Raw genomic sequence first — 115,343 nt, 5'->3', positions numbered from 1 at the left:
AGGCCCACATCGAGAACGGTTGCATCAGCATGATGACGCCGACGGCGATCAACGTCGTTGCCGCGGCCTCCCAGGGTCCACGACGGAACAGGCGCTGCGGCCGCGTCTTGTTATCGCCGCGCCCGCTCACTTGCGCACCGCGCCGAAGGTAATGCCGCGCAGCAGATGCCGGCGCATCAGGACGGTGAAGAAAACGATCGGCAGCAGAAAGAGTGTTGTCCCCGCGCCGACGGCAGGCCAATCAAGGCCACCTTCGCCGATGATCGTCGGGATGAAGGGCGGCGCCGTCTGCGCCTCGCCGCTGGTCAGTAGCAGCGCAAACGCATACTCGTTCCAGGCAAAAATCAGACAGAAGATCGCGGTAGCCGCGATGCCTGTCGTCGCCTGGGGCAGAACGATCTTGATAAAGGCCTGGAACCGTCTGTAGCCGTCGATCATGGCGGCTTCCTCGTATTCCGGTGGGATCTCGTCGATGAACCCTTTCAGGAGCCAAACCGCGAGGCTGACGTTGACCGCCGTGTAGAGAAGGATCATGCCGAGATGGGTGTCGTTCAGTCCAAGCTCGCGGTACATCAGGAAGATCGGCACGGCGACGGCAATCGGCGGCATCATGCGGGTCGACAAGATGAAGAACATCAGGTCGTCCTTCAGCGGCACGCGAAAGCGTGAGAATCCATAGGCTGCGAGTGTGCCGAGGAAGACCGCCAGGAAGGTCGAGCCAAAGCCGATGATGACGGAGTTGGTATAGCGCTCCGCGAAACGCGACGGACCGGTGATTACCATATTGCGGCTGCGCACCAGTTCCTCGTACCAGGTGTCCGGCGGCGGCAGCGATTCCATGTATTCGGCCGTCTGGCGCGTCCTTGACGTGAAGAGGTTGACGTAGCCCTCCAGCGACGGGTTGAAGACCACTTCCGGAGGATAGGCGATCGCGTCGTTAGGCGTCTTGAAGCCGGTCAGCAAAATCCAGACCAACGGAACCAGTGCGATCAGTGCGTAGGCTGCGACCAAGATACCGGCGATCGTTCGCGACGCCGGGCTCGGCTCTACGATCGAATGCGATGACGATGAAAACCGGCTCATCGCTGTTTCACCCGGTTGAGGAACTTTACGTAGAGATTGCCGGCCCCGAACACGGTCACGAACAAGATGATGGCAAAGGCCGAACTATAGCCTGTTCGCCACTTCTCAAAGGCTTCCCGCTTAAGGTTGATTGACGCCAGTTCGGTCACCGAGCCGGGGCCGCCCGACGTAAGCTCGACGACAAGGTCGAACATCTTAAAGTTCTCGATACCCCGGAACAGGACGGCAAGCATCAGGAAGGGCAGGACCATGGGAACAGTGATGGTCCAGAACTGACGCCAACGCGACGCCCGGTCGACCTCAGCCGCTTCATAGATGTAGTCAGGGATCGACCGCAATCCAGCCAGGCAGATCAGCATCACGTAAGGCGTCCACATCCAGGTGTCGACCAGGACAATGGCCCAGGGCGCAAGATGGACGTCGCCAATCATGGTGAAACTGCCGGCGTCAATGAAGAAGTTGACGATGTAGTTAAAGATGCCGGACTGGGGCTGAAAGATGTAGGTCCAAAAGACGCCAACGACCGCGGGCGACAGCATCATGGGTAGCAGGATCAGCGTCGTCCAGGTTGCATGGCCCTTGAAGCGGCGGTTGATCAACAGGGCAAGGCCGAAACCAAGGATAACCTGGCAGATCATGGTCCACGTCACGAAGTGCGCGGTCGCCTGCATATAGCCCCAGACGTCTTCGTTGCTGAGCAGCCGTTCGTAGTTGCGAAAGCCAACCCACTCGATCTCTCGACCGGGCTGGTTCGCTCGGTAGTTGGTGAAGCTGAGATAGATCGCCCACAGCAGCGGAAAAATGTTGATTGCCAGAAGCAGGCCGATCGTCGGTAAAATGAAAACCCAGGCCAGGGCCCTGTCGCCCATCCCACGCAAACGAATGCCACGCCCGGAAAGCGTCGCTGTCGCTGCTGTTGTGGTCGTGGACTGGGACATGTGGGATTGAGCCGTCTGCTGGCTTGGATACTAATGCTATCAAAAAATTTGGTCGACCGAGCCGGAGATGCGGTCCGGCCGACCAGTTTGGGTGCGACGGCGGGAGACTAAATCTTACCGTCGTCTTCAAATACTTCGGTCCAGTCATCGACGAGTTTGTCGAGTGCTTCCTGGGCCGTACCTTGATCGGCCACGACATAATCGTGTACCCGCTTCTGCATGGACTGCAGCAGCTCGGCATAGGTCGGCTCCTGCCAGAAATCCTGAACGCCGCTCATGGCGACCAGAAAGTCCGAAGCAAATGGCGCGCTATCGGCAAAGCCCGGATCTTCCAGCACCGACTTGTGGCAGGAGTAGCCGCCAAGCGACCACCACTTCTGCTGCACCTCGGGTTTGGCGAACCACTTGATGTACTCAAGCGCCAAATCCTGCTTATCGGAATAGGCGACGACCGAGATACCCTGGCCGCCAAGCGTCGAGGCCTCGACATTCTGTGCCGGATTGACGAAGAAACCGGACTTGTCGCCGCCGACGCTCTCATCCTTGGCGATGCCGGGGAAGAACGCGAACCAGTTCATCTGCATCGCGACCTGGCCGGACTTGTAGGCGTCCAGATTGGCGACCATGTAGGCGTCCGAATGCCCCGGCGGTGTGCAGCACTCGTAGAGTTCCTTGTAAAAATCCAAGGCTTCGACGGCTGCTGGTCCGTTGACGTAGCCCTGCATCTCATAGGGCCGTTCGGGGTTGTCGTACTCCATACCCCAGGCATACATGGCAGAGGTTACGCCCATGGTGATGCCTTCGGAGCCGCGCTCAGTGTAAAGAGCCATGCCGTAGACGGTCTTGCCGTCGATCTCACGACCCTGGAAGAACTTGCCGATGTCCATCAGCTGGTTCCAGTTGGCCGGTGGCGCGAGGTCATAGCCGTATTCGCTCTTGAACGCCTCCTGCAACTCGGGCCGCTCGAACCAGTCCTTGCGATAGACCCAGCCCAGCGCGTCACCCATGGCCGGAAGCGCCCAATAGTTCGGCTCACCCTTGGGCCATGTCGAATAGGCATAAACCGTCGCCGGCAGGAAGTCGTCCATCGAGATGTCGTTCTCGGCAAAGAAATCGGTCAGCTCGATGTAGTGACCATAGGTCGCCGATCCGCCCAGCCACTGGCTGTCACCGATCAAGAGATCACAGAGTTTGCCGCCGGAGTTCAGCTCGTTCAAAAACCGGTCCGCGAAATTCGTCCAGGGAACGAACTCGAACTTCATGGCGATGCCCGACTCGGCCGTAAAGTCCTTCGACAATTCGGCCAACGCGTTGGCCGGATCCCAGGCCGCCCAACACAGGGTTAACTCCTGGTCTTGCGCCTCCGCGGTACCGCTCATCAATCCTGCCGCGACCATCGCAGCAGCACCCAGTTTTGCCAGTTTGCGCATTGCTCCACCTCCCATGTCATGAGTTCGCGTTGCGTCTGAATTGGTGCCGACCACAGCCTGTCGGATAAGGCCTTCCCTCCACGATTCTTGCTCTTGGTTTAGTTTATTGTTTTGACTAAACTAAACTTCTGTCAAGCGAGATGTTTGTCGCTGCATTGCAACAATTGCATGCTGCAGCGCACAAAGTATTGGCGAGAGCGCTACTTGGGAGAGATTGCGATGCCGGGAATCTTCATTCACAACGCCAGGATAATCGATGCCAGCGGCGGCGAACCGTTTGCCGGCTCGGTCCGAATTCAGGGAAACCGCATTGCCGCCGTAAACCGTGGCGACGCTAGCAATGCCGAGGTCGGCGACGAGATGATCGATGCCAGCGGTGCGACGTTGATGCCCGGCCTGATCGAGGCCCACGCCCACATCTCCTTCTGCGATACACCGACGCTTGAAGACCTCGGCGACATCCCGCCGGAAGAGCACACGCTGGAGACTGTGAAGTTTGCCAAGAAGATGTTCGATCAGGGCTTCACGTCGCTGTTCAGCGCCGCGGCCGCCAAGCCCCGCTTGGATGTCGTCATCCGTAACGCGATCGACGCCGGCGACATTGTCGGCCCGCGCATGAGGGCGGCCAGCCCCGAACTCACGGTGACCGGCGGATTGGGCGATGTCAGGCTTCATCACATTCACCGCGAGACCTTCGCCATCTGCTGCGATGGTCCGGACGAGTTCCGTCGCACTGCGCGCGAGATGTGCCGGGAGGGTGTCGACACATTGAAGATCAACCCGTCGGGCGACGAGTTCATTCCGTTCGCCCGTGCGCATCTCACCGTCATGAACGAAGACGAGATCGCCGCGGTGTGCGAGGTCGGCAAGTCGCGCGGCAAGATGGTGGCGGTGCACGCGCGATCGGCGCTCAGCGTCAAGCTATGCCTGAAGCACGGCGCCGACGTGATCTACCACGCGACACTGTGCGACGAGGAAGCGCGGGACATGCTGGAGGCGCGCAAGGACGAGATCTTCGTCGCGCCGGCCATGGGCATCATGTTCGCGACGTCTCAGGGTGAGGGCGCAGCCTGGGGGCTGACCAAGGACAGCGACGTTGCCATCCACTTTGCCCGCGAGCTCGAACGCTGCGTTGAGAACATGAAGGACCTTGCCAAGCGCGGCGTGCGGATCTTGCCGGGCGGGGACTATGGCTTCGCCTGGAATCCGATCGGCACCAACGCCCGCGACCTCGAACACTTCGTCAACCTGCTCGACTTCACGCCGATGCAGGCCATTGAAGCATGCTGTGCCTATGGCGGCGAGTTGATGGGGCTGCCCGGAGAGCTCGGCCAGATTCGCGAAGGCTGGCTTGCAGATCTCGTTGTGGTTGACGGCGATCCATCGAAAGACATCCGGCTACTGCAGGATGCCGAGAAGTTCCTGGGCATCATGAAGGACGGGACTTTCCATAAACGCCCGTCGGATGCGGGCAGGGGGTCTGCGGAGGTCGCCGCATAGACTGTTGCCAGCGGGCGGTGCTGACCGATGCATGCATCGAGTAGTCACGCCAATTCAAGCAAGACTTGGCAGCCGCTTCGCTCACGAGCACGGCGCATTCCCTGATGCTGCGAACGTGCTCCCTAATGTGTCCCGGGATGTTCCCTGTTCTTGTGAGTAGGGAGTTTGTTGGTAAGTTACTGATTCAGCGTGATCGTTTCGCAGTCCTGAGCCCAAATAGTGACTGACCTAGCGAAGTTTCCCTGTATTTTCCCTGTTAACAGGGAAATTACCGCAGAGACGGGTTCGCAGCGGACTGCCTGCACCACCACCTCTTTCCATAATGCAGATTATGGGGCGCCGACAAGACGTCCACGTGCCGATCGGGACAAGTCACCGACTTACGCTACAGGACATTTGCACTTCTCATACGCGGGATTGCGAGACGACGCCTTGCTGTGTGTTCTCGCCCGATTGTGCCGCATCACTTGTTCCTGCGGCGCTGATATCGGTGACCACCAATCGCTTGATCTCCGACCACAGATGGGATGGGCGCGATCCAAGAGCATCCTCAATTGAATCGCGGACGCAAGGCGCGAGTAAGGTCGACTTGTCGGGACGCCGATGTAAGTGGCCGGCCTCGACGTCGAGCATTTCAGTCTTCACGCCGACAAACCTACTGAGAGCATTGTGCGAGCGAGACAAATCGTCTGTCTGCAAAACGAGTCTGCGATGCGGCGGCACAACGCGCATGAGTCGGGTGTTCTGCTCGCACCAGAACTCCAGCATTTGGCGCGACAAGAATGGCATGGTGCCTCTAAAGTCGTCTGGGCTTTCGGCCGACCTGGGATCGAAGTTTATGCCGCTCACATCGGCCAGCCGCCTGAAGCTGGCTGGATAGGGCAGGCCGTGCGCCTTCATCTCAACCACATCTCGTTGCAGATGTGCCAAGACCGATTCGAGCCAGGCATAGGGTTCGCGAAGCACCACAAGAAAACGCGCTTGGGGGAACAGTTCGACGAATAGGTCCGCAAACCAAAAGTTGACGCTGGCGCTATCCACCTCAAGGTGCCCGAGCGTATCGCGGGTCAACAAGAAAGCGCTCAGATCCGTTCGTTCAACCCGCCTGTGATGGTACGCTTCTAGTATCTTTGTGGCTGCTTCAAACTGGTATTCGTGGCGAGCGCGAAAGTTGGCAAAGAGACCGGCGATGGACTTGGTCCCCGTCTTTGGCAGACTCAGGTTTACAAGGTGTAAGCGGCGCATAGAAACCTATGGTGAGGCGGGATGGATAGCGGCAGTGAGACTTCGAAAGCAGGTGTGGCACTCGCCCATGACACCCGGCTTAAGGTTTTTGGCATCTTCCGCCATCGCACAGCCATGAAACTAGAGCTTATCAGAATTTCGCACGTTGCTAGCGGGCCAACCACTATCCGAGGCGAGTACAACAACTGATGGGGTCGAAGCCGACGTCGAACTCTCTTCTCAATCCATACCTGGGGCCGGGCGCCCTAGATCTGCGCCCTTTGCTTCGAACGCATTTGCGCTATGGCGCACTCGCCGACGATTTGACGTTGATCTTCGGCGAGACCGAAAGCCTGATGATAGGGATGATTGACGAGGCTCATCTCGGACTGTTGTTGTCCCTCCTTGACGGCAGACGGACGGTTCGACAGATCATTCAGACGCTGGACCATAGGATCGATGTCGCCCACATTTTCTCGGCGCTGAACACGTTAGACGAGCAGGGTTGCCTTGATAGTATCGAAGGCGACGTTGTGCCGGAGCCGGGCTTCTGGCATGGCGCAGGGTTAGATCTCGAGCAGGTTCGAGCTTCTTTGCAGTGCGCGTCGACGGCCGTTGCCGGTTGCGGTATCGAGCCCGGACTTCTCGCCAAGCTGCGCGATGCACTCGGCCAGTTCGGCGTCGACGCTCTGCCCTACTCTGACGCAGTTTCCCCGGCCTTCACGACCGTCCTGGTCGACGACTATCTCAACCCTGACCTGGCAGCGTTCAACCGCCTCTCACTGAGCCGGGGGACACCTTGGCTATTGGCAAAGCCGATTGGACGCTTCTTGTGGTTTGGACCCTTGTTCGATCCGGAACGAGGAGCCTGCTGGGCGTGCCTCGCCCAAAGGCTGCGTGACAATCGCCGTGACGAGCTGGCCGTCTCCGCCGCCGGAACAGCGCCCACGCCCGACGCGCCGACCACCAGTCTTTACGACGACGCATCGGTCTCGATCCTGGCGGTTCAGATCGCACTTCTTTTGGGTGGTGCGCGGCGCGACGAGCTTGCTGAATCGTTCACGACGCTTGATCACGTCGGCCTGGCAAGCACGCGGCATGCTTTCCCGCGTCGGCCGCAGTGCGCCGAGTGTGGTGCCGGCGACGTCGGCGCAAGCGCGTATCTGGATCGCACCGCGGTTTCTGCGCGTCCGGGCATTGTGCTGCAGCGACACGCCAAGAACCCGATGGCAAACGGCGGCCATCGCGTGTGCCCATCGGAGGAGACGGTGGCGCGTCTGTCACCGCTCGTAAGCCCCATCACCGGCGTCATTCCGCCGATTAGCGACAACGCGGTGGGTCCTTTCAGTGTGGCCAAGTGCAAGCAAGTAACGCCGTGGCGTCCCAACAGCTGGCAGCGGCGCGGCGATCTTTCCTTGGGCGCCGGCGGCAAGGGTCCGAGTAGCGCTCAGGCCCGGGCCGGTTGCATGGCCGAAGCCGTCGAACGTTACTGCGGTACCTTCCAAGGTGATGAGCCACGAATCTCCGGTACGCTAGACGACCTCGCTCCCATCGCTATTCATCCCAACAGTGTCATGGGCTTCAGTGACCGGCAGTACGCCAACCGTGCCACGGGCAGGCAAAAGGGTTTCCCGGTACCCAAGCCCTTCGATGCGTCGATGGAGCTGGACTGGACGCCCGTGTGGTCGTTGCGTGACGAGATCTGGCGCTTGCTGCCGACGGCGTGCTGCTACTACGAGTCGCCACCGCCGAACGACTTCTGCCTCAGCGATTCGAACGGCTGCGCTGCCGGTAACGTGATGGTCGAAGCGGTTCTGCACGCGCTACTGGAGCTAATCGAGCGCGATGCGCTTGCCATCTGGTGGTACAACATGCTGTGCCGTCCGCCACTGGATCACGGCCGCCTGAACATGTTCGCCGGTGAACATGTCGCAGGCCTGTCGCGAGAACTGGCGGCTCGCGGCAGATCGTTCGCGCTGATTGATCTGACGAACGACCTGCATGTTCCGGTCATCGGAGCCGTGTCGGCGGACGAAACGTCTGGCGAGAAGGTCGTCTTCGGCTTCGGCGCCCACCTCGACGTCTCCATCGCCGCTATGCGTGCGGCGAGCGAACTCGTCCAGCTCGATGTCTATGGCAGGGAAGCCGAGCAGTCCGACGGACGGCGAATGGCGCAATTGCGCCACTGGTTTGCAACCGCGACCTTGGACAGTCATCCCTATCTTGCCCCGGACGCCATGGCGTTACCGGCCGCGCATATCGACGTCGCCGAAGAGGCAGATCTTAATGACGATGTCGCAACACTGGTGGGACTGCTGCAAGACCGGGGGCACGATGTGCTGATCCTTGATGCCACCCGGCCCGATATCGACTTTCCGGTTGTCCGCGTTGTGGTGCCGGGCCTGCGCCACTATCACATGCGCTTTGCGTCCGGCCGCCTCTACGACGTTCCTGTTGCGATGGGCTGGGCAGCGTCGCCGACGGCCGAAGACGATCTGAACCCGATCGGATACTTCGCATGACCAAAGCGGTGACCCGCCCTTCGAAGGCGCGAACCTATGCGACCTATCTTGACATGGTGACGGAGCCACTGATCCCGTCGGTCGCCGACGAGCGAATGACCGAAGATGCAGTCGGGACGATCGGGACGATCGCGCTCGGCGACGCGGTGCCGCCTCCTGCCGGGATTGAAATTCCCATGGAGCGACCCCAGCCCGGATTCGACATCTCACTGGGCTATGCGAGTGCGTTCGGGAACAAGTCGGCAATCCATGCGGCGACAAATTGCGCCTGGAACGATAGCTCCCGTGCCTTCGCATCTGTGGGCGCAATCGAGGCGTCCGACTGTTTTCTATGGGCGCAACTGGACAATTTCTGGTTCGAGTTCGATCTACGCGAGCCCCAGACCGTGGCAGCGAGCGTGTACTTTTCGCCAATACCTGCTTTGGGAGAGGAGCAAGAAGCCGGGCGGTCGGGTTCTGGCGCGCTGCGCAAACTGGCTCCCCAGCAGATCGACAGCGCGTGTGCAGGTTTCGAGAGGTTGATCGGCGATTTCAACGCCGATGATCGCGCAATTCTGATAGGCATGATGCGTGCCTATGAGAGCACCAAACCCACTATTCTTTGTGGCGCCATGCGCGGCCGGCGACCGGTTGCGGTGCGGCTTGTTCTCGCTTTTGAGGATATCCCCGAGGCCGCGGCGTACCTTCGAAAGATCGGTCTTGCAGGTCACGACGATGCGCTTCGGTCGGTCCAGGACAGCTACGGCGATCTCACGAAGTGGGTTCTGCTCGGCATCACACCGCTAGAACCGGATTCACACAAGATCGGGCTGGAGCTCTATGCACCCAACGGATGGATGCGCCACAACGGCGACGACCGCCGCCTGATCAATCGTATGGTCGAAGGCGGCCACTGCCATCCGGTGATCGCTCAAGCCATTCTGGATTACCCCGGCGTGCAGGTCGTCGCCACAGGACACGAGCGCTGGCCCGTCGTGCCGCGTCGCGATGGCTTCGCCAAATCATCGACGCGTTATCCCGTTTGCGTAAGGCGGTTCCATCACGTCAAGCTGACACTAAACAGAGGCGAGAACACACAGTTCAAAGCTTATCTCGCGTCTCACTTTCAGTGGTGCAGGGTGTAACCATGACCCGGGGGGAGCATGACGCATCGGCAACGGAACGCTTGTGTTGGCGATGGCGTTCACAGGTCGACGTCGACCTGCAGGCAGGTACGGTCGGCTGCAACGAAAGAGGCGAACGTCTGACCCTGTCGCCATCCATTCTGCCGCACCTCGCTCCGCTCATCGACGGCCTCTCTGGACGCGGTCTCGACGACGATACCGTCCGATCGATGGGATCGCAGCCGGATGCAGCCTTGCTTTACGCTTATCTCGCCCGATTTCTCGAAGAGCTATGGATCGAGTGGGTGTTCGATGTCGATGGCGCCACCGTGGCGGTGTTTACCTCGCTGGCAAGCGGGTTCCGGCCGGAGCCACCAAGACGCGCCGCGCCCGATGGGCGGTTGTCGCGTTTCACGTTCCTTCGGTTCGTTGACGGCAACCCCGTCCTTTCGTCATCCGTCGTACCCTGCCGGGCCGAGTTGTCTGACCGCGGTGTACGCGCCTTGCTCGATTTCCAGACCGCGCCTGTGGATACCGCGACGTGCCCGCCAAACGAATTTGGCGCCATGCTGGCTCGCTTTGGCTTATTGGAATGTGAGACAAGCAGCACCGACCAGCTCAAGGAAAGCTGGGAATTCGCCGATGCGCTCTTTCATGCCTCCAGCACCCGTGGCCGGGATGTTCCCATCGTGGGTCTCAACCGGGAACTGCAGGCGCGGTTTGCCGGTCCGGTGACCTATGAAGCCAATGCTGAGGAACAGGCCACCGGTCCGACGATAGCGCTTGCGGAGGTTGCCCGACCGCTAGAAGGCCAGTCTGCCGTGCTCGATCTGATGGGGAGGCGGCGATCCTGCCGCGAGTGGTCCAGTCAGGATATGCCGCTGGAAGACCTGTCGGTGTTTCTTTCACATGTCGCGCGCGGCTCCGACATGCGGCCGCCGATGGCAGGCGGCATCCGAACATTCGGATGGTATTTGGTCGCTGGCCGGGTCGATGGTCTTGCGGATGGCGTGTATCGCTACAACGACGAACAACACGGTCTGGAGACGTTCAAGGACTCGCGACCGCAGGCAGACGCAATGCTGGCGGCCGCAGCGGCATCGATGAACAGGCCCGAACAACACCCTCACGCGCTGATTCTGCTTACGGTCCGATTGCCCGATCTGTCGTGGCGCTACAGCGGTATGGCTTACCGGCTCGCGTTGCTTGATGCCGGTGTGGTCTTCCACGCCATGTACTTGCAGGCGACCGACATGGGGCTTGGCGGGTGTGCTTTGGGTACGGTCGATCCGAGGCCGTTTGAGGCGGCGACCAAGACTGGCTGGCCGGCGGAAACACCAATTGTTGCCTTTGCGCTTGGTGTGCCGGCATGACCCATGAAGGCCGCTCTGTCCGCACACCGCATGTAGCGCAACTCCAGACCTATGATTGCGGCGCGGCGGCCCTGCTCAGCATCCTGCTTTACTTCGACCATGATGTTGGCCGCGGGGACCTCGAGGGCCTTGTGAAGCCATCGCGCGACGGCGCCTCCCTCGAAGCTCTCGCGGGCGCGGCCGTCAAGCTCGGCGTTCCCGCCGAGGCGCGTCGTTGCAGCGCGTCTGATGTTCTGGCGTCGAGGGCACCCGGTTTGCTTCATTGGCGCCACGCGCACTATGTCGTCTACGAAGGCGTCCGTGGCGGACGGGTTCGGATCAACGATCCGGCGTGTGGACGCAGCACAATGACTGTTGAGGCCTTCCGGCGCCAGTTCTCAGGCGCGGCCGTTGTCTTTGATCAAGCACCCGACAGGCCGCTCAAGACAACAGCACAGCGGACGATTGGTCGACTTGTGACCGGGCTGTCGGCCACCACACCTGAAGCGCTTCTCCAGGCATGCATTGGCTTCGCCACCGGCTTGGTCTGCGGCACGCTCTTTTTGTTCATGCAGGATCGATTTGGCGCGCACCAGCCGTCTGCATCGAACACTTTCGCCATCATGCTCATGGTGTCACTGGGCGTCCTCGCATTGGCGACCCTGCTTCGACGTTTCCATCGTTCCAGACAAAAACACCGTCTACGCAACCTTGCAGCAAACAAGCTCAAAGACGGGTTTCTGTCGGTCCGACATTGGTCATCCCAATTCGCGACACTTCTCTCAGATCCCGATCGTCTTTTTTCGCCTTACGACAGCGACACCTTGAAATGGCCCGCCGCTTGGACCGCCTTGCTTGGTCTTCTGCTCGTCGTACCCGAGCGTTACCTCGGCCCTTTTGCCGTGTTCGCCTTGGCCGTCATCGTGGCAAGCGGCGCAAATCTGGTCGCGGCTTGGCTGAAACGTCCCGGGAAAGGCACGGAAGGGTTCGACCGCGCCGGCTCGGCCATCGATGCCTGGCTGCTTGATGCGGTCAGTGATGATCCCTTTCTCGAGAGGCTGCAACGTACGCCCAGTCTTCGCGATATTATCCTGACCGAGCTGCGCGCACGGGTCAGAAGATGGGAACGGGAACGCGTGATCGACGTGCTTCCCGTTCTCGCCAGTCTCGTAGCTGCTGCCGGTCTAAGCGCATACGCGGTTGTCGTGGTGCCCGGCTCAGGATCGGTCGCGGCGATCCTGATCGCGGCCGGTGCTCTTATGGCAATCACGCTTACGACTTGGGCGCCGCAAACAGCCACCACGTCAGCCTCCGTTCGCCAAGCCGTCGTCCGTGTACTCGAACAGCGCCAGCAATCGTCGGCCCGGCCCGACATGGGCTGCATGTCTCGACAAGCGGGCATTGGGCGCAGCGGACTGCGGCTCGAGTGTGCTGCCTTCGATTTTCGTGGTCCAACGCGCGGACTTCTCAAGGATGTCACCTTGGACATCGAGCCGGGCTGTGTCGTCCTTGTTTTGGGGGAGCCTGGTTGCGGCAAATCGGTACTCGGCCAGGTGGCCGCTGGTCTGCTGCCACCCGATCGGGGGATCCTGACCTTGGACGGACAACCGCTGTTCGATCCTGTCGACCCTTTGGACATCCTCTATGTGTGCGAGGAAAAACCCTTCCGTGCCGGAACAATCATGGCGAATCTTCAGTCCTTTCGAGAGGAGGATGGCCTCGACGAGGCGTGGATCTTCGACAACGCATCATTCGCGAGCGCTGTTGGTCGTCTCAAGGACGGAAGTGCCACGCCTATTCGCGAGGACGGTTTCCCCCTTAGCCATGGTGAGCGCGATCGTCTGAGGCTAGCGCAAGTGCTGTCCGCCAAACCGCGTTTCGTAGTTCTGGACGAACCCTTCCGACACTTCACCGCCGCAGAGGAAAGCCGCGCCATATCGGCGCTGCGCCAGCGAGACATCGGTGCCCTCGTGCTCTCGTCACGTTCGCGTGCCTCGGCGGGCTACGATGGCGTCTTCCGCCTGGCCGGGGGGCGGCTCGAGCCCATCCCGATCGAACGTGATGCATCCGTCCACCCCCGATAGTCGGCCGTCAGGCAGCCATGCAGCGCGCCGACTGAGGCGGGCCATAGTCGCCGCGCTTACGTCGGGTCGCGCCAAGGTGTGTCTGGGCTGTGCCGTTGTCAGTGGTGCCGCCGTTGTGATCGCCGTTTCCGCACTGGCGCCGTTGGCGCAAGGGTCCATTGGCATCTGGTCTGAGATTGGCACAAGCCAAGTTGTTGCGATCACGGTTGTTTCGGTTGTGCTCGCCATGGTCAGCGCCGCCTGTTCGCTCTGGCTGGCATCTCGGTCCGACTCTCAATGCGGGATGCGCCTTGTTACCGACCGAATCGAGGCCGCGCTGACCTCAAACGCGGACGCGTCGGCGTCGTCCACCCGGGCGGCGATCGGCGAAATCATCCTATCCTTCGGCCGGGGGACTAGCGTCACCCGATTGCTGGCGTTGGCCGCGCACGGCTTGACGCTCGTTCTGGGTGGTGCGGTCCTCTTGTGTTTGAGACCGTTGGATTTTTGGTCTACTGCACTCCTCTTGCTGGTCGTGGCCATCCTCGTTGCGCATGCGGGCGTGTTCCTGCGTAGACTGCGTCTGCTTCATCTGGGCCCTTCAACAGCCCTGGGGTCGCGGGCACGTTTTTTCCGGCTCTGGCGACAGCGCTCTTGGCCGTCGACCATTGCGGACGTCGACCCCATTAACGAGGGGTCGGGGGATCAATCACGCGATGATGATCTGATCGGCTCTTGGCCGGCGATTGCCATCGCGTCGATCGCGGTCATCCAGATTGCGCTCGATCCACCGACAGGGTCTTCGGGAGGTGTCGAGGCTGCTCTGATACTCGCATTGGCCGCATGTCTAGTCGGATGCGGCGTACTCGCTTTTGGCAACGCTCTAAGCGGCCTGTCCGGTGACCTCCTTGCCTTCGGGGAAGAGCCGCAAGACAGCGGCCGTATGCGACAGCCCAAGATACCTCCCTCCGGACTGCGCGATAGCAGCGTCCAGCTTTCGGGCGCGGCCCTTTGCCACCCATCGCGTCGGCAGCCCGTGCTGGACGGGATCAACCTGCGGATCGAGCCTGGAACGGTGGTCGGCATTGCCGGATCGCCGGGCAGCGGCAAGACGGCGCTGCTGAAGGTTATCCTCGGTCTCGCGGGTCTGGATCAAGGGACGTTGTCCTTCGACGGTGTTGGCGCGGATGCCATCGACCATCGGCTGCGTCAGCAGCACGTTGCCGGGATTTTGCAAGGAGAGCGTCCACTCGCGCTCACCCTGATGAACAATATTCGCGTGTTCGGTGGGGCGGATGAAAAGTCAGCCTTCGGATCGGCTGCTGTGGTTGGGCTTGGAATCGAGCCGCGTACATTGCCGCAGGGTTTGTCAACGATGGCAGGCGATCGTGGCGCGCATCTATCGACCTCCGAGCAACAGCGGCTTGGTCTGGCATGCGCACTGGCGAGCGATGCTCGCGTACTTGTGGTCGACGATGTGACATCGACACTAAGCACGGAACGTATGGGTGCGATCTTTGAGCGTGTCCGGGAAGATAAGCGTACGCTTATCCTGGTATCGTCAGATCCCGCGACATTATCGCGTGCCGACGTCACCTATGTGATCGAGAACGGGCGGATCGCGCGCCGCGAGCCATAGAGCGCTGGTCGTTGGACCATCGTCAGTTACGCGGGCTGTGGCTGGGGTTCTAAGTCGCCCGTCAAACCGCAGGCGTGATCACCGGGCAGCCCTCATCGGAAAGCATGGCGGTACCGTCCTCGAGGACGGTATCGATGTGTCCTGTCTTCCCAAGAGTCGCATAGTACGCCGTGCCCGACGGCGAAAGCCTGGCGTTGGGCGTCGACCAGCGGCAGGTATAGCGCCGCATCGTGACCTCGGTCGGATTGCCGGGCGCGCCATGGATGGCCATGGGGTTCAGCACAAGGCAATCGGTCGGTTCCATGCTCCAACTCAGGATCTCGTAACGATCCCGATCCCGATCGATGTCGGGCATCGGCTCGGGCATCGAACCGTTGGGATTGCGAAGTTTCGGGCCGAGCTTCCTGCGCATGTCGGCAAACTCGGCTTCGCGCCATGGCTCGTAGAACTGACGGTTCCAACGATGCGATCCCCTGACGACCTGCACACTGGCGGTCCGGGGTACCGGATCGAGCGGCACCCACAGCGAGACGACAGGCCCCGCGATGCCCCAATCCTGGTGCCATGGCGTGCGATCAAACGTGCCCGGATGCTTTATGATCCAGCTGTCATAAAGGAATCGCGCAGAAGAACTGTCGAGGAAGAAACATGGGATCGACGCGACCGTCGCGTTACGGCAAAAGTCCCGGAACGTCACGGAACGCTCGCTGACCCAAACGTCGCTCACATAGCGTCCGAGGTCACCCGGCTGCGTGAAAACCTTCTGGTGCTCTGAGCCCGCAGCCGCTGCATCGAGAACGGCATGCTGAAGACCCTCGATCGCATCGACGTCGAAGACGCTCTTTAGAAGGACCGCGCCGTCACGGTGAAAGGCGCTGCTTTGCACCGCGGTGAACGGAACAGAACGCTTCTGTATCGTCTGGAGCGAAAATTCGCTTTGGTTGGTCACCGTCGGCGCAGCAGTTTTTTCAGCTGCCGGCAAGTTTGTGGTCTGTCCGTCGCGCCTCGGTCTGGACTGGTAGGAGAGGATAGGCGTCGCCGTCAAAATTGATACCGTCGACACGCCGGAGTGGTACATTCACGTTCTCTGCGACGACATGGTCGCCGATGGCGGCACCGTGCGGGGTCATGCGGGCTTCTGGTTCCATCCAGCGGCTCGAGTAGCGCCGTATTGGCGACGTGCCGAAGTTCCCGCCGCCGCCGTGCACCACATAACAGTCGAGCACAAGGCAATCTCCGGGCTCCATTTCCCACGACATGATTTCGTAATCGTCGAGATTATCCTCAATCTCGGACATCGGCAGCAATCGGCGCCCTCCCGAGTCATTCATATCGATTTGCCCGGACGATGCAGCCTGCTCGATCACGTCGGCGAACCGACCTCGGTAATAGCAAGCGCCATGGCGGTGGGTCCCACGCAAGAGTTCTACCCCCGACCCCTTGGGGACCGGATCAAGCGGGAGCCATACGATCAGGCATTGGCCGTCGATCCCATGGTCCTGGTGCCAGTACGTTCGACGTGCGGTCCCGGGGTACTTGGCGAGCCACGTATCGTAAACGAAGCGGACCTGTGGCCGGCCCATGAACGTGGCTGCTATCGCCGCAATGTTGGATTCCACGACAACCTGTTGGAAGCTCGGACGTATCGTGCTGACGAAAGTTTCCTTAACGAAACGCCCCATCTCGTTCGGTCGTGTCTTCGTCTTGGAAAACTGGCTCGGGTTGGCGAGCGCCTCCTCGACGCCGTCCCTGAGCTGGTCGATCCAGTCGAGCGCAACCGCGGAGCGCAGACAAACCCCACCATTCTGGCGGAGCAAGTCCCGGTCCTCTTGAGAGATCTCGAACACGTCTGGAACCGTCGTTTCCACAGGCTTAGGAGGGACTATTCGGCCAGCAGTTTGCACCGTACACCTGCGATAGATTGGTGCCGCTGGCCATCTCTTCCGGAGAGCCTGGCAGGACGAAGTACTTGTCGTCTTCTGTGTTTTCTACGATGTGGAAGTTCATGCCTTCAGGAATCTGGATGTCGTATTCCCCTAGTACCGTCGTAGTGTCCGACATCAGACGTTGCTTGAAGTCTTTATCAGCCCAGCACCTTGCCACAATCTGACCCATCTTAAGGCCGAAATCTTCATCGTGTTCCATTTGTTCATCCCGTTGCAGATTCGCCAAACAACTTATTCATCCTCGTGGATGACTCTGCTTCTCACCATACACAACAATGGGAGTGTCGAGCACCCCCGCCACACGTTTTCGGTCGGCAGCGCAGAAGGTGGTTCGGTGCACGTCATTCGCGGCTGCTCCATCAGTAACGCTTATCGAGTGCCGCCTTGCTCCGGGCCGTTATCCGGAACACTCGCTCTCGGTCAGCTTGAGCGCACAAGAGAGCGCGAGAAGCGAAAGAGCAGTCGCAAACAGCCTCTTGTGGTCCGCAAATCGCATCCTGTAGCCGCCGAAACCATTCGCCTGCGTCCACGGCCTCAGCGACGTGGGGCTGCTCATTTGACAGCTAGCCGGCCAGGATCCGTCGCTCAGTTGGGCGTTTAGGATCTTTTCGGCACAGTCCTGAATTGGCGCGCCAGAGTGCACAGCGAGAATCAACGAAAGCGCGGTCTCGAGTGTCGACGAAAAGGACAAGGCAATTCTGGAGAGGTGCTTGTAGCGGATGTCGTTCGTATGAAACAGCAGGTAAGCCGTCATCGCAGGCGTATAGACGGACGACCGCCAAAAGTGGCTGGCTACAGGGCCTTCGACTTCGAGGCATTGAAGGCAATAGTCTTTCGCCGCCTCGGCACTGCTCCGATCGCCGAGACGTGCGGCGGCAAGTCCGGCGACGGCAGTGACGTCGGCGTGGCTTGCCTTCCAGGCGTCCGGGACGCCATCGGCCATTCGAAAGCACGCGATCCCGCCGTCATCCCGCTGGAAGGTTCGCAGCAAGTCCGCTAGGCGCTCATTGTCCAAGTCGGACCACTTCGCCAGAAACAGGACAGCAGAGGCGGTGCTGTCGGCATCGACCCACGTGTCTTCACTGAAGCCCCAGCCGCCCGCGCTCGCACGTTCTACCTGATGCAGCCAGTCGCGCGCACGAACCAGTGCGGGGTGTTCTTTCGTCAATGAGACCGAGGAATCGGGCTCGAGCAGAGCGCGACCTATGATACCAGTGAGCCACGGACCGGAGGATCCCACCCAAAGGCTGAAATCCCTCCAAGCACCATCGGAGTCCTGCTGTTCCAGTATGAAGTCAACTGCAGCGGAACAACTCTGGTGCAGTTGTTCAGCGCGAGGCAGTTGCAAAGCTAATGTGATGGCGCGACCTCGATAAAGAACTGTAAGGTATCGATAGGTTATTGTCTGTCCAATCTGCGTCAAGACAGACATTGCCGAGCTAGAGTCGGGGGTCATAGCGACGACTTTACTCGATTGGGTCGGGCTTAGCGTCGGCGTACAAATGTCGGGCCGCACCGCTGGATCGGTATTGGGTTAGGATCTTACTGAAGTGACTCTATGTTGATGAAGGGCTAACGCTCCTTACTCTCACCTAGAAAACCGGGGACAACGACGATGACAACAGGATGGCATGACTGTGCAACCCGAATCCTCCGCGGCGCGTTCGTCCGGGCAGCGATGATTTCTACGCTTGTAGTCCTCGTGATTGCGACCTCTGGTCTCGCAGTGGCGGACGATAGTGCGCCTGACATCCGCGGCACGTGGAAGGCGTTCTCGGAGGTCCATATCGAGGGCGAGGAAACCCCTTTCGTGGTCGAAGATACGCATGAGGGCGTGAAACTCATTGTCACCGACATGGAGGAGCATGTCTTCCGCGGTTACTTCGACTTCCAGTTCGCCACTGAGGATGGGCTAGAGGACAAACTTTTGCATTTTGTCGGCGTGTTCAGGGAAGATGACGAATTCGTCCTGGGAACGAAACTCAACACGGTCCTGTTTGGCGAAGTGGACGGTGACACCATGTCGATCGATTATCTTGCATTCGGCTCGACGCATTCGGCCGGCAGCTACGAGCTGCGGCGCATTTCTGAATAGGCATTCGGACAAATTGAGTGGCTTTCTCCTTCACGACAGCTGACGTCTGTCAGAAATCGAGCCGAAAGAGGTAGAATTGGCAAGCAGGTCTCGCCCTCGATCAAGTCTTGCCCTCGATATGAAGCTGCTGACTTGGTTGCTGTGAATTCGCCGGCGTCCTTTGCTGGTTCGCCAAACTCCCTCTCGTTGCGCTAAGGGGTTCCTGAAAGACGCCTTGAAACTCTGTTTGTTTCAATTCTTGAAGACGGCCTGAACGCTCAGATAGCGGCGAAAGTCCCTGTACTTTCCCTGTTAACAGGGAGGTATCGGCAGAGACAGGTTCGCACCAGACTGCCCGCACCACCACTTTCCATAATGCAGATTATGGGACGCCGACAAGACGTCCACGTGCCGAGCAGTGACAGACAAGATACGGCATTCTCTTCAACTTCCGTTTCTGAAGCGCTCCGGCGAAACGCTTGGCCTAGAGATCCGCGCGACACGCACTATGGCAGCATAGGGCAGGGTGGTCGACCGACCAATTCGGTTGATAGCGCTGCCCGCTGACAAAAAACCGCTCTGTACCCTGCATGGTTACCGGCAGAACCAATGTGATACAGTTGGAGTCAGATCGAGTGATGGTCATGGTCTCATCCTTCAAGCTGTTCGAAAGCGCTGCGGGCGCCGATTTGATTGCCGCGATCAAGACGGTCGAGGATGCGACGGCCGGGGATGGCCCGAAGTTCGGACCCAAGACATGTCGTGCCCTTAACCGCATGATCGTCAGCCGTGCCTACGGCAAACCCCTGCTTGAACTGTGTTTCCTTCTGATCATCGCGGCGCGCTGCGACCAACGCGGCGGACGTTACGAGACATTGCTGTGGAACCCGGAACCTGCCTTGCCGGGTGTTCTTCATGGCTTGCTGCGCCAAGCCGAACGTACCGGCTGTTTTGCCGGCGGCCCGGTGACCCTGCATCACGATGCGGCCGAGGTCGCGACCGACACCGACGTGTTCCGCGTCGCCTATTCGCGCATGCCTGTTTTGACCGCCCTTGCCGAATTTCTTCTGACGGCATTGGGTTATGAGGCCTTCGATACCCATGTTGCCGGATTGTTGCACCAGCCGCCGCGCTGGCGCGCGGTGGCCGACGTCGCCAACGCCCTGTCGCGCGAGCTCAATGGGTACCTGCAGCCACGCCTGGAGAGCGGCCACGCGCAAAACCGCGTCAAGGCCATGATGGATCATCTGTCGGAGCGCGACGAGGCTGCCGTCCAGGATGAGACGATCTTGAGCTTTTGGCTTGCGTGGTCCCTTCGCGATGATGATGCCGGTGAAGGTTTCAAGACCTATCGCAGCGTCTTTCGCGGTTTCGTACGTGTCGATGCGGCACTGACCGCAGCACGCGAGTGGTCGGGCGTGGAGCACGCCGTGTCGATTGGTGAGGACCGTGAGGCTGGTGAAGTTAATCCCGCCGACGTCGAAGACATCTTGACCGTTGTGGATGCGGAGACCAGTGCTCTTGACGCGCTAACGCAACCGCCGCTGGATGCGGTCAAATTCTTGACCCAAAAAGAGCTGGACGCGCTCTCGAACCAGGTCCGGGTCGTCCGCGTAATGCCGGACCTGCGGCTGTCCTACCTACGCGACGCGGTGTTCGGCGATCACCAGTTGCGCATCACTGAGGCGATCCGCCGGCGCAGTGATTGGGACAGGACAATGAAAGACGACTACGCCGCCAGGATCGCTGCCGTCCGGGACCTTGCCGGCCAGATCGACTTGGTCGTCTGGGCCGCGCTTCATGTCTTGGTCGAGGCAGAGCATGCCGGCGTGGCCGATTTGATCCTGGCGCTCCGGCCCGACATTGACCTCTCCGGTGCCATGCCCGCCCAGCAGGACCTGCCTGACGGGGTCGTTGCCTTTCCCACGGCTGATCCAGTCAGTCAGTTCCTGAAACTTCTGCGGACCAATCCGGACGACATTGGCGGGGACGTTGCCGATATCGTGGCGACGGCACGCAAGGCCCATCGCCGTGTCAATCGCCGGGGATTCACCGCCGATACCCAGAACGAATCGACGCTGGACGCGTTTCAAGAAGCCGGCCCCGTGCTGGCAAACTTGAACAAGCTTGCGCACCACATCAGCGTGGCGTTTGCCGACACCGACCACGACACATGGAGTGATCAGTTCGACCGCGACCAAGGTGTTTTCGCCGCCCAGTTTACTGCGATCTATGGGAGCGAAAGCCATGCCGCCAGCTGACAAACCATACGCTTGGCGGCTGGCTGAGGCCGTCGCGACGGCGGGCGAATTGTTGGAGTCGCTCGATATCGCCAAGCGTGCGCATTCTTCTTCAATCGGCTTTGGGGATCTTTACCGCTATGCGACGGATCCCCAGTCCGCCGACAGCGCCACGGCCGCGGCGCTGGCCGACAACCCCGGCCTTGCCGCCGATTGGCGCAGGCTGATGCAGAACCTTGCCGTTTACTCAGCGCCGATGGCCGCGGCCGCTGCGGACCGCGCCGCGCTTGACCGGCGTTACGGCGACGGATGGTCGTTGCGTCTTCGCGAGGTGCGCAAGACGCCTGATCAAGTCTGGGTCATCATCACGTTCGACCGGCTTGAGGGGACTACGCCGTCCTGGCTCTTTGCCGGCACGCTCCGCCACGCGCTGCCCGAAGCTACCGATGGTCAAATGCAATTCCGTATCGCCGCGGATGCGCCATTGGTCGGGGCGCTGCGGGATCCGGCGACAGAGCTCTTCCTGCTCTAGGATTGCGTACGGTGCGATGTGTGATGCTGCCGCGACCATGGGCCACGCACCGCCCAACTGGCAACAGTACGCAGTCGAGCTGTGGCCGGTCGACGTTATCCTGAGGCGTCGAGCACAGGACATTGTCACCAAATCGAAACTGCTGGACGCCCTGCCGGCGCGCGGAAGCTTTGTCGACATCGGCGCGGGAACCTGCCATCTCAGCGAGGCCCTGTTGGCATGTCGCCCCGGCCTTTCCTGTCTGGCCATCGATACCGCATGGTACCCCGCGCGCAGAACCGGTCGCCGTCTGGCCGCGACAGCCGGGGATCGATTCCGTCACGTTGTAGCAGACGGTTCGGCGCTGCCACTGGCCGATGGCGCGATGGACGCGGCTTTGATCGCGTTTGTGCTGCACCACTTGGTGCCAGCTGATCAGCTGGCAGTTCTGAGGGAGGCACGGCGCGTGCTGCGGCCCGGCGGCAGGCTCATCCTGCTGGAGGATACACCCGACGGCGGGCGGGAAACGGCCAGAACGGTCGTGGCCGATCGCCGCCTGAACCGGGAGTCCGCGTCCAGCCCGCATCACTACCGCACGGCTTGTCAATGGGTGGCGTTGCTCGCCGGATTGGGCCTCAGGGTTGAGCGCCAGGTCGCCATTTGGAGGATTTTTCCGCCCGCCACAATTGGTGCAATCCCGCACCACGCCTTCATTTTCAAGCCTATTTAGAAGTGTTCTAAGAATCCTTTTTGGGGCCGGCCCAAAGAAACGTTCCGGCCCCTGCATCACTGCGATCAAGGGGGAAACCCCTCTTTCCGCCGCCCCGGCGGATCACAACCGAGATCACAGTGGAGCGTCCGATGTCGAACAAACTGACCACCTTTGTTACAGCCGGTGCCCTGGCCCTTTCGATTGTCGCTTCGACTCAGGCGGCCCATGCTGCCTCAGGCAGCGCCCTCGATGCAGCGCTCGGCAGCATCCTGACGGATCCGGTGCAGGTCGTTCTTTCCCACGACACGGGATCAGGATCCGACTGCATCCTGGAGATTCTCGAGGATGCCGCCCCGGATCTCGTGACCATACCCGACCAGAAGTAATGTCGTTGGGGCCCGCTACATCCCTTGCTCGTCCTGCCTCGCTTCAGGAGCTGCGGTGGATCGTCCGGTCCGCCGCAGCTTCGGCGCGGCTGGCTCAAAACGACCAATCTCTTTGGGCGTCACGGTCCGGCAGCAAAAAAACATCGCTAACCCATGCATCACCCAATCAGGAGAGGAAACCCTCTATCCGCCGCGCAAGCGGCTCCTTCAACCGCACCTTAGTGGAGTATCTCATGTCGAAAATGATCTCATCCTTCGTCGCCATCGCCGGTGTCGCCGGCGTCCTGTCCACCGGCTTTGTGGCCTCCAGCCAAGCGGCGGAGACCGTCGATATGGGCGCCTACAGCTGCTCGGACTACTTGAATGCCTCCATCGAAGACCAGGATCTGGTGCTTCTGTGGATCGACGGCTACCTCAGCCACAAGACCTCGGATCTGGTTATTTCATCAGCCGCGATGACGAAGAACCACGCGTACGTCGAAATAGCGTGTGCGGACCAGCCGAGTGCGCCGGTTATCGATGTGCTGCTGTCGGGCCTGCCCGAGTAGCACGCCAGGAACGCGCCGCGCCTTTCAGGGGCGCGGTGCTCCCTGACCCACGAGGTATCAACACCTGACCAACCAGGAGCTCAACATGTTCAACAAACTCACCAACACAATTGCTGCGATCGGACTTGCCAGCGTCGTGTCCGGCGCCGCGATTTCCGCCCAGGCCAGTGACTCACTCGATATGGCCGCATTCTCCTGCGGCGACTATGTCAGTCTGTCGACTGATGACCAGTCCTACATCGTGTTCTGGATCGATGGCTATTTGAGCCACAAGACCGCGAACCTGGTCATCGACTTCGAGACCATCGGGTTCAACATCAACGACCTCCATGACATCTGCCGGGATCGTCCGGCTGACTCGGTGGTCGACATCGTGAACGAGGCCTACGACAGCTGATCAATGTCGTCTCCTTTCAGGCCCTGGCCGCGGCAAACCATCCTGGTTTGCCGCGGCTTTTTTTCCCGGCCAGAGAAAGTATCTGGTCCGGTCAAAAAATCTCCCTGGGCCCTGCATCACCACCAGTAAGGGGCCACGAACGGCCGAAAGCCTAGCCTCCGAAACAACCGGTCCAACCCTTACTTCGTGGAGATCAGCATGTTCAATACACTCACTTCCTGCATTGCGGCTCTCGTTTTTGCTCATGCCGTTTCGGCCGCGCTCGTTACGGAAGGGCAGGCGTCCGAGAGCGTCGACATGCGCGATTTCAGCTGCAACCAGTACCTCAGCGCGCACCCGGAAACACAACAGAACATCCTGTTCTGGGTGGACGGCTATCTAAGCCACGCGTCCTCCAACCTCGTTGTCCTGTTCGATGGGTTGGATGACTACCACCGCGTCATCGTTGAAACGTGCCAAGACGACCCGCGCCAGCCCCTCTCTGACCTGTTTGTCGCGCCCGAGAAAACCTGAACGCGAACCGAACAGCCGCGCCGGACCCTTCGGCGCGGCATTCCGGTCCAAAACGACACCAAGGAGACCCTGACAATGATCAAACACAAGCATCTGACCTCGAAACTCATCTATGGCCTGGCGGTCGCGATGTTGTTCATCGCGTTGAACGGTAGTGCCCGCGCAGACACCATTTGGGCCGTTGTCGTGGCCGACACAAATGACCCCCACATCGGCTATTCCGTCGGTGTCGACGCCGGCAACGTCACACGGATGCTGGATGACATCGCCAAGCAGACCGACATGGACCTCAAGCTCCAGACGATCAGCGGCAACGCGTTTACGGCAAAGTCCATCGATCAGGCGCTGAACAACATCAAACCCGGCACCGATGACGTCGTGTTCTTCTACTATTCAGGCCACGGCGAGCGTGACCTGAAGTCGAGCGATCCATGGCCGGAATGGAACGTCAATGGCCAGCTCGTCCCCTATAGCGATGTGCTGTCGCGACTCGACAACGGTGCCCCGCGCCTGGTTATCGCATTGTCCGACGCTTGCAATCGCGACCTAAGAAATTCGGTTGTCGGTGCGACGATAGTGAGCGACGACGGCCACGGTTCAAAGGAGCAGTGGAGCTACAAGGATCTCTTCAAGAGCACCACGGGCTACTTCGTGGCTTCATCGGCCTCGCCCGGTGAACTGTCGACGGTCGTCGGCGAAGGTTCGGCTTTCACGAAGAGTTTCCTGAACTCCGTGACCTACGCCATGCGCACCGCCGGTGTTACCTGGCAGGACATCAAGGAGATCACGGGCCAACCTATTCCTGTCCTTTTCAAGGAAAACAACCTGCAGACCGCCTTCACCAAGATGGATATTCGCGGTTTGGCGGATCCGGAGCCGCACTATCCCTTCTAGTCCCGTCAATTGTTGCGCTAACGCGGTGGACCAGCCGGTCCACCGCGTTTTTCATGTTCCTCGCGCGCCCGGCTGACCGCTGGTAACCTTGACGCAAGGCTATCTGGGGCGCGGATGGAACCGACCCGCATCTATGTTGCCACGACGGCGGGGCCGAGCGAGGTGCTCGATCTGACCGAGGAAGATCCTGAGGTGCACTCGGTGATCTGTCTGGGTGGGTCTGAGGTCGATTTGCCGATCAGCCCCTCGTATCACCGGTTCGTGCGCCAGCCGACCGGCGTCATTGAACGTCATTTCCATCACCCAACCTGGCGCATGGACGTGTCCGACCGGATCGATGCCGGTGGCAGTTGGAAGCTGGGCGTTCTGATTGCCCATGCCCTGGCCGATCAGGACTGTTTGGCCCGGCGTTCTCACGGTGATCCCGCGCCACTTGCCTGGCTGACGGGCGATGTATCGCGCGACCTGACCGTCGAGGCGGTCGGTCATCTCCCCGAGAAGCTGTTGCTTTCGCGCCAGTTGTTCGCCCGGCAGCGCGACAACGGCCAGGCGATTGCGATCTTCATGCCGCAGGCCGACCTGGCCGCTCTCGATGCACAGGATCTCACCAGCGCCGGCCTGACGTCGGACGACGTAACTGGCGTCGTTCATGCCAATGATGTCCTGGCGGCACTCGGCCTGCCTGCTCTCGAGACGCGCAAGGAAACGATCCCAACGAAGCGAACGGCGTTGACCCAGTCGACGTTCGGCCCGCCGCTCGATTTCGCACCCCTGGTGATGGAAAAGTCGCGCGACTTCGAGGGGCGCGCTTGGTTCATCGATGAGATCACTGAATGGAGGGACGACCGCCCTGGCGAGCGTGGCATCCTGATTCTGGGCGAACCGGGGACGGGAAAGTCTGCCCTGGCTGCCCGTTTGATTGGCGACGACACCACAGGCCGGCTGAGCCGTGACAGCGGCCCCGCCGCCTATCATTTCTGCCAGGCGGCGACGCCGGTAACAACGGATACCGGCCAGTTCATTCGCTCGATCGCAAGCATGGTGGCACAGAGTCGGCCGGACATCGCGGAGGCACTGCAAGACGAGGGCCCGGCTGCATTCTTGACACCAGAGGCGTGCCGCGACGACCCGTCAAGCGCGCTCGATTTCGGTTTGCTTCCGGTACTCGCGCGGGTTGATACGGGACCCACGCCGAACGTGATCATTGTTGATGCGCTTGACGAGAGTTTCAGTGGTCAGGGCATCGTATCCATCGCCGAGTTGTTGGCCCAGCGGATCGATCGCTTTCCGCCCGGCTGGCGTCTTGTGATGACAGGTCGGCCGGATCCACGGCTGATGCGGCTGTTCGGCAGCTTGAGGGCCTTGAGGCTTGACCCACAAGACACCCGCAACCTCGAAGACCTCGCCGCTTACGTTCGTCGTCGCCTGGCTGCGGGTAGTGCAAGCGGCGAGATAGACGCACTGTCTCGAACGATTTGCGATGCCAGCGACGGCAACTTTCTCTATGCGCAGCAAGTGCTTGATGCGCGGGCGCGCGGTGTCGAGCTTGTTGTGGTGGGCGATGGTCTGCCCCAAGGCCTCGAAGGCCTCTACGAGAGTTTCTTTTCGCGGCTTTGGCCGGACGGTGCGAGCTATGATCATGTCGCACGGGTCTTATCGGTTCTTCTTGCCGCACTCGAGCCGCTGACGGCATCACAACTGTTCCGGATCTTCGCGTTGTCCAACAGCGCACCGCCGGTCGCGGCTCTTGAGGCGCTTGGCCCGTTCCTTCGTGACAGAGACAGAACCTTGTCGATCTTCCATACGTCGCTCTCTGAATGGCTCAGTACCGACCAACGGTCGAGTGGCCGATTCTGGGTCGACACTGAGATCGGAAACAAGATGCTGCTGGACTTCTGCCGCCAGTGGCGCGACGTCGACGATCCCTACGCGCTCAGGCACATCGCCAGCCACCTGGCAAGATCAGGGCAACCAGAGGAGCTGCGCGACCTCCTGACTTCCGGCGACTTCCTGGCAACCAAAATCGACCGACTTGGCAGCCGTTTTGATGTGCAGAGCGATTTCGAGGAACTGGTCGGCGCGTTGCTGTCGCAGGATCGCGACGATGCCCTGCCAGAGGTTGCCATGGCCGAGACCGTGCAGCCCGGAACTGCCGTCGTGGCGGCGGTCTTGGCTAGCGGCACGAACCATCAGCGCGCCTGTCGGATCGCTGACATGCTTTTCCATGCAAAAGCGCCGGCCGGCGATGCCGCGATAGGGCAGCTTCGAATGCTCAATGGCCAGCGATCGAGCATTTGGCTTGCGCAACGGCTTGGCCATGTCGAGTTGCTCAAAAGAGCCGCCGATTGCAAGTCAGCGGCGGTACGCGCTGCCGTGGTACCGCATCTGTATCGTCTGTGGTTGGAGTCACCGGACACTGGTTGGTCGCTGTTGGAGGAGCTGGGCGAACGGATATTCGGTCCGACCGGCCTGCCGCGGCCGAGGATGCTGGAGGTCGTTGGCGGTGTATCGCTCGCCATGGTGAGCCAACATCTGGACGATCGCCAGGCCATGGCGCGGCTGCGTGATCTCTGGCGCGGCTGGGCACGCGACGCGCGCGACCGCCCGCTCACAAAGTTGGTTGGCCGACGTTGGACCATGTCGCTCATCGTTCCGAGCCTTCGGCTGCTGCTTGCCCAACAGCCCGACTATCAGCCGCTTAACATCAAGGAAATGGGTGCCGCGACAGAGTTGGCGACGACACACAAGGACGCGCGCGCGGCCGTCATCGACTGCCTAGACGATGCAAGCCAGACATCAGGCACGATCGCCGACGTGCTGGCGGACCGTTCGATGCCGTTTGACGTCATCTTGATGCTGGCGGCCGAACGCGCGCTCATCGTCCAGGGTCATCGGGACCTCTCCGGCGCCATGACGGCGCTTGAGCAGATCCATGAGAATGGCGCGCCGTGGTTTCGCCAGTCCGTGCTTTACAGCGGCTTTCATATTCTGCGCGTGGCTGGCCCAGAGGGGGCCGCCTGGCTTGACCGCTATATGGCGATGTCGCGGCAAACCATCTTGGGTGGCCGGGCGCTGTTCAGCACAAATAGCGGTACATACAGACTGGTGCCTCATATGGCCTGGACGGAGGTGCTGGCCGACGCAAGCGGTAAGCAGGCGGAACCCGGTCGCATGCCTGCTCTCATGAGCGCCGCGCTTGAGTCCGGTGACGCGGCGTTCTGCGAGAGAATCGTTGCTGCCTCCGAAGTCTTGAGTCTGGGTTATCACCGCCACGAGCGAGCACTGGAGGTGCTGCGTCCCGTGGTCGGGACGACCGATGCCAAGCTCGTCGAACCGATGGTCGGCGCGCTCGCCAACATCCGTTTTCATGCCGAAACGCCGGTTGACGCATTTCTGCAGTCGGTCGGCGATGACCAATTGACACAGCGCGTTCACGCGGCTGCGCCAACGGTTAAGGCGTCGGACTTTCCAACCTGGATCGATGATATGGTGATACGCCTGCTGGTCGATCGGCCGGACTTTCGCCTGGAGGTAGTGCAGGCTCTCAGACGATCCGCCGACGCCACATCGCTGCGCGAAATGTTGGGACAAATCGTGACCTGGGTTGTCGACCTGGTTGCCGAGTAGCTTCCCGGGGACAGTCTGCGGGCCATGATCGCGCAATGCGGGCGCCCGTTTCGCTGTCTCGCCTGGAGCGACTGACACACTGTTGGACGCAGCGGAAAAGTCGGAGTTGCCTCTTCTTCCGGGAGCCGCCACGGCGAGCGAGTCGATGCGTCTACTGGCACGCGGTTACCGCGTTTAGAAGTTCTTTCCCACCGAAGCCGCAGGAGGTGTGCGCTTCGTGAAGAGCCTGGCCGCGCCGCTGCCTCAGATCGAGTTCTGCCCGACCGGTGACATAGCGCTCGAGAACGCGAACACCTATCTGGCGCTTCCCAATGTCATCTGTGTTGGCGGTTCATGGGTTGCGCCAGTGGATATGGTAAGGCGCCGCGATTGGACTTCCATCGGGGCTCTTGCGCATCAGGCGGCAGGGATTGAGGCGTGGCGGCAATCACGTAGTCTATTGATGGCATCGAAACGATAAACTCTTCGTCGCGCTCCCTGATACCGCGGAAACTTTCCTGAGGGGTCGTCGGAGAGTCCTTCAATTGTGCAAGGTTAGGTTAGTCTCTGCATTCTGAGTGAAGACCATCAAAGGGTATCTCTATGATTGTTCGAATTTGGCAAGGCTGGACTAGTCATGAAAACGCAGATGAATATGAACACTTTTTAACAACAGAGATTATTCCTGGTGTTCTTGCGAAGAAAATTCCTGGATTGCTCGAAATTGAGGTCTTTCGCCGTGAAACCAGTGACGAGACCGAATTCATGACAAAGTATAGCTTTGATGACATAGACAGTATTAAGCTCATGGCAGGCAGTGACCCAGAAAAATCTTTTGTGCCCGACAGAGCACAGAAAGTATTGAAGCGGTTTGAAACTACTGCCCGACATTTTGAGAAGAAATACTGAAGTTTCGGCTAAATCGCACTATTAGCGACATTCACAGATCGCAGATTCTCAAAAGAACTTCAAAACTTCCCTGTACTTTCCCTGTTAACAGGGGAGCCAACGCGGAGACAGGTTCGCAACAGGCTGCCCGCACCACCACCACTTTCCATAATGCAGGTTATCGAGCTGGCCAAATGTCCGCATGTCTTCCAACAGCTGACATGATGCCTCGTGGCGAAATGTGATTCTTGTGGCTCAAAGTGGCCCCGCTCAGCGCTTAGAAATCACCGGGCGGCTCGCGATCACGTGGTCCTGATGGACCACAGACCGATCATGGACTAACAATCAAGCAGGACCAGTTAGGTGCGTCAGGTCGGTGCAACGCAACATGCTCCACGTGTTTAGCCCTGTGACCGACATAAAAGGTCTAACGCATGTACGACAAACCGCGAAGGAATTGGACCATGTATCGATTTGCCGGCGTTCTGGTCGCGTTGTTGTGTTTCGCGCCTTCGGCGATGGCAGATCCTTTGCCATCGTGGAATAGCAGCGAGACCAAGCAGCAAATCATTGGTTTTGTCGAGACGGTCTCCGATCCCTCGCACGTGGACTTTGTCCCCGCCGATCAGCGGGTTGCGGTGTTCGACAACGACGGCACCCTGTGGTCGGAGCAGCCGCTCTATTTTCAGCTCGTCTTCGCGATGGATCGCTTGGGCGAACTTGCCAAGGAGGACCCCTCCATTCTAACAAGCGATGTACTGCGCGCCGCGGCGGCCGGGGATGTCGAAGGCGTCATGGCCGGTGGCAAGGAAGGTCTTCTCGAAGTCGTCGACGCATCCCACAGCGGACTCTCTACCGAAGCCTTCCAGAGCGCGGTGGCGGACTGGCTGGATACATCGGCTCATCCCCAGTCCGGTCAGCGTTATGATGCCATGGTCTACCAGCCGATGCTGGAGCTTCTAAGCTATCTGCGCGACCGCGGCTTTCGAACCTACATCGTTTCCGGCGGCGGCATCGACTTCATGCGTGTGTTCGCTGAGCGCGTCTATGGCATTCCGCCGGAGCAGGTGATCGGCAGCATGGGCAACATGTCCTATCAGGTCGTGGATGGTGTTCCGACGATTATGAAGGAGCCTGGTATTCACTTTATTGACGACAAGGACGCCAAGCCAATCGGTATTGCGCGCGATATCGGCCGGCGTCCCATACTCGTCGCCGGCAACTCCGATGGCGATTTTGAGATGCTTGAGTGGGCGACCAGCGGCGATGGGGCCCGTCTCGGGATGATTGTCCATCATACAGACTACGAGCGGGAGTGGGCCTACGACCGTGACAGTCACATCGGCCGGCTGGAACGCGGACTTGACGAGGGGCCGGACCGCGGGTGGCTCATCATCGATATGGCGGCCGATTGGGCGACGGTTTATCCGGCATGGCCATGAGCGCACATGTCGGGACGGATTGATTGTTTCTTCGGTCTTGTCGTGTGCCTGAGCCGCAGTTGGCCCGCGTCAGTCACGCCGTTACTCCCGCAACTCAATAAGTTCTGAATTGATCGGGTAGTCGGGATACTCCTCGGATAAGCGCATGGCGGCTTCGGCGGCTGCGTCACGCTCACCGAGGCGCAGTTGGGTCAATGCCAGGAGTTCCAGGTACTCCGGCCCGGTGGCACCAAGGATGCGAGCGCGTTCGAGCGCCGCGAAGGCGGCCTGATTGTCGCCATTCGCGGTGTGGATCGCGGCGATGTCGACCCTGACCGTGGGGTCGAGAGGCGAGCGTGATGCCGCCGCCTTGAGCGGAACCAGAGCTTCGTCCAGCCGGCCCAGATCGGCCAGCACGTTGCCGTGCGACTGCAGCAGCAGGGTTGAATCGGGGTTGTGCTGCAATGCGGCGGCCAGGATCGCATCGGTTGTCGCGAGATCATCCGAAGCGAGCGCGATGCGGGCCCGCATCATCCAAGCATCGATCAGGTTGGGATCAAGGCTGACGGCTTCCTTGAAGGCCGCATCGGCCGCGGCCATCGACCGTAGTGTCATGGCAATGCCGCCGATCTGCATCTGGGTTTCCGGATAGTCCAGTGTCGCCGTTAGTGCGGTCCGCAGGTCGTCGCGCGCGACGTTGACAACATCGATTTCTTCCGGCGACAGGCCATCGGTTGGAATGTCGACGGTGTTCCGTGCCGCTGCCAGTCGGACCGACCGGATGGGGTCCAGCATCATGGGCGCGATGACAGCCCCGCGCACGCCGTCGGGCGCGAACCGTAGTGCGTTGACGGAAGCCAGGCGAACCAACGGGTCGTCATCCTCCAAGAACGGGTAGAGACGTGGCGCGATGTTCTGGTCCAGCCGTTCGCCGAGCAGCTCAATGGCGGACGCCCTGACGATGCCAGCGACCTGTGTGTCGTCGGCCAGGGCCAGCAGGAGCTCCGTTGACTGAGCGTCAAAGTCGTTGCGGCCAGCGAACAGCACCTCGCCATAGTGCGGCTGCGTCCACCGCCCGTCCGGATACCACGCTTCTATTTGCGCCGCCGCCCAGGTCTGGGTCTGGCCGACATGGCACGACGTGCAGGCATCCGGCGCGCCGATGACCGCACCTAAGTCTGGCCGCGGCACACGAAACGAATGATCCCGCCTTGGGTCGACGATCATGTAAGCCTTTTCGGGCATGTGGCAGGCGACGCATTCGGCGCCTTCGCTGCCGATCGGGTGATGATGGTGGTCGGTGCTGTTGTAGTTGCCCAGGACCAGGCTGGGGAAGTCGTCCCGCCCCTCCGGATTGTGGCACTGCGTGCACACCGCGTTGCCGTCGGCGACCAGACCATTGCTATGGGGGTCATGGCAGTTCGTACAGGTCACGCCGGATGCAAACATCTTCGACTGTAGAAACGAGCCGAAGACATAAACCTCGGCGTCGATTTGACCGTCGGCATGGTAAAGGCCATCGCGCAGCAGACTGAGAACGTGGTGGTCTGAGAACAGCGAGCCGGCCGGTGGGCTATCGGCATCGAGGGGCGAGCGGCGCGAATGGCAGGAGGCACAGACCTCGATCTCTGTATCCGCACGGTCGGGCAACTCGGCGAAGATCACGGCAAGGCCGATAGCGTCGGGTTCCGCATCGTCAGCGCCACCACTTGCCTCGGCCCAGGCGACGTGGGCGGCGCCGGGTCCGTGGCAGGCTTCGCAACCGACGGTGAGGTCAGACCATGTACTCTGATAGATCTGGGTCTGCGCGTCGTAATTCTTCTGAAAATCCGTCTGATGACACACTGCACACCGGGCCTGCCAATTCTTGTAGGGACCGGTCCAATGCAGACCGTCATCGGCGGTCGCAATGTCGTCGGGATAGAGGTGATACCAACGCTGATCGATCGTGTCCCACGCGATGTCGAGCGCTTGCAGGCGGCCACCCTCGGTCTCAATGAGGTATTGCTGCAACGGCGTAACGCCCACCGTATAGAGGATCTGATAGGTCTGTAACCCGCCGTCCGGCCCATCGGTTTCGACGTAGTGGCCACCATCCTCGCGAAAGAACCGGGTGCTAACGTCATCGAACCGGAGCACCTCCCCATCGAACCGGCCCAGGACGTTTGTCTCGTCGACCTCTCTCATGGCCCAGCTATGGTGCGACTCCGACCAGGCCTCGAAAGCGGCGGCATGACATGCACCGCAGGTCTGGGACCCAACGTAGTTGACGGTGTCAGCATGTACGTCAGCGACCGCAGCACCCGGCCACAGCACCAGGAGGCCCACCAGCAGGATCCAAAGGCGGGTAAGCTGCACACGGCGTGTGGAGGTTGTCATGCCCGCATCATGTCACGAGACCGGGTTGAGGTGTGCCGGTAACCGGCGCTCAGTCGACCTTGCCGTCGTGCTCCGAGGTTGCGCGCGCGCCTTGCGTAGGGACGTCAGCAGATCCTGCCGTTCCTCTTGGCTCAGGGCTTCCGGCTGCCGTCCTGGCGCATAGCGTTCGGCAAAGGCACGACTTAGAGCGTCACCGGTGGTTGCTTCGATGGGCTCTCGGTCACGAACGTTTAGACGTGCAAGCCAGATCTGTCGTTGCCGATCAACGTCGCTCAGACCACCATGTCTCGCGGCGTTTTCCAGACAGCGAAATGCATACGCCTCAGACGCCAGGTAGCGGGCATGACGTTGTGTCCGCCACGCCCGCAGTCTGGGCCAGGCGAGGTAGAAAACAACGACGAGCGCGGCAAGGACGACAAGGACGACCGCGCTCCACAACGTCACGAGTCCGGTGCGTGTGGAACCGCTTTCGGCAGCCGGTGTGCCCGGCGCCGAGGCGACAGTCAGTGTGGTCTCCGGCAGCGTTGCTGTCTCGATGACGCTGGTTTCGGTGTTCCACCAACTGAGCTCGATCGCCGGAAGCACGAACGTGCCGCCGGTTTCGAAGACATAGGAGACGCTCTCGGATCTCGTCGCTGATTCAATCGCATCGGACCGCTCGTTCTGCCGGTCTTCGACAATCGGTTGGCGGACCAATGCGGAGAGGCCCGCGTCGTCGAGGGGCGCTATCAGTGGCGGCAGAAACATCGCCGGCATGCCGTCGATGGTTGCGGTCACGCTTCGTACCACCGCGTCGCCGGCTTCAAGTTCGTCGGTGATGCCGGTGGTCTCCTCCTCAAGCGTCAACGATGTGCCAATGAGAAGGGGATCGAGTGTCTCGGCGCCCGGTGGCACGGCACTCGTGATGACGATGTCCGGTACGTCTAGACTCAGGAAGATCGGCTCACGGGTCTGCGGGTCGGCATAGGTGACATCCAGTGTTTGTCCGGTGATTCGATATTCACCGGCAAGCTGAGGATAGAGACGGTAGCTCCTGACGACACCGGCCCAGTTGTCGCGACCGATCCGTTCGGTGACAGACCGCGAGCTGTCGGGCGGCAGCATGACGAGGGCATTCGCTATCTCGAAGCTCGGCCAGACCGGTGGCTCTGGAAACCAGGTCGGTGCCAGGACCGTCACGCGCATCACGGCTGCCTCGCCAACGGACACCGTCTCCGGATCGACCTCGACACGCACGAACGGGCCATCGGGCGGCTCTTCCTCTTGCGCGCGCAATGGTGAGATCGACAGCAGGAGCGTGACCAGCCATAGGATCAGGAAACATCTCACTGTGCCGTTTCCTGTGCTGGCTGCGTCGCGGCTTCCAGCGCGAACTTGTTGCGCAGGAAGTCAGCGGGGCGTGTATCGACCACGCGCATCCACTGATCGGCTGACTCCAGGCGCATCTGGTCGGCCTGCGTCATCACATGTTTCTCGCCTTCGCCCGCCTCCAGGTCGAACTTGTAGTCATCGGCGCCCAGCTCGTACTGCTCGCCGGTGCCCGACTGCTCGCGGACACGATTGACGTAGGCGACCAGGGCTTGGGCGACGGCCAGGTTGTCACGCGCTTCCTGGTGGTCGGGGTCCTCGACAAGCGCCTGCTCGAAGGCGGCGACGGCGTCGTCGTATTCCCGCGCCTTAACCAGAGCGTTGCCCATGTTGAAAAGGCCGTCGGCCGTCGGCACGCGGGCAAAGGCGGCCGCCGCCTCGGCGTATCGGCCGGCGCGGTAGTTGGCCAGGCCATGCCACATCGGATCGTCGAACAGTTGGGCTGCCCGAAGATAGTCCTTGTCGTTGTAGGCGAGGCGGCCTTGCTGATCGGGCGTTAGCCAGACATCGAGGAACCAGTTGCCGGCGAAGTCCTCGTCGGTTTCAGCCTGGCTCGACACGGAGCCCGATTGCGCGAGCGACGGCTGCGGCACAAGTAGGGGCAGGCTCATGATCAAGATGACGGCCCAGCGCATCGTCCATCCTTTCCGGAACCAGATCAGAATTAGAAAGGCGATCGGCCAGGCGATCCACCAGCCCTCGTCGCGGTACATCACATCGTCGCTGTCATCGAGCGCGTTGCGCAGGTTGGATGCGACACGGCTCACCACAGCGCGGACGTCGTTGTCGCCAAGCTGTACCTCGACAACATCCACACCGGCGCCGCTTAGCTTGTTGAGGGTATCGCGATCCAGATCCGCCGTCAGACGCCCGCCATCCGCGCCGGTGACGATGCCGCCGTCGGCGTTGACGATGGGACCGCTGTCCTCGGTCGCGACGATCAGCGCAACGATACCCGCGGCATCGAAGGTTCGGATTGTCTCGATGGCGGCATCGTCGACACCGTCGGTGACCAGCAGAATGGATCCCGGTGTCTCCTCGCCCTTCAGCAAGCCGGCGGCAAGATCGATCGCCAAGTCCGCCCGGTTACCCGGCACCGGCATGATGTCAGGCGACAATCCCTCCAGAAACGGTTCGATAACGGCGGGGTCGTCGGTCAATGGCAGCACCATGTGCGCTGAACCGGCATAGGCAATCAACGCGGTTCTGGCACCCGTTCTGGCGGCTATGAGATCGCGTATCTTCATCTTGGCGCGTTCCAGCCGGGTCGGCTGGACGTCACTGGCCAGCATGGTGTCGGAAACCTCAAGCGCGATGACGAGAGGGGCCGTCTCGGACACGAAGGGGTTGGGCACCGGCTTCCACGCCGGGCCAGCCGCCGCCACGCAGATCAGCGCAAGGCATGCCGCTGTCGCGTCGATGGGAAGCAGGCGCCGCGCGTTCCGGCGGTTGACCGTCAGATGGCGCGCCAAGTGTGGTGCGATCTGCGCGGTCCATGGCGGATCAGCCGTCAACCGACGGCGCACCAGCCACCACAGGACAAGCGTCGCCGGGATGCCGAACAGCCAAAGCGGCCGCAGAAATCGAAAGGCGTCCATCATGTCCATGAATGCCGTCATGCTGCGATCTTTCGGCGCGGCCACATGGTGAGCCCCGCCAGCGTAGCGAAGACAACCACGAAGGCCGCTATGAGCGGGATGTGGACCAGAGACTGCCGTGGCCGGTAGGAGACGGACTTGACGATCTGAGGCTCCAGACTGTCGATCTCGGCGTACACGGACTGAAGGCCCTCGATGTCGTCGGCCTGGAAGAAGAGACCGCCGGCCTTGTCGGCGATTTGCTGCAGGGCGTCGTAGTCGACGCGGTTTTCGCCCGCGGCGTTGGGGTCGCCGACGCCGATGGCGATGATCTTGACGCCGTTCTGTGCGGCGATATCGGCGGCGTTCAACGGTGTCATGCGGCTGTTAGTGTCGGCACCGTCTGTCAGCAGGACCAGCAAGCGTTCATCGACATCGCTTGCCTCGAACGTCCGGATCGCCAGGCCAATGGCATCGCCGATCGCGGTATGTGGTCCCGCCATGGCGACCTCTGTGGCGTCAAGCAGGGACCGGGCGGTCTTGAGATCGCGTGTGAACGGCGCCTGAATGTAGGCCCGCGTGCCGAAGACGATCAGACCGATGCGGTCACCGTCACGCCGGTCGATGAAGTCACCGACAACCTGTTTCACCGCATCGATCCGGGAAATGGGATCAGCACCCTGCGGTGCAAAGTCACGCTGGTCCATGGACTGCGAGAGGTCGACCGCCAGGATCAGATCGCGCGCCGTCTCGGTACGTTCAATCGGTTCACCAGCCCATTGCGGGCCGGCAAGCGCTGTGACCAGAAGCAGCCAGGCGATAGATGCTGTGACCATCTGCACCGCGCGGCGGCGCAGGATCGCGGAGCCCTTGCGTGGCTTGATGCCTGTCGCGTCGACCATGGAGTCGAAAAACGGTACGCGGATCGCCGATGTGGTTTCGCGTCGCGGCGGTGCCAGCCACCAGACAAGCAGCGGCAGTGGCGCGATCACGAATGCCCAGAGATGGTCAAACTCCAGCATGGTGGGTCCTGATCCAGTGGCGTGCCGCTTTGATCAAGGCGCCTTGGTCGGCCTCGCCAGCCGTCGCGCCATAGGGTGCCGTCACCAGGGTATGTCCGGGCGTGCCTTGGAAACTTCCGCCGTCGCTGCAGCCGTCCAGGAAGGCAAGCCATGCGTCGCCGGATAACGAAGCAACGTCGCGCCGGTCAAACCGTGTCAGCGCCGTGCGTCGCAGAAGCTCGGCAACACGCAGCGCCAGCTCAGGACTGGCCTCTGTTTCGATCTGATCGAGCTCGGCGAGCGCGTCCCGCCGGTAGCGATTCTGCCGCCGGTGCCGCAGCCATCGCCAAGCGGCCAGGACGGCCAGCAAGACAAGGATGGCCGCCACAACCGTCCATGCGGTGGTTTGGGGCATCCATGACACGGGCTCCGGTTCGACGACGCCATGCATCTGGTCGAGCAGCTCAGTCAGCGACATCGCTTCAAGATTATCGGTTGCCTGCTCGCTCATCGGGTCATCTTCGGCGCAATGGCGCGGCCCATCAGCCGTCGGATCTGTCCGACGGTTTCCTTGCTGCTTGTCAGCGGTAGAACGGGTATGCCCAGTTCACGCTCCCAAGCCAGGATCTGTTGAACGCGCCCCGCAGCAACCTCGTGAAGTGACTGGTGGGTGCGGCCGTCGCTGGTGTCGATCTCGGCTTGAAGGTCACCGTCACTGACCACAAGACGCAGGTTGCGCGGCAGGTCCTGTGCCAACGGATCGGTCACGACGACGAGAACAAGGTTATTGTGGCGGGCGAGTCCCGAGAGGATACGCCGGGTGTTGGCGCCAATGCCGTCGAAGTCACTGAACACCAGGACCGTATGGTCGTGACGCGCGATCTGCGCGGCGGCCTCCAGCGGCTGGTCAATCGGCATCGGTCTGGCGACTGGCGGCACATCGGCACGGAGAGCGCGGTTCCCGTTGACGATCGCTTTCAAGATAGCGTTCAGCGTGCGTTGGGAACGCTGGGGCCGGATCTCCACCATGTCGCGGTCGCCAAACACGATTCCGCCGACCCGGTCACCGGCGCGAAGGATCGCAAAACCGGCCAGTGCCGCGGCTTCGGCCGCCGTCACCGACTTAAGGTTCAACACCGACCCGAAAAACATCGACATCCGCTGATCGACAACGATCAGCGCCGGCCGGTCACGTTCTTCTGTGTAGACACGTATGTGCGGTTCGCCGAGCCGCGCCGTAACCTTCCAGTCGACGGTCCGGATGTCGTCGCCCGGAAGATAGTTGCGGATCTCCTCGAAGTTGATACCGCGTCCACGCAGTTTCGACGCGTGACGACCGCTCAAGACGCTGCGGGAAGGTTGGCGCGGCAAGAAGCTTAGCTGTCGCGCATTGCCCTCCAACCGCCTCAGGCCTTCAAGGCTGACATAGGCGCCCTGGCCGTCGTCGAGGATGGAGGTTGGGTCGGCCATCGAACCTAGGGCAATGCGACCTGAACGATGATGTCGTCGATCACGCGATCGGTCGATATGCCTTCGCCTTGTGCTTCGTAGGTCAGCGCGATGCGGTGGCGCAGAACGTCATGCATGATGGCGCGGACGTCATCCGGTCCGACAAAGTCATGCCCCTTCAGCCACGCATAGGCGCGAGCCGCTTTGTCGAGTGACAGCGACGCACGCGGGCTGGCGCCAACCTCGACCCATCGCGCCAAATCGTCGGAATAGCGGGCGGGATCGCGGGTCGCCCAGACGATATCGACGATGTACTGTTTGATGGCCTCGGAGACATGGAGATCAGCAATATCCCGGCGCGCGGCGAACACCGCTTCCTGCGGAATTGGTTCTTGGGTTGCCGCGGGCTTTTTCTCGTCATCACCTACGCTGTCGCCCTGGGCCGCGAGGCCCGCGGCATGCCGTTCTTCGCCGCGCACCAACTCGATGACGCCGCCTTCCTCGGCTGGCAACGGATAGGTGATCAGGACCTTCATCAGGAAGCGATCCATCTGCGCTTCGGGAAGCGGGTAGGTGCCTTCCTGCTCAATCGGGTTCTGGGTCGCCATGACCATGAAGAGCGGCGGAAGGTTATGGGTCGTTCCGGCTACCGTGACCTGTCGCTCCTCCATCGCCTCGAGCAAAGCGGCCTGAACCTTGGCGGGCGCTCTGTTGATTTCGTCGGCGAGCACGATGTTGGCGAAGATCGGACCTGCTTCGAAGCGGAACTCGCCCTTGCCGCCAGCGGCGTAATAGACCTCGGTGCCGGTCACGTCGGACGGCAGAAGGTCCGGCGTGAATTGGATACGGTTGAAGTCAGCGTCCATGTTGGTCGCCAGGGCCTTGATCGCCCGTGTCTTGGCGAGCCCAGGCAAGCCCTCGACCAGCAGGTTGCCGTTTGCCAGGATGCCGACAACCAGGCGTTCGATGACATCGGTTTGTCCGATGATGGAGCGGCCCATCCGCGCTACGAGGTTATTGATCTGGTCGCGTGCGTTGTCCATGGCCCTATCGTCCCGTTAACCCATCCCCGTCACCACTGCCGCTCGAGCTCCTTCGACCAGCGGCAACTACGGCCACCACAAACAAAACCGATGTAGTGTCATGACGGACCGGTCAATACACCAGGCTGCGCCCCGATCGTCCCACATGGGATCGATCGGGGCATAGCCGGCAAAGACATCCGGCGGTGACCGCCTTACTGCGATGTGCCTCGCGCCATCTGCTCCATGACCTGATCGATCGTGAAGCTGGCGGGCGTCTGGCGTGGCGGGAACTCCTGGAACGTCGCCAGGAAGTTACCGACGATGACCTGTGCCGGCACGAAGACAAAGGCCCGGCGCAGGAGCCAGTCGTCATAGTAGGACGAGACATGGTCGGCCAGCTCGAACGGATCCGACCGCAGATTGAAGAGTTTCGGCAGCCGCAGGAAGATGAATGGTTCGCCCCAGACGTCGAAACCTTCCGCACGCTGTTCGGCGAAGACGACCTTCCAATCTTCATAACGCAGGCAAAGCAGATCGCCCGTATCGGAGAAGTAGAAGAACTCCTTGCGCGGGCTTTCGTCGACCTCGCCCTTGAAGTAGGGCAGGAAGTTGTACCCGTCCAGGTGTACCTTGAAGGTCTTGTCACCTGCCGTATAGCCGGTCAGCAACTGTTCTTTCAGGTCCGGAACGCCAACGGCCGCGGCAATGGTCGGCATCCAGTCGAGGTGCGAAATGATGTCATTCGAGACAGTGCCCGGCTCGATCACGCCCGGCCATTTTACGAGCAACGGCACGCGGTAACCGCCTTCCCAGTTCTCGTTCTTCTCGCCGCGGAACGGTGTCGTGCCGCCGTCGGGCCACGAGAACACCTCCGCGCCGTTGTCGGTCGAGTACATCACCATCGTGTTGTCGGCGATCCCCAACGCGTCGACCTTGTCGAGCAACTGACCGACGTGGCCGTCGTGCTCGACCATGCCGTCGGCATAGATGCCGTAACCGGTGATGCCTTGGCTCTCCGGCTTCAGATGCGTGAAGATGTGCATCCGCGTTGAGTTGAACCAAAGGAAGAACGGTTTCTGCTGGGCGTTGGCGCGATCCAGGAAGTCCAACGCCGCCGCCAGAAACTCTTCGTCCACGGTTTCCATGCGGTTCGCGGTCAGCGGCCCGGTATCCTGGATTTCACCGTCAGCCGAAGCCTTGAGAACGCCGCGCGGTCCGAAGTTTTCGGCGAACTCAGGGTTCGTCGGATAATCGATGTTCTCGGGCTCCTCTTCGGCATTCAGATGATAGAGGTTGCCGAAGAACTCGTCGAAGCCATGGTTGGTCGGCAGCATATCGTCGCGGTCGCCCAGGTGGTTCTTGCCGAACTGGCCGGTCATGTACCCCAACGGCTTCAGGATCTCCGCAATGGTCGGATCCTCAGGCTGCAGGCCGAGGTCAGAACCAGGCAGGCCGACTTTCGTCAAGCCGGTGCGGAATGGCGACTGGCCGGTGATAAAGGCGGCACGCCCCGCGGTACATGACTGTTCGCCATAGTTGTCGGTGAACAGCATGCCTTCATTGGCGATACGATCAATGTTGGGCGTCGAGTAGCCCATGATGCCGTTGTTGTAGGCCGAGATATTGAACCAGCCGACATCATCCCCCCAGATGATGAGAAAGTTCGGCTTGTCCTCTTGCGCGACCGCGGGCTGCGCGATTGCAATGGCGGCCATTGTCACCAGTAGTGACAGCGCCCTGGTCTTCCACCTTGATGAAAACACAACATCCCCCCTTGATGTTGACTGGCATTCGCAACAACAAAATTGCAGGCCAGGAAACAAAAACAAACTGGCTTACATTCTTTTTTTATTGCGCCCCTAAGTCTGTAGCTAATCACCTCATCGCAAAGCGCGCAATCGGCAAACCGCTTTGATCGTGTCGCCTGACCGAGACGAGGCGTTCGAGTGCGGAGCGCAATTCGTCGCACATCTTTCGTCTTGTCGCGCAGGTTCCTGCCTGTAACCATCATGGCAACGTTAGGGGACGGGTTCGGCAAGACCTGCGGCGCGGTCAAAAGAAGCAGATAACGATCGCCAATCAGGTCAGGTCCGAGAAGGGGGCAGCTTATGTTTCGTTGGTTCCTCACCGGCGCGAAGCTTGCGGCATTGTCGATGGTAGCGGTGCTGCTTGTCGCGCCGGCACATGCCCAAGACGAGGCCGAGAACGCAGGCCATGTCGATTGGCAATTCGATGCGAGTGCCTATCTGTTTGCCAGTGCGATCACAGGCGATGTCGGCGTAGGGCCCGTAACGACCGATGTCGATGTCAGTTTCGGCGATATCCTGGAAGGTCTTGAGGGCGGCATCATGGGTTACGGTCAGGCCCGGAAGGGGCCGTGGTCGCTGATCGCCGATGTTGCGTATCTCAGAGTTACCGCCGACAACGAGCTGGCTTCAGCGGGCGGTGCCCTGACCGCCAATTTGGATGTCGAACTGAAGCAAACGATCCTGGCTGGCTACGGTGCCTATCGCGTCTACGATCGGCCATGGCGCGCAAACAATCAGGACGGCATCGGCCTCTCGATCGATGTGCTGGGTGGCGCCCGCTACAATCGTGTCGTCACCGAGTTGGATGCGCGCGCCGCGATCTTGGGACTGACAACGTCATCACAGAGGGACCGGACCGTCGACTGGGTCGATCCTGTCGTAGGTGTTCGTGCTGTCGTCGCGCCGGCGCGCAACTGGCGGGTGACATTATGGGGCGACTACGGCGGCTTCGATGTTGGCGCCGACTCGACATGGCAATTGATTGGTCTCGTTGGTTACACATTCGACAGCGGTATCGACTTGTTTGGCGGTTATCGCGCCTATGCCTTCGACTACAGCGAAGGCAGCGGCGGCTCCAGGCTGAATCTGGACCTAACCTACGCTGGCCCTTTGGTGGGAATCGGGTTTCAGTTTTAGGGGTTCGCACTTCAATCTCGGCATAGGTCTTTGGGCAAACCTGGTGGCGATGCGTCTAATGCAACAGAGCAAAACGGCTCCATGAACCATCGAGAAACCTCCCTCTTTGGCTCTGCAGTTTCTCTGATTCAGTACGCAGGGAGTTTGTCTCAGTGCTTTTGAAAGCACAGGAAAATCCGGGTCGGGATACCTGAAGAGGGTCAGAAACCGGGAGATTTCCCTGTACCTTCCCCGTTAACAGGGAGTTTGCCGCAGCAGAGACGGGTTCGCAGCAGACTGCCCGCACCACCACCTCTTTCCATAGTGCAAGTTATCGGACTACTGCTCAGGGCGACTTAAAGGCGGATAGCACGTTAGTCGAGTCTCTTGTCCGCTGAACGGTCTCTGCAGAGACCGAGGTGCCGCCTCGTCCTCTTGTCGCACCCCCATTACACGGCCGCGGTGGCAGTAACCCAAAGCGTCTGTTTCCCAGGCTTCCCGGGTGAGAGACTTCTCCGTTCAAAGTGCGGGCACTAAACGTCGCGATCCAACGACGACGTAGTGCGACAACACGTTCGATCTGAGGGGTAGAGCCTGGTCGGGTAAGGGAGCAACGTTTATGGAGGGCGCTGGGATTTCCGTCGAAACCATTGTGATGGATGGAGTCGTCTTCACAGGTGACAGGGCCCGGCCGAGCTTCCGACCTGGTGCCGTCGCTATTCGGCAAGGAGAAGTTGCCTGCGTCGGGTCGGTGTCCGAGGTGCTGGCCGCCTATACGGCGGAGGAAACGATCGATGCCAAGGGCGGCATCGTTCATCCCGGCATGATGGATACCCATCTGCACCTGACATCCATTCTGTTTCACGGGCTGCCGATCGATGCAGATGGAACATCCCAGAACACCGTTTTCCTGTGGGTCAACACACCCATCTCGTTCCACTATTGACGCGAGCTCGCAGAGCCTGATCTTGGCCGTTAAGTGCCTCGGCGGGGTGACGCCGGATCGCTACGAGCAACTTGATAGCAGCTAGCGTTTTTTGTTCAGGCCGTCCCGGTCTTGGCAAAATCCGTAGAACTCTTGTGCGAGCCTAATCAGCGATTACAGGTACGACCACTTCATTTCGCCGGAGGAACCAAAGCGTCCACGGCGGATCGTAGAACATGTAGGTCGGATCACCGGTGATCTGTAGACCATTTTCCTCGAGCGTCCGCATGAGCGACTCAGTATGCCGAGCGACGTTGTCGGTGCCCGTCGAGCCTGAGAAACGCAAAACAGCGACAGTTCGTTCAGGCACTTCATTCACGATCACGTTGGCATTGGTCGGCTCTGGAGCGTTCTCCATGTCGTATCCAGACGGGAAGTAGAACCTCATCGAATAGGTGCCGACGTCGTCGACTGCCGTCTCAACCGGAACTGTCATGCTGATTTGTGAGGAAGAGCTGTCTGTTTCGACCGGAACTGTCATCGCGACCGCTTCCTTTGAACGGTTGGCGCCAGAGATGTAATCAAACAACAGACGGAAAGCCGCGTTGCGACCACTAACCTCGTCATCGGCTTCTGCCGTCGCCTCAGCCACGAGTAGATTAGGATAACGTCTGACTTCGATCGTATCGCTGATCTCGGCGACCACTGCGTAGGGAGCGTGCTCCGTGTCTGAGCGAACGCCAATCAGTGAGCAACCCGATAGAAACAACGCGCCAAAAAGTGCCGTTACAGTTTTCATCGTCATCAGCCTTGTTTTACCGGACTGATACGCCGCTCCAGCACCATTGGTTTACTCGGATGTGTGCGCGCCTACCCCCGAAACGGATTTGATTAACTATCCCTTCGGCCACCGCGGTCAGCGGTTTCCTGCAGGAAACTTCTTCAGACGTCGTCCGCGCTCAGAGCCGACCCGCAGGCTGTTTAATCGGATTCCTGCTCCTCTACGTCACCGTCCGCGTCCACAGCATTACCTGTACCTATCGCCAGCTGCAGGTGAACGTCGACGCGGATCTCGGGGGTGCGGTCTGGCAGAGCCCTCGGGCCGACAGCAGCACATCTTGACCGGCGGCTCCGCCGCGGCGGTGGGGTCCAAGGGGATCAAGGCGTGGGTACTCGGAGGATGTGCATCTGGATTCGAGAAGACACACGTTGCAGTCGGTAACACGCTGGCAGAACATTGGGCGAGTTAGGTGCAGCGACCATCACCCTTCAAGATCCGCAACTCCTATTGGACCTCGCGCTGATCGGTGGGTACCCGCACGCGGGAGCGGCGGCGTATTGCAGTTGTTATGACTCGCCGGTCGGCGATCACCTTGCACGTTGCCGCGAGAACCAAGACACAAAGAGCAACCTTCGACACCGTTCCCATTGTTCCCTCAATAAGCAACGCGTGGATAACGGTACCAACGACAATCAAGGCGGCGAGGAAGGTGTGCGCCATCCGCCAGACCGCGATCCTCAGGCGTCGGCGGAATGCGGCAAGGAGTGCCGCGGCCAGAACGGCCCACATCGCGATGACACCCCAAAGGGAGAATGGCGTCGGCGATCGGAAGAGAAGCGCGTCAATCACGTCGGGCGGGCTTGTCACGTAGAGGCCGGCAACGTGCATGACGACGGCCACGACGATCAGGCTACCGATCCAGACATGCACCTTTGATCCAAGCCGTGCGCGCAGTCCCGGCAGGTAGCCCCCTATCAGGAGCGGTTGAAGCAGCATCAGCGCCAGCCCGATGATGCCCGCGAAACCGGCTGCTATGTAAGCAGGCTCGCGCCATGCCAGAAGCGGGCTGGCTGCCGCTATGGCAAGCGGGACGGCCACTGCCGTTGCGACACACGTCCAAGCCAGAACCGCACGAATGGTCGTGGCGCCACGCGCCATCAAGCTGGGAGCAGCACAAAATCGGCGTGCAGCGTCTTTTCCTCTGCACTTGACATAACAGGTCGCAAGAAGACCGTCTCGAAGCCGCCGTCGTCGTATTCAGCATCGTAAGCGAGGTGGCCGTGCGGTTGACCGAAGGCAGGAACAATCTGCGGCATCTCCAAACGGAATGTACCGTCGTCGGCGGTCAGTGTGGCGCCATGACTCTCTGGTTCCCGCTCGTGCCCCTCGGTTGTATGTGCCCAAATCTGAATGCGCCGGCCAGCCAGCGGTGCGCCGTCTCCTGCACGCCTTACGGTACCAGTCATCCAGAAACCACCGCCGCCGATACGATCGACAATCGGTGCGCCGGGCCAGTAGTTGTTCGCGCCGCCGCGCATTGTCGGTGTGGGGGCGAGGTCCTGCGCCCAAGCCGGCGCACCGACGGCAAGCGCCGCACCGGCAGTGACAGCAAACAGCTCGCGGCGGGTCGGGTTGATGATCGTCATATCGGTATCTCCTTTCGCGTCAGTTGTCCTGGTCTGACTGAAGCAACCTGCTTGAGCAGATAAGCGCCGCCCGCGGATTTATTCTTACCTCTAGGTAGGGGCACTCGACAGCAAAGCATATGGTGTCCACGGTTTTGTGATCGAGATGGCCTGCGGGCACGACGGATAACATCGCGTATGCCTCAGGTAGCGCCGCGTGGGGCCGCTACGGACTTGGGGGTTTGTGCCTCTATTCGATGAGCATCTTGCCTATTCAGGGTACTAGAAAGGTCTTGCTATGCCGAGGGAGCTGTTCACGCTGATGCTTGCATCGGACTTAAGCCTGTGAATCGACGATACATGATTTGACACCGGCGATATGCCTAATGGTATGGTAACTATACCAAACGAGACGTTTTTTTCTGTGTCGGTTTGGATGCTTGTTTCGCGCGGGTCCATCGGTCGCGCGACGAAGTCTCATGTCAGGACGTCCGCCTATGAACGAAGATAGTGCTTTGGAGTTCGACTACATCGTTGTCGGCGGCGGCTCTGCCGGTTGCGCACTTGCCGCAAGGCTGACTGAGGATCCGAACATCACGGTCCTGCTTCTTGAAGCAGGTAAGCGACATGGGAGCATCCTTCACGCCTGGAAGATCGACATGCCGGCGGCTTTCGGCGATGCCTGGAGCAATCCCACCTTCAACTGGATGTATGAGGGCGAGCCCGAACCAACCTTGAACGATCGCATGATGTTCCAGCCACGCGGCAAGGTCATGGGTGGATCATCCTCGATCAACGGCATGTGCTACATCCGCGGCCATGCCCTCGACTTCGAACGCTGGGTGAGCGAGGGCGCGGAAGGTTGGTCATGGCGCGAGGTCCTTCCCTATTTCAAGCGGTGTGAAACGTGGGAAGGCGGCGAGAACGCGTGGCGCGGGGGTAGCGGACCGGTTCACGTCATGAAGGGAAAGTATCCGACGGAGCTCTATGACATCTTCATCGAGGCGGGTCGGCAGGCGGGCTATCCAATCACGGACGATATCAATGGCCAGAATCAGGAGGGCTTCGGCGCCTTCCAGATGAATGTCCACAACGGCGTGCGCGCCTCGACCGACGAGGCCTACATCCGACCGAACGCCGACCGCGCCAACTTGACCGTCCTGACCGAAGCCTTGGCCGAGACCTTGGTCGTCGAGGGCAATCGGGTTTCCGGAATCCGATTTTCGCGCCGGGGTGAACGCGGCCGCCAAGCCATTGCTGCCAGAGAAGTTATCCTCGCCAGCGGTGCGACAAACTCGCCTCAACTGCTGATGTTGTCCGGCATCGGGCCATCGGACCACCTCAAGGAGATCGGTATCGACTGCAAGGTCGATCTGCCTGGCGTCGGGCAGAATCTGCACGACCACCCGCTGGTCTATATGAAGTTCCTTATCGACAAACCGGTCTCGATGAGCCGGTACATGCGCAAGGACCGGATGCTCTATACCGGCGCGCGATGGCTGACGACCCACACCGGGCCGGGCGCGACGAACAATGTCGAAACTTGTGCGCTGATGCGCAGCGACCCCTCGGTGAAGCATCCTGATGTGGAGATCCAGTACCTTCCGGTGATCATGGATCACGAAGGCGCGGTTAACCCGCGTATCCACGGTTTCACCTATTGCATCGGACCGGTCCGTGTCGAGGGCACCGGCTGGGTCAAGCTGAGGTCGGCGAACCCGACCGACAGCCCGCGTATCCTGTCGAACTTTCTGTCGACGGACTCCGATATCGCGCTCATGCGCCGGTCGATCGAGATGGGCAGGGATGTCGTTAACCAAAGGGCCCACGACAGCCTGGGGGTCAGGGAAGAAGAGCCGGGCCCGCAGGTCAAGACATCGGCCGAGCTCGACGCGTACATGCGCGACAATGTCGCGGGAGACTTCCACCTGGCCGGCACCTGCAAGATGGGCAAGGACGGTATGGCCGTGGTCGACCCGGAGCTGCGCGTGCACGGTATCGAGGGACTGCGCGTGGCCGATGCGTCGGTCATGCCGAGCATCGTCAGCGCGAATACGAACGCGACGGCGATCATGATCGGAGAAAAGGCCGCCGACATGATCTTGGGACACGACCCGCTGCCCGAGGCCGACGTTCCTTTGCCCGCTGCCTGAGGCAGTGTCGCAGTGCCGGCACGATAGTACGGCCTCATTCACAAACCGATGTTGTTCAAGGCAAATGAGCTTAAGCTCTGTCATGTGCCATACGACCGGATCGCTGGTCTAGTCAGCTGGAGCGGGATCGATGACCAAGGGAAGACTTGAGAGCAGAGTGGCGATCATCACCGGTGCCGCGAACGGATGTGGCCGGGCAGCGGTCAAGATGTTCCTGCAGGAAGGCGCCAAAGTCATCGGTGCGGATATCGATGCGGAGGCAGGTAAGGATCTGGAGCAAGAACTCGGTTCGCCAGACTTCGTGTTCATCGAAGCGGACGTCTCGAAGCGAGCGGCCGTCACCGGTGTCGCCGAAGCCACGGTCGAACGTTTTGGGCGTATCGACATTCTCTTCAATCAGGCGGGGACCATCATCGTGAAGCCGTTTCTAGAGATTTCCGATGACGACTACGATTTCATCCTCGACAACAATGCACGCAGTGTTTTCCTCATGACCCAGGCGGTGCTGCCGGAAATGTTGAAGCAAGGGAAGGGCGCCATCGTCACGACGTCGTCCGTATCGGCTTCCACGGCGACGCCCATGGAGGCGGTCTACTGCAGCTCCAAGGCCGCCGTCCTGCAGTTGACGCGCGCGGTGGCCGTCGAGTTTCGCGATCAGGGCGTTAGGGCGAACGTAATCTGCCCCGGCTTCATCAAGACGCGTCACGGCATTCTCGAGATGTCTCAACTTAGAAAGTTCGGATTTCCCGCGACCGAAGACGACATCAAAGCCATGCAGGGCCGGATCTGCGAACCCGAGGAGGTCGCAGGGGTCGCCGTTTTCCTGGCATCCGATGAGTCCAGCTTCATCAACGGGGCGGAACTTGCTGTCGACAACACGTTCACGGCCATCTGACCATGTTCTGGTCGGGACGCCAGCTGTCGGCGCAACCATTTCACGGCATCGCGGTGACGCTTTTGCGGCGACAAATTCACCTGGGCATGATGCGGCCCGACGAGCGTCTGCCGCCTGAACGCAAGTTCGCGCAAGACCTGGGCATCTCACGGGTCACATTGCGCGAGGCATTGAGCGTGCTTGAGGAGTCTGGTTACCTGACCACCAAGCGCGGTGCGACAGGAGGGACCTTTGTGGTCTCCGACGAAAGATTGAACGTGATCGCCAGGCGTCACCTGACGTCTGATCCCGCGCGTGCCTGGCGGTGTCTGGAGTTTCTGCGCGCCAATCTTGAGATGGCCGCATCGTGCGCGAGCGAGCGGCGGTCACCATCGGATCTCGCCGAACTGGATCGGCATGTCGATGCGCTGCGTAATGCTGAGAGCGGACCCGACCTCAGGGAAGCCCGGTGTTTCTTCTTCCTGACGATCGGCAGTGCATCGTCAAACACCTTCTTGAAGGAGGCGATCGATTCGGCCATTGAAGGATTGTTCCATCCGATCTCGCACCAGCAGTTCGCCCGAAACCACCGCAAGATCTGCGATCTCTGCGCGGCGCTCGCCGACGCGATCAATCGCCAGGACCCACCGCTGGCGTCATCTCTGTCGGCAGCCTTGACCGACGGTATGGCGGCGATGATGCAAGAAGGCATGGCGCCGCCAAGCGCGGCCAAGACGAGTGCTAGAGCTAAGAAACAGACGAAGTCGGCGTCGGCCACCTGACGCCGCCGTCGTTCAGGCTTTGGCCATCCAGCCGTTGTCGACGTTGATGGCCACGCCATTCAGCGACCCCGCGTCGTCGGAGGCCAGGAACAGCGCGACGTTTGAAACATCCTCCGGTTCACAGATGCGCAGCTGAGCGGCCCTGATATCGTCATCGCTCCAATCGATTCCCAGTGCCTTGAAGGCGTCAATCTCACGCATTCCGTGCGGCGTGTTCACGAAGGCCGGACAGACGGCGTTACAGCGAATGCCCTGTTCGCGATACTCGACGGCGATGTTCATCATGAGCGCCTGCACGGCCGCTTTGGACACACCGTAGATGGCCTCCAGCGGAAAGCCGCGCACCGCCGACACCGACGACATGATCACGATCGACCCACCGCTCTGTTCGATCAGTTGCGGAATGACCCGCTTTGTAACCATGAACGTCGAGCGCACGTTCGTGTCCATGACGCGGTCGAACTCTTCCTCGGTCGTATCCGTGTAACCGCTGACCACCAGCGTGCCTGCGTTGTTGAACAGCAGATTGGCGGGGCCGTATCGCTCGCGCACGTGTGCCAGGCCAGCTTCGATCTGATCGGCGCTGGTCACGTCGGTTCTCTCATACGCCGCCTTTCCGCCTGCGGCGTTGATGTCATCGACGGTCCTTCTGCCGCCTTCATCGTTGATGTCGAGGATTGCCACCGAAGCGCCCTCCGCGGCCAGGCGAACGGCCTGTGCGCGGCCCATGCCGCTGGCACCTCCGGTCACAATGGCGACTTTGTCGCGGAAACGATCCGGTATGATCGCGGACACCGACCCGGCGATCGCCTTTGCTACGTCGTTCAAAACACTCTCCTCCCCTCCGCCGTGCCATAGCGCGGGACCGTTGACATCATCTGCGGCACTGTATTAAGGTCTACAAAATATACCATTAAAATCGGCGTTCGTGTCAAGGCATCGCGACGCGTGGGCGCTTTACCGGCGACGGGTAGGCAGCAGCGGGAGAGAGAGTTGAGCGGAATTACGGAAAGCATGGCGTTGGTGGCGCTGAAGGCCGGCCTTGAAAAGGCGGCCGAGCTCGGCGAACCGTCCAGCGTCTCCATCGTTGATGCCGGCGGAAACCTAATCGCCTTCGCAAGGTCCGACGGCGCGCCGTTCGGCGTCGGCGATATCGCGATCAACAAGGCCTATACGTCAGCGGCCTTTCAGTGCCGGACGGAGGAGCTCTATGAAGACGCCCAGCCGGGCGGCGACACCTACGGCGTTGAGGTGACAGGCAACACGCGACCGTATGTGTTGTTCGGCGGTGGCATTCCGATCATGCGCGACGGCGTATGCGTCGGCGCGGTCGGCGTATCGGGCGGACCGGTCTCCGCGGACCTCCAGATCTCCGCTGCCATGGCCGAGACGTTGCAGGGCTGACCATCAAGCCGGGGACGCATAGATCTCCGGCAAATCCCAGAACAGTTAAGAAAGGGAGGAAGACCATGACCATTCGTCTAAGTATCGCGCGCACCGTGATTGCCGGCGCTCTGTTCCTTGGCGTCGCCGCATCGGCCAACGCACAGTCCGTTCCGGAAACCGACGACCCCATCCGTCTGGCAATGAACGAGTGGACGGGCCAGCACGTCAACACGACCGTAATCGGCGAGGTGCTGAAGGGCATGGGCTACAACGTCGAATACGTGACCGCCGGCTACTATCCGCAACTAACCGCGCTGGCCAACGGCGACATCGACGCCACCATGGAAATCTGGAGCTCCAATATCGGCGAAGCGTTCGACGACGCCATGGATTAGGGCAACGTTCAGATTCTCGGCGAGTCCGGACTGAAGCCGCAGGAGGGTTGGTGGGTGCCGGCCTACGTTGTTGAGCAGTGTCCGGGCCTGCCGTCCTGGGAGGCGCTGAACGATTGCACCGACCTGTTCTCGACGCCTGACACCTTGCCGAGTGGCCGTCTGGTCGACTATCCGGCCGACTGGGGCGACACCAATGCCCGGCGTATCGAGGCGCTGGGCCTGGACTATCAGTCCATTCCCGCGGGCAGCGAGGGCGCCATCATCGCTGAGATCAAGAGCGCTGTGGAGCGCGAGGCGCCGCTTCTGGTCATGTTCTGGGAACCCCACTGGGTTCATGCCCAGATCGATCTGGAACGGGTCTATCTGCCCGACTACTACGACGGCTGTCACGACGACGCCTCGCTCGGGCTCAACGCCGATGCGACCTACGACTGCGACTGGTCCGGCGTCGAGATCTACAAGGTCGTCAACAAGAGCCTGGAGGACACCCACCCAGGCGCTTGGCGCGCGATCGAGGTTTATCAGATCAGCAATGACGAACAGGCCATGATGATGTCGGAGATCGACGACAAGGGCCGTGATCTGATGGAGGTGGTCCAGGAATGGATTGACAACAATCCGGACCGGGTTAAGTCCTGGATCGATCAAGCCACGATGTAACGGAGGGGCCGGCTCGACCCGCAGCCGGCCTCACCCTTCAAATTAACACACGGGGGAGGAGACGATGTCCGTCGGTATCATTGGTCTCGGCAACATGGGCGCGGCCATTGCCGAAGCATCGATCCGCGCCGGTCACGATCTAGCGGTCTGGAACCGAACGTCCGAACGCGCCCAGGCGTTTGAGGGCCGCGCCATGGTCGCCGACTCCCTGGGCGATCTGGTCGCCAAGGCGGATCTTCTGGTCTGGGTCCTCCTGGACTATGAGACGACCGAAGGTGTGTTGCGGTCGTCGGGCATCGAAGGCGATATGGCGGGCAAGACAGTCGTCCAACTGTGCAGCGGCACGCCCGAGGAGGCGCGCGCCTTCGGCAAGACGGTCCGTGCTCTTGGTGCCGATTATCTTGACGGCAAGATCTTCACCTATCCGGCGCGCGTCGGCGACGCCATGTCGCGGTTCGCCTACTCCGGCGACAAGGCGGTCTATGAGCGAAGTGCCAAAGTGCTCGAAGCCTATGGCGGTCGCTCCGCCTGGCTTGGCGCCGATGACGGTTTCGCCGCCGCCGCCGATCTCGCCTGGTTGTCCTATCTCTACGGCTCGATGTCTGGTCTGTTTCAGGGACTTGCCTTCACCCGGGCGGAAGGCTTGCCCGACGACGCCGTCTTCGGTTCGGTGCCGTCCTGGCTGGTCGAGATTGATGCCGAGGCAGCGTACAGCAAGCAACTCGTCGACCGCGGCGACTTCCACGGCAGCCAGGCGGCACTCGATGTGCACCTTGCCGCCATGCAGCACCTGTTGGAAACGGCGCGGGCCAGCGGTATCTCCCATGCGTTTCCCGCGATGATCGCAGAGGTGTTCGGTGAGGCCGTGAAGCGCGGCTACGGCGATCAGGAAATCACTGGCGGTCTGGACGTCTTCTGCAAGCCCTGAAGCCGCTGGCGGCAGGTCATCGATCACCCGTCGGCGTTGAGGCGCGGCCAGCAGCCCGGGCCTTGGCAAGATGAACGAGAGTCGCGCCGCTCTCGTAGTAGAGCGCTTTCACGGTTGAGAAACGCTCATGGTGGAGGTCTTTGATCGGTAACGGAAAGGCGCTCTCGTCTCCCGATGAGACCCAGGTTGCCGCTGCCTTGCCAAACACTGTGCCGGGACCAATGCCGCGGCCACTGTAGCCATAGATGCCCACGGCGTTGGGTCCAAGGCGCGAGACGCGCGGCAGATGGTCGGCGGTCATCGCGATGCGTCCGTACCACGCATGCTCAAAGTCCATATGCGATAACTCAGGATAGAGTTCCCTTAGCTTGCGGCGCGCCCAATCCTTGTGGACTTCTCCGCCGAAGCTATCGAGATTGCCAACCGCGCCAATGATGAGGCGTCCCGCGGTATCCCGGCGGAAGGACGACATGACGGTGTCGGTGTCCCAGCAACCTTCGCCGCCCGGCAAAACATGTCGGCCTTGCTCGCCGCCAAGCGGCGCGGTTGCGCACTGAAAGTAGTGGACGGGTGTATAGGTCGCGGGCTGGCCGTTCCGGGTGTCGTAGGCGTTGGTCGCTTGAATGAGATGCTTTGCCGTGACCCGGCCGCCAGCTGTCTGCGCAATCCAATTGGCCCCATCGTGATGGACGTGTGTCACGGGTGAACCTTCGAACAGGCGCGCGCCCGCGGCCGTTGCCGCACGGGCCAAGCCTTTGACATAACCGAGCGGTTGGATCGTGCCGGCGCGGCGATCCAACAGCGCCCCATGAAACCGTGTGGTTCCCGTCCGGCTCGCCGTCTCGTCGGCGTCAAGCAGGTCGACGGGCGCCTGGCGGGCGCGCTGCTGCTCATGGCGCCGTTGCAGATCCGCCAGGCCGCGCCTGCTGTGGGCGCAGTGAAGGGTGCCGTGACGCGTCGCTTCGCAGCTGATGCCGAAGCGCTCTATCAGGGCGAACACCTCCGCCGGGGCGCCGGCGAGTGCGTTGTTTAGACGTGAGCCGATTTCCTTGCCAAGTTGCTCTTCAACGGAGTCAGGCGGCAGCCAAAGCCCCGCGTTGACCAAACCAACATTCCGTCCGGACCCGCCGTAGCCGACGGTCCGCGCTTCAAGGACACATACGTTGGCGCCCGCGTCAGCCAGATGAAGGGCCGCCGAACAGCCAGTGAAACCGCCTCCAACTACGACGACATCGGCGGCGATGTCGCTTGATAGGCTGGGCACAGGAGAAGGCGATCCGACGGTGTGCCGCCAGAGACTTGATTCTCCCGTCATGGTTCGCACCCCTTCGCCAGCACCCTGTCTGTTATGTCAATGCGAGTTGGCACGGTGACCCGATCTGCCCATACAATGCGTTACCTTCATGATTTCCAAGTATACCAGCTTCGCGTGAATGCCATTGAGTTTTGCTTGCAAATAGCGGTTTTGCGTTTCGATTGACGGCAGGAGCGTTGTCTCTCGCTGCACACAGAAGATCCGCTTGGTGAGGGCTGATGAAACGCGCTCTCGGGCATCGTCAGATGCTGGGTTCGAGCGTTCTGTCAGTGAAAGTCTTGCTGCGGTTGTGAGACTGATGGCAACCATAGAAAACGCCGCCCAACCAAGCGAAAGACCACGTTCCAGATTACTGTCGTTCCATCATGCAGGTTACGGGATACGGGCGACCGCTACGCATAACTGAATCTGTCTCAAGACCTGGATCGCAATTCTCAGTTGACGCCGTGCATGCCACAGGCTCCAAGATCAGACGTCATTGACGATGGCGCGATTGCGATGAAGTCATGAGGGACGTTGTGACCACGCGGGGTCATTCCGATGATGTGTCGGCGATAGCCAACGGCCATTCGCGGTGGGCCGGTCGACGTATCTGGATCCGTTTAGCGTCCTCCTCCTAAGCGTAGAAGAGCCTTGCCGATCCGACCGAACGTTGTGTGGATGGTGAGCGATCATCAGCCGCACGGTAATCGCGGCCGCACAGCTATGTCATTTGCCGTGCAATCCAGGATGGCGCGAGAGGGAACACGTTTTGTGCAGGCGCGCACGGTGTTGCCGGTTTGCAGTCCGGCTCGCGCTCCCATGCTGACCGGTGTTTACCCACACCGCCACGGCCTGACCGAAAACGATGGGCGCTTTGGCGGCCGCGCCGAACTGGACCGAGATGCCTGGCTGGTTCACCATCCACTGACAGAAGCCGGATACCGGTGCGCTTGGTTCGGCAAGTGGCATCTTGATCAGCAGCGCTCGGCGCAAGCGTATGGTTTCGAGGGCTTTTCCCTTCCAGGCTATGGATATCCCTATAGCTCGCCGGCTTACCGGGACTACCTGGACCGCGCCGGGATCACGACACCCGTAGCTAGGGTTGAGATGCCGGGCGAGTCCGGGCGCCAGATTGGTTCCAAGATCGCCTTGGTCGAGATGGACGACTGGTTCGATTTTGAAGCCGGCGTTTCTCGTCTCGATGGCCCCGCCGAAGCACACGAAGCCTATTTTGTTGCGAGCTTGGCATCGGATTGGATTCGCGCAATCGGTGACGAACCCTTCTTTTTGCGGGTCGACCCTTGGGGTCCGCATCCGCCTTACCTTCTGGCACCTCCTTACTGTGCGGCGATCGATCAGATCGATGGCCAAGCGGACCTGCCGCTCAACGTGACGATGTGCCTTGAGCGACGTCCCGCGCATCACCGGTCCTATCGCGATTACTGGCAGAACATGTTGCGTTTGCATCGCGAGGGTTGGCGGTGCATGGGCGCCGCGGCCCTCGCGCACGCTGCGTTGGTTGAGGCCGCGCTGGCAACCGTTCTTGAGGCCCTCGACGAAAGTGGCGTGGCCGACGATACGATCGTCATCTTCACGGCCGATCACGGTGATGCGGTGGCATCAAACGGTGGCGTCGCCAACAAGGGCGGTCTTATGGTTGAAGAAACCATGCGCGTGCCACTGTTGATCCGCGGGCTCGGGTTTGAGCCGGGAGATGTGTGCGATACGCTCGTGTCGAATATGGATATTGCTCCGACAATTCTGGAGTTCTGCGGGCTGAGTTGCGGGGCCGATATGGATGGTCAAAGCCTGGTCGGAATCGCCAACGGGGATACAACATCCAGGCGCCAAGGTCTGTTGACGGAGCACTATGGGCTCCATGAGCGCGTCGTGCAGAGGGCATTCTATGAGGACCACTGGAAACTCGTCGCCCAGCAGGATGGTTTTCAGGAGCTATACAACCTCGAAACCGATCCCTACGAAATGAACAACCTGGCCGACTCTCCGGCTCAGATCGAGACGCTGCGGCATATGAGATCGGGTCTCGTTGAGGCTGCGATCGCAAGCGACGATAAGGAGATTGGTCTCTTCAAGAATCTAGATACGGAACATTCGTCATGAAGGCTGTTGCGTTTATTGGACTCGGCGTCATGGGCCTTCCCATGTCGAAGAACCTCGTCGCCAGGGGTCTTGATGTTCTTGGCTGCGATATCGCCGGGCCGTCCCGCGACGCCTTGGTGGCTGCCGGTGGACGTGCCACGGCGCCGGAGGCGTTATCGTTTGATGGATGCGAGGCGGTGATCACGATGCTGCCGGAAGGTGCTCATGTCCTTGATGTCTATGAAAGCACCGTCTTTCCTCTAGCGACGCCCGACATGGTGTTGATCGATTGTTCGACGATCGATGTTGAAACAACCCGATCGTTAGCCACCGAGGCAGCGGCCAAAGGGCTGGCGATGATCGACGCGCCGGTTTCCGGCGGCCATGCGGCAGCCGGGATCGGACAGCTGAGCTTCATGATTGGCGGCGATGATGGTGCGGTGGCCCGCGCCCGTCCGCTGTTGGAAGAGATGGGTACCAAGCTCCAGCACTTTGGCGCCAGCGGCGCGGGACAGGCGGCCAAGGCCTGTCACAACATGATCTGCGGCATCACGGCCATGGCGGTCTGTGAGGGTTATGCCTTGAGCCAAGCTCTGGGACTCGACGCCAAGCAGTTTCATGCCCTGTGCAAGGGCGCGGCGGCACAGAGCTGGACCCTGGAGAACCGCTGCCCGATCCCTGGCGTCGCGGCCAATGTGCCATCCAGCAACGACTATCAACCGGGATTCGCCGCACGACTGATGGCAAAGGATCTGCGCCTGGCTCAGACGGCGGCCAAGGCCGTTGGCCAGGAGACGCCGTTCGGCGCGGAAGCGGCGCAACGGTTCACGGACTTCGCGGCAGGCGATGACGGCGACCTCGACTTCTCGGCATACTATCGAACCTTGCGTCCGGAGAGCTAAATGGCGGAGAACATCGCTGACATCACATCAGCCGCGACCTTGCTGGAAGCCCGATTGCCGGCGGACGGTGTTGCCGCCTGTTTCATCGACGGCCGCTGGCACTGGCCCGAGAGCGGCGACACGCTGACGGTCGAGAATCCCTCGCGCCGCGCGCCCTTGGCGAAAATCGGTCGCGGCACGGCGCGCGAGGTCGATCTTGCCGTCGACGCGGCGACCGCGGCCTTCCCTGCATGGCGGGCGCTGGCGGCAAGCGAGCGCGGCCGCATGTTGACCGAACTCGGCGAGCGCTTGATCGCCGATGCGGAGGAGGTGGCGCGACTTCTGGCGGCCGAGACCGGCAATGCCATCAAGACCCAGTCGCGCGGTGAGGTGATGGGCGCGGCCGGCGTGTTGAAGTACTACGGCGGCGTCAGTGTCGAGCAGAAGGGCGAGACGCTGCCGCTGGGGCCAGGCATCTTCAGCTATTCGACGCGCGAACCTCACGGTGTGGTCGGCTCGATCATACCCTGGAACTCGCCGCTGCAACTGGGCGCAGTCAAGATTTCGATGGCGCTTGCCACCGGTAACACGTTGGTCTTGAAACCGGCCGAAGACGCGCCGCTCGCGGTCCTGCGTCTGGTCGAGATGGCCGCCGATATCTTTCCGCCCGGGGTCTTCAATGTGGTGACCGGTCTGGGTGAAGAAGCCGGCGCGGCGCTGGCGCGTCATCCCGGCGTTGCCAAGGTCTCGTTTACCGGGTCCTCGGAAGTCGGCAAGCTTATCGCTCACGCCGCCGCTGACCGCATCGCCAATGTCACGCTGGAACTGGGCGGCAAGAGCCCGTGCATTGTATTCCCCGACGCGGCGGAGGAACCGCACCTCGACCAGACCGTCTCAGGCATCATCAACGCGATGCGCTTCGCCCGGCAGGGTCAATCGTGCACGGCGGGGTCGCGCCTGTTCGTGCACAGGTCGGTCTGGGATACGATCATGCCCCGGGTCGCTGAAGCGGCGGCGGCGATGAAGGTCGGCGATGCGCTTGACCCCGACGCGGACATCGGCGCGGTCATCAACGGCGAACGTTATGGCGCCATTCGCGCCTATGTTGCTGAAGCCGAGGCCAGTGGTGCGGCCTTTCTGACCGGCGCAACGCCGCCAGACGATCCGCCGGGTTACCAGCCGATCCCGACCGTGATCACGGGGCTCGACAACACTTGGCGCATCGCTCGCGAGGAGGTATTCGGCCCGGTCCTGGTCGCCATCCCCTGGGATGACGAAGCCGAGGTGGTCGCCATGGCGAACGACACCCACTACGGTCTCGCCGCGTTTATCTTCACCCGCGATGCCGCGACGATCATCCGCATGAGCCGCGCCATCGACGCCGGATGGGTGCAGGTCAACCAGGGGGGCGGTCAAATCCCTGGCATGTCCTATGGCGGTACCAAACAATCCGGTATCGGAAGCGAGTACTCAATCGAAGGCGCGCTGGAGGCCTACACCTTCCGCAAGTGCGTGACCATCGCGGTCGATCCCTGATGACCGCAGACCGCTTCGGCAACCGGATTGATCCGAGCGTCGGTTACGCGCGAGGCGCGCTGATCCGATCCAGCGCCGATGAGGTCAGGCGACTGCGCCATGGACAGTCGCTCGCCGGCGCGCGGGTAATGGATCAAGGCGCCGACAGTATCGGCATCTTCACCGGTAACTCCCGCGCATTCCCGCTGGTTGGTGATGACGTCTCGGTGCTGTGCGAAGAGTGGATCGGCCCTGGTCTCTTCAAGGACCGGCTGCGCGACGTGGCAGTCGCGCATCTTGGCGGTGGTGGTGACGATGATGCTGCCGTCTTCAATCGGACCAGTGCCGGTCTTGTGGCCTCCGTCTTGGCGCTTTCAGATAAGCGGCCTGTTGTATCGGTCGTGCCGGACGGTGATCGTTCACATGCCTCGGTCATGCGCGGTTGCCGCCTGGCCGGGGTGCCGTTGGTGGAGGTCGAGGGATCGTCGGATTGTGCCGATGCCATTGATAAACATCGGCCGGGCCTTGTCGTCGTGACCACGGTAACGAGCGCGCTGAACCGACTTGACGATGCGCGTAGCGAGTCTGCGGTGGCGGCAGCCAACGAGGGTGGCGCCGTCACCTTGCTGGATGAAGCCTACGGCGCAAGGCTGCGCCCGGTACTGCATGACGGGGCGCCTGGTCTTTCCCTGGGCGCCGATCTCTCCATCACCAACGCGGACAAGGCCGGGCTCGCCGGACCGCGGGCCGGTGTCATGGCTGGATCGACGGACGCCCTGATACCGGTCGTTGCGCAGGCGGCAGAGCTTGGCATGGAAGCCCGCGCACCAGTCGCCGCAGGCGCCATGCGTTCGCTCGAGTCCTTCGACCCCACGATGCTGCTGGACGAGGCGCGCGACGGCCGCGCCATTGCCGACGTCTTGGCCGGCATGTTCGGAGAGGATGTCGTGCAACGGTCGGACCTTGGACCCATGATCGATGAAGAGGATGTCCATGCGATCGTGATGGCGCGTGCCGATATCGAGCGCACCGCCATTGTACCGGCGGAGATGACGGCGGCCCTGGGCATGTTGCTGTTGCGTGACCACGGTGTCCTGACCACCAACTCGCACGGCCAGCCGGGCGGGCGCGTATCGCTCAGGCTGAAGCCGACGCCCGGCGCGGTCGCACGCGTCGGTGGCGCCGCCGTGTTGGGCGATGCGGTAAGCAGCGCCATCGATGTCGTCGCGGAAAAGATCGGCGATCCCGGATGGTTCGCAAGGCTGATGTTTGGGGACGACGCATGACAACATCCCAAGATGAACTGGCGCGCCTCGACGACCGTCTTGACCGTCTCGCCAATCTCGATATCGGCAACCGGGGTGTCGAGTATCTCTATGAAGCCTCGCGTGCGCTTGAGGGCGGGTCGCTCGTCGGCGCTGCTGCCGATCGTCTGCTTGCCGTGCCGCAAGGCGGTACCGTCGTCATCACCACCGGGTCTGTATCACGTGCGTGGATTACGCCGGAGGTCGGTGAGAACGACGGGCCGTCCGGAGCCGCCGCTATCGTGCGCGCGCTCGTATTGGCGCGCAATGTCACCTGCGTGGTGCTGGCGGAGGAGGCGCTGCTTCAACCGCTAGGGGCGGTCATGACGGCCGCCGGACTGACCTCTGTCGACTTCCAGACTGCGCGTGCGGCCAGCACCGATGGCAGCTTGGCAACCGTGGTCATGCAGGCCTATCCAACCGACGATGAGGCCGGTGCTGATCGGGCGCCGGGTATGCTCGATCACATCAAACCCGACCTGCTGTTCTCGACCGAGCGGGTTGGCCGCAACGAGAAGGGCGTCTATCACAACATGAGCGGGCGTGATTACGGCATGGGGCGTGCCCGTGTCGACCTGCTGTTCGATGAAGCGATCGCGCGCGGTCTGCCGGTTGTCGCCGTCGGCGATGGCGGCAACGAGATCGGCATGGCTAGGGTACGCGATGCCGTTGTCGCCCACGTGCCGTATGGAGACCGCTGCCAGTGTGGCTGCGGTGGCGGCATCGTCGCTGTGACCGGTGCCGACGTTCTGGTTTCAGCGGCGTGCTCGAATTGGGGCTGCACGGCGATCGTGGCCGCGATGGCGGCGCGCACCGGTAACGCGCGTCTGCTTCATACGCCCGAAGCCGAGGGTCGGCTGCTCGACTGCATGGTGGCGAACGGGCTCATCAACTCGACCCATGGCGTTGTCGACGACAATGTCGACGGTATCGCGCGCGCGAGCCACATCGCCGTTGCCGAACTGTGCCGGTCGATCGTCGCGCCGGTGCTTTGACCGGCCGCGTCTACGTGGATGAAATCTTCCTCTGATAACCCGCGACTTTTGGAATTGTGCGGCCTCAACGGCGGCACCTATCGTCACTGAGCGAGGCATGAACAGCGAACGGAGCGGTCGCGTGGCGCAACGGCGGCGGCGGAAAGTCCCAAACAATGTTGAGACGGCGCGGACACCACCGCCTGTGGGCGGTCGGCTTCGTCCGCTCTCCGCGGCCGAGACAGAGACCGTCATCGATGCGGCGTTTGCGATTGTTGGCGAAATCGGTTTCGCCGACTGTGCGCCACACCTGATCGAGCGCGCCTGCATGAACGGAGCCCGGCTGCGTTCCGATGGCCGCCTGACGTTTCCGCGTGCCATGGTCGAGGACGCCCTTCGCCGAACCGCCCGCACGGTGGCGTTGCCGGGCTTCACGGACGATACGGGGCTGGAGATTGGCGGCGGCCGAGTTCATATCGGAACCGGTGGGGCAGCGGTCGAGATCCTGGATGCCGACGCCATGATGTTCCGCGATGCCGGTCTTGCTGATCTCTACCGTCTGATGCGCATCGTCGGGGTCAGTGACAACATCCACTACGGCGTGCGGCCCGTTGTCGCACGGGACATGGCGACGCCTCTCGAGCTGGACCTCAACACGGCCTTTGCGTGCATGAAGGCGACCTCGAAACCGATCGGCGTGAGTTTTGACTCGGCGGAGCACGTGGTGCCGGTGACACAGCTCTTCGATATGGCTTTGGGAAGGGACGACGGATTTCGCGCCCGGCCGTTCTGCTTTGCCGTCACCGTTCACGTCGTGCCGCCGCTGCGTTTTGCGAGCGAAGGCCTCGCCATCATGGAAGCGGCCATCGCCGCCGGCATGCCGTTGCAGATTTGCACCGCCGCTCAGGCTGGTGCGACCAGTCCGGTAACGCTCGCCGGCGCCTTGGCGCAAGGTCTGGCTGAGTGTCTGGGGGGCCTCATGATTGTCGATCTGATCCGGCCCGGCTTCCCCTGCATCTTCGCCTTCATGCCGTTCATCTCCGATCTCAGAACCGGGGCGATGACCGGCGGCAGTGGCGAGGCGGCGGTGGCCAACGCGGCTGCCGCACAATTGATGCTGGATCTGGGTCTGCCGTCGACCGTCTCAGCAGGCATGACCGACGCCAAGCTGGCAGACGCCCAGTCCGGCTATGAGAAGGGGTACACCGTGGCGCTCGCCGCCCAGGCCGGTGCGGACATGATCAACCTCTCGGTCGGTATGCTCGGCTCGATCATGGCGGCGTCGCCCGAAGCGCTGGTGATCGACAACGACATGTGCGGTGCGATCCTGCGATCGGTCCGCGGCATCGAGATGCCTCACGACGCCATCGATCTAGACATGATCGAACGCGTGGTGACGGGTCCCGGCCACTATCTTGGCGAAGATCAGACTCTCGCGCTGATGAAGTCCGAATACACCTATCCCGATCTCGGCGACCGCCAGAGCATCGCCGATTGGACCGATGACGGGGCAAAGTCGATCTGGCAGCGCGCCAGGCAGCGTGTCGCCGAGATCGACAAGGCCGATCCGCCCAGCCATTTGCCCGCCGACCGTGAAGCACGGATCAGGGTGGCGTTCCCTATTCACCTGCCGGCGACGTAAAGTATGAAGTCCCACGCCCATGTGGTCGTCATCGGCGGCGGCGCCGTCGGAACGGCGATCCTCTACCATCTTGCGCTTGCCGGTGTTACCGACACGCTGCTTCTGGAAAAGGACGAGCTGACGGCCGGCTCGACCTGGCACGCGGCCGGCAACATCCCGACCTATGCCAACTCGTGGCTTGGCATGCGTGCGGGCAACTACGCATGGCGGCTTTACAAGGATCTGAGCGACACCGTCGACAGCCCGATCACCTATCGCCACACCGGCGCGTTCTGGCCTGCCCACACGCCGGAGCGCATGGCACTGTTCCATCACCTGGCCGGGGTGTCGCACAGCGCTGGCTTTGATCTCCGCGTCCTGTCGCCGGCGGAGATGGAGGCGATGCATCCCTATTGGCAGGCCGATGACACGGTCCTGGGCGGCATCTTCGATCCCTATGAAGGCGATATCGACCCCAGCCAGCTGACTCAGGCGCTCGCCAAGGGCGCGCGAGACTTGGGCGCGGAGGTCGCACGCTTCACGCCGGTGACCGGTCTTGGAGTACGACCGTGCGGCGAGTGGGATGTCGTGACCGAGAAGGGGACGGTCACCGCCGGCATCGTCATCAACGCGGCGGGTTTCTATGGCGCCCGGATCGCCGCCATGGCGGGCCAGCATCTGCCGGTCACGACACTGGAGCACCAGTATCTCGTCACCGATCCGCTGGCGACGCTTAAAGCCGACAAGGCCCTCTTTCCGCTCGTCCGCGATCCCGACATTCGATTTTATCTGCGGCGCGAGGGCAATGGTTTCCTGTTCGGGTCCTACTGCCATGCCGGCCGTTCGGCCTGGCCGGATGGACCGCCCGACGACTTTGCCCACCAACTCTTCCCCGACAGTGTCGACGACATCCTGGAGGTTTTTGAGGAAACCCTTGTCCACGTGCCGATCCTGGGCGAGGCGGGCGCGCAGCGGTTCGTAAACGGCCCAATCGCTTATGCGCCTGACGCCCTGCCACTTGTCGGGCCGGCGGCCGATCTCAGAAACATCTACCACGCGACCGGCGTTCAGATCGGCATCACGCATTCCGCCGCGATCGGCAAGGCGATGGCCGAGTGGATTACCGAGGGCGAGACGGAGTGGGATCTCGCCGCCTGGGATCCCCGCCGCTTCGACGGTTGGGCAAGCCATGACTATGCGTCGCGGCGCGCCTCAGAGCTCTATGAACTCCAGTACGCCATCCCCTATCCCCACCGAATCCTGCAGTCTGTGCGCCCGGTCCAGGCGACGCCGCTCTACGATACGTTGGTGAAGCGCGGCGCAGTGATGGGCCAGATCGCCGGTTGGGAGCGCGCTTTCTGGTTCGAACGCGACGGCGCGACGGACACCGGCGCGTTGAGCTTTGGCGACGAACCCTGGCATGACGCCGTCAGGGCGGAGTGTGAGACCGTTCGTGACGGCGTGGGTGTCATGGATCACGGCGGCTTCACCAAATACACGGTCGAGGGCCCCGGCGCCGAAGCCTATCTGTCGCGCGTCTTCTGCGGCGGCATGCCGAAGCCGGGTCGTGTCCGCTTGAGTTACATGCTGACGCCCAAGGGCCGCATCTGGTCGGAAGCGACGATCGCCCGGCTTGCCGACGACCGCTTCCTGTTGTGCGGGCCGACGCTGGCCGATCTCAGGGATTTCGACTGGCTATTGGCGCACCTGCCCGGCGATGGCAGCGTGACGCTGAGGCGCGGCGCCGACCATGACGCAGCACTGATGGTCATGGGACCAAAATCGCGTGATGTTCTGGCGACGCTGACAAACGCCGCTCTGAGTGCGGCGGCGGCACCCTGGATGAGTGTTGCGGAGATCGACCTGGCCGGTGTTCCGGTAACGGCGATGCGTGTTTCCTATGTTGGCGAGCTCGGTTGGGAACTGCACCTCGCCTCGTCCGAATTGAAGAGGATCTACGACGCCATCAAGGAGACCGGTGCAGCCCACGGCCTGTGCGACTTCGGTTCCTATGCGCTGAACGCCATGCGCATCGAGAAGGGCTATCACGGTTGGGGCACGGACTTTGGTGTCGAATACACCTTGTTCGATGCCGGGCTCGAACGCTTCGCCAATCTCAACAAAGACGACTTCATCGGGCGCGATGGGGTCGTCGCGCAATCGCTATCGATGCCGGACTGGACCTTCATCGGTCTGGAACTCCTGGATCCGGGCCCCGACGCACTCGCCAGCGACCCCATACTCAAGGACGGTGAATGGATCGGCTATGTGACCTCATGCAGCATGGGGTTCCGCACGGACAAGCATCTTGTGCTCGGTTATGTGCGATCAGACAGCTTGGCCATGGGCGAGCGTTGTGCGGTATCGATCTTCGGCGAGGAACGGGCGGCCGTTCGCCACGCACCCCACGTCTACGACCCCGACAACGATCGGCTCCGCGCCTAGGCTCGGCTCACTCTAGAAGCCGCCTTCCTTAGTCGCACACCAGTCGACCAGGTGCTGTGCCGTCGCGACGACCGGTCCGTCGTCCGGTTCATCGCCGCGCGCAAGCGCTTGCCACGAGATCAAGATGCCGTTGGCGCCGACCGGCATGGCGGCGATGCGGCCGCTCGCGACGTGGGGCTGCATGGCCCAGCCGGCGAGCACGCTTGTCCCCTGGCCGGCCGCGACCAGTTCGACGATGGCTTCCGGCAGTTCGACCGTGGCGCCCCAGCGCGGATAGTAGCCTTCGGCCCGGAACAGACGGGCGAATTCGCGATCGGGTTCCGGCACCTTTGTATAGGTGATGAACGTCTCGCCTTCGATGTCGGGGCCGCCGATGAACGCCTTGCCGGCAAGCCGGTGGTCCGGCGGTGTGATAAAGAGCAGGGGATCGTCGAACAGCGGCCAGCTCCGCGCATCGCGCATCGACGACTCGCCGGACATCACGACCAGATCCACCTGTCGGTTGGACAACGCCTGCATCGGATCGCGTCCGGCCGCGGCCATGACCTGAATGTCGATGCCGCTCGTCTTGTCGTGAAAGTAGCTCAAGAAACCCGGCAGCCAGTGATAGGAGCTGTAGGCCTCGACGGCTATGCGGACGATATGATCCATGCCGTTGTTCATGCGCCGGACATCGGCCTCGACACGCTCCATCTCAACCAGCCAGCGGTCGCTGGCGTCGGCGAGATACTCAGCCGCCGCTGTCATCCGGAGCCGTTTGTGCAGCCGCTCGAACAGACGTACGCCGAGCCGACGCTCCGCCTCCTTGATGCGGTGCGACAGGGCCGATGGCGTCAGGCCAAGTTCGTCGGCCGCATCGGTCACGCGGCCGGTCCGGCCGATTGCCCGGATCATCTGGAGGTGGCGCAGGTCGAGAAGTGGCTCGGGCATGGCGTTGACTGAAAATCATTCACCTAATTAGCCTAATCTTGTTATTGCGGGTCAGTCAAACATATCGAAAACTGCAGAATCGACCGTTGTTGGGAGTTAAAGTCCGTGGCCACATCACCATCTCTTGCCGTCAAAATCGCGAACCAGGACGCTGCCATGGCACATGGGAACAAGGGCGATGCCGAGCGGGACCTGATCGAGCGGGCCGCGCGGGTTCTGCCTGCCGGCGGGTTCGGCAACTTCGACCCGTCCATCGTCATTCGCGAAGGCCGCGGCGGCCGAGTCTGGGATGAGAGCGGCAACGAGTATGTCGACTTTCTGCTCGGTTCCGGTCCTATGCTTGTCGGCCACGGTCATCCCGAAGTGAACGATGCCGTCGAGCAACAGTTACGCCGCGGCGTCACCTTCTTCGCGTCCAACGCTGCTGGCATCGAGTTGGCCGAGGTGATCTGCGACGCCGTCGCGTGTGCCGAACAGCTGCGATATGTCAGCACCGGGTCGGAGGCCGATATGTACGCCATGCGGCTGGCCCGCGCCCATACCGGCCGCGACAAGATCCTGAAGTTCGAGGGCGGTTATCACGGCATGTCCGGTGAGGCACTGATGAGCCTGGCACCGCAGCGCCTGGAGAACTTTCCACAACCGGTACCCGATTCCGCCGGCATCCCCGAAACCGTGCGCGACGGCGTCATCGTTGCGCCGTTCAACGATGCCGATTTTGCCCGGCAGCTCATCGAGGAACACGCCGGCGAACTTGCCGGTATCATCGTCGAACCACTGCAGCGGCTCATCCCGCCAGCGCCCGGCTTTCTGGAAACACTGCGCGCGGAGGCGACAAAACACGGCATCGTCCTGGTCTTTGACGAAGTCGTCACCGGCTTTCGCCTCGCGTACGGCGGCGGTCAGGAACGTTATGGCGTCACGCCGGATATCTGCACCCTCGGCAAGGTCATCGGCGGTGGTTTTCCGCTAGCCGCGATTGCCGGGCGTGCCGATCTCATGGCGCACTTCGACAAGGCGAAGGTCGGCGCGGAAAGCTTCACCTTTCAGGTCGGCACGCTCAGCGGCAACCCGGTCGCCGCCGTTGCCGGTCTCAAGACACTGGAGATCCTGCGCCGCCCCGGCAGCTATCAGCAGATGCGTGAGACTGGCCAGACAATCATGACCGCACTGGGCGATCACCTGACCCGCGTCGGCGCGCCACACCGGATTGTCGGCGATCCCGTTCTCTTCGACGTTGTCTTTACCGAGCGCCCGGTCAAGGACTACCGCGATGTGCTCGGCGCTGACGCCACGTCCTTGCGGTCATTCAACAATGTGCTGCGCGAACGCGGCATCCTGAAGGGCGACAGCAAGTTCTATATCTCGCTGGCTCATGACGCCGACGATGTCACGCATACGGTAGAGGCGATCGGTGCAGCCGCGGACGGGCTCAAGGAGATGGCATGACGGCGTTCGAACCCTTGCGCGGCGTGATCGCGCCGAACCTGACCCCCTTTAACGACGACCTCAGCGTTGCGATGGATCTCTATGTCGCCCATGGCAAGGCCCTTTTGGACGGGCCCTGCGTCGCCCTGGCGCCGTTTGGGACGACAGGCGAGGCGCTGTCGGTCGCCTCCGACGAGCGCATCGCGGTGATCGAGTCGCTGATCGATGCCGGCGCCGACCCGAAGCGGCTGGTGCCGGGTACGGGCCTCACCAACCTGCCGGAGACCGTGCGGTTGTCGCAAGCCTGCCTGGACATGGGATGCGCGGCGGTCATGACGTTGCCGCCCTTCTATTTTAAAGGCGTCTCGGATAATGGCCTTTACACATACTTCGCGGAGCTGATTGCGCGTATCGACCGCGCGTCATGTCGTATCTTCCTCTATCACATCCCCCAGGTCGCCGGCGTTGGTATTCCGCCCGCCGTCGCTGCCCGCTTGCGCCGCGATTTCCCGAACGAGATTGTCGGTATCAAGGACAGCTCCGGCGACTGGGAGAACACAAAGGCGCTGCTCGATATCGACGGGCTGATCGTTTATCCCGGCTCAGAGTTGCCGCTGTTCGAAGCGATGGCGCGAGGCGCGCCGGGCTGTATATCGGCGACGGCCAATCTTAATGGCGCGGCCATCGCGGAGGTGATCAGCCTTATCGCGCATGGCGAAATGGAAACCGCCAAGGCGCCGTTCGAGCAGGTTCGGAACGTCCGCATGACGTTTCAACATTACGCGCCCATACCAGCACAGAAGCGGTTACTCGCTGTTGCGACGGGTGACCGGCGATGGGCCAATGTGCGACCACCTCTTGAGGCGATGGATGAAGCAGCCGGTCGATCCCTGGCACATGACCTGGGCCCGGCCTTCGTTGATCAGATTGCCTAACACGCACTGCACGGTTTACGGCCCGACGATCAGCACGGAAGACGATCCCTGATGGCCCAGTGAGTTCCCTGCTCCGCGCCATCCCCCTTCCATGAAGCGGGTTGCGGATCGTCCGGCGGCCGGAGTTTGATTCGAAGGATCACTCCAGAGAGACGAGCAAGACACTTTGCCCCTGGCTCCTGGCTGATCCCGGACTGTTGGTGTCGATCATCTGCCAGTCGTGCCGCTTATTGGAGTTGACATGGCATCGTTCGGCACCTTAGAGCCGGTTTGGCGACAAGACATGGGGAGATTTCTGAAAGTGGGTACACGACGTCGACAGATTGTCCGGTCAACCTGTATTGGCACCTTCGTTGTTGGCTTGACCTTGTCGTCTTCAAGCAGTGCTGACACCATCGTTGAAAGGCGGCTCGCCGCACTCGAGCCGTGCAGCGGATTGCGACAGGAAGCGTTCGGCGCTGCCTTAGCCATCGACGTGCTGGAGAGCGTCACCTTGTCGCGTGCGCAACTCGATATGACCGACGATCAGGTTACGCTTTCGTTCAAAGGTGGTCTTTCGTGCAAGACGTCCGATACCGCGCTGTTTCCCGGTAATGCCTCTGTTGCCGTCGATGCCACCGTGCGCATGAGTCTGTCAGATTGCTCGATTTCAACCTTCACCATCACGCCGACGACGTTCGGCGGTACCTATGCCTCTGTCGTTCAGGCCGCGTGGAACCCCCTTATTCAGCCGAAGATAGAGTCCGAGGCGCGGAGAATGCTGAACGAGGCTTGCGTCGATTTTGCAGGCAACCCTTGATGTCACTCAATCGAACGAACTGCGCTACGCGCCGTCTCGACCGACGATCCCGACGATCCGCATCAACGAGCGCATGTCACGTTCTGGAATTTTGCCAGTCTTTGAGCGCGGAAGTTGGTCGGTGAACCCAATTCGCTTGGGCGAGAATATTGGATCGACATACTTGCGGAACTGACGGCGTATGGCGGATTTTGCTTCGGCTTCGCTCGTGTTGGACGCTCGATCAAGGACGGCGATTACCGCGATGATATCGCCGTCATCGGATGGATAGCGCAGGACAACACCGTCCTGGATCTCTCTAGTTTCCGATAGAATGGCGTTGAGCGCCGCGAGATTTGTTCGTTTGCCGGCGACGTTCACCATATCGTCCGGTCGGCCGAGCAGTCGGAACTGGCCTTGGGATGTCTGTTCAATGGCATCCCCCAGCCGCACAGGTGCCCGAAGGTAAGGAGCGCTTGCCATGCATCCCTGTGGCTGGTCCTCCAGGACGAAACCGTCGAGAGGTCGCCATTCGTCCGAACGCACCGTACGGCGCTCTGCCAGGGACCCGGTTTCGGTCGTGCCGTAGATTTCCATAACCGGCAGGTCACCGCGCGCTTCCAACCGGCCGGCCTGGGCCGGTGATAGGGGCGCTGTCGCCGACACGACACCGCAGATCTCCGGCGTGGCAAGAATGGTCGGCTCGAGAAATCTCAGGTGCGACGGGCTTGTGATGAGAACCAGACGCTTGAAGCCGACCTTTCGCGCGATCTCCGCCGCACGTTCAAGGTCCGCTGGATAGAAGATCGTTCTGTCATAGATCGAATGACCGTAGGCCAGGCCTGTGAGAATGGTCGCCTCAAGCCCGTACATATGCTGGTGCGGCGTGGTGCCCAGTATCGCGCAAGAGCCGGGATCGCAGCCAAGGTCGCGCAAGATCTTTTCGGTCAGTCCGGCACCGCCCGCTAGAGCGGCCCAGTCCTTGAAGTGTCGCACGGGGTCCTTGGTCGAGCCTGACGTGAAGACATGAACCTCGGTGACGGAACCATCGAGTGCTGACGCCAGTGCGATGGGGTCGCCAACACAGCCGCTGCGCGGCACAGCCGCGATACGCTCGCAGTTGTCGAGATCCGGCGGTGCATCACCGAGCAGGAGTGGCCTCTCGGCACCCGCCTGTGCTGCAGCGACTGCCTGGCTCGCTGCGGCCGACGGCAGCACCGTCACCTGATCGTTGAGCATCGCGGCTGCAAAACCCACCATGAAATCGTAACGCCCGGCCAACATGTTGCACACGTGGGTGGCGCTGGCGATGTCCTGACGGAACAACTCGACATCGGCCGAAAAGCTGCCCCAGGTGTGAACGCGATCGTCAGAGAAGCAAAGAATGTCGGCTTGCGCGCGCATCGTCAGATTTCGAGGTCGGACCAGACGGTGGGGCGCGCCATGGTGCGCAGGGTGTCCCGCCAGGTCTCGGGTCGGCCATACCGGCGGTTGGCATACTCGTGCGACAGGATGAACCAGGCGACTTGGGTTGCGATCAGCGCAGCGGCAGCGATGCCGGCCAGGTCACGATCCGCCGGTAGTGCCATGGCGACCAGAGCGCAAAGTGCGGTCAGGAGGCTAAGACCAGCCCAAAGGCGGCATTGCCCGATCATGAATCGTCGAAACGCCGGGGAACCATGTGGCTCGATACCCATCAGTGTCACGATCTGCAACAGAACGGGTTCGCGTCCCGGCATCAGACTGCGCATGAAGATGTAGGCGACCACGCCATTGATGAACACGATCGCGAGATAAGGCGTCATGGCGAGACCTGAAACCCAAGTTTGCGCAGCAAGAGCACAGCATGCCAGCAGCGCGGCGGTGACAATGGCTCGTATCTTTCCGATGCCGATTCTGATCAAGAAAGCCGCAAGCGTGCCACCGCACGCGATCGCAAACAAGAGGTCGAACTGCGGGCTGGATATGATGTTGGAGACCTCCAGCGTGATCGCCACGACCAAGATTGCCAGGGATGTTGTTCCCAGAAGGGCCATCATCCCGGTCACCGCACGCGGTTCTCCTGGATATGGCGCGTCAGCGAGTTAAGCGACGCAAAGATTTCCGCATTTCGCTCATCGTCAGAGCGCAACTTGAAGCCGTACTTTTCGGCAATGGCATAGGCCAGTTCCAGTGCGTCGATGGAATCGAGTCCCAGTCCGTCGCCGAACAGGGGTTCGGCGGGTTTGATCTGATCCCACGTGACATCGACCAGTACGAGAGATTCGACGATCAGCGCGGCCACCTCGTCACGAAGCTCACCATCTACGTCCGATTGGATGTTGTTGGCCACGCCGGTACCCTCCTAAGACTTCCACGTTCTTTTCGTTGCATGAGCCATCGAATTGCCTTGAAGAGTTGGATTCGAGAGGTAAGGCGCAGGTCCTGCCGAAAGTCTCCCGCAAGCAGGGAGATGATGGCTCGTTCAACGCCCAGCACGTTGCGGGGATTCAAAAGTAGCTCGCGAAATGCAGGGTCGTCAAAACTGTAGATAAACCAAGATATGTAACGAGCTCTGCGTTGCACGGACCGTTCGTAAGCGGCAAACAGTTGATTGCGTCGTTTCGGTTCACGGCGAGCCGTCAGAATGGCATGGGCGGCTTCTTCAGCAGCCAGAAAGGCCAGATGGACGCCGGTCGAAAAGATGGGGTCAATGAACCCATAGGCATCGCCGACGCGGACAAAGCCCGGCCCGACGACACGTGAGGCGCTGTAGGAGAAGTTGCCAGTTGTGCGCATCTGACCGATTGGCTCGGCGTCCGACAACAAGCGCGCGACCTCTGGGTTGCCGGCAACATGCTGGTGAAAGAACGACTCGATGGATCCCTTTCGTCCGGCAATCCTCTCACCAGACGTCACCATGCCGACCGATGTGACGCCATCGGTCAGCGGGATCTGCCACATCCAGCCGGGGTTGGTCAGGTGGATCCGTATGTTGCCGGCGCGACGACCGCCAAGGCGCGGGACGCCTGAAAAGTGACCGAATATCGCCGCGACATTGTGACGGCGGTCGACGTGGCGGTCGTTCCACATCCTGGCCGTGATGGTAGAGCGCCCTGATGCATCGACCAGAAGCCCGGCATCGTATCGCGCTTTGCCGCCATCATCCGTTTCGGTCGCGATCGTGACGGCGGTGTCGTCGCAGACTTTCACGGTCGCGGTGGTTCCCTCATAGCAGCGAACGCCGAGGTCGCGGGCGCGGTCAAACAGGATTTTGTCGAAGTCGGCTCGGCGCACCTGATAGGCGTGATCGGGGCCGTCCGTCAGCGCGTTATCGAACCAGAAAACCGGATTGGTCGCGCCGTCCTGGCTGACGAATTCGGCGCCGGGTTTGAGCTGGCCGATCTCGCGAACCTGGTCGATGACGCCGAATCTCTCGAGGATGGGCAGAGAGTGTGGCAACAGCGACTCACCGACATGGAACCGCGGATGCCGCTCCCTCTCGGCCATGACCACGTCAAGGCCGCCTTCGGCAAGCAAGATGGCAACCGCGGCGCCAGCCGGACCTCCGCCGACAACGAAGACATCACAATTGTCGACCGGTGTCGCCGTCACGTCCGCTTCATCTGTGGCGGGGGTCACGATGTGCCGCCATCAATGGCGATCAGCTGCCCTGAAATGTAGCTGGCCTGCTCGGAGGCCAGAAAGCCGACCAATGCCGCGACTTCGGCGGGTTTGCCGGCACGCTTGGCCGGGCAGTGCTTGATCAACTCATCGAAGTTGCTGAGCGCTTCGGTATCGGCGGTTTCGATCAGTCCGGGCGCCACGACATTGGCTGTCAGGCCACGCGCGCCATATTCGCGGGTCAAGGATTTGACGAGCGCCAGCATGCCGCCCTTGGCGGCGGCGTAATTGGTCTGGCCGCGGTTGCCGATCACCGCGGTAAGCGACGACACGGCGATGATGCGGCCCCAGCGTTGGCGCATCATAGGAAGGATGATTGGCCTGAGTGCCGTGAACAAGGTGTTCAGGTTCAAATCGACAATCTCATGCCAGTCCTCATGCGACATGGCGGCAAACGGCATGTCACGAGACCGACCCACGCAGTGGACGAAGATCTGGATCGCCGCGTCGTCTGCCATGGCGGACAGCACGTTGGCCGAACTCGGGTCGAGAAGATCGAGTGTCAGCGCCTCCGCGCTGCCGCCGCCCTGAACGATGCGTTCGACGGTCTCGTTCGCAGCGGCCGTGTTGTGATTGGCATGGACGATGACATGAACGTCGGAACCGGCTAGTTCTTCGGCTACGGCGGTGCCGATGGGGCTTGATCCACCTGTTACCAAGGCCCGCATCATCTCTTGATCGCCCGCATCTTCAACATGGCCTCTCCACGCACATAATCGCCGCGTTCGTCGCGGACCGCGAAACGATAGCGTGCAACACCCTCGTCGAAAAAGAGCTGTTCGGCGTGGGCGACGAAACAACCGATAGCCGCATCGCCATCCGGGCGATCGACCGTCACATCCTGGAGCGTGACAAGCAGACCAGTATGATGTCCGCCGACGCCGTGCAACGAGGCGTGCGCTGCCGCAGCCTGAGCGCCGAGTTCAACAAGCGTGACCCCCATCAGCTTTCCGTCAAGGCGCAGAGGGTAGTCGGGGTCGCGGTGGTCGCGTGCCCGACACGTTATGGCCGTCGCATCGGCGTCATCAATCCGCTCAAGCAGGCGCATCGTGCCTTTCTGGGGCATCATGTCGAGGGCATGCTGGACGTTCATGGTGCAGACACACGAAGGCGAAGTGCGCCGCCACCATGGAGTCGGACAATGACCTCCCCCGCCGTCTCGTCGACGATCCGCTCAATCAAGGGCAGAACGTCGGCAATTGGATTGCCGGTGGCGGCCAGCGCCAAAGAAACTTCGCTTTGCGGTGCGGTCGCCGGCGCACTGGAGAGGTTCATGTCGATAACCGCCATCGTTGTCGGGCCGGGAACCGGCGACAGCGCGAAAGCGGTGCCCAGCGGTACGCCAAGAGGTCGCTTCGCGTTTATCGGTTCGGGCATCGGTACATCAAAGAACACCAGACCAACAGGGCGGTCTTCTCTGATGATCTGCATGCCCGCCTTAAGGAAGCCCGCGCCCACGGTTTCGTCGTGGGCGGCGATGCTGGTCATCGGCTGCTTAATGCCCGCGGCGATGCTCCACTGACCGGAGGCGGCATTATGAACGGCGTTCTGGAACCGGATCGGCTGGATCATCATGTCGGGCCTGCGCAACGCCTCGAGCATGACCTGCAATGTCTCGCCTTCGCCGACCGAGGACGCAAAGACCCAGGCAGCCTCGTGACTCAATGATGGTGCGAGCTTTTCAGCCATCGCGACGGCCAGACGAATTTGGGGACTGACGCGCCGCGCGGCCCGCGGCGATAGACTGTCCGGCATAACCTCTCCGGTATCGGGCAACGTGTTGCCGGCAGCGTCCAGTGCGCGGCACAACGCTTCCCAGCTCTCAATGCCGGGCGTCCAGAACGACACACCGTCCAAATAGACCCGGATCGCCGTCATGCGCTCAGGACAAGCACGCAGTTGCTGCCGCCAAATCCGAAAGCATTGGTGATGACGTTCGTGAGGTCGCCATGGCGGCTCTGCGGCACGATGTCGCACGCTATCGTCGGATCAAGGTCCTCCAGCCCGACATTACCCGGCACAAGGCCGGCCTCCTGGGCGATGAGACACATGACAGCCTCGACCGCGCCGGCGGCGCCCAGGGTATGGCCGACCGCTCCCTTGAACGACGATGCAGGGGTCGAGGTGCCAAACACGTTGGCAACCGCCCGGCACTCCGCTGTGTCGTTTGTTGGCGTCGCCGTGCCATGCAGATTGATAAAGCCGACCTGATCCGGTGTCAGTCGGGCCCTTTCAAGCGCCGCCTCGATCGCGGCATGGGCACCTGACCCATCCTCCGGCGGTGTCGACATGCTGACCCCGTCGGAACTCTCGCCGTACCCGCTCAGGCGCACGCCCGGTGATGTCGACCGCTCGACAAGCATCAAGGCCGCACCTTCACCGATCGATAGGCCGTCCCGGTTGGCGTCGCACGGGCGACAAGGTTGGCGGGATACCAACTGCATGGCTTCGAAACCGTTCAGCGTGGTCAGGCAGAGGCTGTCGACGCCGCCGGTCAGCACCGCGTCGCACAGGCCGGCCTCGATCAGTTGAACGGCATCGACCAACGCCTTGGCAGAGGAGGAACAGGCCGTTGAGATCGAGTAGCTCGGTCCGGTCAGGGCGAAGTGTTCTTGTAGGAACGCGGCGACCGCCTGATGGTTGTCGTGGTGGCGCATCACGTAACTTTCAGGCAGAGGCGCGTTGGCCTCGCGGTCGCGGTACACCGTTTCCAGCTTTTCAATGCCCGACGTTGAGGTGCCGATGATGACGCCCAAACGGGCCACACCCCAATGCGCGATCGCCTTCTCGATCCGATCTTTGAAACCATCCGCGTTGAGCGCGGCCAAAGCCAGCCGATTGGCGCGGTTGTCGAAATCCGCGACATCCTTTGGAAAGTCCAGACCTTCGATATCAGGCACGCGGCCGATGAAGCAGCCGAAGGGCAGGTCTGGTACGTCACTGGGCGCGAGACCTGAGCGTCCCTCGATCATCGCATCAAGGTGGACGGCGCGCCCGTGACCAAGGCAGGTCACCAGCGAGTGGCCCGTGATCTTGATCGGTGCAGCGCTTTCCCGAAGAGAAGCTCCTGTCATGTAGTCCGTTCTCGGAACCGGTGTGTCTTTGACGAATGTAGCACCAGCGTGACCAAGACGCCCAAGAATACCGTCAAGCCGATATCGTGAAGCAACTTCACCGGCGAGAAAGCCATGATCGAGAACGCGATCATGGTCGACACCGCGCAGAGGCCGACCGAACGGAAATCGGCGACGCGCTGGTCGGAGTCCGATTTGCGGTCAAGGAAGAGGCCGTAGTCGATCCCGATGCCGAAGACGAGCGTCAGCGCCACGATCTCGAAAATGCCCAGCGGACCGCCGATGCCCGCCATCAACAGGGCCGTCAGGCCGACGGCGGCACCGGTCGTGCGCGCGATCACGACGGCCCGCCGTTTCTCTCGATGGCCGATCAGCAGGACGGCGAACGCGACAATCGAACCGATGCCCAGCCATAGCAAAACCTTATGGCGCAGTGCGACCATGGCATCGTCAATCGGGCCAGCCAGATCCAGCATATGTACCCCGGGGATCTCGCTCTCGGCAACAGCGCCAGCCACGGCTTCGGCATCAATCAAACCATACAGCCGCACGATTTCGCGCAAGCCGGTCGCCGTCGTGTCAAGGCGCGCGGCTAGAGGGCGGGTTTCGGGAAAGGCTTCTAATTCTGCGTAAGTGATGACAGGCGCATGAAGCGCATCGCTGTAAGCCACGCCCTGTTCTGCCGCGAATTCCGGCTCCATGCCGTTGGCGCTTAGTGCCTGCGCTGCACGCTCCTCGAAGACCACAACGTCGGGCAAACGATCAGCCAGTGTCGGCAATGTTGCCGTCGCAGGTAGAAACGCCGAGGTCATGGCGTAGCGATCGAGCGCACCGTCGCTGACCGCGGAGATCAGGACACCCGCCAGTTCAGTCTGCCGCGCGAGTAGTTCGCTCAGGGTCGAGGCTTCCATCATCACGGCATGACGGCCAGAGGGCAGGTCAACCATGGTTTCAAATCGGTCGATCGTTTCGGCCACGATGTCAGGAGGGTCAAAGAGCGTCGACGACGTGTTGGTCGAGTAGCCGGCAATAACCGCGATGCCGGCGATCAGAAACCCGATCTCGATCCAGGGGCGGAAGGGCATCGGCCACGCCAGCCGCTCAAACGGCGGCGCATGGAGAACATGATCCGGATCTGACGGGATCGTGCGGCTGAAGACGGCTGCAACGGGAAGGCCGGTGGCCACGAATACACCGGTCTGCATCAAGGCCGGTACTCCGGATCCCAGCATGGCGAGGAAGCCGACCGCCGTTGTCACCGCGCCCAGCAAGACCAGTCGCTGCGCGTTGGATCGGGATGACCCGGGATGCCCCAGAACGTGCAGCGCGTAGTCGAGTGCCAGCCCGGTCAGCACACCGCCAAAACCGAGCGCAATGACATGAACCGAGCCGAACAAGACCTGGGTCGCCAGGCAGCCGGCCAGAAAACCACATGCCATCGGCAGAATGGCCAGGACAAGCGCACGCGCGGAGCGCAGGACCCATATCAGCCAGGCCAGCAGCAGGCCGATGGCTATGAGGGCGGCGCGCGTCGATTCACGCGACGTTTCAGCACTGATCTCCGCAGCGATGACGCGTGGGCCAAGCAGATAGACCGCTGTGTCGGCAATGGCAGCGCGTTCACGAACAGCCTGGGTCAGGGCTGCGATCTCACCGGTTTCGAAGTCACGGTCGGCGAGTGTGACGAACAACAAAGCCGCTTCACCATCGCGCGATTGCCAGACGCCATCATATTGGGCGAGTTCCGGTACGCCGTCGGCGAAGCGGTTGAGGAGGCGTGCGAAGCTGCCTGTCGGGTCGCGCAGCAGCCGGTCGCCGAACATCATCCCCTCGGCGCTGGTCAGGCTTTGCCGCGCCTCGGCAAGATGTTCGGAGAGCCCAGCGACGGATAGATCGGCGGGTTCGGGCAGAGCAAGGCGAAAGCGACGGTTCCAGACCCATTCCAGAAAGGCATCTGAAAAACTGCCGGGGCCGGCATTCACCATCGCGACCTTGGGATCACGTTCGAGCATGGCAGCGATGTCGCGCGCCAGGTCGGTTCGTTCTGCCTGATCGGCGGACACCAGCGCCACAATCAGCTCGCGGCCGACGGACGTATCGAGAGGGTTCAGGTCCAACGTGTCCGGCGCAAAGACGGCATCGGCATCCGTCCTGACGTCAACGGTGGTGATGGCCAAGACCATGAGGATTCCAAGCGCGGCGACCGCGGTCCAAACCCGTTTCATGCCGGTTCTTCAAACACATAGCGCCGACGGGTATCGTCGGGCAGGTGGACTTCGACGGCCTGCAGCACATCATCGCAACCGCTCAGAATCATCGTGATGGCGGCATCCGTCGTACCGTCGGTTCTAAGCGTCAGGATCCAACCGGTAGCACTGTTGTCCATGTCGGCGGCGTGACCGTCCAACAGCGAGACAAGAACTTCATGGTTGCCGGAAACCAACGCCCGCAGCAGTGCAAAAAACGGCGCCAACTGGGACGGAATGGAGACGGTGGTGGTGAAGCCGCTTGCTTCGCGCCGGCGGTGAATGTGATCTGCTCCGATGGTCACGGTTTCAGCCTGCGGCTCCGTTTGGTGGCGTATCAATGCGCCGTCGTCGGAATATTCGAACCAACCGTGTGCGACCACTGGTGTTGTTATGGCCGGATGATAGATCTCTTCACGATAGCTGACCGTGCTATCGAATGCGGCGGGGCGTGCCGTGAGCGCGGCTTCGATGTCTGTGACCGGCGGTGCGGCGCAGTGGAATTCACTCGCTCCAGATATCGAAGAAGTTGAACCAGTTATAAGGATAGCGGCGGCACATATCGTCCAACTTCGCCGTGTAGCTCTCAGCCAGAGCGGCAATCCTGTCGTCGCGCTCGGCCCGATCGACTGGACTGCCGTCGTAGAGCATCGAAAACTCGATCGCATAGTGGTCCTTTCCCAGCCGCGGCGCCGTGCAGAAGAACAGCGGAACGCGTGCGGCCATCGCGGCAATGTAAGGCGAGGTCGGCACTTTTATGGTGTCGCCGAGAAATGGTACCTGGATCTGACCGCGGATCGAAGTATCGACGAGGCGGTCACCCAGAAACGCGACGAAGTCTCCGTTATTCAGCGCCTCGAACACTTGAAGCATCGCCGTTTGGCCGTCTTGCAGCGGGATGATCCGTTCGGCGACGGATGGGTTGAGCTGGTTCAGCAACCCGGTCGAGATTGTCGCGTGTTCCGGGTACATCAGATAGTGGACCTGCAGTCCCGGCAACATCCGGTCAAACGCGCGCAACGCCTCGAAGCTGCCGAAATGCGCGCCAACAAGAACCCCGCCACACCCACTGGCATGCTGCCGCCTGATCAGGTCTTGGCCACGTACCTGGAGATTGAACCGATCCAGTCCACCGGACAGCAGCTTGACACGGTCGACGAAGACGTGGGCGAACATGTTCGTGTGGCGATGAAGGTCCCATAAGCCGGGCCGTCGGCCGAGAATGCGTTCGAGATAGATGGCCGATGCACGTGTTGTCAGGCGTTGTGATTGCGACGCATAGACCAGCGCGATCGACCACAGCAACGGCTCCATGACGACCGCATGTGCGTGCAGGGCCAGCCACCGCATGAGCCACAGTTGCCGCGGTGAGCCTGTCTCCCGGGACTTCGACCATTGCGATACGCCACTAGTTGTCATGGGCGCATAGGTCGACACTGGCCTGCGCGATCACCGTCTCGCCGGCGCACCAGACGATCTCGGTGACAGATGCTCCGGTCTTGATTTGCACGGTAAATGAGCAGCCGGGCGCCAGGGTTTGAAGAAACTTCAGGCGCCTTACCCTGGCCAGATCGTAACCGTGTTCGCTTAGCAGTCCGGCAGCGTAACCCAGCAGGACCGCTCCCGGTACGACGGGTTCTCCCGGGAAATGGCCATCGACGCAGGCGGCGTCCAGGGGAACGCCGCCTGCTACTTGTCGACGCCAGGTCGCAATGGCGTCGTCAGCCAAGCTCTGCCGGGTCCGCTTTTTGAAGCTCGGTCTGAATGTCGACCTTCAGCAGATCGACCCAGGAATTGTAGTTCGGGTGGATCTCCTGTTTTGCCGCATCGTACTTCAGATTGTTCGAATCCTTGTACGTGATCGAAAACGTTTCGGTGTTGAAGAATACGTCGACGACCGCCGTGTGTTTGCCGCGCACGACATTGGTGCCAACGAGATGACCAGGAGCGACACGCTGGAACACCCAATTGCGCGTGCTGCCGGCACGAATGATCGCCTGTTCGTACTGATCCAATGTGAGTGGTGTTGTCGTTGAGTAGCCGGCGGTGCCGTATGACGCGTCGTTGATATTCTGAATGGGCACGGTCCCGCGGCAACCTGCCAGGGTGACGACGACGAGGAGGGCTAAGGGAAGAGCAATTTTCAGTTTTGACATGTCTCGACTTTCTCCTGGTTTTGCGTACGCGAATCCATCGTTAGTCCAAGTGCTACAAAAAGTCCGCGTGGCTGCAGGCGGCGGCTGAAAAGGAACCGGGTCACCATCCCGGCGATCTTCAGGAGGTCGCCGACCGGACGAAAGTGACTTGGCCTGTGCACATAGCCGTCGTATCGCGCTGCAATAGAGAGCGTGGCAAAGGCGATATCCGCCTCCGCGGCATGCAGCAACACGGCGGTTTCGAAGAGGAAACCGCTGACGTCCCGTGGCGGAACGTCGACGGCGCGCCACGCCTGGCGCGGATAAAGCCGCATGCCGCACTGGGCGTCCCGGAGCTTTCGTGCGCAAGCCCAACCGACAAAGAAGCTTCCCAGGCCGTTACCCAGGACGCGCGTGGCCGGCATGTTCCTGAAATCATCAGACCGGTCGCCGAGGACAATCGCGTCCGGAAAGGCTCTGGCGCGCGCCAGAAACGCCGGAATGTCCATGGGGTCGTGCTGGCCATCTGCGTCGAGCGTGACGACCTGATCCGCCCCCTTGGCGAAAGCAGCGTCCAGACCCTCCACCAGACACCGGCCTTTGCCTTCGTTCCGGTCGTGGCGAATGATGTGCGTGTCGAGATCCGACAGCGCGTCGGAGGTGCCGTCGCCTGATCCATCATCGATCACAATCACGGCGTCGACCAGGCGACGCGTCGCGACGACGATGTCGCGAATCGTCGGGGCCTCGTTATGGGCCGGTATCACCGCGACCGTGTGCACCATGGCTCATCCAAAAAGAGTGACAGAGTGTGCGCTGCATTGAGGTGAAATGTCGTCGACGTGGTTATCGCGTTTGCCACGCCTTTTCCGGGCGGCCTGTTCATGATTTCAGCGCTCTGCCACGTATTCTGAGAAGCAACCCAGCAGGACCTTGTGGTCGGCCGTCCGAAAACCGCTCTCACGCAGGATTTCGACGATCTCCTCGCGATCGACCATCTGATCCATCGTGTCCCAGTAGTACTTCATAAGACGGTAGGCTTCGCGGTCACGACTGATGATCAGCGTGAACAGCGGCAGCAAATGCTTGAAGTAGGCCTTAAACAAAACCCGACCGATCCTGCTGTCCGGTGTCGTGACGTCCATGATGAGAACCTTGCCGCCGTCTTTCAGAACACGGCGGAACTCACGGAACGTCTCTTCGAGGTCATCGACGTGACGCAGTGCGAAACCCATGGACAGGAAGTCGAACGCCTCATCGGGGACGGGCAGCGATTCTGCGGTTGACTGATGATGGGTGGCTGGCACGGTCTTTCGCGATTCGGCAATCATGCCCGCCGACGGTTCGACGCAGACAATCTGATCTGGGCTGTTCAGGATCTTCATGAACGCGCGCGCCACCGATCCGGTTCCCGAGGCGACGTCAATCACCCTCATATCCGGTCTCACGCCGGCGCGTCGAAGTGCGCCAAGCCGGTAGATTTCGCCCGAGCAGAACCAGCCCCAACGCGCCACCCCCTCATAGTGGGACGCCGTCCTGTCGAAGATCTTGCGCAGGAACTGCTGCTTTTCCGCCGGACTTGCGTAGTAGCTGCCGACGACAAAGGGCTTTCTTCTGGTGGTCATTTCAAAGCCAGGGGTTATGCGTGTATATTCATGCACTGTTGCAAGCAAAAAGAAACTGTTTGCTGAGGTTTGGTGGCCTGTCGGCTCCACCTTTCGGTGGATGACCGGCAACAGACGCCTTGTTTGCAAGCAAAACCGTAGGGCGCGTCTTCCCGGCGCCGCCGGGGACGGAACGTCGGAGGCCGCGAGACGACATGGACGCGAAACAAGACGATCTGCTGGTCGCCGACGCGATTGCCGCCGCTGGATCAGAGGATCGGATCGGCCGCCTGGCCCTGGTTGTCAGTGCAACGCGAACCCGCCTTTTTGAGCTCTATGTCTTCGTCGTCAGTCTCGCCATTGGCGCTGTTGTCCTTGTCTATCTGCGGTGGACACGAGAGCCGCGACAGGTTCGAACGTTCCTGCGGATCTGGTCGCAGGCCTTTATCTACGGCGCTCGGTACGTCATGGGTGTCGGGTATCGCATCGAGGGCCTGGAGAACATTCCAGCGCAACCTGTGCTCTTCGTTGGCAACCATCAGTCTTACTGGGAGTCGATCGCCATGACCGCGATCATTCCCCACATCAACGTCGTCACCAAACGTCAGGCGATGGCGATACCGGTGTTCGGCTGGGGCTTGCGTTACGCTCCGATGACGCCGATCGACCGGGATGCACCCGGCCAGAACATCCGACGTATGGTGCGCGACGGCCGGACGTGCATGGCCGAAGGGCGCAGCATGCTGATTTTCCCGGAAGGCCGGCGCGTGACGCCGGGTAAACACCGAAAGTTCTCGCGCGGTTTCGAAACCCTGTATAGCGCGTGTGACGCCCCGGTTGTTCCCTTTGTCACCGATGCAGGACTCCACTGGCCGGTCGGCTTTACCCCGAAGCGTCCGGGCGTCGTGACACTTCGGTTCCTGCCGCCGATCTCAGCTGGATTGGACCCGGCCATCTTTGCGCGGAAGACAGAGCGGCTGTTGAACGAAGAAAAAGACAGGCTGCTGGAAGAGAGCCAGCGGCGCAGGACAATGCGCGTCTAACTGTCGGCCGCCGGTGACAGGCCAAACAAGTCTCGCGAGAACGTGTCGAAGGGCACGACGAGCAGGTCCTCTGGATGGTCGCCGCCGAGCGTCGCAAATTTGCTCTCCGCCTCGATCATCCTCGCTTCGACGACCTCGCCACTTTGTCCGTCAATAAGCCGAACCTCGACTCTGACACGGTCGGGCAGACCTGACCATTCCGTCGCCCGTTCTTCCCAATGGTGCAGCTTAAGGTACACAAGATAGTCCGCGCCCTGTTCGACCGCGTCCATGGTAGCGGTATCTTGTGGAATGTAGCTCCGTATCTCGGTGACGTCGCCTGCGTAAGGCGATAACGCGGCGACCATGGCATCGCGCGCCATCCGACCGCTCTCAGGATGCGGTTTGTCGATGTAGGCGCCGTCGGCCTCGACCGCGACGACAAAGCTTGATTGCTCGCTGATGACGCCTGTTTGGTTGTCGACAAGGGACGTGGTCGTCTGACTTCCCGTACAGCCGACAACAACGAAGATGCCGACCAAGAAGACGGCCGATCTCAAGAGTGTAATCACGCTCTCTTTCTCCTTGCTGCGCCCGGGAACTATCTGCCGCATTGAAGTTGAACAGCTCTGTGTCACCACCGCCTCAGCCATATGAACCTATCCTTGGCGGCTTCGGCGTCGTTGCGCTCAGGTTAGTCCGGTTGCGACAATGCCACAACCGCAAGTTATAGATGACCAAGCGGCCATTCCCGCAAAGCGATTGATCGTTCAGTGGATGTCGACGCGACCTGTCGATCAGGTTGGGCAATTTGCAAGCCGCACCGCCTGAGTTCGACCAGAAGAACATCCATACTTGAGATCAGGTGAAACTCAGCATGGAGCGCCGATCGTATACGCACAGCAGGGCGTGCTGACGACGGGCCCGGCGTGTGCCGCCGAGCGTCGATGGCACACCGGCTATCGACCGATGGCGTAAGCGTCCCGTCGTGGATCGGCGCCGCCGGTCAACAGACTGGTCTCTGGATCGACCGTGATGGCGGACATGACGCCCATGTCCATGGGTTCCCAGTCTTCGACCCGGCGAACATCGTGGCCTCTATCCGAGAGCTCATCGGTTACCGCTGTCTCGACCCGACTTTCGACGTGCAGACGACCCGGCAGATAGTCGTGCGGCCAGAATGAGTCGGGGAAACTCCAGGTCGTGAAGCGTGGCGCCTCAATGGCGGTCTGCGCGTCCATGCCGAACACAGCGATGTTCAGGAAGGTCTGGACCATCGCTTGGCATTGCGCATCGCCGCCCGGGCAACCAAACGGCATGAACAGCTTCCCGTCGCGAAATGCTATCGCGGGATTCGGTGTAAGCCGAGGCCGTTTCCAGGGCTCAAGCTTCGAGGCATGGTTCTCATCGAGCCAGCTCTGCGTGCCTCTGCCGGATAGGCTGAAGCCTAGATCCGGTGCAATGGGCGCGCGCGCGTTGGCATCACTCGGTGTGGCGGAGAAGGCGTTGCCCCACTGATCGACGACACATGTGTAACTGGTATCGGTCTCGCGCTCGCGAAAACTCTGCCCGGATCGCGGTTCCGGTCTGCCCCAGGGCGTCGAGTCGTTGATCAGGCCGGGCGACGGCATTTCTCCGAACGCTTGGCGCATGTCTACGCGTTCACGCCGGTTGCGCGTGTACTCCTGTGCCATCAGAGCGTCCATCGGTACGTCGACCAAATCCGGATCGCCAAAGTAGTAGTCACGATCGGAGAAGCTCAGATTGAGCACTTCGGCAAGCAAGTGAATGTAGTCGGCGCTGTTGTGACCGAGCGAGGCGAGGTCGTCGCGCTCGAGCATCTGTAGGGTCTGCGGCACCACTGGTCCCTGACACCACGGTCCACAGGCCAGAATCTCATAGTCTCTGAAGGTGCCGCGGACATGAGGTTCTTCCTTGACCGAGAAGTCGTGGAAATCTTCGAGTCTCAGCAAACCGCCTTGTTCTTCGCTGTAACGCGCCATCTCGCGGGCGATGTCGCCGCGATAGAACTCATCCCGAGCGGCCCGTATCGCCGTCTCGCGGCCTTGCGCCGCGTGTTTGCGCTCAACATCGATCAACCGCTCGAAGGTGCGCGCAAGCGCCGGCTGGACGATGAGCGTTCCTGCGGGAGGAACCTCACCGCCGCGCAAAAAGATCTCCCGGTTGGCTGGCCAGCGGGCGATCGCATCCACTTCACCCAGGAACTGGTTGCGCACGACCGGTGAGAGGGGGTAGCCGTCACGCGCGATTTCCAACGCCGGCGTCAGGACCTCTTCCAAGGTCATCGTGCCGTAGTGTTGCAGCGCTGTGAGCCACGCATCGGGCGCTGCCGGCACGACCGCCCGGCGGATATCCGCGGGCAGCTCGCCATCACAGTTGTTCTTGAAGAACTCGATACTCGCCGCCTTCGGCCAGCGGCCGAGCCCACTGATGGTCGTTACGGCGCGACGTTCGGCGAGGTAGATCATGATCGGCGCAACACCGCCGAAGTTCGTGTTGTCGGCGAGCACCACGTTGATCACGACACCGGAGGCGACACCGGCATCGACCGCGTTTCCGCCTTGCTCCAGCAACCGGTAACCCGCCGCCGCCGAAAGCGGATGCCCTGAACTGATGACATGGTGCGTACCCATGACGGGTGGCCGATGCGAACCGTAAGTCGTGGTCATGGCTGGAACTCTCCACACGGGCGACGTGACGGCCTGGGCGTCGTCAGGCTCACTTGGCTTGGGCCAATCGGCTGAGATACTAGACCTATGAGCAGCAGCGTGGCGACCTCGCGTTAATCCGAAGCCAACGGATCTATGCTGACTTGGCTTTGTCGAGCTGGGTCGATTTTACCGCCCCGCCGATGGATATGCGTTGTCGGTATCAAGCCGGTAAGGGCTGGCGAAATCACAGGCGTCTGATATCTCTTGTGTGATCATGTCGTGCGATGGGACGGAGCACGTCAAGTCGACCAGAAACTGTAGGCGCTCTGGCCTAGCAGCGGGGATAGACCTGCTTGGTCCAACACATCCATTGCGTATTCATGACGAACAACAAACCGGTCGGATCCATAGATCTGATAATTCTTGCGGTCCTGTTCAGGCGTATAGTTCACCGTGATGACGTTTGCGCCCGCATCCAGACCACGTCTCTGTCCGCCGTCAGACCGGCTTTCCAGAGCACTGACCGTGGGGATGAGCGCGGTCGGGTACAAGAGCCGCATCACAGCCATCAGATTGAGGGTCAGGTCCATGTCGCCCTCCGCCATGCCAAACAGTGGTGTCCCCGCTGCCGGTATGAAAGGCGAGGCGCTGATCATGTGGGCCCCGACACGGCCCAGAAAGAGCGCGTCGTCAACCAAGGATCCGCGGGTCTGGCCTGGAAGACCGACAATCGTGCCGACCCCCACCCGGTAGCCGCAACTGAGGAGCGAATCGAGACATGCAAGGCGCTCAGTCAACGCGAGATAGCGCATCCGCTTATGCAGGACAGGGTCCAACGTCTCCTGCTTCAGGATGTAGCTGTCCGCGCCGCTCGCCTTCAGTCTTTCAAGATCCTCGCGTGGCTTATCACCAAGGCAGAGCAAAACCTCGACCTTGTCGTCAAACAGTTTCCTGACTGTGGGAATGACCTGTTCGAGAACGCGCGTCGTGGCCGATACCTCGCCACCTTGGAAGGACACCACACCAATGCCTGCGGATCGTACCGCTTCGACCGAAGCCAGAATCTCCTCCGGGCGCCGGAAGTACCGGTCGATTGGGTTTTCGATACGCATCGGACAGTAGTCGCAGGACCGCACACAGGCATTGGTCACTTCGATCACGCCACGAACGACGGCGGCGCGGCCGAAGAAACGATCGCGAACCTCCGAAGCTTCCCTCAGCAATCGCTCCTGCGCCTTGCCACGAAGGTCTAGCATGTCCGAGATGGCTGAGCCGGTTCGCCTCTCAGGCGGCAGATACTGCTCGTTGCCGGCTTTGTCGTCGTGTTCGATCACATCGTCTGATGATCCAAAACTGACATCAGGCTCGGTGTAATCAAACTGCTGCTGTTTCCACATGCTCCATCTACCTCTGTCGGAAAAACTCAGCGCGACTTAATGCGGATTGGCGCCTGACACGTAGTTCGATGCTTAGGTCATGTTGGCGCGGGCCGATGTGGGTGGTCTACTGATCAAGCTCGATGACGCCGCGTTCTGGGAAGGTCTTGAACTCGTAACCACAGTTTCCTTCGATTGCGACAAGAAAACTCGATTCTGTGCTGATTGCGTTAGCTTAGTCTTTGAGAACTGTCGCTGTCCTACCCTAAGCGCGGCAGGCGATCGAAAGCGCCATGATCTCGACAACAAACAGTCTCTGATAACTGACGTACTTCTCCACTGCAGTACTTGAGCATGTGCGAGCCGGTAAAGTCGGCACCGCCGCAAAAATGTCAGGCGGCACAGATCCGCCCGATCAAATTGCATATCTAGTTGAGTTTGTTGTCAACCATCAACCATAAGTAAGTGATTGGTTCGCGGGATGACAGAACAGAGTTTGGGTGCTTGACCAAACCGACTGAATAGTCCTTACGCGAGAATTATTGTTTCTATGAAGCCGCAAAAATAGTTGTAGTTATAGTTTGGCGTGCGTAAAGAATGCGTAATGCGGTAGTTCATCTATCAATGCGGGAGAGCGTGTGGGTCATGCGAAAGGTTCTGTTGGTTCTGTCATTCGCCATTTGGGTTGGGGGCTGCGCGATCGGGAACACGCAGCGTCACGATCTTGGCGATGCAAGCTTGGACCTCGAGACCGAACACACAGTTGCTGTGAGCGTGGTTGATCACAGGCCATACATCGTAGACGGCGACAAGGATCCGAGTTTTGTTGGTCTGATGCGCGCAGCATTCGGCAATCCCTGGGATGTGACGACGGGTAGCGAACGGCCGCTGGCCCAAGACATGACGACATCGATTGTCGACTCAATGAAGCAGAAGGATATCGATGCTGTTGCTGTCGTCGTGCCGCATTCGTCGGACAATGCAGCCGCTCGCCAAGAACTTTTGATCACCGATGCGGACCGTTACGTGCTTCTCGTTCTTCAGGAGTGGAAGAGCGACACCTACATCAACACCGCATTCATCTACAACGCGACGCTTGAGGTGTTAGGTCCTACGGGTGTACCGCTGGCGGAGAAAACACTCAGCGGCAGGGACAATCTTGGGGCGGCAGCCGTGCCGGCTGACGCACGAATTGATGTTGAGAACGCGGTGCGACAGAAGATTGAAGAAATGCTCAACGACCCTGAGATCGTGGCCGCTCTTGATTAGCGGCCTTGTCGACTGCCTAACCGCACTTGCGATGGACGCCGATCCATTGTTTGATCGGACTCACGATGCCACTCGTTTTCTTTCTGTAGTCGCTTAAGCGCATTGAGTTGATCCAACCCCATGACGCCGCAATGCTTGCGCCAGCGCCAGAACGTCTGCTTGGCAACCTGCACCTGACAGATCTCGTCAATCTGGGGGTGGCCGCGCTATGAGTTCGTTAACCTGCCGCAGCTTCGAGACGTTCCCTACCGTATTGTGCCGGCGGATTGCCATAGTTGAGCCGCCGTTCGCCAAGACATGCGGCGGACTGTCCGCACCACCACTTTTCACAACGCGGTTTATGGCGTTCGAGCGCGGGAGTTCAGTGCCAAGACGTCTCTGCCGGTCTCAGCGGAGGTGTCCGGGGCAGGGGTTCGTGGGTCGGTGACCGCACGATGCCTCTAGAGGGTCGTCGATGTCGGCCGATCAGTCCGGGGTGCGCCGGGCGCGTCGACACGCCGTGGTGAGGTCCTGTAGGCCAGGAACTGTCTGCGAATGAACGCAGCGACAAACCCTGCCGTCAGAGCCAGCACGATCGTTGGCGCCGGCGCACTGTCGAGAAAGAAACTGGCATAGGTACCGGCAAGCATCGATACCATGCAGACGACGACGGAGACCCAGAGCATGGTCTGGAACTTGCGCACGAGAAGGAAGGCGATGGCGCCGGGTGCGATCAGAAGTCCGATCGCAAGGATCAGCCCGACAGCCGACAGCGTCGCCACCACGGTCAGTGACAGGGCCGAAAGAAAGGCGTAATGCAGCCAGTGCACCCGAAGGCCGGAGGCCCGTGCCTGCGCCTGGTCGAAGCTAAACAGAAGCAGGTCCTTCCATTTGAGCGCAACAGCCGCACTGACGATCATCGCGATCACACCCGTCATCCAAAGATCGTCCAGTTGGACACCCAGAATGTTGCCGAACAGGATGTGATCAAGATGAACGTTCGTCTCGACGGAGACGTAGAGCACGATGCCCAGGCCAAACATGCCCGAGAACACGACGCCCATAATGGTGTCCTGTTTGATGCGGCTGTTGGCTGACAGGTAGCCCGTGGCGATTGCGCAGATCATGCCGGCCGCGAAAGCGCCGACGATCAGTGGCAGGCCCAGTATGTACGTCACGACGATGCCCGGAAGAACGGCATGGCTGACGGCATCGCCCATCAGGGCCCATCCCTTGACGACCAGAAAGCACGACAGAAGCGCCGTCGGCACCGACACGATCATCGCTATCACGAACGCCTTCTGCATGAAGGCGAACTGAAGCGGCAGCAGCAGCGTGTCGATATCCATCACGCGAACTCTTTACCGCCGCTGGCCCGTTTGGCGTTGCGGTCTACCGCCAGCTGCCGGGCCCGCTTGGCCTTGAGACGAGCCGCGAAGAGACCGTACTTCGAGGCGAAGATGAACACGGTCAAGAAGACAAGCGTCTGCAGGGTCACGATGATGCCACCAGTGGCGCCGTCCAGAAAAAAGCTCACGTAGGCGCCGACGAAGCTCGTGACGGCGCCAATGACGACGGAAACTGCGATCAACCGGGGAAAGCCGTCGCAGAGCAGATAGGCCGTGGCGCCAGGTGTCACGACCAAGGCAATGACGAGGAACGCGCCGACCGTTTGCATCGCCGCCACCACGGACGCCGACAACAGAACGAAGAACATCGCCTTCAGCAAACGGGGCCGCAACCCGATGGTCTTCGCGTGGTTCTCGTCGAAGAACGTCACCATCAGGTCTTTCCATTTCAGCAGCAGGATCGCGAGGGAGACGAACCCGATGATGGCCAACTGCAAGGTGTCCTCTGGCGTGATGGCCAGGACGTTCCCCATGGTAATCGTCTGCACATCGACACCGACGGGATTGACGGAGATAAGGAAAAGGCCAAGGCCGAAGAAAGAGATGAACGTCATGCCGATAAGCACATCAACCTTGAGGCCGGAGCGTTCCGACAGGAACAGCATGGCGGCTGCCGCAAGTCCGCCGGACAAAAAGGCGCCCAGCGAAAACGGCAGGCCGATGAGGTAGGCGCCGACCACGCCGGGAACGACCGAGTGGGAGAGCGCGTCCCCGATCAGCGACCACCCCTTCAGCATCAAGTAAGCCGAGAGGAAGGCACACAAGGCCCCTACCAGAGAGGAAACCCACATAGCATTCGCCATGTAACCGTAGGTAAACGGCTCGAGAAGCGTCTCGATCATGACGAGTCCTCGTTCGTTTGAACCTTGTCGCCATACTGAACGAAGGGCCTTTCGTCATCGCTGATGATCGTGATTTTGCGATGATCGCCATCGGTGTGAAGAGTCTGCGCCGTGATCGTGAAGTGACGGAGAACGCCGCCGAACGCGCGTTCCAGATTTTCGCGGGTAAACGTCGTTTCCGTGGGCCCGTATCCGAGCACCGTACCCTTGACCAGGACGGCACGATCGCAGAACTCCGGCACTGTCCCAAGATTGTGGGTCGACACAAGGATGACCCGACCTTCGTCCCTGAGTTCACGCAAGAGCGCGGTTATCTGCTCTTCCGTCTTGGCGTCCACGCCGTTGAAGGGCTCATCAAGCAAGATCACCTGACCGTCTTGGGCGAGCGCGCGGGCCAGAAAAACGCGCTTGCGCTGTCCGCCGGACAACTCGCCGATCTGTGATGCCCGATAATCCCGCATGCCGACGCGCTGCAGCGCCAGTTCGACGGCTTCGTGGTCAATCGATCGTGGCCGACGCAAAAATCCCATGTGTCCGTAGCGACCCATCATCACTAGGTCTTCGACAAGGATCGGAAAATCCCAGTCCACTTCTTCGGACTGGGGAACGTAGGCCACCAGGTTCCGCTTCAGGGCTTCGGCGACGCTCAGGTTGAGGACGCGGATTTCACCGCAGACCGCGGGCACCAAACCCATGATGGCCTTAAAGAGCGTCGACTTGCCGGCACCATTCACGCCGACCAGCGCCGTGATCGTGCTGCGGGGCGCCTCGAAGCTGGCATCCCAAAGTGCCGTGTGCCCATTGCGGTACGTCACCGTTACGCCACTCGCTGCGATGCCATCGCCGAACGGGCCGAAGGCCTCGATATCGTCCACTGCCTCAATGGCTTTGTGCATCCGCTCCTCCTTGGGCCCTAGCGATTGGACCAGTTTGGATACCACGATGATGCGCCTCGAACCGCCTGGCGCGTGCCGCTCGCACTCATACCGCCGTCAGTCTGTTGTGGCCTGAAGCCCATCGGCGATCGTCCTTGACGTGACTTCCAATAAATCCAGATACGTCGGCACGCTACCGTCGGCGTCGCTCAACGAATCGACGTAGAGCACGCCGCCGTAGCTGGCGCCTGTCTCACGCGCGACCTGTTGCGCCGGCGCGGTGTTCACCGTGCTCTCGCAGAATACGACAGGTATCTGGTTTGCGACCACGCCATCGATGACGGCGCGCACCTGCTGGGGTGTGCCGACCTCGTCGGTGTTCATCGGCCAAAGGTAGAGTTCCTTCATCCCGAAGTCGCGGGCGAGGTAGCTGAAGGCGCCCTCACAGGTGACCAGCCAACGCTTGTCTTCGGGGATCGATGCGATGGCCTGGCGCAAGGGTTCAATCGTGGCGCGAAGGCGTTCCTTGTAGAGACGGGCGTTCTCGGCATAGACCGCCGCGTTCTTCGGATCGTGCTCGGCGAACGCGGCGGTAATGTTGTCGATATAGACCAGCGCGTTGTCCAGACCCATCCATGCGTGGGGGTTGGGCTGGCCTTCATACGATCCCGACGTGATCGGGATGGGATCGATTCCCTCTGTCAGCGTCACCGATGGCGGGTTGCCCAAATTGGCGATGAACTGCTCGAACCACAGTTCCAGGTTCATGCCGTTCCAAAGGATAAGATCGGCGTCGGAGGCGCGAACCAGATCTTGCGGGGTCGGCTGATAGCCATGGATTTCGGCGCCCGGCTTTGTGATGGAGACCACCAGGGCGGTGTCGCCCGCGACATTGGACGCCATGTCCGCGATGACTGTGAACGTGGTGACGACCTTCATCTTGTCGGCGGCGGAGACGCCGAACGGCAACATTGTCGCAACCAGCGCTGCCGCCACAAACATCGCAATTCTTGAACGCACGGGTGTCCTTCTAAGGGAAAGAATGTTCTTGCTTAGAATGATACTAATAATTAGTTGCATGACAAGTCAAGGGCGTTTGCGCGAGGGCGTCGGGTTAACGGGGGCCATCGCGAGTCCATTACCGGGCCTCTTGCACCGGCTTTTCGGCGCGCCTGAACCGCCGTTCTACTTTGATTGGGCGCCTTCTTCATTCGCCGGCTCGGCTGCTTTGGTTCGTCCGGTAATGAGGCGGGCGCTTTTCTGGCCCGTGATATAGGACCAAAACCAACTATACGCGACGGCGATGCGGCTTCGCGTGCTGATCAGGAAAAAGATGTGGGCAATGCCCCAGACCCACCAGCCGATGGCGCCTGTCAGCCGGATCCAGCCGAAATCGACGACCGCTGCGCTGGGGCCGATGGTGGCCAATGTACCGGGATGACGGTAGCGGAACACCCGGCGATGGTCACGGCCGTCAAGCCGTGCCCTGATCACCCGGGCGACGTAAGATCCCTGTTGCTTGGCGGCGGGCGCGACTTCTGGCACCGGCCGGCCCCTTTGGTCTTTCACCGATGCGGTATCGCCGATGACGAAGATGTCGGGATAGCCCGGCACCGTCAGGTCGGATTGGACAATCGCCCGGCCCGCCCGGTCCGCCTCGACGTCGAGCCATTCGGCGGCGTTTGACGCGGTTACGCCGGCCGCCCAGATCACGGTCTTGGCGTCTATTCGATGATCGCCGACGATAACGCCATTCGCGTCACAGCCGGTGACCGGCTCGCCGGTCCTGACCTCCACGGCCATGCGGGTGAGGGCGCGTTCGGCATAGCCAGACAGCTTTTCCGGGAACTCGGACAGCACACGTGGACCGGCTTCGATCAGCAGCACGCGCGCCTTTCGTGTATCGATGTGCCTGAACTCCGCCGGCAGAACGCGCTGGGCCAGCTCGGTGATGATGCCGGCAAGCTCCACCCCGGTGGGACCGCCGCCGATGATAGCGAAGTTCATCAACGCCGTGCGTTGGTCGGGATCATCACAGCGCTCCGCCGCTTCGAAGGCCGCCAGGATACGCCGGCGGATCCTGGTCGCGTCTTCGATCGTCTTCAGGCCGGGCGCGTGGGGTCGCCAGTCGTCGTGCCCGAAATAGAAAAGGTGGGTTCCGGTGGCGAGCACCAGGGTGTCGAAGTTCATCCGCGAGCCGTCGGCCAACATGACCTGTTTGTTCTCACGATCGACCCCCGTTACCGTCGCCATCAAGGTGGTGACCTCCGGCCGATACTTGAACAGGCGGCGTAGTGGCCACGCGATCTCGGAAGGCGGCAGAATGGTCGTCGCGACCTGATAGAGCAGGGGCTGGAACAGGTGGTGATTGCGCTGGTCGATCAGCGTGATCCTGGCCTTGTCGTGGCGCAATCCCTTGACACAGGCGACCCCGCCAAAACCGCCGCCGACCACGATCACATGGTGTTCTTGAGCCATCAAACACGCTCCGCCATCACAAACGTAGCAAGCAGATGTGCCAGCCGGACTGACCGGTTGTAGCGCGGCACAGACAGTAGATCACTGAGCGCACCGAATGTGCGGCATCGCGCGCGTCCGCGCTAGGAGCAAACACGATCTCAGGCCTCGCGATTGGTCAAGCATTCCCAAACTTGATCCCTCAAAACGCTTGAACAGGGCATCGTAACTGCAAATGCGAGTAATTCGCACTTGCAACTTAGCGTCGATATCCAGTATTCCAGGAGCTATGCGGGGTTACGCAGCCATTGAGCAGTACTCTTCCAGTCGCGAACCAAGCCTCTCGCCATGCTCAATGAGCCAGTGAACAGCAAACTCATGTCGAGGCGTTTCTCTTGGTGCACGAAGGTGAGCCCGAGCGCCTTTTTCGTGATTGGTGGTCTCGACATCATCCCCGCGCCGAACCAGTTGGGGATCTAAAAGATGAAACAACACGGTTACCTGTCCTTGTTTTCCGGGGTTGCGGCTGCGGCCTTTAGCCTGTCGATCAACACAGCGACGGCAATCGCCGATGACGCCAGTGCCAGCACCGATTGGTTCAAACAGGACTACGCGACCGGCGACTGGGGTGGCGCGCGCACCGATCTCGCAAACAAGGGGGTCACGCCCGAACTGAACTATCTCGCCGACTTCATGGCCAATCCCGATGGCGGTATGCGACAGGGCGAAGCTTATGCCGCCGGTCTCACCGGTTCGGTAACGTTCGACATGGAGAAGCTGATCGGCGCCAACGGGCTCAGTCTGTTCGTGGCAGGCTCATGGCAGCAGGGCAGGGATCTATCCGGCGACTACATCGGCAACATCTATCCGGTCGCCGAAGCGTTCAATGGTGACGTCGTCCGGCTCAATCAGGTCTATCTCGAGCAATCCCTCTGGAACGACGTCGTCAGTGTCGCGGTCGGGCGATTGTCGACAGGCGATGACTTCGCGGCCTTGGACAGTTTCGGCAACTATGTCAGTGGCGGCATCAACGGCAACCCCGGAAGCATACCGGTCAATGCCCCATCGTTCACCGCGGCGCCGTTCGCGCAGTGGGGCGTGCGCGCGACTGGCCAAGTTGGTTCCAACATCTATATCTCCGGTGGCGCATACAACGCCGATCCGACGGTCCAGGAGGATACCAAGAATGGCGTCGATTTCCGGCTCAATCCCGATGAAGGTGTCCTCTACCTGGCCGAAGTCGGAACCGGCATAAATCAAGGCGACAAGGAACCCGGTCTGCCCGGCAACTACGCCATAGGCGCGTACTACGACAGCAGCGACTACGCGCGTCTCGACAACTCGGCCATCACGAAAGACCGCAATTACGGTTTCTATGCCATCGGCGAACAGATGGTCTATCGCGAAGGTGGTGCCGGCAGCGACCAGGGATTGACGGCGTGGGCGGCTCTGACAGGCGGGCCGGACCAGAGCGTCAACACACTGCCGTTCGGCGCCTTCGGTGGGGTGTACTACCAGGGACTGTTTCCCGGTCGCGATCAGGACATCACCGCCTTTGGCCTTTTCTACGGCTCGTTCAGCGACGATCTGCCTGGCCAAAGCTACGAGCTTGTCGCCGAAGTGAATCACCGCTTCCAGCTCGCGCCGTGGCTCTATGTAACGCCGGACTTCCAGTACATCTTTAATCCCAATGGCGGTGGCATTCCCGACGCGGCCGTCGTCGGCTTCGAGGTCTCCGTCGACTTCTAGCCGCCGTTGGAGTGGCGACGCTAACCGTATGTGATCGGCCGCTCTGGTGCGAGCCGTCCGGCAGCGGGTATGCTGCAGAGGATCGCCATGCTGATCCGTCACCTCTACTACTTCATCACGCTTTCGCGCGAAGGCCACTTCGCCAAAGCCGCCGACGTCTGCAACATCACCCAGCCAACACTCTCGTCGGCGCTGCGCAAGCTGGAGGACGACTTCGGCGTGCGCCTGGTCGAGCGCGACCACCACTTCGTCGGCCTGACGCCGGAAGGCGAACGGGTGCTGGCCTGGGCGCAGCAGATCCTATCGGACTTCGAGAGCCTGAAGGACGACCTGTCGAGCCGGGCGGAGGATCTGAAAGGCACGGTCAGACTTGGCGTTATTCCGGCGGCGATGCCGATCACCGGCTATTTCACGGAACACTTCCTGAAGGTCCATCCGGCCGCCCATATCGACATACGCTCGATGACATCGCGCCAGATTCAGGCCGGCCTCGACAGCTTGGACCTGCATGGCGGCCTGACCTACCTGGAGAACGAACCGCTGGAGCGGGTCAACCGCGTTCCGCTCTATAGAGAACGCTACATCGTCATCTCCAGGCGCGGCCACTTCCGCGACAACGCGCCGGTTTCGTGGCAGCGCCTGGAGGCGGAGCCGCTGTGCCTGTTGGGTCCAGAGATGCAGAACCGCCGGATCCTCGACGAGGCCGCCCAACGACACGGCGCAACGCTGAACCCGCAGGTTACGGCGAACTCTTACCTGACGTTGTTCGCCCATCTGCTGCGCGGCGGATGGGTCAGCATCGTGCCGACCACGCTGCCGGAACTTTATGGCCTGGACAGCCAGTTCGAACGGCATGAGATCGCCGACGAGACGACGTCGCAGGCGATCGGCCTGGTCGTCCCCGACCGCCAGCCGATGGCCCGCATGACCCACGCGCTGTTCTCCGCGGTCCTGAAATCAAACATGGCCGGCGCGTTCTTCCGTGGCTCCGCGACGCTTGATTGAAGTCGTTTATCGAAGGCTAAACGCTTCCGATTGGACGCAACTCCGGGCTTGTGACGAAGTGCGCAGGTTCGTCCGGCCGCTCGCGACAGGAGCGCCGGATGGTCCCTCAAGCACGCGGAGTGAGATATCATGGCGAAAGTGGTTTGCGTTCTCTACGACGATCCCGAAGACGGCTATCCAACCAGCTATGCGCGCGACTCCGTGCCGGAAATCATGAGTTATCCGGATGGGCAGACCGCGCCAACACCCAGCGCCATAGACTTCACGCCCGGCGAGCTGCTGGGCAGCGTCAGCGGCGAGCTCGGCCTGCGCAACTATCTGGAATCGAACGGCCACACCATGGTCGTCACGACTAGCAAGGACGGCGCTGACTCGGTGCTCGACAAAGAGATCGTCGATGCCGACATCGTCATATCGCAGCCGTTCTGGCCCGCCTATCTGACTGCAGAACGGATCGCCAAGGCGCCCAATCTGAAGCTCGCCATCACGGCCGGGATCGGGTCGGACCATGTCGACCTGGATGCCGCGATCAAGAATGACGTCACTGTCGCCGAGGTGACGTTCTCCAACTCGATCAGCGTCTCCGAACACGTCGTGATGCAGATCCTAAGCCTGGTCCGAAACTACATCCCGTCCTACCAGTGGGTCACCAAGGGCGGCTGGAACATCGCCGATTGCGTTGCGCGGTCCTATGACCTGGAAGGCATGCATGTCGGCACCGTGGCCGCCGGGCGCATCGGTCTGGCCGTGCTGCGGCGCCTGAAGCCGTTCGACGTCCACCTGCATTACGTCGACCGGCATCGGCTGCCCAAGGAGGTCGAGCAGGAGTTGAACCTGACCTGGCATGACACAGTCGAGGACATGGTCAAGCTGTGCGACGTCGTCACCATCAACTGCCCGCTGCATCCCGAGACCGAGCATCTGTTCGATGCCGACATGCTGTCGAAGATGAAGCGCGGCAGCTATATCGTGAACACCGCGCGCGGCAAGATCTGCGACCGCCAGGCCATCGTCGATGCCTTGGAGAGTGGCCAGATCGCGGGCTATGCCGGCGATGTCTGGTTCCCGCAGCCGGCGGAGCGCGGCCATCCCTGGCGCACCATGCCCCACCACGGCATGACCCCGCATATCTCCGGCACGTCGCTCTCGGCGCAGGCGCGCTATGCCTCGGGCGTGCGTGAGATCCTGGAGTGCTGGTTCGAAGGTCGGCCGATCCGCGACGAGTATCTGATCGTCGACGGTGGCAAGCTGGCGGGCGTCGGCGCGAAGTCCTATAGCGAGGGCAACGCGACCGGCGGCTCCGAGGCGGCGGTCGAGTACTCCGCCGCGTGACCTAGATTGGGTTCTGGCTGGCGGGGCACCGCGGCGCGCGCCGCCAGCCACGAACCAAATGAGCTTTCGAGGGGGGACCAGGCCGGTGGGCGGCCGGTCTTTCGGCGCGCGATCAGGCCGACGCTTTCGTCTCGTCGTTCAACGTCGCCAGTTCCTCCGGCTCGAACAGCCGCGAGCGCGTCAGGAAGCGCTTTTCCCGGCCATTGTCCAAGGAGAACATGCCGCCGCGTCCCGGCACAACGTCGAGAATGAGCTGGGTGTGCTTCCACGCCTCGAACTGGCTGGCGGAGATGAAGACGGGCACGCCGTCGATCTCGCCCAGCTTGACGTCGCGTTCGCCGACCTTGAAGTCACTGGTCGGATAGCACATCGGGCTTGATCCGTCGCAGCAGCCGCCGGATTGGTGAAACAGGATGTCGGGATGGTCCTCGCGGATCTCCGCGATGAGTTCCAGGGCCGCCGGCGTCGCCCGGACCCGGGCCGTATCCATGGTTGCTTCGGTCATGACTTGTGGTTCCCGTTCAGCATGGCGCTGTTGGATCGATCTTCCGTCCTCAAGACATACCCCGGCGCGGCCTTGACGACCACGCCGGGGCTTTGGGCGATGCCGAGAAGCGCGGTTTAGAAGAAACCGAGCTTCTGGGGCGCGTAGCTGACCAGCATGTTCTTGGTGTGCTGGTAGTGCGACAGCATCATCGAGTGGTTCTCGCGTCCGACACCCGACTGCTTGTAACCGCCGAACGCCGCGTGGGCGGGGTAGGCGTGATAGCAGTTGGTCCACACGCGACCGGCCTTGATGGCGCGGCCGAAGCGGTAGCAGGTGTTGGCGTCGCGGCTCCACACGCCCGCACCCAGGCCATAGAGCGTGTCGTTGGCGATATGCAGCGCGTCGGCGTCATCCTTGAAGGTGGTGACGGAGACGACAGGGCCGAAGATCTCCTCCTGAAAGACCCGCATCTTGTTATGGCCTTTCATGACTGTCGGCTCGATGTAGTAGCCATCGGAGAGTTCGCCGCCGGGATCGGCCGCCTGGCCACCGACCAGGAACTCAGCACCTTCCTGTCGGCCAATATCGAAGTAGGACAGGATCTTTTCCTGCTGCTCCGAGGAGGCCTGGGCGCCGACCATGGTCTGGGGATCCAGGGGATTGCCCAGTTTGATTGCATCGACGCGCTTCATGGCGCGCGCCATGAAGGCGTCATAGATGTTCTCGTGGATCAGGGCGCGCGACGGGCAGGTGCAGACTTCGCCCTGGTTCAGCGCGAACATGACGAAACCCTCGATCGCCTTATCCAGGAAATCGTCGTCCTCGCGCATGACGTCTTCGAAGAAGATGTTCGGCGACTTGCCGCCCAGCTCCAGCGTCACCGGAATCAGGTTTTCCGACGCGTACTGCATGATCATGCGCCCGGTCGTGGTCTCACCGGTAAAGGCGATCTTGGCGATCCGCGGGCTCGACGCCAACGGCTTGCCGGCCTCAAGGCCGAAGCCGTTGACGATGTTGACCACGCCCTCGGGGAGCAGGTCGCTTATCAGCTCCGCGAACACCATGATGGTGGCCGGCGTCTGCTCGGCCGGTTTGATGACGACGCAATTGCCCGCGGCGAGCGCCGGCGCAAGCTTCCAGACCGCCATCAAAAGCGGGAAGTTCCACGGAATAATCTGGCCGACAACGCCCAGCGGTTCGTCGAAGTGGTAGGCGACGGTGTCTTCGTCGATTTCGCTGATGGTGCCTTCCTGGGTGCGGATGCAGGCGGCGAAGTAACGGAAGTGATCGACCGCCAGCGGTAGATCGGCCGCCATGGATTCGCGGATCGGCTTGCCGTTGTCCCAGGTCTCGCAGGTCGCCAAGAGCTCCAGGTTGTCCTCGATCCGGTCGGCGATGCGATTCAGGATCAACGCACGCTCGGCCGGTGAGGTGCGGCCCCAGGCATCGGCGGCGGCATGGGCGGCATCGAGCGCCACCTCGATATCCTTGTCGTCGGAGCGCGCGATCTTGCACAGGACTTTGCCGTTTACCGGCGATGTGTTGTCGAAATAGCGTCCGTTCACCGGCGCGACGAACTTGCCGCCGATGAAGTTGTCGTAGCTTTCCTTGAACGGTGACGCACTCAACTGGGTGGTAAGCGGAATCGTGTCTGGCATCCCATGCCCTCCTGGTTGTCATCTCGATTGCTGAGACGTTTGGGGCAGGGTGGCTTCCGGCAAGGTCGCGGCAAAGCCGGGCGGACAACGATATGCGTGGACTTGTCTCGCGGCTGAGACAGAACCGCAGCTTTTTTGATCGCGGGTGCCGCGGTGATTGCTTAGGACCTGGTCACACCCAGGCGATCGGCACGGCGGTAAAGGGTGGCGCGGCTGATGCCGAGCATCCGGGCGGCGGCCGACATGTTGCCGTTGGACCGGGCAATCGCGCGCCTCAACTCGCGCCGTTCCGCGCTATCCAGGCCGACACCGCGGCGCTGCGCATCGCCGAGGATCTCGTCGGTCGGACGCGGCGAGTCCAGGGCGATGTCCTTCAGGCCGTAAGCCTTTCGGGCGCCGCGCGTAGCGCCCACCACGAGATCATCGGCATCGACAGCAAGCAGGACGGCGCCGTTCTGCCCGTCGCCCACGCCGCGCAAGATACGTTGCTGGGAAAAGACGCTCTGGAAGTGATCGGCCTCGATCTGCCGGGCTGCCTCGGCGACCATCTGTGCGATAATGGTGGCCAAGGCGTGGTTCATATCGGCGCGGCACGATGACACGTCGAGGATGGCGGCAAGGCGTCCGCATTCGTCGAACACCGGCGCACCCATGCAGCTCATGATCGTGTTGCGGTCGCGAAAGTGTTGGTCCCGGAACACGGTCACCGCACGCTCCTCGGCGATCGATGTGCCGATCCCATTGGTGCCTTCGCACGCTTCCGACCAGACGGCTCCGCTGCAAAGGCCAGCGGATTCGAAAGTCTGGCCGTCACCGGCCGGCGTTCGCTGCTCCAAGACGACGCCGTTGGCGTCGCTCAGCAACACACCGCATCCGGCCAAGCCGAGGCAGGCGTGAAGTCGGTTCATTACCGGTGTCGACACGCCCAGCATGGCGCCGAACGCGTCTCGGCTTCGATCAAGCGCCGGTGTGTCAAGCCGGGCGGTTTCCTGGGATGCGTCGGGCGTCAGGCCGTAGTGTTTCAGGGAGCGTGCCCATGAGGCAGCCAGCAAACATCGACCCGACGCTGAACGCGAAAGGGCGATACCTCGAACATGCTCCGCGTGGGCACCCATCTCCCGATATTCCAGGTCCGTTGCTGCTGCAAATGCGAATGATTATCATTGTTAATCCCTAATCGCGCGCGCATCAATAGCTCGCCGCAAGTGCCCGTAAACAGCCGATGAAGCCGGCTGCCGCGCCATGTTCGCCGGCAGCGCTATGCTCCCTTTGCGGTTCGATTCGGTTTTCGATGGCCGGATTGGCGATCTGAGCGGCGGACCGCCACTCGGCGGCAGGGACCGCGCAGCGGCGGTCAGACCTGGCCCTCAGCGATGGTGCTGACCCTCGCCGTAGAACATCTTCTCCCAGGCCTTGTGGGCCTTGTAGCCCTCCTGGATGAACGGTGTGAAGAATGACAGTTTCAGGACCGCTTTGTTTAACAGGCTGGCGGGGAACCGTGTCGGCTTGACGAAGTCGACGAACAGGACGACCCGCACCTCGTCGGAGTGGTTCCAGGCCTCATGCTCATAGGCGTCATCGAAGATCAGAGCCTCGCCTTCCTTCCAGTGGCAGATCTGATCATCGACCCGGATGCCGATCTTTTCGGGTTCGTCGGGCACGATCAGTCCCAGATGGAAGCGCAGCACCCCGTTATAGGGACCGCGATGGGCCGGCAGATGTTTGCCGGGCTCGAATATCGAGAACATGGCGGACTGCAGACCGGGGATCTTTTGAAGGATGCGCCATGTCTCCGGACACTGTTGGGCCGCCGCCTCGGAATGGATGCCATAACCACACAACAAGAAGGTCTTCCAGTTGTTGTCGGAGGAAATAGAACGCACCGCCGAGGCGACTTCGTGGAAGGCCGGCAGCTCGCCCTTGCGCACCAGCACCTGGTTCAGCTCCGACTGGATCAGGTCCCACTCGGCTTCTATCTCCTCTGCCCAGGGGAATGTCCGCTTGTCATAGACCGGCGGGTTGCCGACGGTTGAGTACCGGAGATTGAGATGCTCGGCCGCGCCCACCAACCGCTGCACGGTCCGGGCCATAAAGCTGGGGCTGGACATCGTATCCTCGATGCCCTCGGTTTTTAGCTTCTGCTGGCTAATCTGCTGTGTCACCTGATCCCTCGCCGACACTGCCCGTTTGCCTGTGAGTCATCCGGCCGACTCCGACCGTGTTTATGACATATCATTTTACCTTGTGGAATCGCCACCGAAGTCAACCCGGCACCGGCTTTCTGCGGTACGTCGGCGGTCGGACGACCCCGTTTCGCAGCCGATGACATGCCAATGGATGCCGTGGGTTCCGCGAAAACCAGGTCACCACGGCGTTGGCAAGGGCGACAGCGATCCAAGCCCAGGTTTCACCGGGAATCTAAGAATGAGTTTCATTGTCAACTAGTTGATTTTATTGAACTTTTTCTTGATTTCTTGGTTTCCGCCACTTACGTTCACGACCGACAAACTTGCCATGAGACAAGTCGAACGAATTCCCAGAGGTGTAGGAGGCCAGTCGGTCCATGAAAGGCAATAAGAAGGTACTCGATGTGCTCAATCGCCTGTTGACCCACGAAATGAGCGCGGCGGATCAGTACTTCATTCACTCCCGCATGTTTCATGATTGGGGGCTGGATGCTCTCTATGAGCGAATGAAACATGAGCAGGAGGAGGAACTCGAGCATGCCTCGCGGCTGGTCGAACGTATCCTCATGCTAGAAGGAATGCCCGATGTCGCCTCGCGCGCGCCGCTCAAAATCGGCGATGATGTCGTGTCGATGCTCAAGAGCGACCTGGAGTACGAAATTATGGTCCAGGGCGAGCTAAAGTCGGCCATCGCCATCTGCGAATCCCAGAGCGACTTTGTCAGCCGCCAGATCCTGTTGGAACTCCTCAAGGACACCGAAGAAGATCACGCCTACTGGCTTGAGATCCAACTTGGACTGATCGAGAAGATCGGGCTGAAGAATTACACCCAGTCGCAAGCCGGCTGACGCGACGATCGCGCGCGCAATACCGCGCGCTTACTCATCGGCATAGGCAATCTGCTCGGCGGCGGCACCTGGATGCGTGACCGCGCCCAGATGGGCCGGACCGACTTCTTGGGCGTACTTCCAGATCGCGCCGCTCGGTGCTGGTGGAGACTTTGCGGTCCACGAGCGGCGGCGGCGCTCCAACTCGGTCTCGCCCACCTCCAGGTGGAGAACGCCAGCTTTGGCGTCGATCGTGATGATGTCGCCGTCTTCGACCAAGGCGATCGGTCCGCCGACGGCTGCTTCGGGACCGACATGGCCAATGCAAAAGCCTCTGGTCGCGCCTGAGAAACGGCCGTCGGTGATCAGCGCGACCGTCTCGCCGGCGCCCTGCCCGTAAAGCGCGGCTGTCGTCGCCAGCATTTCGCGCATGCCGGGGCCGCCCCTTGGGCCCTCATAGCGGATCACCAGGACGTCGCCGATCTCGTAACGGCGTTGTCTCACCGCTTCGAAACAATCCTCTTCGCGGTCGAAGACGCGCGCTGGGCCGCGGTGGCTGGTGTTCTTCAAGCCGGCCACCTTCACGATGGCACCGTCGGGCGCCAGGTTGCCTTTCAGGCCGACCACCCCGCCTGTTGGCGTGATCGGATCAGCGGCCGGGCGGACCACATCCTGGCCGTCTGGGAAAACCACGCCTTCCAGAGTCTCCGCGATGGTGTGCCCGGTCACGGTCAGGCAGTCACCGTCCAGATAGCCGGCGTCTAACAGCGTGCGCATCACCACGGGCACGCCGCCGATGTCGAACAGATCCCTCGCCACATAGCGGCCGCCGGGCTTCAGGTCGGCGATATAGGGCGTGCGCCTGAAAATGCGGCAGACGTCGTCAAGATCGAACGCGATGCCGGCCTCGTGCGCCATCGCCGGCAGATGCAGGCCGGCATTGGTCGAGCCGCCGGTGGCGGCGACCACCGTCGCGGCGTTCTCGAAAGCGGCGCGGGTGCAAATGTCGCGTGGGCGCAAACCGTCGTGAATCATGTCCATGACAACCTGGCCAGCCCGCTGCGCAAAGGCTTCGCGGCTGTCAAAAGCGGCCGGCGGGCCAGACGAACCGCCGACCGCTAGGCCGATGGCCTCCGCGACGCAGGCCATGGTGTTGGCGGTGAATTGGCCGCCGCACGCGCCCGCGTTAGGGCACGCAACGTGAGTCAGGCGCGCCAGCCGGTCGTCGTCCAGTGTGCCGGCGTCGTAGCGGCCGACTGCCTCGAACACGTCGACGATCGTGACGTCACGGTCCTCGAACCGGCCGGGGAGGATAGAACCACCGTAAAGAAAGACGGACGGCACGTTGAGGCGCAGCATCGCCATCATCATGCCGGGCAGCGTCTTGTCGCAGCCGGCCAGGCCCACCAGTGCGTCGTAACAGTGGCCGCGCATGGCGAGCTCGACGCTGTCGGCGATGCTGTCGCGACTGGGCAACGAGGCGCGCATGCCGGGCGTGCCCATGGCGATGCCATCGGTTACCGACGCTGCCGTGAACTCGCGCGGCGTGCCGCCGCCCAGCAGGACGCCTTTCTTGACGACCTGGGCTTGGGCGACCAGGCGGATGTTGCAAGGCGCGGCGTCGTTCCACGTTGTCGCCACGGCAACGATCGGCTTGGCAAGATCCTCGTCGGTCAGGCCGATCGCGTGCAGATAGGCGCGGTTGGGTGCGCGGTGCGGTCCTTCGGTAACGTGCCGGCTGGGCAGCGATGACTTTGGAAATGCGTTACTGGTCACGTCGGGCAGCCTCAACAGTTCATGGGGTACGGCGGTTCGCCGCCGCAACTTGACGCCTGCATAACGATCGCCAGACAGACGGTCCAATCCCGATGGAAAGACCAATCAATACGATTAGCATATTAATAGGGTTAATATTGATCCGTCTTTGAGTTTACTCTGCGGTCCTTCAACGATCGCGGCCACCGAGATGACATAGCAGGCACAAGAACAATGCGACCCCTGGACAGCAGACGCCTGAGGTTCTTTGTGGCCGTCGCCGAGACCCTGCATTTCGGTCAGGCCGCTGAACGCCTGGGCATGACCCAGCCGCCACTAACGGCGCAGATCAAGCGCCTTGAGGAGGAGTTGGAGACGCAGCTCTTCGTTCGCACCAGCCGGCGCGTGACGTTGACGCCGGCCGGCGCGGTTCTGCTCGATGAGGCCAAACGTATTCTCTCCGATCTCGAGCGCGCCGCTGAGATCACGCGCCTGACCGGCATGGGGCAGGCCGGGCGGCTGCGAATCGGCTTTGTCAGCACCGCCGACTACAGTCTGCTGCCGGTGCTGCTGCGCCGGTTTCGTGAGACCTATCCGCGCATCGAGTTGATCCTCCTGGAAATGACCACCGATACGCAGATCGAGGCGTTCGCTCGTGGCGAACTCGACATCGGCCTTCTGGTGCCGACATCGCCTCTGGGAAATCTCAAAAGCGCCTCGCTGCTCAACGAGGATCTTGTTCTCGCCATCCCGGAATCGCACCCGTTGGCCGAGGAAGCCGACGCGATCGATGTCGCGCGTTTGGAAGCGTTGCCGTTCGTCTTCTTCAAGCGCGAGAGCGCGCCGGGCTATTTTGATCTGGTCATGGCATTCGCGCGTGCCTCAGGCTTAAGGCTGCGTATCGTCCAGACGGCCGTGCAGATGCAGACCATCATCAGCTTGGTCTCGGCCGGTCTTGGCCTGGCGATCGTACCGGCCTGCATGCGCAACCTGCGGCGCACGGGCGTCGTCTATCGTGCAATTACGCCGACGCCGCCGCCTTTCCAGACCGCGATCGCTTGGCGCGACGACACGCTGCCCGCCGTCGGGCAATTCGTCGACATGGCAAAGGCTACGGCTGTTGCCTGGAAGGGCTGACAGCGCCGGTGTCAGGTCCATGGTCTGTCCTCGCGGCGCGCGTGGCATCGATTGCCATCGCGTATCGATCGTCTGTGCGATCGAGATTGGACAGCGACGTCGCGAACCGTTGAGGTGTCGAATCACGGTGTCGATGCCGCCGGCGTAACGGGGGCAAGGTCGTCTGGTGATGACATTCCCCTGGTCCGCTGCCGTCTGCGATACCATCTTGTTAATAACGGACGCGGATGGGCGTCCGTCGAACGGGGCCGCGACCAACAAGCCTGGAAAGGGATGCCGCATGCAGCTCCATCGCGTGACAGAAACACTGGATGTGAACGACGCCGACCTATCGAAATCGCGTTTCAACGACGCCAACCTCTCAAGCACGAACTTCAACCAGATCAACTTCTCCGGCGCCCGCTTCAACGACAGCAACATGTCGGGCTGGCAGGTCAACGACGTCAATCTGTCGGGCGCAGTGATCCAGAATGCCAATCTCTCCGGCGCCGCGATAAAGGACTGCCACCTTGACGGCATGACCATCGATGGCATCAACGTCGCCGAACTGCTGTCGGCCTATCGCGCGCAGTCCGGCGCCTAGAGGGGCCTTGCTTTGATGAAATCGCTACCGGATGGTCTCACCGCCTACAAACGGACGTCGACCTTCACCGAAGCGACGGTACCTGCGGGTCTGCTGCGCGATCACAAGACGGCCGCTGGCGTCTGGGGAGTCGTTCATGTGACGTCCGGACGCTTGCGCTACGTCATCCCGTCCCGCCACGAGGAGGTCGTGCTGAGCACCGACCTCGACGGTATCGTCGAGCCGGAGGTGCCCCATCACATCGCGCCGGAAGGACCGGTCAGTTTCTATGTGGAGTTCTGGCGCTAGACCAGTTCCGCCCCGCCGACCGCGTCGTGTCCAGCGCCCACGGTTCGTCCAACTAAGATGTATCCGGCAGCGTGTTCAGACGATCGGGCGGGGTTTGAGGGACATCTGCGCGAACCCGGACTTGTAGGGGCTCGGGCCAATCCGCTTGAGCGCGCCGCGCCCGAGCTTGTAGCGGTAGTTGCCGCTGACCGGATCCGGGACGGCGTGACAGACGGCGTTCGCCATCGCCTGGGGGCTCGCAAACGTCGACTTGGCGACGCCCGGGCGCATCTCGTCCGACACGATGGCGACGGCCTGGAACCGCGCCTCGGTCACCCGGATATGGCCGCGCTCCAGAAGACTGGTGAAACTGAGATCGTCGGGCTCCACCCCGATCGGTGAACCCTCCTGCACGTAGACCGCATCGTTGACGACGTCGACGAAATCGCCGGACTCGATGCCCTCCGGTGCCGCGTCGTCGGGGTGGATGAAGATCGGCGGGTGGGGCCAGCGGTCTCGCAGCAGGGGTTTGCGCACGTCGTCGAAGCCGGACTGCCACTGCTCGTTGACCCGGCCATTGGTGACCCAGATCTCGCCCTTCTCGGGACGCGGCTTGATGGCCTCGTAAAAGTCGGTCCAGCCGTTGTTGTTCCACGGCGTCTTCAACAGGTTGGCCTTGCCGGTGTGGGTGCCGAAGCCATAGAGCCACTTCTGGTCAAAGGTCGCGCCCTCTACTTCGCCCCAGTCGTTATCGGGATCGTGCAGACGCTTGGTGCCGACGAGCTCGCCGTCGCGCAGGCGCACGGGCGTCTGGATACCGGTGGTGCCGTAATCGCGCAGCTTGTCGTGGCCGCGCCGACCCTCGGCACGGGCGGCTTCGGCGAGCACGTGATAGCTCAAGACGCCGCCGCGCGAGAACCGCGACGCCTCCTCGAAGATAGCGTTGCTGTCGGGCCAATCGAAGCCGGCGAAACCCATCTTCTGCGCGAACTGACCGATCGCCCACCAGTCGGGCTTGGCCTCGCCCGGCGCATCGTTGAACTTGGAATAAAGCCTCAACCGCCGCTCGGCGTTGCAGCGGGTGGTGTCATCCTCGCCCCAGCATGAGGCCGGCAGAACGATATCGGCGTAATCCGTGTTGAGCGGGTCGACGGGATAAATGTCGCTGTTGACCAGCACCATGCCGCCGCTTTCGGCACGCGCCTTGTATGTCTCGATCAGGTGGTCGCGATCCAGGTTTTCGGGCTGGTGCGGATTGCCGGCGGTCAGCTCCTCGACACGGCTGGCCAGATGATGGCTCGCCAACATGGCCGGAAACCAGGTGCTGCCGATGACCCACATGAAGCGCACGTGGCCGTCCATCACCCAGCGGTCGACGTTCAGCGCCTTCTTGCGCCGGCCCGGGTGTTTTTCGGGGCTCAGCCAGCCCTTGCCGCCGCCCGGCGACATGCCGCCGCGCTGGTGGCCGCCGCCGCGGCTGATGACGCGACCCTTGCGGTTGCCGGCGCCGCAGATCAGGCCGAGCGCGGCCAGGGACGCGGTGTTCATATAGTTGTTGGACCAGTAGTTGCCTTTCTCCAGCATGAAGCTGGTCTTGGGCCGCGATCCGTCGTCGCGCGGCTTGGCGAGCAGCTCGGCGGTCCTGACGATCAGGTCGGCCTCGATCCCGGTGATCTCGGCGGCGGCATTGAGCTCGGCCGCTGGTTCGCCGGCGATGAAGTCCTGATAGTCCTCCCAGTCCGATTGCCAGCGCCCCCAGGTGGTGCGCCATTGCCAGCGGGTGTTGCGCGTGCCGCGGCCGTAACCGCTTTCGATCTCGAAGCGGGAGTTCACCCAGTTGTCGAGGAAGTCCTGATCCTGCCAGCCGTTGTCGATGACGATCTTGGCCAGCGCCAGGTGCAGCACCGTGTCGGTGCCGGGAATAATCGGCAGCCACAGGCCACCGTTCTGGAGACCCCATTCGACGCCCATGGTGCGGTGTGGGGTGACGAAGATCATTCTCTTGTCCGGGTTTTCGCCCCACATCATCCATTCGGTGAACAGCACCGTCTTGGTTTCGTATGGGTCGACGCCGGACATGAAGGCGACGTCGCAGGCGCCCCAATCCTCGAAGCTGGCCGAGAAGGAATTGACGCCGGCATCGTCCAGGCCGGCGGCGTCTTCGGCGTTCTGCGGCTTGTCGTGGGGCGCATAGACGGGCGTGGCGACCGCGCGGTCGACCAGCTTGCGGATCGCGTAGGTGTTCTCGAAGAACTCGTAGGAATAGGTCTTCATGCCCCAGGCGTGTTCGCCGTGCTGGCGCAGGACATGCCGGGAGACCTGGGCCATCACGTCGATTGCCAGATCCCAGCTGACCGGCTGGAGCTCGCTGTTGACCCGGATCGTCGGCTGCTGCAGCCGGTCGCCGGTCGGGCTGTCGGGATGGAAGATCTTCTGCGCCAGGGTGCCGCCGCGGATCGAATGGTTGCCGCCGGGGTTGACGACCTCGGCGTCTTGATCGGGCAGCACGACGAAGTGATGGGGCCGGCCCTGATGAAACCCGATCTTGTGCTGGCTGGGCGACACCCACGGCACGCCGAACGTCGGGAAGTCGACATTGAAGACGTTGTTGGCGGCTTCCGGCCCGCCCTCCTGGCCGACCGGCCAGCGGTAGATCTTGTAGCCGCAGGCGACAATGCAGTAGCTGCATGCCGTCGTCAGGACCTCGGCATGGGCCGGCGGCAGGGGCACATGGTCGGCAAGCTGGCGCATGGCTCAGGCCTCCGTCGGGTTGCGGCTGTAGCCGTAGAACAAGCCCATGACGCCGGTCGCGACAATCTTGTCGCCGTCCAGTTCCAGCACGATTTGCGGCAGGCTCGCGGTGGCGTGGCCGGAGATCACCATGCCGTGGCGCGAGAGATCGAACGTCGTCAGGTGCAGCGGGCAGGGGCCGAGCGCGGCGTGCGCGGGTTTGTAGGTGGTGGCGTCCATGTAGCCGCCCATGTGCGGACAGATCGTGTTGAACGCGACGATGTTGCGGTCCGCGCCGATGCCGCCGCCGGCTTCCTCGCCCAACCTGACCAGCAGGTTCTCGTTGTCGTCGGTCGGATAGGTGAAGCTCAGCGCCTCGCCGGGCACCAGATCGGACAGCCGCGCGATGACCTTGCGCGGGTAGTCGGACTTGACGAGTTCCTGGGCGCTGGCGCCGTGACCAAGGAAGGCCAGCACGGCGACCGCGCTGCCACCCAGGATCAATGCCTCGCGGCGGCTCACGCAGGGTCCTTGCGATGTCATGGTGCGAACGCCTCCCAACCTTCGGTCTCCGGCACGTCGGGCTCGGGCAGGACCAGCGGTTCGTCCATGGAAAGCGCCTCCAAGAACACGACGAGATCAGCTTTGTCCTCGGCCGCCAGACCCAGCGGCACCAAGTCCGCCGTCTGGCCATCACCGCCACCGGCGTCATAAAAGTCGACGACCTCCGCCAGCGTGGAAAACGCGCCGTTATGCATGTAGGGCCCGGTCCACAGCAGTTCGCGCAGCGAGGGTGTGCGGAATTTGCCGATGTCCTCGGGCCGCTTCGTACGGTGGTAAAGCCCCAGATCATCCTCGGCGGCGTGATAGACCTCCTCGGGCACGCCCTTTTGGTAGATCTCCCAGCGCAAGGTGATCTGGTAAAGCGGGTGGCTGGAGAACTCCGCTGGCGTCGGCACGCCCGTGTTGTAGAAACCCTGGTCGGAGGCCAGCGCGCCGTTGTGGCAGGAAATGCAGCCGGCCTTGCCATGAAAGAGGTCCATGCCGCGCAGGGCGCTCTCGCTCATCGCGCTTTCGTCGCCGGCCAGATAGCGGTCGTAGGGCACTTTCGTGGCGTCGGTCACGATGGTGCGCGAGAACGCGGCGACCGCCATCCAGGCCTGCCCAATATGGGGCCAGTCGGTACCGAAGACGTCGCGGAACGCGCTGACGTATTCCGGCACGAAACGCAGGCGCATCTCCATCATCGACCCGTCGCCGTTGCCGGCGACGGCGCCGCTGGCGGCATCCTTGGCCTGGGTCTCCAAAGAGCTCGCCGAGCCCTCCCAGAAGAACTTGTTGTAATAGGCTGAATTGATGACGGTCTGGCTGTTGCGCCAGTGTGTCGTGCCGGGATAGCCGATCGAGATGGGCGTGCCGCCGCCCCATCCAAGTTCTGGGATGTGGCAGCCGGCGCAGGGCATGAAGCCGTTGCCGGAGAGCCGGCCGTCCCAGAACAGCTTCTCGCCGAGCGCAACCTTTGCCGGCGTCGACGGATTGTCCGCCGGTTCCGGCGGCGGCGGCAGCGTCTCGATTGGCGGATAGTTCTCGGCGACGGCAAGGCCAGTCGCCGCCAGCGCGAGAACCAGGACGATCGCGAGGACTTTCATCGCCACCCCCTAGTCCTGCGCCACGGGAATGATGTCGTAGCGCGGTAGTTCCGGTGCCGTTATAGCCGGCGCGTCGCCAGTCAGGCTTTCCAGAAAGGCGACCAGGTCAGCCTTCTCCGCATCCGAGAGCCCCAGTGGCGCAAGGCCGGCGCGCTGATCGGCACCGCCGCCCGTGTCATAGAAGTCGACCACGGCATCCAGTGTGTCGAACACGCCTGCGTGCATGTAAGGCGCGGTCTGGCCGACATCCCATAGCGAGGGCGTTGCGAAGGCGTGGCGGTCGTCTTCCACCTTCGACACCGCAAAACCGCCGGCGTCGCGCCTGAGGTTCATGTAGCCCGGCGTCCCCAGGATCGCGAAGTGCCGCAGCATCGTGATCTGACGCAACGGCTCAGACTGCAGCTCCGGATGATCCGGCGCGCCGGTGACATGCCATTGTCCGTCGGAGAGAAGCGGACCGGTATGACATGCGATACAGCCGGCCTTGCCAGCAAAAAGATCCATGCCTCTGAGTGCGGCGGCGGACAGCGACGCGTCATCCCCACGCAGGTAGAGATCGAACGGCGCGTTCTCGGTTCGGATGGTCTTCAGGAACTCGCCGATGGCGCCATAGATGCGCCCGCCATAGGGAGCGTCGCCATAGGCCTCATCGAACATGGCGACATAGGCCGGCGTTTGCTTCAGCCGTTCCTGGGCCAGCCGGCTATCCATGTTCATGGTATGGGACTCGGTCATCATGTCGCGCGTCGCGGTCGCCAGGTCGTCGCCGTCCAGCCGGCCGTCCCACATCAAGGCCGTCTTCCATGCCACGTTGAACAGCGACGGCGCGTTCCGGAAGTGACGCGTGCCGGTGTAACCCTCGGACATCGCCAAGCCGTCACCCCACCCTTGCGCGGGATCGTGACAACTGGCGCAGGACTTGCCGACATCGCCGGACAGGCGCGGATCGAAGAACAGGTAGCTGCCAAGTTCCGCCTTCGCCTGGTCGACTTCCAGGGCCTCGGGCAGCGGCGCAAAACCCTCATCCGCCGCTGTCGCCAGCACCACGGACATGCCAGTAAGGGTCGCTATGACCAAGAGCAGGCTCAGGCGCATCCAGGTCTCCCGAGACAGGAACGAGTCAAGCCTAGGTCGACGCCCCAAGCCCTGCGTTGAGGCAGATCAAACAGAGCAATGATTGGTCTTAGTCGGCGGCACGCGCAGCGTCGAACAGGGACTGCATCTCTTTCTTGGCGTCTGGCGTCAGCCTGGTCTCGTCAATGCGCGCCTCGGCCGGTTCCAGGTCGGGTTCGCCCACCAGGATCAACATGACCATGCCGTACTGGCCGTGACGTGCACAGGTGATGCCGTAGACACCCGCTTGATCGAGCGTGACCTGCACCTCTGGCTGATGGCTGATGTGCACTTCTTCGGCATCCTCCGGCCAGATCTCAGGGATGCTGTGCACGGTGTGGTCGGCCATCGAGTTACGAAACGTCACACTGTCGCCCGGCTTGATGCGGACCAGCTGGGGCTCGAACCGGAACATCTCATGCGCCGAAAGCGCCATGACATCGGTGGTCTGTTCGACCACCACGTCGACGACGGTGTCTGCTCTTGCCGGGGCCAAGACAGACACCGCTAAAAGAACAGCCAATGTAAGGGTGATGCGCATGCCGTCCTCGATGCTGTCATCGCGATCTTCACGTTCATCCAAGACGGTAGCGCCGGTACTTCCGCCGCATCATGATCCAGATCAATCGTGACCCCGCCTCAAGTATCAAACGATGATGTGCGCAAGCTTGTGGCGCCCCGGCAATAGGTGGCAACGAAGACCGTGGAATCAGTCCGGCGTTGATTGGTGCAGCCATCGGACCGGGGAAGGCTATCGCCAGACTGGTCGATGTCGAACCGCAACCGGTGACTAGAGGGCCGCCCGAGAGGTGTTCACCAGATAAGCGTGAACGCGTTGGTGCGGACCACCGCGCGTGCGCCCACGAGACCGAAGGTCACCGGGACAGCGTTGGGGGTCGTGGACCTGCGGCACGGCGATTTCTTGGCGCATTGCGACCACGCGATCTCTTCGCGCGTCGACGAGCGACAAGTCGTCCCTGACCGGCCAGCTCAAATCGGCTACGAAAAGTCTAGTCAAGAATGCGAATGAGTTGCAATATCACTCGAGTCTTGCTGGCGGTGATCGAGAGCCGTTGGCGGGACATCGTATGGCCAGACACTCGCTCGCCCCCGATGTGTTGACGGCCAAGATCAGTCTTCGTGCTGGCAGGTCAGCCAGGCCGTCACGGCCGCACCAAACAAGGGGCAACGTCCTCTGTCATGGGACGTCACTTGAGGAGGATCTATGTACGATTTCAGAAAGTTCTACGTGAACGGCGCGTGGGTCGATCCAGTCGGTGGTGCCGGGGCGCTTGACGTGATCAACCCGGCAACCGAAGAGAGCGTCGGTCAGATATCGCTCGGCAGCGACAAAGACGTGGACCAGGCCGTCGCCGCGGCGAGGGCTGCCTTTGAGACATTCTCGCAGTCCACGTTGGAGGAGCGAACCGGCTTGCTGGAGCGCATTGTCGATATCTACAAGCGCCGGTTTGACGACGTGGCAAAGGCGATCACGGCAGAGATGGGTGCGCCTCACAGCGTGTCGCAGGAAGCCCAAACTCCTTCGGGCGTCGGGCACTTTGAGCAGACATTGGCGACGCTTCGGTCCTATGCGTTCGAGGAGGCGGTCAATAATGCGACCGTTGTCTATAAGGAACCGATCGGCGTGTGCGGCTTCATCACGCCGTGGAACTGGCCGATCAATCAGATTGCCGCCAAGTTGGGTCCCGCGCTCGCGGTCGGATGCACGGTCGTCCACAAACCGTCGGAGATCGCGCCGTTGTCGTCCCACATTCTGGCGGAGATTCTCGAGGAAGCAGGCGTCCCCAAGGGCGTCTACAATCTCATCGATGGTGACGGCCCGACCGTCGGCGCCTATATGGCATCCCATCCCGATATCGACATGATCTCGTTCACTGGATCCACGCGTGCGGGCGTCGACGTCGCTCGCAATGCCGCGCCATCGGTCAAACGCGTAACACAGGAACTCGGTGGCAAGTCGCCCAACATCATCCTGGATGATGCGGACTTCCCGGCGGCCGTGAACGAAGGCGCGCTGGCCTGTTTCTATAACACCGGTCAATCCTGCAACGCGCCGACCCGCATGCTGGTGCCGCAAGATAAAATGGACGAGGCGATGAAAGTCGCGGGCGATGCTGCCGCGACACAGGTGGTGGGCGACCCCACGGCCGAGAGCACAAACCTTGGTCCCATCGCGTACGACACGCAGTACGGCAAGGTGATGAAGCTGATCCAAGAAGGCATCGACGAAGGCGCTACCTTGGTATGCGGCGGGCCCGACCGGCCAGCGCATCTCAACCGGGGTTACTTCGTCTCGCCGACGGTGTTCGGCAATGTCACCAATGACATGACCATCGCGCGCGAGGAAGTCTTCGGACCCGTGTTGGCTATCATCGGCTACAAAGACGAAGACGATGCCATTCGCATCGCGAACGACACACCATACGGTCTGTCAAGCTATGTCTCATCGGGCAACGCGGAGCGTGCCGGTCGGGTCGCGCGTCGTCTGCGCACCGGCATGGTGCACATTAACGGCGCACCGGAGGACCTTGCAGCACCTTTCGGTGGCTACAAACAATCGGGTAACGGCCGCGAGTTCGGCTCGTTCGGCTTCGACGACTTTGTCGAGATCAAGGCCGTTATGGGCGACGAAGCCGCCTAGGACGGCAGATGATCGGGTCGTGGGGGGGCCGCGGGCCCCGCGGGGGGGCCCCCGCCCGCCGAGCGGGCGGGGGGGAAACGTGAGGGGGCGCCCCAGCGGGAGGGGCCGGAACGAGAGGGGGCGGCGGGCGGGGGGGGGGCGGGGGGGGGG

At 61.5% G+C, this 115,343-nt stretch carries 101 protein-coding genes and 2 pseudogenes (1 of these 103 running past the window's edge); 47 read left to right on the top strand and 56 right to left on the bottom strand.

All coding sequences use genetic code 11. The features are described 5' to 3' along the window. The 4 genes from AAF563_03555 to AAF563_03540 all read right to left on the bottom strand — a co-directional run. Positions 1–130, bottom strand: the 5' portion of a protein-coding gene (locus AAF563_03555) for a hypothetical protein (GenBank protein ID MEM7120326.1). 71 nt of this gene lie to the left of the window's left edge; 130 of the gene's 201 nt are visible here — the first part of the coding sequence; the start codon lies at positions 128–130; the stop codon falls past the left edge of the window. Next, on the bottom strand, positions 127–1,083 hold the full coding sequence (locus tag AAF563_03550; protein ID MEM7120325.1) for a carbohydrate ABC transporter permease: 957 nt from the start codon (positions 1,081–1,083) through the stop codon (positions 127–129). Before AAF563_03550 ends, AAF563_03555 begins: the two co-directional genes overlap by 4 nt. Continuing rightward, positions 1,080–2,021, bottom strand: a complete 942-nt coding sequence (locus tag AAF563_03545) for a sugar ABC transporter permease (protein MEM7120324.1) — start codon at positions 2,019–2,021, stop codon at positions 1,080–1,082. The genes AAF563_03550 and AAF563_03545 overlap by 4 nt, the downstream gene beginning before the upstream one ends. Positions 2,022–2,128: 107 nt before the next feature. Continuing rightward, positions 2,129–3,451, bottom strand: a complete 1,323-nt coding sequence (locus AAF563_03540; protein MEM7120323.1) for an extracellular solute-binding protein — start codon at positions 3,449–3,451, stop codon at positions 2,129–2,131. Positions 3,452–3,670: 219 nt separating this feature from the next. On the opposite strand from AAF563_03540, the gene AAF563_03535 reads away from it, so the two are divergent. After that, positions 3,671–4,951 carry an amidohydrolase family protein gene (locus AAF563_03535; protein ID MEM7120322.1) on the top strand — a complete coding sequence of 427 codons (1,281 nt, stop codon included), beginning with the start codon at positions 3,671–3,673 and terminating at the stop codon, positions 4,949–4,951. Positions 4,952–5,356: 405 nt separating this feature from the next. Here AAF563_03535 and AAF563_03530 read toward each other — a convergent pair whose 3' ends face one another. Beyond that, positions 5,357–6,196, bottom strand: coding sequence for a sulfotransferase (locus tag AAF563_03530; protein MEM7120321.1), 840 nt, complete (start codon positions 6,194–6,196; stop codon positions 5,357–5,359). A 260-nt stretch (positions 6,197–6,456) separates the two neighbouring features. Here AAF563_03530 and AAF563_03525 point away from each other — a divergent pair, with 260 nt between their 5' ends. From AAF563_03525 to AAF563_03505, 5 genes are all read left to right on the top strand, one after another. Further along, complete coding sequence (locus tag AAF563_03525) at positions 6,457–8,697, top strand: TOMM precursor leader peptide-binding protein (GenBank protein ID MEM7120320.1); 2,241 nt, start codon at positions 6,457–6,459, stop codon at positions 8,695–8,697. Continuing rightward, on the top strand, positions 8,694–9,821 hold the full coding sequence (locus tag AAF563_03520; GenBank protein MEM7120319.1) for a hypothetical protein: 1,128 nt from the start codon (positions 8,694–8,696) through the stop codon (positions 9,819–9,821). Before AAF563_03525 ends, AAF563_03520 begins: the two co-directional genes overlap by 4 nt. A 2-nt stretch (positions 9,822–9,823) precedes the next feature. After that, complete coding sequence (locus AAF563_03515; GenBank protein ID MEM7120318.1) at positions 9,824–11,173, top strand: SagB family peptide dehydrogenase; 1,350 nt, start codon at positions 9,824–9,826, stop codon at positions 11,171–11,173. Further along, positions 11,170–13,236, top strand: coding sequence for a cysteine peptidase family C39 domain-containing protein (locus AAF563_03510; protein ID MEM7120317.1), 2,067 nt, complete (start codon positions 11,170–11,172; stop codon positions 13,234–13,236). Before AAF563_03515 ends, AAF563_03510 begins: the two co-directional genes overlap by 4 nt. Positions 13,237–13,351: 115 nt before the next feature. Then, entirely contained in the window at positions 13,352–14,854 is a 1,503-nt protein-coding gene (locus AAF563_03505; GenBank protein ID MEM7120316.1) for an ATP-binding cassette domain-containing protein, read from the top strand. 61 nt (positions 14,855–14,915) lie between these two features. On the opposite strand, the gene AAF563_03500 is transcribed toward AAF563_03505, so the two are convergent. The 4 genes from AAF563_03500 to AAF563_03485 form a co-directional block, all read right to left on the bottom strand. Next, complete coding sequence (locus AAF563_03500) at positions 14,916–15,932, bottom strand: phytanoyl-CoA dioxygenase family protein (protein ID MEM7120315.1); 1,017 nt, start codon at positions 15,930–15,932, stop codon at positions 14,916–14,918. Continuing rightward, entirely contained in the window at positions 15,823–16,671 is an 849-nt protein-coding gene (locus AAF563_03495; GenBank protein ID MEM7120314.1) for a phytanoyl-CoA dioxygenase family protein, read from the bottom strand. The genes AAF563_03500 and AAF563_03495 overlap by 110 nt, the downstream gene beginning before the upstream one ends. Before the next feature lie 55 nt (positions 16,672–16,726). Then, positions 16,727–16,999: an NHLP leader peptide family RiPP precursor gene (locus AAF563_03490; GenBank protein MEM7120313.1), complete on the bottom strand. Its 273-nt coding sequence runs from the start codon at positions 16,997–16,999 to the stop codon at positions 16,727–16,729. A 198-nt stretch (positions 17,000–17,197) separates the two neighbouring features. Further along, complete coding sequence (locus tag AAF563_03485; GenBank protein MEM7120312.1) at positions 17,198–18,223, bottom strand: hypothetical protein; 1,026 nt, start codon at positions 18,221–18,223, stop codon at positions 17,198–17,200. A 192-nt stretch (positions 18,224–18,415) separates the two neighbouring features. Here AAF563_03485 and AAF563_03480 point away from each other — a divergent pair, with 192 nt between their 5' ends. From AAF563_03480 to AAF563_03420, 13 genes and pseudogenes are all read left to right on the top strand, one after another. Next, a complete protein-coding gene (locus AAF563_03480; GenBank protein MEM7120311.1) occupies positions 18,416–18,895 on the top strand; it encodes a hypothetical protein in 480 nt (159 codons plus the stop codon). A gap of 623 nt (positions 18,896–19,518) precedes the next feature. Continuing rightward, the gene (locus AAF563_03475) at positions 19,519–21,135 is read left to right on the top strand and encodes a hypothetical protein (GenBank protein MEM7120310.1); all 1,617 of its coding nucleotides are present in this window, start codon (positions 19,519–19,521) and stop codon (positions 21,133–21,135) included. Further along, positions 21,122–21,646, top strand: coding sequence for a hypothetical protein (locus tag AAF563_03470; GenBank protein MEM7120309.1), 525 nt, complete (start codon positions 21,122–21,124; stop codon positions 21,644–21,646). The genes AAF563_03475 and AAF563_03470 overlap by 14 nt, the downstream gene beginning before the upstream one ends. A gap of 16 nt (positions 21,647–21,662) precedes the next feature. Next, positions 21,663–22,355, top strand: coding sequence for a class I SAM-dependent methyltransferase (locus AAF563_03465; GenBank protein MEM7120308.1), 693 nt, complete (start codon positions 21,663–21,665; stop codon positions 22,353–22,355). A 131-nt stretch (positions 22,356–22,486) separates the two neighbouring features. Next, the gene (locus tag AAF563_03460) at positions 22,487–22,723 is read left to right on the top strand and encodes a hypothetical protein (protein ID MEM7120307.1); all 237 of its coding nucleotides are present in this window, start codon (positions 22,487–22,489) and stop codon (positions 22,721–22,723) included. A gap of 233 nt (positions 22,724–22,956) precedes the next feature. After that, positions 22,957–23,271 (top strand): HdeA/HdeB family chaperone, encoded by a 315-nt coding sequence (locus AAF563_03455; GenBank protein ID MEM7120306.1) that lies wholly within the window; start codon positions 22,957–22,959, stop codon positions 23,269–23,271. Between the two features lie 85 nt (positions 23,272–23,356). After that, positions 23,357–23,668, top strand: a complete 312-nt coding sequence (locus AAF563_03450) for an HdeA/HdeB family chaperone (GenBank protein ID MEM7120305.1) — start codon at positions 23,357–23,359, stop codon at positions 23,666–23,668. A gap of 198 nt (positions 23,669–23,866) precedes the next feature. Further along, entirely contained in the window at positions 23,867–24,181 is a 315-nt protein-coding gene (locus AAF563_03445) for an HdeA/HdeB family chaperone (protein ID MEM7120304.1), read from the top strand. Positions 24,182–24,256: 75 nt separating this feature from the next. Further along, a complete protein-coding gene (locus AAF563_03440; GenBank protein ID MEM7120303.1) occupies positions 24,257–25,075 on the top strand; it encodes a caspase family protein in 819 nt (272 codons plus the stop codon). A gap of 114 nt (positions 25,076–25,189) precedes the next feature. After that, positions 25,190–28,702 carry an NACHT domain-containing protein gene (locus AAF563_03435; protein MEM7120302.1) on the top strand — a complete coding sequence of 1,171 codons (3,513 nt, stop codon included), beginning with the start codon at positions 25,190–25,192 and terminating at the stop codon, positions 28,700–28,702. A gap of 37 nt (positions 28,703–28,739) precedes the next feature. After that, positions 28,740–29,162 (top strand): annotated as a pseudogene (locus AAF563_03430) (keto-deoxy-phosphogluconate aldolase). A 122-nt stretch (positions 29,163–29,284) separates the two neighbouring features. Next, positions 29,285–29,590 carry an antibiotic biosynthesis monooxygenase gene (locus AAF563_03425; GenBank protein ID MEM7120301.1) on the top strand — a complete coding sequence of 102 codons (306 nt, stop codon included), beginning with the start codon at positions 29,285–29,287 and terminating at the stop codon, positions 29,588–29,590. Between the two features lie 443 nt (positions 29,591–30,033). After that, the gene (locus AAF563_03420; protein MEM7120300.1) at positions 30,034–31,011 is read left to right on the top strand and encodes an HAD family hydrolase; all 978 of its coding nucleotides are present in this window, start codon (positions 30,034–30,036) and stop codon (positions 31,009–31,011) included. An 81-nt stretch (positions 31,012–31,092) separates the two neighbouring features. Here AAF563_03420 and AAF563_03415 read toward each other — a convergent pair whose 3' ends face one another. From AAF563_03415 to AAF563_03380, 8 genes are all read right to left on the bottom strand, one after another. After that, positions 31,093–33,369 (bottom strand): cytochrome c3 family protein, encoded by a 2,277-nt coding sequence (locus tag AAF563_03415; GenBank protein MEM7120299.1) that lies wholly within the window; start codon positions 33,367–33,369, stop codon positions 31,093–31,095. Positions 33,370–33,381: 12 nt separating this feature from the next. Continuing rightward, positions 33,382–34,698: a hypothetical protein gene (locus AAF563_03410; GenBank protein ID MEM7120298.1), complete on the bottom strand. Its 1,317-nt coding sequence runs from the start codon at positions 34,696–34,698 to the stop codon at positions 33,382–33,384. Beyond that, entirely contained in the window at positions 34,695–36,356 is a 1,662-nt protein-coding gene (locus AAF563_03405; GenBank protein MEM7120297.1) for a VWA domain-containing protein, read from the bottom strand. Before AAF563_03405 ends, AAF563_03410 begins: the two co-directional genes overlap by 4 nt. After that, positions 36,353–37,336 (bottom strand): VWA domain-containing protein, encoded by a 984-nt coding sequence (locus AAF563_03400; protein MEM7120296.1) that lies wholly within the window; start codon positions 37,334–37,336, stop codon positions 36,353–36,355. Before AAF563_03400 ends, AAF563_03405 begins: the two co-directional genes overlap by 4 nt. Then, positions 37,323–37,826: a DUF4381 domain-containing protein gene (locus AAF563_03395; GenBank protein MEM7120295.1), complete on the bottom strand. Its 504-nt coding sequence runs from the start codon at positions 37,824–37,826 to the stop codon at positions 37,323–37,325. Before AAF563_03395 ends, AAF563_03400 begins: the two co-directional genes overlap by 14 nt. After that, positions 37,823–38,785 carry a DUF58 domain-containing protein gene (locus AAF563_03390; protein ID MEM7120294.1) on the bottom strand — a complete coding sequence of 321 codons (963 nt, stop codon included), beginning with the start codon at positions 38,783–38,785 and terminating at the stop codon, positions 37,823–37,825. Before AAF563_03390 ends, AAF563_03395 begins: the two co-directional genes overlap by 4 nt. Before the next feature lie 5 nt (positions 38,786–38,790). Next, positions 38,791–39,807 carry a MoxR family ATPase gene (locus AAF563_03385; protein MEM7120293.1) on the bottom strand — a complete coding sequence of 339 codons (1,017 nt, stop codon included), beginning with the start codon at positions 39,805–39,807 and terminating at the stop codon, positions 38,791–38,793. A gap of 194 nt (positions 39,808–40,001) precedes the next feature. Next, complete coding sequence (locus AAF563_03380; GenBank protein ID MEM7120292.1) at positions 40,002–41,504, bottom strand: arylsulfatase; 1,503 nt, start codon at positions 41,502–41,504, stop codon at positions 40,002–40,004. A gap of 393 nt (positions 41,505–41,897) precedes the next feature. Between AAF563_03380 and AAF563_03375 the strand changes: the two genes are divergently transcribed. Both AAF563_03375 and AAF563_03370 read left to right on the top strand, forming a co-directional pair. Next, a complete protein-coding gene (locus AAF563_03375; protein MEM7120291.1) occupies positions 41,898–42,734 on the top strand; it encodes a hypothetical protein in 837 nt (278 codons plus the stop codon). A 730-nt stretch (positions 42,735–43,464) separates the two neighbouring features. After that, positions 43,465–43,659 carry a hypothetical protein gene (locus AAF563_03370; GenBank protein MEM7120290.1) on the top strand — a complete coding sequence of 65 codons (195 nt, stop codon included), beginning with the start codon at positions 43,465–43,467 and terminating at the stop codon, positions 43,657–43,659. A 142-nt stretch (positions 43,660–43,801) separates the two neighbouring features. On the opposite strand, the gene AAF563_03365 is transcribed toward AAF563_03370, so the two are convergent. From AAF563_03365 to AAF563_03355, 3 genes are all read right to left on the bottom strand, one after another. Beyond that, positions 43,802–44,437: a heme-binding protein gene (locus AAF563_03365; protein ID MEM7120289.1), complete on the bottom strand. Its 636-nt coding sequence runs from the start codon at positions 44,435–44,437 to the stop codon at positions 43,802–43,804. A 486-nt stretch (positions 44,438–44,923) separates the two neighbouring features. Then, positions 44,924–45,577 (bottom strand): ferric reductase-like transmembrane domain-containing protein, encoded by a 654-nt coding sequence (locus AAF563_03360; GenBank protein MEM7120288.1) that lies wholly within the window; start codon positions 45,575–45,577, stop codon positions 44,924–44,926. Beyond that, complete coding sequence (locus tag AAF563_03355) at positions 45,577–46,065, bottom strand: twin-arginine translocation pathway signal (protein ID MEM7120287.1); 489 nt, start codon at positions 46,063–46,065, stop codon at positions 45,577–45,579. Before AAF563_03355 ends, AAF563_03360 begins: the two co-directional genes overlap by 1 nt. Before the next feature lie 476 nt (positions 46,066–46,541). Here AAF563_03355 and AAF563_03350 point away from each other — a divergent pair, with 476 nt between their 5' ends. From AAF563_03350 to AAF563_03340, 3 genes are all read left to right on the top strand, one after another. Next, positions 46,542–48,197 carry a choline dehydrogenase gene (locus tag AAF563_03350; protein MEM7120286.1) on the top strand — a complete coding sequence of 552 codons (1,656 nt, stop codon included), beginning with the start codon at positions 46,542–46,544 and terminating at the stop codon, positions 48,195–48,197. A gap of 130 nt (positions 48,198–48,327) precedes the next feature. Then, entirely contained in the window at positions 48,328–49,092 is a 765-nt protein-coding gene (locus AAF563_03345; protein MEM7120285.1) for an SDR family oxidoreductase, read from the top strand. A 2-nt stretch (positions 49,093–49,094) separates the two neighbouring features. Next, positions 49,095–49,853, top strand: coding sequence for a GntR family transcriptional regulator (locus AAF563_03340; GenBank protein ID MEM7120284.1), 759 nt, complete (start codon positions 49,095–49,097; stop codon positions 49,851–49,853). Positions 49,854–49,865: 12 nt separating this feature from the next. Here AAF563_03340 and AAF563_03335 read toward each other — a convergent pair whose 3' ends face one another. Further along, complete coding sequence (locus AAF563_03335; GenBank protein ID MEM7120283.1) at positions 49,866–50,681, bottom strand: SDR family oxidoreductase; 816 nt, start codon at positions 50,679–50,681, stop codon at positions 49,866–49,868. Positions 50,682–50,846: 165 nt separating this feature from the next. On the opposite strand from AAF563_03335, the gene AAF563_03330 reads away from it, so the two are divergent. The 3 genes and pseudogenes from AAF563_03330 (at position 50,847) to AAF563_03320 (ending at position 53,222) form a co-directional block, all read left to right on the top strand. Further along, a complete protein-coding gene (locus tag AAF563_03330) occupies positions 50,847–51,257 on the top strand; it encodes a heme-binding protein (protein ID MEM7120282.1) in 411 nt (136 codons plus the stop codon). Beyond that, a pseudogene (locus tag AAF563_03325) lies at positions 51,170–52,294 on the top strand (ABC transporter substrate-binding protein). Before AAF563_03330 ends, AAF563_03325 begins: the two are co-directional and overlap by 88 nt. A gap of 64 nt (positions 52,295–52,358) precedes the next feature. After that, complete coding sequence (locus AAF563_03320) at positions 52,359–53,222, top strand: NAD(P)-binding domain-containing protein (protein MEM7120281.1); 864 nt, start codon at positions 52,359–52,361, stop codon at positions 53,220–53,222. A 16-nt stretch (positions 53,223–53,238) separates the two neighbouring features. On the opposite strand, the gene AAF563_03315 is transcribed toward AAF563_03320, so the two are convergent. Then, positions 53,239–54,537: an FAD-binding oxidoreductase gene (locus tag AAF563_03315; protein MEM7120280.1), complete on the bottom strand. Its 1,299-nt coding sequence runs from the start codon at positions 54,535–54,537 to the stop codon at positions 53,239–53,241. Positions 54,538–55,191: 654 nt separating this feature from the next. Here AAF563_03315 and AAF563_03310 point away from each other — a divergent pair. The 7 genes from AAF563_03310 (at position 55,192) to AAF563_03280 (ending at position 65,359) form a co-directional block, all read left to right on the top strand. After that, positions 55,192–56,640 carry a sulfatase-like hydrolase/transferase gene (locus AAF563_03310; GenBank protein ID MEM7120279.1) on the top strand — a complete coding sequence of 483 codons (1,449 nt, stop codon included), beginning with the start codon at positions 55,192–55,194 and terminating at the stop codon, positions 56,638–56,640. Next, positions 56,637–57,521, top strand: a complete 885-nt coding sequence (gene mmsB / locus AAF563_03305; protein MEM7120278.1) for a 3-hydroxyisobutyrate dehydrogenase — start codon at positions 56,637–56,639, stop codon at positions 57,519–57,521. Before AAF563_03310 ends, mmsB begins: the two co-directional genes overlap by 4 nt. Continuing rightward, positions 57,522–59,036 (top strand): aldehyde dehydrogenase family protein, encoded by a 1,515-nt coding sequence (locus tag AAF563_03300; GenBank protein ID MEM7120277.1) that lies wholly within the window; start codon positions 57,522–57,524, stop codon positions 59,034–59,036. After that, entirely contained in the window at positions 59,036–60,301 is a 1,266-nt protein-coding gene (locus AAF563_03295; GenBank protein ID MEM7120276.1) for a selenocysteine synthase, read from the top strand. Before AAF563_03300 ends, AAF563_03295 begins: the two co-directional genes overlap by 1 nt. Next, positions 60,298–61,314 (top strand): glutamate cyclase domain-containing protein, encoded by a 1,017-nt coding sequence (locus tag AAF563_03290; GenBank protein ID MEM7120275.1) that lies wholly within the window; start codon positions 60,298–60,300, stop codon positions 61,312–61,314. Before AAF563_03295 ends, AAF563_03290 begins: the two co-directional genes overlap by 4 nt. Before the next feature lie 97 nt (positions 61,315–61,411). Beyond that, the gene (locus AAF563_03285; protein MEM7120274.1) at positions 61,412–62,935 is read left to right on the top strand and encodes a trimethylamine methyltransferase family protein; all 1,524 of its coding nucleotides are present in this window, start codon (positions 61,412–61,414) and stop codon (positions 62,933–62,935) included. A gap of 3 nt (positions 62,936–62,938) precedes the next feature. Next, positions 62,939–65,359, top strand: coding sequence for an FAD-dependent oxidoreductase (locus tag AAF563_03280; protein MEM7120273.1), 2,421 nt, complete (start codon positions 62,939–62,941; stop codon positions 65,357–65,359). A gap of 12 nt (positions 65,360–65,371) precedes the next feature. Here the strand turns inward: AAF563_03280 and AAF563_03275 are convergent, their stop codons facing one another. Next, complete coding sequence (locus AAF563_03275) at positions 65,372–66,289, bottom strand: LysR family transcriptional regulator (protein MEM7120272.1); 918 nt, start codon at positions 66,287–66,289, stop codon at positions 65,372–65,374. Between the two features lie 156 nt (positions 66,290–66,445). Here AAF563_03275 and AAF563_03270 point away from each other — a divergent pair, with 156 nt between their 5' ends. The 3 genes from AAF563_03270 (at position 66,446) to AAF563_03260 (ending at position 69,451) form a co-directional block, all read left to right on the top strand. Beyond that, the gene (locus AAF563_03270) at positions 66,446–67,738 is read left to right on the top strand and encodes an aminotransferase class III-fold pyridoxal phosphate-dependent enzyme (protein MEM7120271.1); all 1,293 of its coding nucleotides are present in this window, start codon (positions 66,446–66,448) and stop codon (positions 67,736–67,738) included. Continuing rightward, positions 67,735–68,652, top strand: a complete 918-nt coding sequence (locus tag AAF563_03265; GenBank protein MEM7120270.1) for a dihydrodipicolinate synthase family protein — start codon at positions 67,735–67,737, stop codon at positions 68,650–68,652. The genes AAF563_03270 and AAF563_03265 overlap by 4 nt, the downstream gene beginning before the upstream one ends. A gap of 241 nt (positions 68,653–68,893) precedes the next feature. Then, on the top strand, positions 68,894–69,451 hold the full coding sequence (locus AAF563_03260) for a hypothetical protein (GenBank protein ID MEM7120269.1): 558 nt from the start codon (positions 68,894–68,896) through the stop codon (positions 69,449–69,451). Between the two features lie 24 nt (positions 69,452–69,475). Here the strand turns inward: AAF563_03260 and AAF563_03255 are convergent, their stop codons facing one another. The 15 genes from AAF563_03255 to AAF563_03185 all read right to left on the bottom strand — a co-directional run bounded on the left by AAF563_03255 (position 69,476) and on the right by AAF563_03185 (position 82,284). After that, on the bottom strand, positions 69,476–70,834 hold the full coding sequence (locus AAF563_03255) for a hypothetical protein (protein ID MEM7120268.1): 1,359 nt from the start codon (positions 70,832–70,834) through the stop codon (positions 69,476–69,478). Between the two features lie 2 nt (positions 70,835–70,836). Continuing rightward, on the bottom strand, positions 70,837–71,469 hold the full coding sequence (locus AAF563_03250; GenBank protein ID MEM7120267.1) for a hypothetical protein: 633 nt from the start codon (positions 71,467–71,469) through the stop codon (positions 70,837–70,839). Positions 71,470–71,474: 5 nt separating this feature from the next. Continuing rightward, positions 71,475–71,762, bottom strand: a complete 288-nt coding sequence (locus AAF563_03245; GenBank protein ID MEM7120266.1) for a phosphopantetheine-binding protein — start codon at positions 71,760–71,762, stop codon at positions 71,475–71,477. Next, positions 71,735–73,051 (bottom strand): tryptophan 7-halogenase, encoded by a 1,317-nt coding sequence (locus AAF563_03240; GenBank protein MEM7120265.1) that lies wholly within the window; start codon positions 73,049–73,051, stop codon positions 71,735–71,737. The genes AAF563_03245 and AAF563_03240 overlap by 28 nt, the downstream gene beginning before the upstream one ends. After that, positions 73,048–73,764 carry an SDR family NAD(P)-dependent oxidoreductase gene (locus AAF563_03235; protein ID MEM7120264.1) on the bottom strand — a complete coding sequence of 239 codons (717 nt, stop codon included), beginning with the start codon at positions 73,762–73,764 and terminating at the stop codon, positions 73,048–73,050. Before AAF563_03235 ends, AAF563_03240 begins: the two co-directional genes overlap by 4 nt. Beyond that, complete coding sequence (locus tag AAF563_03230; protein MEM7120263.1) at positions 73,761–74,186, bottom strand: phosphotransferase; 426 nt, start codon at positions 74,184–74,186, stop codon at positions 73,761–73,763. Before AAF563_03230 ends, AAF563_03235 begins: the two co-directional genes overlap by 4 nt. Beyond that, positions 74,183–74,971: a beta-ketoacyl synthase chain length factor gene (locus AAF563_03225; protein MEM7120262.1), complete on the bottom strand. Its 789-nt coding sequence runs from the start codon at positions 74,969–74,971 to the stop codon at positions 74,183–74,185. Before AAF563_03225 ends, AAF563_03230 begins: the two co-directional genes overlap by 4 nt. Further along, positions 74,968–76,167, bottom strand: a complete 1,200-nt coding sequence (locus AAF563_03220) for a beta-ketoacyl-ACP synthase (GenBank protein MEM7120261.1) — start codon at positions 76,165–76,167, stop codon at positions 74,968–74,970. Before AAF563_03220 ends, AAF563_03225 begins: the two co-directional genes overlap by 4 nt. Then, a complete protein-coding gene (locus AAF563_03215) occupies positions 76,164–78,392 on the bottom strand; it encodes an MMPL family transporter (GenBank protein MEM7120260.1) in 2,229 nt (742 codons plus the stop codon). The genes AAF563_03220 and AAF563_03215 overlap by 4 nt, the downstream gene beginning before the upstream one ends. Beyond that, positions 78,389–78,796, bottom strand: coding sequence for a hypothetical protein (locus AAF563_03210; GenBank protein MEM7120259.1), 408 nt, complete (start codon positions 78,794–78,796; stop codon positions 78,389–78,391). Before AAF563_03210 ends, AAF563_03215 begins: the two co-directional genes overlap by 4 nt. A 121-nt stretch (positions 78,797–78,917) precedes the next feature. Continuing rightward, positions 78,918–79,763 (bottom strand): hypothetical protein, encoded by an 846-nt coding sequence (locus AAF563_03205; GenBank protein ID MEM7120258.1) that lies wholly within the window; start codon positions 79,761–79,763, stop codon positions 78,918–78,920. A gap of 58 nt (positions 79,764–79,821) precedes the next feature. Then, a complete protein-coding gene (locus AAF563_03200) occupies positions 79,822–80,142 on the bottom strand; it encodes a hypothetical protein (GenBank protein ID MEM7120257.1) in 321 nt (106 codons plus the stop codon). After that, entirely contained in the window at positions 80,135–80,569 is a 435-nt protein-coding gene (locus tag AAF563_03195; protein ID MEM7120256.1) for a hypothetical protein, read from the bottom strand. Before AAF563_03195 ends, AAF563_03200 begins: the two co-directional genes overlap by 8 nt. Further along, a complete protein-coding gene (locus AAF563_03190; protein MEM7120255.1) occupies positions 80,557–81,333 on the bottom strand; it encodes a glycosyltransferase family 2 protein in 777 nt (258 codons plus the stop codon). The genes AAF563_03195 and AAF563_03190 overlap by 13 nt, the downstream gene beginning before the upstream one ends. A 105-nt stretch (positions 81,334–81,438) precedes the next feature. After that, a complete protein-coding gene (locus tag AAF563_03185; GenBank protein MEM7120254.1) occupies positions 81,439–82,284 on the bottom strand; it encodes a class I SAM-dependent methyltransferase in 846 nt (281 codons plus the stop codon). An 83-nt stretch (positions 82,285–82,367) separates the two neighbouring features. Here AAF563_03185 and AAF563_03180 point away from each other — a divergent pair, with 83 nt between their 5' ends. Beyond that, positions 82,368–83,195 carry a lysophospholipid acyltransferase family protein gene (locus AAF563_03180; GenBank protein ID MEM7120253.1) on the top strand — a complete coding sequence of 276 codons (828 nt, stop codon included), beginning with the start codon at positions 82,368–82,370 and terminating at the stop codon, positions 83,193–83,195. Here the strand turns inward: AAF563_03180 and AAF563_03175 are convergent. The 3 genes from AAF563_03175 to AAF563_03165 all read right to left on the bottom strand — a co-directional run bounded on the left by AAF563_03175 (position 83,192) and on the right by AAF563_03165 (position 87,243). Further along, the gene (locus AAF563_03175; protein MEM7120252.1) at positions 83,192–83,746 is read right to left on the bottom strand and encodes a DUF4823 domain-containing protein; all 555 of its coding nucleotides are present in this window, start codon (positions 83,744–83,746) and stop codon (positions 83,192–83,194) included. The genes AAF563_03180 and AAF563_03175 overlap by 4 nt on opposite strands. A 387-nt stretch (positions 83,747–84,133) precedes the next feature. Next, positions 84,134–85,864: a gamma-glutamyltransferase family protein gene (locus AAF563_03170; GenBank protein ID MEM7120251.1), complete on the bottom strand. Its 1,731-nt coding sequence runs from the start codon at positions 85,862–85,864 to the stop codon at positions 84,134–84,136. A gap of 281 nt (positions 85,865–86,145) precedes the next feature. Beyond that, positions 86,146–87,243, bottom strand: a complete 1,098-nt coding sequence (locus AAF563_03165) for a radical SAM protein (protein MEM7120250.1) — start codon at positions 87,241–87,243, stop codon at positions 86,146–86,148. A gap of 624 nt (positions 87,244–87,867) precedes the next feature. Here AAF563_03165 and AAF563_03160 point away from each other — a divergent pair. After that, on the top strand, positions 87,868–88,491 hold the full coding sequence (locus AAF563_03160; GenBank protein MEM7120249.1) for a hypothetical protein: 624 nt from the start codon (positions 87,868–87,870) through the stop codon (positions 88,489–88,491). A 440-nt stretch (positions 88,492–88,931) separates the two neighbouring features. Here the strand turns inward: AAF563_03160 and AAF563_03155 are convergent, their stop codons facing one another. The 5 genes from AAF563_03155 to AAF563_03135 form a co-directional block, all read right to left on the bottom strand. Then, positions 88,932–89,819, bottom strand: coding sequence for a metal ABC transporter permease (locus AAF563_03155; protein MEM7120248.1), 888 nt, complete (start codon positions 89,817–89,819; stop codon positions 88,932–88,934). After that, complete coding sequence (locus tag AAF563_03150; GenBank protein ID MEM7120247.1) at positions 89,819–90,721, bottom strand: metal ABC transporter permease; 903 nt, start codon at positions 90,719–90,721, stop codon at positions 89,819–89,821. The genes AAF563_03155 and AAF563_03150 overlap by 1 nt, the downstream gene beginning before the upstream one ends. After that, positions 90,718–91,617 carry a manganese/iron ABC transporter ATP-binding protein gene (locus tag AAF563_03145; protein MEM7120246.1) on the bottom strand — a complete coding sequence of 300 codons (900 nt, stop codon included), beginning with the start codon at positions 91,615–91,617 and terminating at the stop codon, positions 90,718–90,720. Before AAF563_03145 ends, AAF563_03150 begins: the two co-directional genes overlap by 4 nt. A 96-nt stretch (positions 91,618–91,713) precedes the next feature. After that, on the bottom strand, positions 91,714–92,568 hold the full coding sequence (locus tag AAF563_03140; GenBank protein ID MEM7120245.1) for a metal ABC transporter substrate-binding protein: 855 nt from the start codon (positions 92,566–92,568) through the stop codon (positions 91,714–91,716). A gap of 213 nt (positions 92,569–92,781) precedes the next feature. Beyond that, on the bottom strand, positions 92,782–94,074 hold the full coding sequence (locus tag AAF563_03135) for an NAD(P)/FAD-dependent oxidoreductase (GenBank protein ID MEM7120244.1): 1,293 nt from the start codon (positions 94,072–94,074) through the stop codon (positions 92,782–92,784). Between the two features lie 462 nt (positions 94,075–94,536). On the opposite strand from AAF563_03135, the gene AAF563_03130 reads away from it, so the two are divergent. The 3 genes from AAF563_03130 (at position 94,537) to AAF563_03120 (ending at position 98,139) form a co-directional block, all read left to right on the top strand. Further along, positions 94,537–95,802 carry a carbohydrate porin gene (locus tag AAF563_03130; GenBank protein MEM7120243.1) on the top strand — a complete coding sequence of 422 codons (1,266 nt, stop codon included), beginning with the start codon at positions 94,537–94,539 and terminating at the stop codon, positions 95,800–95,802. A gap of 69 nt (positions 95,803–95,871) precedes the next feature. Continuing rightward, entirely contained in the window at positions 95,872–96,807 is a 936-nt protein-coding gene (locus AAF563_03125) for a LysR family transcriptional regulator (GenBank protein MEM7120242.1), read from the top strand. 129 nt (positions 96,808–96,936) lie between these two features. After that, positions 96,937–98,139 (top strand): NAD-dependent formate dehydrogenase, encoded by a 1,203-nt coding sequence (locus tag AAF563_03120; protein MEM7120241.1) that lies wholly within the window; start codon positions 96,937–96,939, stop codon positions 98,137–98,139. A 112-nt stretch (positions 98,140–98,251) separates the two neighbouring features. Here the strand turns inward: AAF563_03120 and AAF563_03115 are convergent, their stop codons facing one another. The 4 genes from AAF563_03115 to AAF563_03100 form a co-directional block, all read right to left on the bottom strand. Next, positions 98,252–98,644: a DUF779 domain-containing protein gene (locus AAF563_03115; protein MEM7120240.1), complete on the bottom strand. Its 393-nt coding sequence runs from the start codon at positions 98,642–98,644 to the stop codon at positions 98,252–98,254. A 116-nt stretch (positions 98,645–98,760) separates the two neighbouring features. After that, positions 98,761–100,284, bottom strand: coding sequence for an aldehyde dehydrogenase (gene adh / locus AAF563_03110; GenBank protein MEM7120239.1), 1,524 nt, complete (start codon positions 100,282–100,284; stop codon positions 98,761–98,763). 161 nt (positions 100,285–100,445) lie between these two features. Further along, entirely contained in the window at positions 100,446–101,336 is an 891-nt protein-coding gene (locus AAF563_03105) for a GAF domain-containing protein (protein MEM7120238.1), read from the bottom strand. A gap of 315 nt (positions 101,337–101,651) precedes the next feature. Next, positions 101,652–102,392 carry an aspartyl/asparaginyl beta-hydroxylase domain-containing protein gene (locus AAF563_03100; protein MEM7120237.1) on the bottom strand — a complete coding sequence of 247 codons (741 nt, stop codon included), beginning with the start codon at positions 102,390–102,392 and terminating at the stop codon, positions 101,652–101,654. Between the two features lie 455 nt (positions 102,393–102,847). Here AAF563_03100 and bfr point away from each other — a divergent pair, with 455 nt between their 5' ends. Further along, the gene (gene bfr, locus AAF563_03095) at positions 102,848–103,318 is read left to right on the top strand and encodes a bacterioferritin (GenBank protein ID MEM7120236.1); all 471 of its coding nucleotides are present in this window, start codon (positions 102,848–102,850) and stop codon (positions 103,316–103,318) included. Positions 103,319–103,348: 30 nt separating this feature from the next. Here bfr and ilvD read toward each other — a convergent pair whose 3' ends face one another. After that, positions 103,349–105,073, bottom strand: coding sequence for a dihydroxy-acid dehydratase (gene ilvD, locus AAF563_03090; protein MEM7120235.1), 1,725 nt, complete (start codon positions 105,071–105,073; stop codon positions 103,349–103,351). A 213-nt stretch (positions 105,074–105,286) separates the two neighbouring features. Between ilvD and AAF563_03085 the strand changes: the two genes are divergently transcribed. The 3 genes from AAF563_03085 to AAF563_03075 all read left to right on the top strand — a co-directional run bounded on the left by AAF563_03085 (position 105,287) and on the right by AAF563_03075 (position 107,060). Beyond that, complete coding sequence (locus AAF563_03085) at positions 105,287–106,189, top strand: LysR family transcriptional regulator (protein ID MEM7120234.1); 903 nt, start codon at positions 105,287–105,289, stop codon at positions 106,187–106,189. 280 nt (positions 106,190–106,469) lie between these two features. Further along, complete coding sequence (locus tag AAF563_03080) at positions 106,470–106,772, top strand: pentapeptide repeat-containing protein (GenBank protein ID MEM7120233.1); 303 nt, start codon at positions 106,470–106,472, stop codon at positions 106,770–106,772. A 15-nt stretch (positions 106,773–106,787) separates the two neighbouring features. After that, positions 106,788–107,060 carry a DUF1971 domain-containing protein gene (locus tag AAF563_03075; protein MEM7120232.1) on the top strand — a complete coding sequence of 91 codons (273 nt, stop codon included), beginning with the start codon at positions 106,788–106,790 and terminating at the stop codon, positions 107,058–107,060. Between the two features lie 75 nt (positions 107,061–107,135). Here the strand turns inward: AAF563_03075 and AAF563_03070 are convergent, their stop codons facing one another. The 5 genes from AAF563_03070 to AAF563_03050 all read right to left on the bottom strand — a co-directional run bounded on the left by AAF563_03070 (position 107,136) and on the right by AAF563_03050 (position 113,114). Beyond that, on the bottom strand, positions 107,136–109,790 hold the full coding sequence (locus AAF563_03070; protein ID MEM7120231.1) for an arsenate reductase (azurin) large subunit: 2,655 nt from the start codon (positions 109,788–109,790) through the stop codon (positions 107,136–107,138). Between the two features lie 3 nt (positions 109,791–109,793). Beyond that, on the bottom strand, positions 109,794–110,312 hold the full coding sequence (locus AAF563_03065; protein ID MEM7120230.1) for a Rieske 2Fe-2S domain-containing protein: 519 nt from the start codon (positions 110,310–110,312) through the stop codon (positions 109,794–109,796). Next, positions 110,309–111,418 (bottom strand): cytochrome c peroxidase, encoded by a 1,110-nt coding sequence (locus tag AAF563_03060; GenBank protein MEM7120229.1) that lies wholly within the window; start codon positions 111,416–111,418, stop codon positions 110,309–110,311. The genes AAF563_03065 and AAF563_03060 overlap by 4 nt, the downstream gene beginning before the upstream one ends. A 9-nt stretch (positions 111,419–111,427) precedes the next feature. Further along, entirely contained in the window at positions 111,428–112,513 is a 1,086-nt protein-coding gene (locus AAF563_03055) for a cytochrome c peroxidase (GenBank protein ID MEM7120228.1), read from the bottom strand. An 88-nt stretch (positions 112,514–112,601) separates the two neighbouring features. Further along, entirely contained in the window at positions 112,602–113,114 is a 513-nt protein-coding gene (locus AAF563_03050; protein MEM7120227.1) for a plastocyanin/azurin family copper-binding protein, read from the bottom strand. Positions 113,115–113,756: 642 nt separating this feature from the next. Here AAF563_03050 and AAF563_03045 point away from each other — a divergent pair. Next, a complete protein-coding gene (locus tag AAF563_03045; GenBank protein MEM7120226.1) occupies positions 113,757–115,193 on the top strand; it encodes an aldehyde dehydrogenase family protein in 1,437 nt (478 codons plus the stop codon). The last annotated feature ends 150 nt before the right edge of the window (positions 115,194–115,343 follow it).

It is taken from the genome of Pseudomonadota bacterium (genome assembly GCA_039028155.1).
GTDB lineage: Bacteria > Pseudomonadota > Alphaproteobacteria > SP197 > SP197 > JANQGO01.
This window is presented reverse-complemented; position numbering and strand designations above follow the sequence as displayed.

Excerpts from the sequence above, each read along its gene's own strand:
- AAF563_03550 (MEM7120325.1), bottom strand. The coding sequence starts at position 1,083 with ATGAGCCGGTTTTCATCGTCATCGCATTCGATCGTAGAGCCGAGCCCG.
- AAF563_03545 (MEM7120324.1), bottom strand. The coding sequence starts at position 2,021 with ATGTCCCAGTCCACGACCACAACAGCAGCGACAGCGACGCTTTCCGGG.
- AAF563_03540 (MEM7120323.1), bottom strand. The coding sequence starts at position 3,451 with ATGCGCAAACTGGCAAAACTGGGTGCTGCTGCGATGGTCGCGGCAGGA.
- AAF563_03535 (MEM7120322.1), top strand. The coding sequence starts at position 3,671 with ATGCCGGGAATCTTCATTCACAACGCCAGGATAATCGATGCCAGCGGC.
- AAF563_03530 (MEM7120321.1), bottom strand. The coding sequence starts at position 6,196 with ATGCGCCGCTTACACCTTGTAAACCTGAGTCTGCCAAAGACGGGGACC.
- AAF563_03520 (MEM7120319.1), top strand. The coding sequence starts at position 8,694 with ATGACCAAAGCGGTGACCCGCCCTTCGAAGGCGCGAACCTATGCGACC.
- AAF563_03515 (MEM7120318.1), top strand. The coding sequence starts at position 9,824 with ATGACCCGGGGGGAGCATGACGCATCGGCAACGGAACGCTTGTGTTGG.
- AAF563_03510 (MEM7120317.1), top strand. The coding sequence starts at position 11,170 with ATGACCCATGAAGGCCGCTCTGTCCGCACACCGCATGTAGCGCAACTC.
- AAF563_03500 (MEM7120315.1), bottom strand. The coding sequence starts at position 15,932 with ATGTACCACTCCGGCGTGTCGACGGTATCAATTTTGACGGCGACGCCT.
- AAF563_03490 (MEM7120313.1), bottom strand. The coding sequence starts at position 16,999 with ATGGAACACGATGAAGATTTCGGCCTTAAGATGGGTCAGATTGTGGCA.
- AAF563_03480 (MEM7120311.1), top strand. The coding sequence starts at position 18,416 with ATGACAACAGGATGGCATGACTGTGCAACCCGAATCCTCCGCGGCGCG.
- AAF563_03475 (MEM7120310.1), top strand. The coding sequence starts at position 19,519 with ATGGTCTCATCCTTCAAGCTGTTCGAAAGCGCTGCGGGCGCCGATTTG.
- AAF563_03470 (MEM7120309.1), top strand. The coding sequence starts at position 21,122 with ATGCCGCCAGCTGACAAACCATACGCTTGGCGGCTGGCTGAGGCCGTC.
- AAF563_03465 (MEM7120308.1), top strand. The coding sequence starts at position 21,663 with ATGTGTGATGCTGCCGCGACCATGGGCCACGCACCGCCCAACTGGCAA.
- AAF563_03460 (MEM7120307.1), top strand. The coding sequence starts at position 22,487 with ATGTCGAACAAACTGACCACCTTTGTTACAGCCGGTGCCCTGGCCCTT.
- AAF563_03455 (MEM7120306.1), top strand. The coding sequence starts at position 22,957 with ATGTCGAAAATGATCTCATCCTTCGTCGCCATCGCCGGTGTCGCCGGC.
- AAF563_03450 (MEM7120305.1), top strand. The coding sequence starts at position 23,357 with ATGTTCAACAAACTCACCAACACAATTGCTGCGATCGGACTTGCCAGC.
- AAF563_03445 (MEM7120304.1), top strand. The coding sequence starts at position 23,867 with ATGTTCAATACACTCACTTCCTGCATTGCGGCTCTCGTTTTTGCTCAT.
- AAF563_03440 (MEM7120303.1), top strand. The coding sequence starts at position 24,257 with ATGATCAAACACAAGCATCTGACCTCGAAACTCATCTATGGCCTGGCG.
- AAF563_03435 (MEM7120302.1), top strand. The coding sequence starts at position 25,190 with ATGGAACCGACCCGCATCTATGTTGCCACGACGGCGGGGCCGAGCGAG.
- AAF563_03425 (MEM7120301.1), top strand. The coding sequence starts at position 29,285 with ATGATTGTTCGAATTTGGCAAGGCTGGACTAGTCATGAAAACGCAGAT.
- AAF563_03420 (MEM7120300.1), top strand. The coding sequence starts at position 30,034 with ATGTATCGATTTGCCGGCGTTCTGGTCGCGTTGTTGTGTTTCGCGCCT.
- AAF563_03415 (MEM7120299.1), bottom strand. The coding sequence starts at position 33,369 with ATGACAACCTCCACACGCCGTGTGCAGCTTACCCGCCTTTGGATCCTG.
- AAF563_03405 (MEM7120297.1), bottom strand. The coding sequence starts at position 36,356 with ATGACGGCATTCATGGACATGATGGACGCCTTTCGATTTCTGCGGCCG.
- AAF563_03400 (MEM7120296.1), bottom strand. The coding sequence starts at position 37,336 with ATGCTGGAGTTTGACCATCTCTGGGCATTCGTGATCGCGCCACTGCCG.
- AAF563_03395 (MEM7120295.1), bottom strand. The coding sequence starts at position 37,826 with ATGAGCGAGCAGGCAACCGATAATCTTGAAGCGATGTCGCTGACTGAG.
- AAF563_03390 (MEM7120294.1), bottom strand. The coding sequence starts at position 38,785 with ATGGCCGACCCAACCTCCATCCTCGACGACGGCCAGGGCGCCTATGTC.
- AAF563_03385 (MEM7120293.1), bottom strand. The coding sequence starts at position 39,807 with ATGGACAACGCACGCGACCAGATCAATAACCTCGTAGCGCGGATGGGC.
- AAF563_03380 (MEM7120292.1), bottom strand. The coding sequence starts at position 41,504 with ATGGCCGCCATTGCAATCGCGCAGCCCGCGGTCGCGCAAGAGGACAAG.
- AAF563_03375 (MEM7120291.1), top strand. The coding sequence starts at position 41,898 with ATGTTTCGTTGGTTCCTCACCGGCGCGAAGCTTGCGGCATTGTCGATG.
- AAF563_03365 (MEM7120289.1), bottom strand. The coding sequence starts at position 44,437 with ATGAAAACTGTAACGGCACTTTTTGGCGCGTTGTTTCTATCGGGTTGC.
- AAF563_03360 (MEM7120288.1), bottom strand. The coding sequence starts at position 45,577 with ATGGCGCGTGGCGCCACGACCATTCGTGCGGTTCTGGCTTGGACGTGT.
- AAF563_03355 (MEM7120287.1), bottom strand. The coding sequence starts at position 46,065 with ATGACGATCATCAACCCGACCCGCCGCGAGCTGTTTGCTGTCACTGCC.
- AAF563_03350 (MEM7120286.1), top strand. The coding sequence starts at position 46,542 with ATGAACGAAGATAGTGCTTTGGAGTTCGACTACATCGTTGTCGGCGGC.
- AAF563_03345 (MEM7120285.1), top strand. The coding sequence starts at position 48,328 with ATGACCAAGGGAAGACTTGAGAGCAGAGTGGCGATCATCACCGGTGCC.
- AAF563_03340 (MEM7120284.1), top strand. The coding sequence starts at position 49,095 with ATGTTCTGGTCGGGACGCCAGCTGTCGGCGCAACCATTTCACGGCATC.
- AAF563_03320 (MEM7120281.1), top strand. The coding sequence starts at position 52,359 with ATGTCCGTCGGTATCATTGGTCTCGGCAACATGGGCGCGGCCATTGCC.
- AAF563_03315 (MEM7120280.1), bottom strand. The coding sequence starts at position 54,537 with ATGACGGGAGAATCAAGTCTCTGGCGGCACACCGTCGGATCGCCTTCT.
- mmsB (MEM7120278.1), top strand. The coding sequence starts at position 56,637 with ATGAAGGCTGTTGCGTTTATTGGACTCGGCGTCATGGGCCTTCCCATG.
- AAF563_03300 (MEM7120277.1), top strand. The coding sequence starts at position 57,522 with ATGGCGGAGAACATCGCTGACATCACATCAGCCGCGACCTTGCTGGAA.
- AAF563_03295 (MEM7120276.1), top strand. The coding sequence starts at position 59,036 with ATGACCGCAGACCGCTTCGGCAACCGGATTGATCCGAGCGTCGGTTAC.
- AAF563_03290 (MEM7120275.1), top strand. The coding sequence starts at position 60,298 with ATGACAACATCCCAAGATGAACTGGCGCGCCTCGACGACCGTCTTGAC.
- AAF563_03285 (MEM7120274.1), top strand. The coding sequence starts at position 61,412 with ATGAACAGCGAACGGAGCGGTCGCGTGGCGCAACGGCGGCGGCGGAAA.
- AAF563_03280 (MEM7120273.1), top strand. The coding sequence starts at position 62,939 with ATGAAGTCCCACGCCCATGTGGTCGTCATCGGCGGCGGCGCCGTCGGA.
- AAF563_03275 (MEM7120272.1), bottom strand. The coding sequence starts at position 66,289 with ATGCCCGAGCCACTTCTCGACCTGCGCCACCTCCAGATGATCCGGGCA.
- AAF563_03270 (MEM7120271.1), top strand. The coding sequence starts at position 66,446 with ATGGCACATGGGAACAAGGGCGATGCCGAGCGGGACCTGATCGAGCGG.
- AAF563_03265 (MEM7120270.1), top strand. The coding sequence starts at position 67,735 with ATGACGGCGTTCGAACCCTTGCGCGGCGTGATCGCGCCGAACCTGACC.
- AAF563_03260 (MEM7120269.1), top strand. The coding sequence starts at position 68,894 with ATGGCATCGTTCGGCACCTTAGAGCCGGTTTGGCGACAAGACATGGGG.
- AAF563_03255 (MEM7120268.1), bottom strand. The coding sequence starts at position 70,834 with ATGCGCGCGCAAGCCGACATTCTTTGCTTCTCTGACGATCGCGTTCAC.
- AAF563_03250 (MEM7120267.1), bottom strand. The coding sequence starts at position 71,469 with ATGATGGCCCTTCTGGGAACAACATCCCTGGCAATCTTGGTCGTGGCG.
- AAF563_03235 (MEM7120264.1), bottom strand. The coding sequence starts at position 73,764 with ATGATGCGGGCCTTGGTAACAGGTGGATCAAGCCCCATCGGCACCGCC.
- AAF563_03230 (MEM7120263.1), bottom strand. The coding sequence starts at position 74,186 with ATGAACGTCCAGCATGCCCTCGACATGATGCCCCAGAAAGGCACGATG.
- AAF563_03225 (MEM7120262.1), bottom strand. The coding sequence starts at position 74,971 with ATGACGGCGATCCGGGTCTATTTGGACGGTGTGTCGTTCTGGACGCCC.
- AAF563_03220 (MEM7120261.1), bottom strand. The coding sequence starts at position 76,167 with ATGACAGGAGCTTCTCTTCGGGAAAGCGCTGCACCGATCAAGATCACG.
- AAF563_03215 (MEM7120260.1), bottom strand. The coding sequence starts at position 78,392 with ATGAAACGGGTTTGGACCGCGGTCGCCGCGCTTGGAATCCTCATGGTC.
- AAF563_03205 (MEM7120258.1), bottom strand. The coding sequence starts at position 79,763 with ATGCGGTGGCTGGCCCTGCACGCACATGCGGTCGTCATGGAGCCGTTG.
- AAF563_03195 (MEM7120256.1), bottom strand. The coding sequence starts at position 80,569 with ATGTCAAAACTGAAAATTGCTCTTCCCTTAGCCCTCCTCGTCGTCGTC.
- AAF563_03190 (MEM7120255.1), bottom strand. The coding sequence starts at position 81,333 with ATGGTGCACACGGTCGCGGTGATACCGGCCCATAACGAGGCCCCGACG.
- AAF563_03180 (MEM7120253.1), top strand. The coding sequence starts at position 82,368 with ATGGACGCGAAACAAGACGATCTGCTGGTCGCCGACGCGATTGCCGCC.
- AAF563_03170 (MEM7120251.1), bottom strand. The coding sequence starts at position 85,864 with ATGACCACGACTTACGGTTCGCATCGGCCACCCGTCATGGGTACGCAC.
- AAF563_03165 (MEM7120250.1), bottom strand. The coding sequence starts at position 87,243 with ATGTGGAAACAGCAGCAGTTTGATTACACCGAGCCTGATGTCAGTTTT.
- AAF563_03160 (MEM7120249.1), top strand. The coding sequence starts at position 87,868 with ATGCGAAAGGTTCTGTTGGTTCTGTCATTCGCCATTTGGGTTGGGGGC.
- AAF563_03155 (MEM7120248.1), bottom strand. The coding sequence starts at position 89,819 with ATGGATATCGACACGCTGCTGCTGCCGCTTCAGTTCGCCTTCATGCAG.
- AAF563_03150 (MEM7120247.1), bottom strand. The coding sequence starts at position 90,721 with ATGATCGAGACGCTTCTCGAGCCGTTTACCTACGGTTACATGGCGAAT.
- AAF563_03145 (MEM7120246.1), bottom strand. The coding sequence starts at position 91,617 with ATGCACAAAGCCATTGAGGCAGTGGACGATATCGAGGCCTTCGGCCCG.
- AAF563_03140 (MEM7120245.1), bottom strand. The coding sequence starts at position 92,568 with ATGTTGCCGTTCGGCGTCTCCGCCGCCGACAAGATGAAGGTCGTCACC.
- AAF563_03135 (MEM7120244.1), bottom strand. The coding sequence starts at position 94,074 with ATGGCTCAAGAACACCATGTGATCGTGGTCGGCGGCGGTTTTGGCGGG.
- AAF563_03130 (MEM7120243.1), top strand. The coding sequence starts at position 94,537 with ATGAAACAACACGGTTACCTGTCCTTGTTTTCCGGGGTTGCGGCTGCG.
- AAF563_03125 (MEM7120242.1), top strand. The coding sequence starts at position 95,872 with ATGCTGCAGAGGATCGCCATGCTGATCCGTCACCTCTACTACTTCATC.
- AAF563_03120 (MEM7120241.1), top strand. The coding sequence starts at position 96,937 with ATGGCGAAAGTGGTTTGCGTTCTCTACGACGATCCCGAAGACGGCTAT.
- AAF563_03115 (MEM7120240.1), bottom strand. The coding sequence starts at position 98,644 with ATGACCGAAGCAACCATGGATACGGCCCGGGTCCGGGCGACGCCGGCG.
- adh (MEM7120239.1), bottom strand. The coding sequence starts at position 100,284 with ATGCCAGACACGATTCCGCTTACCACCCAGTTGAGTGCGTCACCGTTC.
- AAF563_03100 (MEM7120237.1), bottom strand. The coding sequence starts at position 102,392 with ATGTCCAGCCCCAGCTTTATGGCCCGGACCGTGCAGCGGTTGGTGGGC.
- bfr (MEM7120236.1), top strand. The coding sequence starts at position 102,848 with ATGAAAGGCAATAAGAAGGTACTCGATGTGCTCAATCGCCTGTTGACC.
- AAF563_03085 (MEM7120234.1), top strand. The coding sequence starts at position 105,287 with ATGCGACCCCTGGACAGCAGACGCCTGAGGTTCTTTGTGGCCGTCGCC.
- AAF563_03080 (MEM7120233.1), top strand. The coding sequence starts at position 106,470 with ATGCAGCTCCATCGCGTGACAGAAACACTGGATGTGAACGACGCCGAC.
- AAF563_03075 (MEM7120232.1), top strand. The coding sequence starts at position 106,788 with ATGAAATCGCTACCGGATGGTCTCACCGCCTACAAACGGACGTCGACC.
- AAF563_03070 (MEM7120231.1), bottom strand. The coding sequence starts at position 109,790 with ATGCGCCAGCTTGCCGACCATGTGCCCCTGCCGCCGGCCCATGCCGAG.
- AAF563_03065 (MEM7120230.1), bottom strand. The coding sequence starts at position 110,312 with ATGACATCGCAAGGACCCTGCGTGAGCCGCCGCGAGGCATTGATCCTG.
- AAF563_03060 (MEM7120229.1), bottom strand. The coding sequence starts at position 111,418 with ATGAAAGTCCTCGCGATCGTCCTGGTTCTCGCGCTGGCGGCGACTGGC.
- AAF563_03055 (MEM7120228.1), bottom strand. The coding sequence starts at position 112,513 with ATGCGCCTGAGCCTGCTCTTGGTCATAGCGACCCTTACTGGCATGTCC.
- AAF563_03045 (MEM7120226.1), top strand. The coding sequence starts at position 113,757 with ATGTACGATTTCAGAAAGTTCTACGTGAACGGCGCGTGGGTCGATCCA.